The organism is Streptomyces sp. NPDC002825, from assembly GCF_040295385.1.
Taxonomy (GTDB): Bacteria; Actinomycetota; Actinomycetes; order Streptomycetales; family Streptomycetaceae; genus Streptomyces.
This window is the reverse complement of record NZ_JBEOVH010000021.1, coordinates 56,199-142,950: the sequence shown is the minus strand read 5'-3', so window position 1 is coordinate 142,950 and position 86,752 is coordinate 56,199. Positions and strand designations below refer to the sequence as shown.

Genomic DNA, 86,752 nt, shown 5'->3' with positions numbered 1-86,752 from the left:
CGGGTTGCCGCCGGAGGTGGAGAGGAGGCCCTCACCTTCTTCGGCGCCGCCGCCAAGTGCTTCGCCTCCGACGTCGCCATGGAGGTCACCACCGACGCCGTCCAGCTCCTCGGCGGCTACGGCTACACCCGCGACTACCCCGTCGAGCGCATGATGCGCGACGCCAAGATCACCCAGATCTACGAGGGCACCAACCAGGTCCAGCGCATCGTCATGGCCCGCAACCTCCCGTAACCACCAGCCTCTCGAAAGGAGACAGGCCGTGACCCTGAAGATCGCTGTCTGTGTGAAGTACGTCCCCGACGCGACCGGCGACCGCGGTTTCGCCGACGACCTGACGACCGACCGCGAGGCCGTGGACGGTCTGCTGTCGGAGCTCGACGAGTACGCGGTCGAGCAGGCCCTCCGCATCTCGGAGGAGTCCGACGACGCCGAGGTCACCGTCGTCACGGTGGGCCCGGACGACGCCAAGGACGCCCTGCGCAAGGCGCTGTCGATGGGCGCCGACAAGGCCGTCCACGTCAACGACGAGGACATCCACGGCTCCGACGTCATCGCGACCTCCGCGATCCTGGCCAAGGCCCTGGAGAAGACCGGCTTCGACCTGGTCGTCTGCGGCATGGCCTCGACCGACGGCACGATGGGCGTGCTGCCCGCGCTGCTCGCCGAGCGCCTGAGCCTGCCGCAGGTCACCCTGCTCTCGGAGCTCTCCGTCGAGGACGGTCTCGTGAAGGGCCGCCGTGACGGCGACGCCGCCACCGAGCACCTGGAGGCCCCGCTGCCGGCCGTCGTCTCGGTCACCGACCAGTCCGGCGAAGCCCGTTACCCCTCCTTCAAGGGGATCATGGCCGCCAAGAAGAAGCCGGTCCAGGAGCTGGACCTGGACGACCTGGACATCGACGCCGACGAGGTCGGTCTCGCCGGCTCGTGGACCCTGGTGGACTCGGCGGCCGCCCGCCCGGCCCGTACGCAGGGCACGATCGTCACGGACGAGGGCGACGGCGGCAAGCAGCTCGCGGCCTTCCTCGCCACCCAGAAGTTCATCTGACCCACCGTCACACCACCTCAGGAGCAAGGAATCATGGCTGAGATCCTGGTTCTCGTGGACCACGCCGACGGTGCGGTCCGCAAGCCGGCCCTCGAACTGCTGACCCTGGCCCGCCGCATCGGCGAGCCCACGGCGGTCGTCCTCGGCGCCGGCGAGGCCGCCGCCTCGATCGCCGCCACGGCCGGCGAGTACGGCGCGGCCACCGTGTACGTCGCGGACGGCGCCGAGTTCGCCGAGCAGCTCGTCGTCCCGAAGGTCGACGCGCTCACCCAGATCGCGAAGGACAAGGGGGTGGCCGCCGTCCTGGTGACCTCTTCCGGCGAGGGCAAGGAGATCGCGGCCCGCGTCGCGCTCCGCCTCGGCTCCGGCCTGATCACCGACGCCGTGGAGCTGGAGGCCGGCGAGAACGGCCCGGTCGCCACCCAGTCCGTCTTCGCCGCCTCGTACCAGGTGAAGTCGACGGTCTCGCACGGCGTCCCGGTCATCACCGTCAAGCCGAACTCCGCCGCCCCGGAGGCCGCCCCGGCCGCCGGCACGGTCGAGAGCGTCGCCGTCGCCTTCACCGGCAACGCCGCCAAGGTCGTCTCGCGCACCCCGCGCGTCTCGACCGGCCGCCCCGAGCTGACCGAGTCCGCGATCGTCGTCTCCGGCGGCCGCGGTGTCGGTGCGGCCGAGGGCTTCGCGGTCGTCGAGAAGCTGGCCGACTCGCTCGGCGCGGCCGTCGGCGCCTCCCGCGCGGCCGTCGACGCCGGCTGGTACCCGCACTCCAACCAGGTCGGCCAGACCGGCAAGCAGGTCTCGCCGCAGCTGTACGTGGCGGCGGGCATCTCCGGCGCGATCCAGCACCGGGCCGGCATGCAGACCTCGAAGACGATCGTCGCGGTCAACAAGGACCCCGAGGCCCCGATCTTCGACCTGGTCGACTACGGCGTCGTCGGCGACCTCTTCGCGGTGCTGCCGCAGCTGACGGACGAGATCGGCGCGCGCTGACTCCGAGCCACGACGAAGGGGCGGGTGGCACTCTGTGCCACCCGCCCCTTCGTCGTGTTCGCGCTCAGTACCAGCCGTCGAGCGGGACCTCCTCGCAGAGCCGGACGACCGGCCTGCGCCCGGCGACGGAGGTGCCGGAGACCTTGACCCGGACGCCCGGGCGCACCGCGTGCGGCGGTCCGTCGACCCGGCAGCGGACCACGAAGCCCTCCGTCATGTGGACCGGCCAGAGGTCGGCATCGGCGGCGGCGACCCCGCGGCGTACGGAGATCACGCCCTCGCCGTCGCTGAGTTCGGGCGCCAGGTCGGTCGACCCGCAGGTCGGACAGAGCAGGCGCTGGAAGGTGGTGGTGTGGCACCAGCGGCAGCGCTGGAAGTACAGCTCGGAGTCGGGGGCCGATTCCTCGGCCTGGACGGCGGTCCCGCTCCTCAGTCCCGTGTGGAACACGATGCCTTCTCCTTGCACTCGGCGGCTCGACCGTGCATGGAGCAAAGATATGGCACTGAGTGCCATCAAATAAAGACCTGAGTTCCCTGAATTAGAGATACTGAGGACCCTGTGGCCCTTCCGTGATCCCCTCAGCCCTCACCGAGGCTCGACTCCACCTCGCGCACCACGCGCCACATGGGGGTGGACCGCTTGGTGATCACCACGACGACGTCCTCGGCCTCCTCGGCCGGTGCCTCCGCGGCCTGCCCGCCGCTCCAGGTGCCGCGCACGAACTCCAGGGCGCCGTCGACCTCGGCCAGCGGGTCGCCCTCGCCGCCCGAGCGCAGCCAGTGCCGGAGGGCGTGGTTGTGGGCGGCGACCACCGCCGCCGCGACGACGTTGGCGCGCAGGGTGCCGTCCCTGCGGTCGGCCCAGCGGGTGCGCAGGTAGTCGCCGAGGGTCTTCTCGTACCGCCAGACCACCGACAGCTCGTAGGTGCGCAGCCCGGTCACCTCTCGGGTGAGCCGGTACCGCTGCACGGAGAAGGTGGGGTTCTCGGCGTACATCCGCATGACGAGCCGGGCGGCGTCGCAGACGCGGACGACCGGGTCGTCGGTGTCGGCGCTCGCGGCGAGGAAGCGGGTCATGTCGGCGAGGCACTGCTCGTGGTCGGGGAAGACCACGTCCTCCTTCGACGGGAAGTACCGGAAGAAGGACCGCCGGCCGACGCCCGCGAGCGTGACGATGTCGTCGACGGTGGTCTGCTCGTAGCCCCGCTCCAGGAAGAGCTGGAAGGCCGCGGCGATGAGGGAGTCCCGCATCGCGGGCTTCGTGGAGTTCGTCGACGCTGTTCCCATGGCCCGAACCTAACACCCGGACGCGGTCCGCGTGGAACTCGGTGCCGGAGAATTCCGGCACCGAGTGCTGTCACGGGGGTACGGAGGCTCAGCGGGCGCTCATCCGGAGGGCGCCGTCCATGCGGATCGTCTCGCCGTTGAGGTAGTCGTGCTCGGCGATCATCGTCACGAGCCGGGCGTACTCCTCCGGGCGCGCGAGGCGCTGCGGGAAGGTGACGCTCGCGGCGAGACCGGCCCGGACGTCCTCGCCGAACCCGGCCATCATCGGGGTGTCGACGATGCCGGGGGCGATGGTGACGACCCGGATCCCGAACTGCGCGAGGTCGCGCGCGGCGGTGACGGTCATCCCGGCGACGCCCGCCTTGGAGGCGGCGTACGCGATCTGCCCGACCTGGCCCTCGAAGGCCGCGATGGAGGCGGTGTTGACGACGAGGCCGCGCTGCCCGTGCTCGTCGGGCTCGTGGCGGGCGATGGCCTCGGCCGCGAGCCGCATCACGTTGAAGGTGCCGAGCAGGTTGACGTTGAGCACCGCACGGAACAGGTCGAGGTCGTGCGGTCCCTTGCGGCCCAGGATGCGGGCGGAGGGGGCGATGCCGGCGCAGTTGACGGCGAGCCGCAGCTCGGCGCCGTCGGCGTCGATCGCGGCGAGCGCCTCGCGGACCTGGTCCTCGTCGGTGACGTCCGCGGCGAGCAGCCGGACGCCCTCGGGCAGCGGCCCTGCGGCGGCCACGGCCTTGTCCAGGTCCAGGCCGTAGACGGTGGCGCCGCGGGCGGCGAGGGCGGCGGCCGTGGCGGCGCCGAGGCCGGAGGCGGCGCCGGTGACGAGAGCGGCGGAGCCGGCGATGTCCATGGAACTCCTCGTTCGTGTCGTGCGGGTGCGACCCTGCCGCCGGGTTGGCCGCCGGATCGGGCGCGTGCCCGCGGAGGACCGCGCGGTCCGCGCGATCTGCGCCGCCCACCATAGAACCGTGTGCGGCGCCCCCGGAAGCGCAGGCCGGGCACAGTCGGGGAGGAAGTAGTCGACCGGTCGTAGACTCCCGCCATGGGGCGAACGAGTGACGCGCGCGAGCGCATCCTGACCGCCGCGCGGACGCTGATGCTGTCGCGCGGCTACTCCGCCCTGGGCGTGGCCGAGATCTGTGCGGCGGCCGGGGTGCCGAAGGGCAGCTTCTACTACTTCTTCGCGTCGAAGGAGGAGCTGGCCCTCGCCGTCGTCGAGGAGCACTGGGCGGGCCAGCGGGCCGCGTGGACGCGCGCGCTCGACGGGGACGAGCCTCCGCTCCGGCGGCTGCGGCGCCTGTACGAGTCGACGGAGGCCGAGCTGAGGGCCGGCCGGGAGAGCTGCGGCACGGTCACGGGCTGCCTCCTCGGGAACCTGGCCCTGGAGCTGAGCACCCGGACGGAGCGCGTCCGCGAGCGGCTGCGGGAGATCTTCGACGAGCAGGTGGCCCTGGTCGCGGGGATCGTCGCCGAGGCCCGCGCGCGCGGCGAGGCCGGGGTGGCCGACACGGACGCGGCCGCACGGGCCCTGGTCGCCCAGCTGGAGGGCCAGGTCCTCTTCGCCAAGCTGTACGACGACCCCGGCCGCCTCGACGCGCTGTGGGCCGGCTCCCTGGCTCTGCTCGGCGCGGAACCGGCCCCGGACGACGAGGCCTGAGCCTCCGTCAGAAGGCGGGGCGGGGCGCCGGCCGCGGCAGCGGTGACGCCCGGTCCCGCTCTCCCCCCTGAAGTCACGCGCCGCGAGCGCGGGGTCAACCGATCGGCTGACCCCGGGGTCCACCGTTGCGGGCGCCGGGTCCAGCCGGGACGACGACGGGCGGCGGCGGGGTACGGCACCAGGATGGGGAGCAGAGCGGGCCGCGGCATCCCGACGGCCCCCGCGGTTCCCCGAGTTCACTGGAGCAGATCCCATGAAGCACGTGAAGAAGGCCTCCCCGCGCACCCGTGTCGTGACCGGTGGCGCGATCGTCGCCGCCCTCGCCCTGGGCGGCTTCGGGGCCTACTCCGCGAGCGCCACCGGCGAGGACGCGCCGGCCGCGCCGGCCGTGGCGACCGCCAAGGCGGACGCCAAGAACAAGAACACGACCCGTTCCACGCACCTGACGATCGAGGCCGCCACGAAGGCCGCCCAGGCGACCCTGGACGCCGCGGGGAAGGAGAACCAGCGGGTCTCCGTCGCGGTCGTCGACCGCGACGGCAACACCCTCGTCACCCTGCGCGGCGACGGCGCGGGCCCGCAGTCCTACGAGTCGGCCGTCAAGAAGGCGTACACCGCCGTCTCCTGGAACGCGCCGACCTCCGAGCTCGCCAAGCGCCTCGCCAACGCCCCGACCCTGAAGGACGTCCCCGGCACCCTCTTCCTCGCCGGCGGCGCCCCCGTCACCGTCAAGGGCTCCCCCATCGCGGGCATCGGCGTCGCCGGCGCCCCGTCCGGGGACCTGGACGAGAAGTTCGCCCGGGCCGGCGTCGCGACGCTCGGCAAGTAGAGATCCACGTCCGGTGCCCGCGTACGAGGAAACCCGCCATGAACGCGCTCGATCACACCCTTCTGGCGGCCGCCGCGCACGGTGACACCGCCGCCGTCCGCGCCGCCCTGGACGCCGGCGCCCGCGTCGACGTCCGCGACCGGCACTTCCGCACCCCGCTGCTGCGGGCGGCGCTGCGCGACCACGTCCCCGCCGCCCGGGTGCTCCTCGCCGCGGGCGCCGACCCGAACGCCCAGGACGACCGGTCCGACACCCCCTGGCTGGTCACCGGCGTCACGGGCAGCGTCGCCATGATGCGGGCCCTGCTCCCGGCGGGCCCCGATCTGAGGCTGACCAACCGTTACGGCGGTACGGCGCTGATCCCCGCGGCCGAACGCGGCCACGTGCCGTACGTCCGCGCCGTCCTCCACGAGACCGCGATCGACGTCGACCACGTCAACCGGCTGGGCTGGACCGCGCTCCTGGAGGCCGTGATCCTCGGCGAGGGCGGCGTCGCCCACCGGAAGGTGGTCGCCCTGCTCCTCGCGGCGGGCGCGGACCCCGGACTCCCCGACCCGTACGGCCGCACGGCCCTCCACCACGCCGAACGCCACGGCCTCACCGAGATCGCCGCCCTGCTCCGAGGAGCAGGTTCACGCGGAGTCCTCCGCGGGGCCGCCTGACTGCCGGCCCCGATGGGCCGCGACGCGCTCGCGGGTGGCGCAGCGGCGGGAGCAGTAGCGGCGCTCCGGCCCGCTGCCCTGCGCGACGAAGACGTTCCGGCAGCTGCCCGAGGCCCAGGTTCTGCCGGGCGGACGCTGCCGGTCCCAGACGAGGACGGCGAGCGCCGGGCCCGAGCCGGAGGGGTCCGGCTTCCCCGTACTCCAAGATCACCGGTTTCGCCCTGGGGGCCGCGCTCGCCGGCCCGCTGGCGGTCTGGTCGCTCCCGGCGGCCCTGGCGGCGGCGACGGCGACGGCCCTGCTCGCGGCCGCGACACGAGTCCGCCCCCGGCGCCGAGCTGCGGCCGGGGGCGGAGACGCGTCCGTGCGCGTCACGCGGGCTGGGCGAGCCCTCGGCTGATGACGAGTCGCTGGATCTGGTTCGTGCCCTCGAAGATCTGCATGATCTTCGCCTCGCGCATGTAGCGCTCGACCGGGAAGTCCCGGGTGTAGCCGTACCCGCCGAAGACCTGGACGGCGTCCGTGGTCACCTTCATCGCCGTGTCCGTGGCGATGAGCTTGGCCGCGCTGGCCTGGCGGCTGAACGGGCGGCCGAGGTCGCGGCGGCGGGCCGCGTCCAGGTAGGTGGCGCGGGCCGCGTCGACGGCGGCGGCCATGTCGGCGAGGAGGAAGCCGAGGCCCTGGTGGTCGACGATCCTGCGGCCGAAGGTGGTGCGCTCGTTGGCGTACGCCACGGCGGCGTCGAGCGCGGCCTGGGCGAGCCCGGTGGCGCAGGCGGCGATGCCGAGGCGGCCGCTGTCGAGCGCGCTGAAGGCGATCTGGAGGCCCTGGCCCTCGTCCCCGATGCGGCGCTCCTCCTCGATGAGGGCGCCGTCCCAGTACGCGGCCGTCGTCGGCACGGCCTGGAGGCCCATCTTGCGCTCGGGTGCGCCGAAGCTCAGGCCCTCGGTGGCGCCGGGGGCGAGGAAGCAGGAGATGCCGTGGCTGCCGGGGGCCGTACGGGCGAAGAGGGCGTAGAAGCCGGCCCTGCCGCCGTGCGTGATCCAGGCCTTGGTGCCGCTGATGCGGTAGCCGCTGCCGTCGTCCTGGCGCTCGGCCTTGCAGCTCAGGGCGGCGGCGTCGGAGCCGGCCTGCGGCTCGGAGAGGCTGTAGCCGCCGATGGTCCGGCCCTCCAGCATCCCGGGCAGCCAGCGCTCCTTCTGCTCCGCCGTGCCGAAGGTGTGGAGGGGGTGGCAGGCGAGCGTGTGGACGCTGGTGGCGACGGCGACCGCGGCCCAGCGCGCGGCGAGCTCCTCCAGGACCTGGAGGTAGACCTCGTACGGCTGGCCTCCGCCGCCGAACTCCTCGGGGTACGGGAGGCCGAGGAGCCCGGCCTCGCCCAGGGTCGCGAAGAGCCCTTCGGGATAGGTCTCGGCGGCCTCGTGCTCGTCCACCCGCGGAGAGAGCTCCTTGTCGGCGATCTCCCGGGTGAGGGCGATGAGGTCCGCTGCCTCGGGGGTGGGAAGCAGGCGGTCGACATCCATGGCGACTCCAGCGGCGCGCAAAGTGGTACTGGGGAAGGTACTGCAGTACCGCTGAGAGTAGCGCAGAAGGGTGGCGCCGTAACCCCCCGAGCAGCCGGCCTGGAATACTGGCGGGGTGATCGAGACCTCCGCCGCCGACGCCCCCAAGCTGACGGGCCGCGGAGCGGCGCGCCGCTCCGCCCTCTTCGAGGAGCTCGTCGCCCTCCTCGTCGGCGAGGGCTTCGCCCGGCTGACGCTCGACGACCTCGCCGCGCGGCTCCGCTGCTCGAAGCGGACCCTGTACGGCCTCGCGGGCAGCAAGGAGCAGCTCGTCCGTGCTGCGGTCGTGCACTTCTTCCGGCGCGCGACCGCCCGGGTCGAGGCGGTACTGGCCGCCGCGACGGACCCGGCCGAGCGCCTCGCCGCCTATCTGCGCGCGGTTTCGGCCGAGCTGGCGCCCGTCTCACCGGCGTTCTTCGACGACGTGGCGGCCTTCGAACCCGCGGCGGAGGTGTACGAGCGGAACACCCGCGCGGCGGCCGGCCGGGTGCAGCAGCTCATCGAGGAGGGCGTGCGGGCCGGGGTGTTCCGCGAGGTGCACGTGACCTTCGCGGCCGACGTCATCTCCTCGGTCATGGTCCGCATCCAGCGCCGCCAGGTGGCCGCGGCGACCGGTCTCGCCGACGCCGAGGCGTACGAACAGCTGGCCGAACTCCTGCTCAGCGGCCTCCGCAGGGCCTGAACCACCCCACCGCTGCGCCTGGCCGGATTCCGTCCCGCGTTCGATCACTCTGCGCAGATGATCCACTACTGTGTGCCGCGCCACTGACCACCCCCCACCCCAGGGAGCCTCCGCGTGGAGCGCAGCCGTACCGTCCTCAGGATCCGTGCCGTCCTCGCCGCCATGGGCGTCACCGCCGCCCTCGCCGCGGCCCCCGCGGCGCAGGCCGCCCCCGCCGAGCGGCCCGTCGCCGCGCCCCCGGCCCCCTGCACCGGGGAGTTCGAGGGCGACAAGCGGCTCGGACCGAAGTTCCTGCCGAAGCGGTGGCAGGAGCCGGTCGGCCCGCTCCTCAACCGCTACCACCGGACCGGACAGCTCTCCTCCGCCGACTTCCTCAAGAAGTACTGGGAGGGCCCGGCCGACACCGGCAGCTGGAAGTACCCGCCGAACGACGGCTTCGCCGAGGTCAACGGCACCGTCGACAAGGCGCCGGAGCTCCTGGAGGAGGGCGAGCGCCTGGACCGCTTCGGCTCGGAGTACGGCTCCTACCTGGCCCCGGCCGGCGACGCCTACGCCAAGCGGGCGCTGCCCCCGCAGAACCTCAACACCCGTGACGCGGCCTTCCCCTGCGACTACCACCTGTACGAGGTGACGAAGACCTTCGTCGTCTGGGAGGGCTCCATCGCGCCCTGGTTCGAGCAGCCGGGCGGCGGCCGCCAGATCAAGCTGGACCCCGCCTTCCTGAACCCGGGCGACGGTCAGCGCCTCAACGTGAAGTGGCTGCTCGACAACGGCTACCTGGTGCGCGTCCCCGCGTGACCGACCGCCACGCGCTGGAACGGGCACTCCGGGAGGCCGGGGTGCCCGACGCGTACTACTGGATCGAGGGCGTCCACGAACCGGCGCCCACCCCGCCCGACTTCGCCTATCTGCGCACGAGGCCGGACGGGCCCGGCTGGGAGACCGGGGTGTACGAGCGGGGCGCGTACGAACCGGTCGCCACGCACGACACGGAGGCGTCGGCCTGCGCCCACCTCCGGGCCCTGCTGGGTGTCTAGACCGTCGCCCTGGTCGTCACCATCAGGCCCGCGACGAGGCCCGCGAGCAGCAGGAAGACGACCGCCCACCAGGGGGGTCCGCCGTAGCCGAGGCCCAGTGCGGCACCGAAGCCCGTGCCCAGCGTCTGGGCCGTGACGACCGCGGCGGCGGCCGCACCGGTGTGCCGCCCGAGGCCGGCGGCGACCACCGTGGCGAAGAGCGGCATGAAGGCCAGGCCGATCCCGAGACCCGCGAGGATGGTGGCCGGGAGCAGGACCGGATATCCGGCGCCGCCCTCGATCGCGACGATGGTCAGGGCCACGCCGAGCGGGGTGAGCACCAGGCCCGCGACCGCGAGGACGCGGGGCGCCACGCCCCGCCGCAGCAGCCGCGGGGCGACCTGGACGGCGGCCACGGCGAGCGCGGCGACCATGGGCAGCAGGGCGAGACCGGCCTGGGATGCGGAGTATCCGAGGTCCCAGGTCAGGATCGACGCCAGGGGCGGCAGCAGGGCGAGGATGCCGGCGCCGGCGAGGAGCACGGCGACGAGGCCACCGAGCCGGTTGCGGTCCTTGAGGACGTACGGGGGCAGCAGCGGGTGTGAGGCGACGCTCTGCCACCCCAGGAAGGCCGCGAGCAGGACCGCGCCTCCCGAGAGCAGGCCCGTGGCCAGGGGGGTTCCCCAGCCGTGCGTCGCCTTGATGGAGCCGTACAGGAGCACGGCGATCGCGAACGCGCCGAGCAGGACTCCGAGCAGGTCGAAGCGGGTACCGGTGCGGTCCGGGCGGTGCTGCGGCAGGACACGTACCCCGGCCAGGGCGATCAGGCCGAGGACGGCGGCGATGCCCAGGACCGGACCCCAGTCCAGCCCCGCGAGCTGGAGCGCGACGATCGGCGCGCCGATGCCGGCCGTGGCGTAGACCCCGAAGGCCCTGGCTCGTGCCCCCGGTTCGGGGAAGGCGGTGGCCACCAGGGTCAGCGCCGCCGCCGTCACCAGGGCGCCGAACCCGCCCTGGAGGACGCGGGCCGTGATCAGCGCCGCGGGGGTGGGGGCGATCGCGGCGGCCGAGCCGCCGAGCACACAGGCGGCCACGAGTCCCGTCAGGCCGACGACCAGGGTCCGTCTGGCGCCGAGCCGGTCGGCGAGGTGCCCGCCGAGCAGCAGGAGGGCCGCGAAGGGGACGGCGAAGGAGTACAGCTCCGGGCTCTCCCGGTCGATTCCGAAGGGGTCCTGCGTCACCGCCCCGAGCAGCACCGCGAGTTGGGCGAGCACGATCACCGCCAGGCCCCACCCGCGGCCGGTCGACGGGGCGGGGACCTCGTGGGCCGGAGCCGTGGGGGTGTAGGCGGGTGCCGGTGCCGAGTCGCGGGGCGCCGTCTCCGTCACGGGCTGCGCGACGGGCCGCACCACGGGCCGCTCAGCCGGCGTCTCCGCCCGCGCCGCCGGCACGTAGTCCAGCAACTGCGCCGCGTGCCGTCCCAGTTGGACCAGCACCTCGCCCGGCAGCCACACCCCGCCGTCGTCCCCGTCGGTCAGCGCGGCGATCCGCTCGGGCGTGGGCCGCCGGGCGGGGTCCTTCTCCAGGCAGGCGCGGACGAGGCCGAGCAGCGACTCCGGTACGCCCGTGAGGTCGGGCTCCTCCTCGGCGACGCGGAAGAGGTGGGCGTTCAGACCGGTGTCGGTGGCCCCGAAGAGGAGGCGGCCGGTGGCGGCGTACACGAGGACGGCGCCGAGGCAGAACACATCGCTGGCGGGGGTGAGTTCGAGGCCGCGGACCTGCTCGGGGGACATGAAGCCGGGCGAGCCGATCAGCATGCCGGTGCGGGTGTGCAGACTGTCCCCGGCCAGGCTGTCCATGGCGCGGGCGATGCCGAAGTCGATGACGCGGGGCCCGTCGACCGTCACCAGGACGTTGGACGGTTTGAGGTCGCGGTGGATCAGGCCCGCCTCGTGGACGACGCGCAGCGCGAGGGCGAGGCGGTTGGCGAGGACGCGGACGGAGTGCTCGGGCAGCGGGCCGAAGTCCCGGGCGACGACGGTGGTCAGGTCGGGACCGGCGATGTACTGGGTGGCGACCCAGGGCACCGCGACCCCGGTGTCGGTGTCCGCGTCGAGGACGTCCGCGGTCCAGCTGCCGCCCACTCTCCGGGCGGCGGCCACCTCGCGGGCGAAGCGTCTGCGGAACTCCGGCTGGGCGGCGTACTCGGACTGGACGACCTTGACGGCGACCGTACGGCCGACGTCGTTGCGGCCGAGATAGACGAGGCCCATCCCGCCCGCCCCGAGCCGGGCGATGAGACGGTACGGGCCTACGTGCGTCGGGTCTTCGGCGGTGAGCGGATCCACGCCGAGAATCTATCCGCCGGCGCCCGCGGGGTCCGGGGAACGGAGCTATGCGACCGAACCTATGCGTCCGTCCGGTTCGCGCGGTCCGTCGTGGTGGATCGGGGTGTGGGCGCCGGTGAGGGAGAGGCCGCTGCCGCCCCGGCGGTTGGCGACGATCTCGGCGCCGATCGAGAGGGCGGTCTCCTCGGGGGTGCGCGCGCCGAGGTCGAGGCCGATCGGGGAGCGCAGCCGGGCGAGTTCGAGTTCGGTGACGCCGACCTCGCGGAGGCGCTCGTTGCGGTCCTCGTGGGTGCGGCGGGAGCCCATCGCGCCGACGTAGGCGACGGGAAGCTTCAGGGCGGCCTGGAGGAGCGGCACGTCGAACTTGGCGTCGTGCGTGAGGACGCAGAGCACGGTCCGGCCGTCGACCTCGGTCGACTCCAGGTAGCGGTGGGGCCAGTCGACGACGATCTCGTCGGCCTCGGGGAAGCGGGCCGGCGTCGCGAAGATCGGGCGGGCGTCGCAGACGGTGACGTGGTAGCCGAGGAACTTGCCGACCCGGACGAGGGCGGAGGCGAAGTCGATGGCGCCGAAGACGATCATGCGGGGGGCGGGGACGGAGGACTCGACCAGGAGGGTCAGCGGCTGTCCGCAGCGGCTGCCGTCCTCGCCGATCTCCACGGTGCCGGTGCGGCCCGCGTCGAGCATCGCGCGGGCCTCGGCGGCCGCGGTGCGGTCCAGCTCGGGGTGGCCGCCGAGCTTCCCCTCGTACGAGCCGTCGGGGCGGACGAGGAGGGCCTGGCCCATCAGGTCCTCGGGTCCGGAGACGATCCGGGCGAGGGCCGCCGCCTCCCCCGAGACGGCGGCGGCCAGCGCGGCGGGGTGGACCCCGCCGCGGACCGGGGTGACGAGGATGTCGATGATGCCGCCGCAGGTCAGACCGACCGCGAAGGCGTCCTCGTCGCTGTAGCCGAAGCGCTCGACGACGGTCTTCCCGTCTTCGAGGGCCTGGACGCACAGGTCGTAGACGGCACCCTCCACACACCCGCCGGAGACCGACCCGATCGCCGTGCCGTCGCTGTCGACGGCGAGTGCGGCTCCCGGCTGCCGGGGCGCGCTGCCGCCGACCGCCACCACGGTGGCCACGGCGAACGCGCGTCCCTGCTCGACCCACCGGTGCAGCTCTTCGGCGATGTCCAGCATGTCGGTCTCCTTGGGTGTGTACGGAGGGTGGTCGCCGGCGTCAGCTGACGCCGAGCCAGCCCTCGATCGGATGAAGGGCGAAGAACACGATGAAGATCGCGGTCAGGGCCCACATGAAGGCGCCGACCTCGCGCGCCTTGCCCTGCGCCACCTTGATGACGGTGTAGGCGATGACGCCGGCCGCGACGCCCGGGGTGATGCTGTACGTGAACGGCATCAGGACCACGGTCAGGAAGACCGGGATCGCGACGGAGCTGTCGCCCCAGTTCACGTGCTTGGCGTTCATCATCATCATCGCGCCGATGACGACCAGGGCGGCGGAGCCGACCTCACGGGGCACGATCTGGGTGATCGGGGTGAAGAAGAGGCAGGCCGCGAAGAACAGGCCGGTGATCACCGAGGAGAAGCCTGTGCGGGCACCCTCTCCGACGCCGGTGGCGGACTCGACGAAGACGGTCTGGCCGGAGGCGCCGGAGACGCCGCCGATCGCGCCGCCCGCGCCGTCGATGAACAGCGCCTTGGAGAGGCCGGGCATGCGGCCCTTGTCGTCGGCGAGGTTGGCCTCGGTGCCGACGCCGATGATGGTGGCCATGGCGTCGAAGAAGCCGGCGAGGACCAGGGTGAAGACGATGACGCCGACGGTGATGAAGCCGACGTCGCCCCAGCCGCCGAAGGAGACGTCGCCGAAGAGCGAGAAGTCCGGCTTGGAGACCGCGCTGCCCTTGAGCTCGGGGGCGCCGTTGGCCCAGGCGCCCGGGCCCTTGGCCGGGATGTCGGCGACCGCGTTGACGATCAGCGAGATGACGGTGCCGGCGACGATGCCGATGAGGATCGCGCCCGGGACCTTGCGGGCCTGGAGGGCGAAGATCGCGAGGAGGGTGACCGCGAAGATCAGTACGGGCCAGCCGACGAGCTCGCCGCCGGCGCCGAGGGTGATGGGCGGGCCGAACTGCGGGCCGGCGCCGACGAAGCCGGCCTTGTTGAAGCCGATCAGCGCGATGAAGAGGCCGATGCCGATGGTGATGCCGTGCTTGAGCGGCAGCGGAATCGCGTTCATGATCATCTCACGGAGACCGGTGACCACCAGGAGGCAGATCACCACACCGTAGACGACGCACATGCCCATGGCCTGCGGCCAGGTCATCTGCGGCACGACCTGGGTCGCGAGCACACCGGAGACGCTGAGACCCGCCGCGAGGACGAGCGGGACCTTGCCGACGAAGCCCATCAGCAGGGTGGTCACCGCCGCCGCGAAGGCGGTCGCCGTGATGACGGCGGAGGTGGCGAGGACGTGCTTGTCGACGTCCGGGCCGCCCAGGAGGATCGGGTTGAGCAGGAGAATGTACGCCATCGCCATGAAGGTGGTGACGCCGCCGCGGATCTCCGTCGCGACGGTGGATCCTCTCTCCGAGATGTGAAAGTACCGGTCGAGCCAAGAGCGCCCGGCGGGGGTGCGCGAGCCGGAGCCCGCGTCCTCAGCGGTGGTCTTGGGCTCCACAGACGACTGGGTCATGGGGCCTACTCCCAAGGTTCAAAGGGGCACCCGCATCAGACTTCGAAGCTCTGACGTGAAGCTGCGGGATTTGGGATATTTCGTTGGCTGCACGACCCGGGGGACGGCCCGAGACGAACGGGGTACTGCCGTGAAGCGGGTACTGCGGGTGATGCGGGTACTCCGGGGAGGGAGTGCTCCGGGCGGTGCGGGCGGCGGAAGTGTGACGTTCCTGGGAGGCACACACCGCCCGGAGAGTCCTACAGGGTGCCGGTGAGCGCCTCGGGGCGGACCGGCGTCTTGTTCAGCTCCAGGCCCGTGGCCGCCCGGATCGCCGCGAGGACGGCCGGGGTGGACGACAGGGTCGGGGCCTCGCCGATGCCCCGGACGCCGTACGGCGCGTTGGGGTCGGCCAGCTCGAGGTAGTCGACCGGGATGGTCGGCGTGTCGAGGATGGTCGGGATCAGGTAGTCCGTGAAGGAGGGGTTGCGCACCTTCGCGGTCTTCGGGTCGACGATGATCTCCTCCATCACCGCGACGCCCAGGCCCTGGGTGGTGCCACCCTGGATCTGGCCGACCACGGAGAGCGGGTTGACCGCCTTGCCGACGTCCTGCGCGCAGGCCAGCTCGATGACCTTGACGAGACCGAGCTCGGTGTCCACCTCGACGACCGCGCGGTGCGCGGCGAAGGCGTACTGGACGTGGCCGTCGCCCTGACCGGTGACGAGGTCGAAGGCCTGGGTCGGACGGTGCCGCCACTCCTCCTCGACCTCCACGACCTGGTCCTCGAGGACGTCCGCGATGGTGGCGAGGGCCTCGCCGCCGTCGGTGACGACCTTGCCGCCCTCCAGGAGGAGTTCGGCGTTGGCCCAGGCCGGGTGGTACGAGCCGAACTTGCGCCGGCCGATCTCCAGGACCTTCTCGCGGACGATCTCGCAGGAGTTCTTGATGGCGCCGCCGGTCATGTACGTCTGGCGGCCCGCGGAGGTCGAACCTGCCGAGCCCACCTGCGTGTCCGCGGGGTGGATGGTGACCTGCTGGACACCGAGCTCGGTACGGGCGATCTGCGCGTGGATCGTGACGCCGCCCTGGCCGACCTCCGCCGCGGCGGTGTGGACCGTGGCGACGGCCTCGCCGTTGATGACCTCGATGCGGATCTTGGCGGTCGAGTAGTCGTCGAAGCCCTCGGAGAAGCCGACGTTCTTGATGCCGACCGCGTAGCCGACGCCTCGCACGACGCCCTCGCCGTGCGAGGTGTTGGACAGGCCGCCCGGCAGCGCGCGGACGTCCGCGCCCTCGCCGGCGGTCTCCCACTGGCGCTCGGGCGGGAGCGGGCGGGCCTTGACGCGGCGCAGCAGCTCGGCGACCGGGGCCGGGGAGTCCACGACCTGGCCGGTCGGCATGATCGTGCCCTGCTCCATGGCGTTGAGCTGGCGCAGCTCCACCGGGTCCATGCCCAGCTTGGCCGCGAGCTTGTCCATCTGCGCCTCGTAGGCGAAGCAGGCCTGGACCGCGCCGAAGCCGCGCATGGCGCCGCAGGGCGGGTTGTTGGTGTAGAGACCGATCGCCTCGATCTCGACGTCCTCGACGACGTACGGGCCGATCGAGAGGGAGGAGGCGTTGCCGACGACCGAGGCCGTGGACGACGCGTAGGCGCCGCCGTCGAGCACGATCTTGCACTTCACGTGCGTGAGCTTGCCGTCCTTGGTGGCGCCGTGCTCGTAGTAGAGCTTCGCCGGGTGCCGGTGGACGTGCCCGAAGAAGGACTCGTACCGGTTGTAGACCATCTTGACCGGCTTGCCCGTGCGCAGCGCGAGGACGGAGGCGAGGATCTGCATGGAGATGTCCTCGCGGCCGCCGAAGGCGCCGCCGACACCGGCCATGGTCATGCGGACCTTCTCCTCGGGCAGGCCGAGGCAGGGGGCGATCTGCTTGAGGTCCGAGTGCAGCCACTGGGTGGCGACGTACAGGTCGACGCCGCCGTCCTCGGCCGGTACGGCGAGGCCGGACTCGGGGCCGAGGAAGGCCTGGTCCTGCATGCCGAAGGTGTACTCGCCCTTGACGATGACGTCGGCGCGCTTGGCGGCCTCGGCGGCGTTGCCGCGGATGATCGGCTGGCGGTGCACGATGTTCGGGTGCGGGACGTGGCCGGAGTGGTGGTCGTCGCGGTTCTCGTGGACCAGGATCGCGTCCGGGGCGAGGGCGGAGGCCTCGTCCGTGATGAGCGGGAGCTCCCGGTACTCGATCTTGATCTTGGCGGCGGCGCGGCGGGCGGTCTCCGGGTGGTCGGCGGCCACGAGGGCGACCGGCTCACCGTGGTGACGGACCTTGCCGTAGGCGAGGACCGGGGTGTCCTGGAACTCCATGCCGTAGTTCTTCGCGGCCGGCAGGTCCTCGTGGGTCAGGACGGCGTAGACGCCGTCCATCGTCAGGGCCTCGGAGGTGTCGATGGACACGATCTCGGCGTGCGCGACGGTGGAGCGCAGGATCTGGCCCCACAGCATGTCCTCGTGCCACATGTCCGAGGAGTACGCGAACTCGCCGGTGACCTTGAGGGTGCCGTCCGGGCGGAGCGTGGACTCGCCGATGCCGCCCTTGACGTGGTTCTGGGTGACGTCGGTGGGCGTGCCCACCGGAAGTGTGTTCTGAGCCATCGTCAGACCGCCTCTCCCTGACGCTCCTGGCGAGCGGCCGCCAGGCGGACCGCGTCGAGGATCTTCTCGTAACCGGTGCAGCGGCAGAGGTTGCCGGAGAGCGCCTCACGGATGTCCGCGTCCGTCGGGGACGGGTTGCGCTCCAGCATCTCGTCGGCCGCGACGAGCAGACCGGGGGTGCAGAAACCGCACTGGACCGCGCCGGCGTCGATGAACGCCTGCTGGATCGGGGAGAGTTCGATGCCCTCACCGGTCTGCGAGTCCTGGGGCTTCGCCTCCCACTTCTTGGCGGCGTCCACCGAGGTGCCGCCGCAGGCGCCGGTGGCGCAAGCACCTCCTTCCCGACGGGCCCCCTCGCGCTCCTTGGCGTACTCCGCCAGGCCCTCGACGGTGACGACCTCGCGGCCCTCGACCTGACCGGCGGCGACCAGACACGAGCAGACCGGCACGCCGTCGAGGCGGACCGTGCAGGAACCGCACTCGCCCTGCTCGCACGCGTTCTTGGAGCCGGGCAGACCCAGGCGCTCACGCAGAACGTAGAGGAGGGACTCGCCCTCCCAGACGTCGTCGGCTTCCTGCGGACGACCGTTGACCGTGAAATTGACGCGCATGGTTATGCAGCTCCCTCAAGCGTGCGGCCGGCGCCGCGGTACTGCTCCCACGTCCAGCCGAGCTGGCGGCGAGCCATGATGCCGACGGCGTGGCGCCGGTACTTGGCGGTGCCGCGGACGTCGTCGATCGGGTTGGCGGCGGCCGAGCACAGGTCGGCGAACTGCTTGGCGATCGAGGGGGTGATGATCTTGCCGTTGTCCCAGAAGCCGCCCTCTTCCAGAGCCGCGTTCAGGAAGGCCTCGGCCTCCTTGGCGCGGATCGGGGTCGGCGCGGCGGAGCCGATGCCGGTGCGTACGGTCCGGGTCTCCGGGTGCAGGGCCAGGCCGAAGGCGCAGACGGCGATGACCATCGCGTTGCGGGTGCCGACCTTGGAGTACTGCTGGGGGCCGTCCGCCTTCTTGATGTGGACGGTCTTGATGAGCTCGTCGGGCTGCAGCGCGTTGCGCTTCACGCCGGTGTAGAACTCGTCGATCGGGATGAAGCGGTTGCCGCGCACCGACTCGACCTCGACCTCGGCGCCCGCGGCGAGCAGTGCCGGGTGGGCGTCACCGGCCGGCGACGCGGTGCCGAGGTTGCCGCCCACGCCGCCGCGGTTGCGGATCTGCGGGGAGGCGACCGTGTGCGAGGCCAGCGCCAGACCCGGGAGCTCTGCGCGCAGGTTCTCCATGATCTGCGTGTACGGAACGGAGGCGCCGAGGCGGACGTTCTCCTCGCCGACCTCCCACTCGCGCAGCAGCTCGATACGGTTCAGGTCCAGGAGGTACTCGGGGCGCCGGTGGTCGAAGTTGATCTCGACCATGACGTCGGTACCACCGGCGATGGGCACGGCCGTGGGGTGCTCGGCCTTGGCGGCGAGCGCCTCCTCCCAGCTGGCGGGGCGAAGGAAGTCCATGGTGGCTCTCTTCTAGTGATTCTGGTGATCGGGGGTCGAGCTAGTGGGTCCGGGGGGACGGCCGGCCCTCGACATCGTGTTCATGTGCTGTTCACGCGGTGTGTGGCCTAGTACACAAGCCACGATCGCCCGGGTGCAGTCACCGAAAACATGAAGGAGTTGGCTGGTGCCCGTCGTCGTCTTGTAGATTCGAACGAAAGGCGGGGAACAGAAACCTCGCCGTTTTCCCCTGGAAACGGTGGCACCACCCCACCGTCGACAACGCGACACCCACCATCACCGAACGAAGGAACGGCGGCGACACGATGCGGCTGCGCGCACTGCTGGAGAACGACGCGCTCGGGCTGCGCCTGCTCGGCGGCGAGGACGAGCTGGACCGGACCGTCCGAGGCGTCATGACGACGGACCTCAAGGACCCCAGCCGGTACCTGTCCGGCGGCGAGCTGGTGCTGACCGGCCTCGCCTGGCGGACGGAACCGGCCGACGCCGAGCCCTTCGTCCGGATCCTGGCCTCGGCCGGGGTGGCGGCCCTCGCCGCCGGCGAGGCCGAGCTCGGCGACATCCCCGACGATCTCGTGGCGGCGTGTTTGCGCCACCGGCTTCCGCTGTTCGCAGTGAACGAGTCCGTTGCGTTCGCGACGATCACCGAGCATGTTGTTCGACAGGTCTCCGGCGAGCGGGCCGGCGACCTGGCCGCCGTCGTGGACCGCCACCGGCGGCTCATGACCTCGGGACCGGCGGGCGGCGGACCCGAGGTCGTCCTCGATCTCCTCGGCTCCGACCTCGATCTGCGGGCCTGGGTCCTCTCCCCCACCGGCCGCCAGATCGCGGGCGCCGGCGAGCCGCTGGAGGCCGGGCTCGCCGCCACCCTGGCCGGTGAGCACCTGGCCGCCACCCGGACCGGCCGGCGCGGCCCGCACCGGCTGAGCGTCGGCGGAGTCGCGTACTCGCTCTTCCCGATCCGCAACACCGGCCGGGGCGCCGCGCCCGCCTCGCGCGACGTGCGCGAGACGGTCCTGTCGGACTGGCTGCTCGCCGTCGAGGCGGACGCCGGTGACTGGCCCGCCGCCCGGCTGGACCTGCTCCAGGGCGTCACCCAGCTGATCGCCGTCGAGCGGGACCGCCGCGACGCGGCCCGTACGGTACGGCGCCGGCTCGCCCAGGAGGTCCTGGAGCTGGTGCAGACGGGCGCCGCGCCCGCCGAGATCGCCGCCCGTCTGCGGGTCGCCGCCCCGGTGCTGCTGCCCGGGCTCGGCACGGCCCCGCACTGGCAGGTGGTCGTCGCCCGCGTGGAGTGGGAGCAGGAGGCGGGTCAGGCCCCCCTGGACGGCGGTCCGGTCGCGCAGGGGCTCCTGGAGGAGATCCTCGTCGACCCGGCGGCCATCGGCGCCGAGTCGGCCGACCGGATCGCGGTCGCGCACAGCGGCGACGAGGCGATCGCCCTGGTCCCGCTGGCCGCGGGGCCGCTGCCGGAGAGCGAGGACGACGGCCCGGCGCCCGCCCTGGGGCTGCACGCGGACGCGCTGCTCGCCTCCGTACGGGCTCCGCTCTCCTCGGGCCTCGACGGCGACGGCCGCGTCACGCTCGGCGTCAGCGCGGCCGTGGCGTCGGCGGAGGGCCTGCGCGGGGCCCTGGAGGAGGCCCGGCACGCCCGCCGGGTGGCCGCCGCCCGTCCGGGCCGGGTCTGCGCCGCGGGGCACCACGAGCTGGCCTCGCACGTCCTGCTGCTGCCGTTCGTCCCGGACGACGTCCGCCGTGCCTTCACGGCCCGGCTGCTCGACCCGCTGCGCGACTACGACCGGCGGCACCGGGCGGAGCTCATCCCGACCCTGGAGGCGTTCCTGGACTGCGACGGCTCCTGGACCCGCTGTGCGACCCGCCTCCACCTGCACGTGAACACGCTGCGCTACCGGGTGGGCCGGATCGAGCAGCTCACCGGCCGCGATCTCTCCCGTCTGGAGGACAAGCTCGACTTCTTCCTCGCGCTGCGCATGAGCTGAGCCGCGCGGGCCGGTTCGAACGGTTCGAGGCCCCGGCGATTCACTCCTTCGGGCGAGTCCGGAGGAGTGACGCCGGGGCCTTTCGCGACCCCGGCGCGGCGCGTGCAGTGGACCGGGTCCGGGGCTGATCACCGGCTTGATCACGGGCCGAACGGCGCTCCGGCGGTCCGTCGCACCGGGTCCCGGCGGGGCTCTCGACCCCGGCGCGAGTTTGTGAAATTTTTCACCCGACCCCTTGGCCGGGTGCTCCCGTTCGTGCTGAGATGCCGTCCTACTCAACAGCTCAATGGCGCGCTCGGGGAGGGCAATGTGGCGGATACCGCCATGTCTGGTTCCGAATCAAGGGGTGGCGAAGATCCGTCCCTCGCCTATGGCAAGGAGACACCCGTGGAGACCGCCATATGGCGGCTCCGCTCCCGAGGTTGCTGGACGGACGCGGCCGCGCTGCTCGCGCCGCACGCGACCGAACCGGCGGCCGCACTCGAACGGGCCGCGCTGCTCATCGAGCGCTGCCTCTACACCGAGAAGGGCTGGGCCGACGCCGAGGAGGCGCTCCGGGCGGCCGAGGCGGTGGCCGGCACCGACGAGGAACGCGGGGCCGCGGCCTGCGAACGCGGCTATCTCGCCTACGCCTCCACGCTGTTGGGGGTACGCGACCGGGCCGACGAGGCCCGGATGGCGCTGGGCCGGGCGGCGGCCCTGATCGGCCCCTCCGCGGGCGGGCGGCCGCTCCTGGACTTCCGGCGCGGGCTCATCGCCCAGAACCTCGGCGACTCCCCGCAGGCGGCCCGCGCCGCGTACCGCAGGGCGCACGCCGGGGCGACCGCGCAGGGGGACTCGCTGCTGCTCTCCTTCACCTGGCGTCACCTCGCCGGACTCGCCCTGCGCGAGGGGGAGTTGGCGGAGGCTCGGCACGGTTTCGCGGAGTCCCTGCGGATCCGCGAGGAGCTCGGCTACCTGGTCGGCACGGCGCCGGCGCTCACGGCCCTGGCGACCACGGAGACGGAACCGGAGGCCGGCCGGCTGCGCGCCGAGGCGAGACGCCTCTTCCAGCTCCTGGGCGGGGTCCCGACCTGGCTGTCGACCCAGCTGATGCCCCGGGCGGCCACCTGAAGTCCCGTGTGAAGACGGTTTGGTGATGCCCCGTCACACCTCCTTGGGGGCGAGGCACACCAGGCTGTCGTCGGTGCCGACGAGGAGGGAGCCGGCGCCGGTGACCGCGACGGCGCGGACCGGGGGGCCCGGGCGGAAGGAGAGCGTCGGGCCGCCCTCGGGCCGGTGGAGTTCGACGAGGCCGTCCGCCCAGGCCGCGGCGACCAGCGGCCCGCGCGGGGTCTCGGTCGCGTGCAGGGAGACGACCGGCGAGGGGCGTTCGGCGAGGGTTTCGGAGCCCGTGTCGCGGCCGGGGGTCCAGAGCCGGACGCTCCCGTCGGCGCCGCCCGAGCAGACGAACGGGGTCTCGGACTCGACGGCCGCGACGGCGGTGACCCGGCCGCTGTGCGAGGCCGACTGGTGAAGGCCCGTCAGACCGAAGGCGTGGACCGAGCCCAGCCGGTCCCCCACGACCACCGAACCGGCGATCGCGGCGAGCGCCGTGCCGGGGTGACGGGCCAGGGTCGCCGAGACCGCCTCGGTGAGCCGCTCCAGGTACGGAGGCCTCGGCGCCACACCCCGTACGGCGTGCAGCCTCCCCCGGTCGTCCAGGAGCAGCACCGTGCCGTCCGGAGCGGGCGCGAGCGCGGTGATCCGGCCGGGGACGCTGTGCGCAAGCCGCCCGACGGGGCTCGCGTCGGCCTCGTGGAGCAGCCGTACGGTGCCGGTGGGGTCGCCGACGAACAGGGTGCCCTCCAGTGGGCCGCCCGCCGCGCCCAGCACGGTGACCGGGCCGGGCCAGGGAGGGTTGAGGTCGCCTCGGTGGCGGGCCCACCGGACCCGCCAGGGGGCGCCGTCCGCGAGTGCGGCGAGGGCCGGGCGGAGCCGGGGGTCGGCGCCGTCGCCGAGTGCGGCGAGGAGGACCAACGCCCGTTCCGCCGCAGCCTGTTCGCGGCAGAGCGACTGTCCGGCGCGCATCCAGGCGGTCCTGAGTCCACCGTGCTCGTCGGCGGTGCCCTCGCCGGGCCGGCCGGACGGTTCGGGCCCGTCGAGGGTGCCCGGCACCCCGGCGAGGGCGGCGCCGGTCACGTACGCCGTGGTGACGAGCAGCGGGTCGGCCGCGCAGACGGCCGCCGGGTCGGAGAGGTCCGGCAGCTGCGGCGCGGGCTCCGCGGCGGCGCCGTCTTCGGTCTCGGCCGCGCCGTCGAGGTCGACGACGGTGACCCGGCGTTCGGCGCGCAGGACGGCGGGGGCCGGGGTGCCGCTCCGGGCCTCGACGACGAGCCGGATCCGGCCGACACCGGCGAGCTCCGCGATGAGCCGGGTGAGCGCGGCGGGTTCGGCGGCGGCATGGAGGTCCGTGAGGAGGAGGACGGCCCGGCCGCCGGGCCGCGCCTCGCTGGTGGCGAGGGCGTGGACGAGGTCGCCGGGCGAGCGGGCCACCACGCCGAGGCGGTCGGCGAGCGTCCAGGCGGCGCCGAGCGCGCTCTGCCCGGCGAGCGGGACGAGCATCCGGGCCGTGCGGCGGCGGGACCGGCCGGAGCGGGGGCCGTACGCGGCGAGCCAGCCGAGGAGGGCCGTCTTGCCGCTGCCGGGGGCGCCGGTGACGAGACAGAGCCGGGGCGCCTCGGGATCGGTGAGCCAGCCGAGCAGCTCGGCGGCCTCGGCTTCCGTGCCGTCCCAGGCCGGGGACGAGGTCGCGGACGTCATGGGACACCTCACGGGGCGACGCGGTGCGAACGGCTGACGCCTTCGACCTTAGTCGCCCGGGCGGCCCACGACTCCGATCCGGCGAAGTGCTCCTGGAACCGCGGCCGCAACCGGGGCCGGGCCGACCGCGAGGTCCCGGGCGCTCACGACGGCGGTGCCGGCCGCCAAGCCCCGGAGGCCCTCAGGCCTCCGAGCCCGTGAAGTGCTCTCGCACCAACGTCTGGACGACGGTCAGGTCCTGGGCCGTCAGCGCGTCGAGCAGGGCCGTGTGCTCCGCCGCGTCGGCGACGAGGACGCCGTGCCGGAGGGCGGGGGCGCTGATCAGGGGCCACTGGGAGCGGCGGTGGAGGTCGTCCGCGACGGCGAGCAGCTGCTCGTTGCCCGCGAGGGAGAGGACCGCCCGGTGGAAGGCCCGGTCGGCCTCGGCGTAATGGGCCCGGTCGCCACGGGCCGCGGCCGTCGCGGTCGCCTCGGCGAGCGGCCGGAGCTCGGCCCAGCGGGCGGCCGGGACGGTGCGGGCGAGCCGCAGCATGACGGGGACCTCGATGAGCGCGCGGACCTCGGCGAGCTCGGCGAGCTCGCGCGGGGTGCGCTCGGTGACCCGGAAGCCGCGGTTCGGCACGACCTCGACGGCCCCCTCGACGGCGAGGCGCTGCATCGCCTCGCGGACGGGGGTGGCGGAGACGCCGAAGCGTTCGGCGAGGGCCGGGGCGGAGTACACCTCGCCGGGCCGGAGCTCGCCGCCGACGAGCGCGGTGCGCAGGGCTTCGAGGACCTGGCCGCGGACGGAGTGCCGTCGCACGGTGCGGGGCCCGAGGGGCGCCGGCTCGCCGTGGGTGTGCTCGCCCCGGGCCTCCTCCGTACCGCGCGCCTGTTCGGGCACCCGTACGGAGCCGCCGGGACGGCCCGCGGCGTCACCGAAGGGCGGGGACGGTCTCTCCGTCGCCCGCTCGCGCGCTGCGCCCTGCTCCACCCGGGTCCTCCTGCGGCCTTGTGCCGGGCCCGGCTCGCGTCGCCCGGGTCCCCTGTGCACCATAGGCGAACGGACCGACATCCGGGGCATACGGGTTGCCTCGCAGGTGGGAGGGGTTCTCCGGTGGTGAGACGCCACCTCGAATCGGGTAAGGTAAGGCTAACCTGCCAACGCTCGCGATTCGGTGGTCCGCATGACCGTCCCCGCCCTGTTGCCCACGCCCCTCACCTCGCCCGTCGCGGCCTCGTACGCCCGGCTCGCCGAGGTCTTCCCCGGCCTGCGGATAGACGAACCGGCCCGGGACGAGCGGCTGCCGCGCGGCGCGGGCTGGGTCGGCGCGGAGGAGCTCGCGGCCGGCGGCCCCGCCCTCGACGCCTTCCTCGCCTGGGACGACGCCCAGGTGCTGCGGGACTACGGCGCCCGGGCCCGCCCCGACGTCGTCGCCAGTTTCGGACTCCACCGGTACGCCTGGCCCGCCTGTCTCCTCGTCACCGTCCCCTGGTTCCTGGACCGCCGGGTGCCCCGGCTGCCTGTCCGGAACGTTGCCTTCCAGCGTGCGCTCGGCCGCCTGTCGGTCCGCGTGGAGGAGTTCGCCTGCCTGCCGGACGACCCCGCGGCCGCCCTGCCCGGCGCCCGGGTCGTCGCCGACGAGGAGGCGCTGCGGGCCGAGGTGCGCGCCTCGCTCGCCGAGCACTTCGAGGCCGTCCTCGGCGGCTTCGGGCCCCGGATGCGGCGCGGCCGCCGGGCGCTGTGGGGGATGGCCACGGACGAGATCGTCGAGGGCCTCTGGTACATCGGGGCGCTGCTCGGCGAGGAGCCGCGGGCGATGGCCGAGCTCGAACTGCTCCTGCCGGGCACACCCAAGCCGTACAAGCCGTACGCGGGCGGGGCGGGCTTCCGCGAGCTCGCGGGGTCCGAGGGGCCGGACGGCGCGCCGCGCGCCACCCGCGACCGGGCCACCTGCTGCTTCTTCTACACCCTGCGCCCCGAGGACACCTGCCTCACCTGTCCGCGCACCTGTGACGCCGAGCGCGTCCGCCGGCTGACCGCGACCGCCTGAGGATCGCGGGGGATTACGCCACCCGTCCGAGTGGCGTAAATCGAACTCAAATCCCCTTCCTGGTATGCGTGTTCGACCAGATCGCACCTATTCGTATGCCCCGCGACCCCGATGGCGTGCTCTTGCCCCGAAACCCCTTGAGCGCCCCACGGGGTCGGCCAGTATGGGCCGCCAAACGCCCTACTGCGATGCAAGGGACACCGCATGAGACTGACCGACATATCGCTGGACTGGCTGCTTCCGGGTGGCGTGATGGTGGCCGGAGTCCTGACGGCGGTGGCGGTGCTCGCGCGCGGGAAGCGCGCCGGTGACCAGGCCGCGGCCGACGACTCCTGGGAACGCAGCGAGGAGCGTCGCAGACGCAAGGAGGCCGTCTACGGATTCGCCTCGTACGGGCTGCTCTTCCTCTGCGCCGCCGTCGCGGCTGCGCTCTCCTTCCACGGCCTCGTGGGCTTCGGCCGGCAGAACCTGAACCTCTCCGGGGGCTGGGAGTACCTCGTACCCTTCGGCCTCGACGGCGCCGCCATGTTCTGCTCGGTGCTCGCGGTCCGCGAGGCCAGCCACGGCGACGCGGCCCTCGGTTCGCGCCTGCTCGTCTGGCTGTTCGCGGGCGCGGCTGCCTGGTTCAACTGGGTGCACGCACCGCGCGGCATGGGCCACGACGGGGCTCCGCACTTCTTCGCGGGCATGTCCCTCTCGGCGGCGGTCCTCTTCGACCGGGCGCTGAAGCAGACCCGCAGGGCCGCGCTGCGCGAGCAGGGCCTGGTGCCCCGCCCGCTGCCGCAGATCCGGATCGTGCGGTGGCTGAGGGCGCCCCGGGAGACCTTCGCGGCCTGGTCGCTGATGCTCCTCGAGGGCGTACGCACCCTGGACGAGGCGGTCGACGAGGTGCGCGAGGACCGGCGGGAGAAGGAGCAGAACCGGCTCCGCCGGCGCGACCAGGTGAAGCTGGACCGGGCGAGACTCAAGGCGATCAACCGTCAGCACCGGGCCTTCGGGCTCGGCCGCGGCGGCGGACGCCAGGTCGAGATGGCGGCGCTCGGCGCCGCTTCCGGCACCGGACAGGGCCCGGGTGCGGGCAGTGGTTCGGGCTCCGCGACGGCCGCCGTGCAGGCGGCCGTCGCGGAGCCCGCCATAGCGGACCCCGGACAACTGCCGCTTCGACCCCGGCCCTCCCTGCAAGCCGTGAGGGGCGATGAGCCCCGCCCCGGCGAGTCCCGGACGGTGGACCTCACCGCCGAGGACGACACCCAGGCGCTGCCGCGTCTCGACTCCCTGGAGCGCAAGCTCAAGGATCTGGAGCAGCAGTTCGGCTGAGCACGGGAATCCCGAGGAAACCGGCGGGGCCGCCTCTCAGGCGGCCCCGCCGTTCAGTTCGAACCACACCACCTTGCCCACCCCGTGCTCCTCGACTCCCCAGGAGTCGGCGAGGGCCTGGACGAGGACGAGTCCCCGGCCGTGCGTACCGTCGTCGGCGGGCGGTACGGGCGGCCGCTTGAGCCCGGGCACGAAGTCCCGGACCTCGACCCTCAACTGCTCGGGGACGACCGTCGCGGTCACGACGGCCCCGTGCTCGGTGTGGACCAGGGCGTTCGTCACCAGTTCGCTGGTGAGCAGTTCGGCCACGTCGGAGGCGCCCGGTCCGCCCCATTTCCGCAGCAGTTCACGCAGGGCATGTCGTACCTCCGGCACCGCGGTGAGATCCGCGCATCCCACCTTTCTGAGCAGTTGAGTCGGCTGTCGTGCCTCCCCGGCCATATCCCCCACCCACAGGTCGCGTCGAACAGGCTCACGGGGATGCATGCCCCGTGTCACCGTCCGCATTCATGAGGGGGCGACGGGCGGTCAGGGTCTGGGCACGTTGCGCAGGTTGGAGCGGGCCATCTGGAGCATGCGGCCCACTCCCCCGTCCAGGACGATCTTGCTGGCGGAGAGCGCGAAGCCGGTGACCATGTCTGCGCTGATCTTGGGCGGAATGGACAGGGCGTTGGGGTCGGTGACGACGTCGACGAGGGCCGGGCCCTTGTGTCCGAAGGCGTCCTTGAGCGCGCCCGCGAGGTGCTTGGGCTTCTCGACGCGGACGCCGTAGGCCCCGGCGGCGCGGGCGATGGCGGCGAAGTCGGGGTTCTTGTTCGTCGTTCCGTACGAGGGGAGTCCGGCGACCAGCATCTCCAGTTCGACCATGCCGAGCGAGGAGTTGTTGAAGACGATCACCTTCACGGGCAGGTCGTACTGGACCAGGGTCAGGAAGTCGCCCATCAGCATCGAGAAGCCGCCGTCGCCGGAGAGCGAGACGACCTGGCGGCCCGGGTCGGTGAACTGGGCGCCGATCGCCTGCGGCAGGGCGTTCGCCATGGAGCCGTGGCTGAACGAACCGATGATCCTGCGCCGCCCGTTGGGCGAGAGGTAGCGGGCCGCCCAGACGTTGCACATGCCGGTGTCGACCGTGAAGACCGCGTCGTCGTCGGCCAGTTCGTCGATGACGGAGGCGACGTACTCGGGGTGGATCGGGACGTGCTTCTCGACCTTGCGGGTGTACGCCTTGACGACGCCCTCCAGCGCGTCGGCGTGCTTCTTCAGCATCTTGTCGAGAAAACGGCGGTCGGTCTTGGCGCGGACCCGCGGGATCACACACCGCAGGGTCTCGCGGACGTCGCCCCAGACGGCCAGGTCGAGCCGGGAGCGGCGGCCGAGGTGCTCGGGCCGGACGTCCACCTGCACGATCCTGACGTCGTCGGGCAGGAAGGCGTTGTACGGGAAGTCGGTGCCGAGCAGGATCAGCAGATCGCACTCGTGGGTGGCCTCGTAGGCGGCGCCGTACCCGAGCAGACCGCTCATGCCGACGTCGTACGGATTGTCGTACTGGATCCACTCCTTGCCCCGCAGGGCGTGGCCGACCGGTGCCTTGACGCGCTCGGCGAACTGCATCACCTCGGGGTGCGCGCCCGCGGTGCCGCTGCCACAGAAGAGTGTGACCCGGTCTGCCTCGTCGATCATCCGGACGAGGGCGTCGATCTCGGCGTCGCCGGGGCGGACGGTGGGCCGGGTGGTGACGAGCGCGGTCTCCGCCGACTTCTCCGGGGCCGGCTGGGAGGCGATGTCGCCGGGCAGCGAGACGACGCTGACACCGCGGCCGCCGACGGCGTGCTGGATGGCCGTGTGGAGCAGCCGGGGCATCTGCTGGGGGTTGGAGATGAGTTCGCTGTAGTGGCTGCATTCGCGGAACAGCTGGTCCGGGTGGGTCTCCTGGAAGTAGGAGAGGCCGATCTCGCTGGACGGGATCTGCGAGGCGAGCGCGAGGACCGGGGCCATCGAGCGGTGGGCGTCGTACAGGCCGTTGATGAGGTGGAGGTTGCCGGGCCCGCAGGAGCCGGCGCAGGCGGCGAGGCTGCCGGTGATCTGGGCCTCGGCGCCCGCGGCGAAGGCGGCGGTCTCCTCGTGCCGCACCTGGATCCAGTCGATCGCCCGGGTCCGCCGGATCGCGTCGACGACCGGGTTGAGGCTGTCGCCGACGACTCCGTAGAGGCGCCGGACGCCCGCGCGGACGAGGATGTCGACGAACTGTTCCGCCACGTTCTGTTTGGCCATGGCTCCATCAACACACGGCCCGGCGGGTTACGCCTCCCAGACGGCCACCCCCGTACGGTCGTCGGCGTAACCGGTCACCCTCAGCTGGGTGTCGGCGAGGAAGGCGGCGAGGCCCGGCGGCTCGGCGTCGCCCCAGCGGGCGGCGAGCTCGTGGGCGAGGGCGGGTTCGCCGCGCATCGGCTCGGCGAGTCCTGGCGAGGCGAGGAGGAGGGTGTCGCCGGCGCGGGCCACGGAGGCGCGGAAGCGGAAGGGCTCGGCGGGCGGCGGTACGGGGTCCTCGATGAGCGGCGGGGCGGTGGTGATGCCGAGGTCCATGGTGAACCTGTCCCCCTCCTCGGTGGCCTCCGGCACCGGGGGCGGCGAGCCGAAGCCGACGACGGGGGCGCCGGTCACGGCGGCCGGTTCGGGCAGGAGCGGTTCGAGGTCCTGCCAGGCCCCGTCGCGGAGCCGGAAGAGCCCGCCGCCGCCGATGCCGAAGAACACGCGCGTGCGGCATTCGGGGTCGGCGGGGACGAGGAGGCAGCGGAGCGTCGCGGTGTACTCGTCGGGGGCGAGGCCCCGCTCGGCGGCGCGGGCCCGCAGCTTGCCGTAGGTCCGGTCGGTGAGCCGGTGCAGTCCGGACTTGAGGTCGCCGCGGCGGCCGGACCTGATGTCCTCGGAGAGCCGGGTGTGGCTGCGGCAGACGGCCTCGGCGATCCAGTGGCAGGCGTCGGCGGCGGCGAGGTGGGCGCCTTCGGCGGCGCGGGAGCCGGCGGCGACGGCGACGAGGACGAGCGCGGTCTCGTCGTGGCCGAAGCGGGCGGTGAGCAGGGCGTCGCGCCGGGGTTCGCCCCGGTAGCGGGCGGAGTCGCCGCGCACGGAGGCGGCGCGCAGGGTGCAGCTGCCGTACCGGGCGCCGTCGAGGACGGTGTCGGCGACGAGCTCGGCGAGCTCGCCGGGCCGGGCGACGGGCAGGGCGGTGGGCTCGGCCTCGTAGGTGGGCGGCCGACTCCCGACGAACCCGACTCTCGGCCGGGGCACGGACACCTCGACCGTGAGGTCGTGGGCGGGAGCGGTGACGGCTTCCGGCTCCTCGGGGGCCTCCGGTTCCTGGAGCACGGGCACCTGGACGGTGGGCGTCTCGACGGGAGGGGCGGCCGGGGGCGGGCCCGGGAAGGTCCGCGGCCCGGGATCGCGGGGCGCCTCCCAGGGCGCCGGTCCGGGCACGGGGGCCGGCGGCGGGGGCGAGGGCCGTACGGGGGCGGCGCTCGGCGCGGGGGACGCGCTCGGCGGTGCCGGTACGGATGCCGGCGGTGGCGCGGGCGGGGGCGCGGGCGTCGCCGGGACCTGCGGCACCGGGTCGTACGCGACCGGGTCGTACGGGAGCGGGACCTGCGGGGGCAGGTCCCGCTCCGTCACCGTGGCCGGCACCGCGCGCGGTGTCGTGTCGAAGTGGTCGTCGAGTGTGTCACCCGAGACCGTCGGGGCCGGGTCGTCCGGCTCCGATTCGTCGTAGAGCTTGTCCCACCAGTTGTCCCCCTGCTGAGTCATGCCCTTATTGTCCACCGCGCACGGCGTCAGAAAACGGGACATCAGGAAAACCGTTGCTGCAAATGGGTGGTCCGCCGGGCGACCCCACCCCCCACGGGAAGGACGCCCGGCGGACCGGCGTGGTCAGCGCACGTCGTAAGCGCGGACCACGGTCTGGGTGACGGAGTTGCCGGCGGCGTCCGTCAGTTCGGTCTTCAGGGTGACCTGCTTGCCGGTCGCGCCCGCGTGGTTCACGGTCGCGGTCCAGCCGTCGCCCTGCCGGGAGACCTGCGCTTCGGTCCAGGTCGTGCCCCCGTCGTAGGAGTACGAGAGCTTCGCCGAGGTGAGCGCCGCGGGAGTGTAGCCCGCGTGACCCGTCGCGGTGAGGCCGATGTGCTGGCCGTCGGTCGCGGCGAGGGTCTTGAGTCCGTCCTCCGGAAGGTCGTACCGGGGGAAGAGAATCGGGATGCCCTGAGAATAGACGCTCTCATCAAGCTTGGAGGTGAATTTCCACACCGAGTTGACGGAAGTGGAGCGGGCCCACACCTTGCTGCCTATCTTCATGGTGTTCTGTTCGAGCGTGTACGTACCGGCTTCGGCCGGTACCTCGAAGACGCCGAACGGCCAGCTGGAGTGGCCGAGGAGCTCGCCGTCACGGCTCAGGCGCACATTGCCGATGTCGCCGAAGGAGCCGGGCACGGCGTAGTGGGTGTTGTCGCCCCACATGGCGTTGGCGAAGCCGATGAGGTTGCCCTGGCGCTCGGCGACGAGGACCGGCTTCCCGCTGGTGTCGCGCGGGGCGGTGGGGGCGAGGACGCCGTCGTACCAGTGCTCGGTGCGCCGCTCGCCGGCCGTGTACGTGTGCGGGGTGCCCACCATGACCTCCCCGAACGGGAAGCTGCTTCCGGTCATCGGCTCCCAGCTCGTGTCCCCTGCCGAGTAGTACTCGGTGCGGGTGCCGGGCGCGGGGACGGTCTCGAGGGAGCCGAAGCCGACGCGGACGCCGTCCGGTCGGCGCGCGGCCGGGAAGTCCACGAAGTCGGTGGCGATGCCGGCCGAGCCGTAGCCGGCGTCGGTCCGGCCGAGTTCACCGTCGCGGACCCGGTACTCCTCGTCGTCGCGGATCGCGCCGGTCTCGGGGAAGGCGAGGCTGTAGAGGTACGGGCTCTTCGCGGTGGCCTGCCAGGCGAGGGTCACCTCGCCCGCGGCCAGCTTGCCGAGGAGCGCGCTCGCCTCCGTGGACGGGACGGAGAGGACGGGGAAGCCGAGGCCGGTGAAGCCGCCGGTGGGGTACCAGCGGCCGGGGGCCGCGTGGTACGTGATGACGGCGACGGCGCCGGCGGCCTTGGCGTTCCGGGCGAGGGTGCCCGCGCTGGTGGAGCCGTCCGGGAGCCGGACGAGGGCGATGCGGCCCTGGACCCCGGCCGCCTTGAGCTCGTCGGGCGTGCCGGTTCCGGCGTCGACGAGGCGGGCGGAGCCGGTGCCGTCGAGGTTGTCGGAGCCGACGGATGCGGTGAGCGGGTGCAGGGTCAGGCCGTCGCCGGTGGTCAGCGACGTGATCTGCGGGGCGGCGGTCCGCCAGTAGCTGCCGAACTCGAAGTCGCCCTCGTCGGCCCTGCCTTCGACCGAGGCGTAGTAGGCGCGGATGCTGCGCGGTCCCTGGGCGGTTCCGGCGTGCAGCCAGAAGCCGTCCCAGGAGCGGGCGAACGCGAGGGTGGCGCCGCGGAGTTCGGAGGGCTTGTCGGTCTTCACCGACAGCCGGTGGGCCCGGCGGGCGTCGAGGACGACCGTGGTGTCCTTCTTCAGCTCGACCTGCGGGCGGCCCAGGTAGCTGAGCGAGTCGTTCAGCGTGGCGCCCTCGCCCGCGTCGGGCGTGGCGACGAAGGAGGAGAGGAAGTAGCTGCCGGGGCGCAGGCGGTAGACCTGGTCGGCTGCTCCCTCGTTGAAGCGGCGCTCGCCGGTGGCGTCGTCGGTGCCGATGACGTCGAGGGAGGAGGCGCCGGAGGCGGGGTTGCCCTGACGGTCGATGAGCTTGACGCGCAGGGTGACGGTCTCGGGCTCCACGTACAGCGAGAACGGGGTGGAGACGTGGATGCCGCCGGGGCCGGTGGCGACGACGCGGCCGGTGACGTCGCCGTACTGGGCGCGCTCCAGGCGGGCGTCGGGGGCGAGGTCGAGCGGGACCCGGACGGTGGCTCCGGCCGGGACGGTGACCGTGCGCTCGCCGAGGCGGGCGACCGAGGACCGGATCGCGGAGCCGTCGTTTCCGGTGACCTTCTCGACGGCCAGGTCGAGGGTGACCGGCGCGTCGGAGGTGTTGGTGTAGGGCACGGAGACCGTGGTGCGGTCGGTCTTGTCCTGCGGCCAGTTGAAGGTGCCGCCCTGGACGGCGGGGGCGCTCAGGACGGTCTGGTCGATGGCGGCCTTGACGTCGAGGCGGCCGCCGCCGACCTCGCGGACGTCGCCGGGGACCGAGCTGTCGGCCGAGGCGACGAGCGCGGACTTGATCTGCTGCGCGGTCCAGTCGGGGTGGCGCTGCTTGACGATGGCGGCGGCGCCCGCGACGTGCGGGGTGGCCATCGACGTACCGGACATGGACTGGTACGCGTAGACGCCGCGTCCGCCGGCAGCGGCGGCGGAGATGCCGACGCCGGGCGCGGCGATCTCGGGCTTGAGGGTGTGCTGCAAGATCGTCGGGCCGCGGCTGGAGAACCAGGCGGTGGAGTCGTCGCGGTCGGTGGCGCCGACGGTGAGCACGCTCGGCGCGCAGCCGGGCGAGGAGACCGTGTTGTGCGTGGGGCCGGAGTTGCCGGCGGCGATGACGAACAGCGTGCCCTTGTTCTGGGCGAGTTCCTCGGCGGCGACGCTCATCGGGTCGGTGCAGTCGGTGGGTACGGCGCTGCCGAGGCTCATGGACACGACGTCGGCGCCCTGCGCGACGGCCCATTCCATGCCGGCGATGATCCAGGAGGCCGCGCCGGAGCCGGAGTCGTTGAGGACCTTGCCGTTGAGGAGGTCCGCGCCGGGGGCGACACCCTTCTTCCTGCCGCCGCTCGCGGCGCCGGAGCCGCCGACGGTGGAGATGGTGTGGGTGCCGTGGCCCCCTCGGTCGTCGGTGGTGTCGGAGTCGGTGAAGTTCTCCGAGGCGACGATCCGGCCCTTGAGGTCGGGGTGCTCGGCGTCGGCGCCGGTGTCGAGGACGGCGACCTTGGTGCCCTTGCCGTCGTAGCCGGCGGCCCAGGCCTCCGGGGCGTGGATCTGCTTCGTCGACTGCTCCAGGGTGGCCTGGACCTTGCGGTCGAGCCAGAGCTTCTCGATGCCGGAGGCGGAGCGGGCGTTCGGGGCGCCGATCTCGGCCCAGAAGGTGGCGGCCTGCTTCTTCTCGGCCGTCAGCGCGACGCCGTCGACGGCCTTGAGGACCTGGCCGCGCCGGGCGCCGCGGGGGGCCGCCGGGACGGAACGGGCGAGGTCGGAACCGTAGACCGCGATGAGCGGCAGCGTGGTGGTGGCGGAGTCGTCGTAGCCCTGGCGGATCAGGCCGGTGACGTTGAAGAGTTCCTCGTCGACGCGTCCGGCGGCGAGCGCCGCGGTGGCGTCCTCCGGGTAGACGTACAGGTCCTCGCCCGAGCGGCGGGTCTGGACCAGGGGGACGGTCCCGTCCTCGCCGGGCAGGGCCGTGGCCGCCGGATTCCCCTCGTCGTCGCGGGTGACCAGGACGCGGTCGCCGGTGACCAGGGTCACCGTGGCGGTCCTGACTCCGTCGCCGGTGCGGGCCGAGGCCTCGCTGCCGACCAGCGGTCGCTTGCCGGCCGTGTCGTCCCTCGGCTCATCGGCCATGGACGGCGCGACCGCGGTGACGGCCAGGACGACGGCGGTCGCCGCCCCCAGGGCCGTACGCGAAATCGGACGCATCGCTCTCCCCATCTGAATCCGGCAAATGGGCATAAGACGCCTATGGCCGGAGGCTGTTGGTGCTGCGGTGGCGCCACATTGGCAGAGGTGAGGGCGGTACAGGGATGATGGGTGAGGCGGGAATACGCCGTGGCCGTTTCCCGCCAGGTCACCAACGGAACGAATGCCTCCGGCGAACGTCCCCGGAACATCCGGGACGCCCGCGGGAGGTGCGGCGAGGGGTGGGGCATCCATGCTGGGAGCGATAGGTCTCGACGAACGCCAGGAGTCCGCGTACCGGGCCCTGGTCGCACTGGGCGCGGCCGAGGTCACCGATCTCGCGCACCGGCTCGCCCTGCCCGAGCGGGACACCGAGCGGGCGCTGCGCCGCCTGGAGTCGCAGGGGCTCGCGGCCCAGTCCTCGGCCCGCACCGGCCGTTGGGTCGCGGCGCCGCCCGGGGTCGCGCTGGGCGCGCTCCTCACCCAGCAGCGCCACGAGCTGGAGCAGGCGGAGCTGGCGGCCGCGCTGCTCGCCGAGGAGTACCGGGCGGAGGCCGAGGAGGCGGCCGTGCACGACCTGGTGGAGGTGGTGGTCGGCGCGAGTGCGGTGACCCACCGCTTCCTCCAGCTCCAGCTCGGCGCCCAGGAGGAGGTCTGCGCCCTGGTGACGGGCAAGCCGATCGCCGTCTCCGGCCTGGAGAACCACGCCGAGGAGCAGGCGGCCGGGCGCGGGGTCCGCTACCGGGTGGTGATCGAGCGCGAGGTGCTCACCCTGCCGACCGGGCTGCTCGAACTGTCGGCGGCGCTCAGCCGTGAGGAGCAGATCCGGGTCGCGGACCGGGTCCCCACGAAGCTGGTCGTCGCCGACCGGTCCCTCGCCATGGTCCCGCTGACCGGGCGGGGCGCCGAGCCCGCGGCGATCGTCGTGCACGCGAGCGGGCTCCTCGAATCGCTGATGGGCCTCTTCGAGTCGGTCTGGCGGGAGGCGCTGCCGCTGCGGCTGGGGGCGGGCGCGCAGATCACCGAGGACGAGGCGCCGGGGCCGGACGTGATGGACCTGGAGATCCTGTCGCTGCTGCTCGCCGGGATGACGGACGCGAGCGTGGCGAAGCAGCTGGACCTGGGGCTGCGGACCGTACAGCGGCGGGTGAAGGGGCTGATGGAGCTGACCGGGGTGACGACCCGGCTGCAGCTGGGCTGGCACGCGTACGAGAAGGGCTGGGTCGCCCGCGGCTGAGCCGGGGGCGTACGGCCGAGGGCCGGGTCGCCCGCGGCTGGGCCCGGGGCGTACGGCCGAGGGCCGGGTCGCCCGCGGCTGGGCCCGGGGCGTATGGGAAGGTGAGCGGCTGATTCCGCTTGCCCCTCATCCTCTGGAGTTCCGCCCCCATGAACGGACGACGCCGTCGCGCCCTGCTGGCCACCGTGACCCCGATGCTGGAGCCGGGCGAGCGGGTCGAGGTGACCTGCGTCGTCGGCCTGAGCACGGTCTCCGTGCGCCGGACCGCCGCGTTCGGCGTGGCGTCCGCCGTGCTCAGCGGTGGCGCGATGGCGGTGATACCGACGCCGGTCCCCATGTACCTGGCGATGACCGACCGCCGGCTCTTCATCTTCCGGGCCGATCCGGTGTTCGCGAAGCCGGTCGAGCACACCATGACGATCGGGCGCGCCGGCCTGTACCGCTCGGCGATCAAGGAACGGATCCTGAACTCCTCCCTCGTCCTCTCCTCGCCCCACAGCGAGCACGCCCTCAAGCTGATCTTCCCGCTGATCAGCCGCAAGGAGAGGAACCTCGTGGCCGCCGCCCTGCCCCTGGCCGGCTGACACCTCCCGTACCCCGTACGCCCCGCGCGACCTGCGGGAACCCGCGCGGTCGTGCACCCTGGGCAGCGTGGGTGTGTGGCAGCTCCTGATGATCGCGACGGTGATGCTGCTCGGTCTGTTCGGGGTGCTCGCGCCCGGCGTGCCGGGGACGTGGCTGGTGTGGGCGGCGATGCTCTGGTGGGCGCTGCACGAGCGGACGGACCTCGACTGGATCCTCCTCGCCTCCTCGACGGGTCTGCTGCTGCTCACCCAGGTGATCGTCTGGCAGCTGCCGCCGCGCCGCTTCCGGGGCGTCGGCATCACCCGGCGCATGGTGACGTACGCGGGGCTGGGCGCCGTCCTGGGCTTCGTCCTGATCCCGGTGGTCGGCGCGATCCCCGGCTTCGTCGGCGGGATCTACCTCTCGGAGCGGCTCCGCCTCGGCGGCCACGGCCAGGCGAGGGCGGCGACCCGCTCGGTGATGCGGGCGGCCGGCACGAGCGTGCTCGTCGAGCTCTTCGCCTGCCTGCTGATCGTGGGCGCGTGGGCGGGGGCGGTGATCTGGGGCTAGAGCGTGTCCTTCGGACGAGGCCTAGGGCTCAGGTCCGAGCCGGGACCCGTCGTCCTGCCGATCCGCCGGGGGCGCGGCCGCGCGAACCTGGACCCATGAGGGATTTCGAGGGCTTCAGCGAGGCCGAGCGCGCCTACCTCACGGAGGGGCGCAAGCTCGGCCGGATGGCGACCGTGGACCCGTCCGGGCAGCCGCAGGCCAACCCCGTGGGCTACTTCCCGCAGGAGGACGGCACCGTCCTGGTGGGCGGGCTCCGCATGGGCCGGACCAAGAAGTGGCGCAACCTGCGGCAGAACCCGAAGGTGGCGCTGGTCGTCGACGACCTCGCGAGCGTCCGCCCCTGGCGGGTGCGGGGCGTCGAGATCCGCGGCGAGGCGGAACTCCTCGTGGGCCCGCACACGCTGGGCCCGCACTTCAGCGAGGAGGTCATCCGGATCCATCCGCGCCGGGTGCACAGCTGGGGCCTGGAGGACTACGCCGACGGGAGCGCCGGGTCCAGGTAGCGGGTGGCGTACGAGCGCCAGGGCCGCCACTCCTCGGCCTCCCGCCCGTCCACGAGGGCGACGTCCGGGTCGCCGAGGGCCCGCATCCGGATCAGCGCGGCGGCCTCGGGGGTCACGCCGGGGACCGCGAGCAGGGCGCGCTCGGCCTCGTCGCGGTCGGCGCCGGGGTCGAGGCGTACGGCTCCGTCGACGAGGGCGCGGGCCAGCGGACCCGCGACGGGGTGGCCGGTCAGGGCGGCCGGCTCGGGGAAGACATGGGTGAGGGCGCCGCATGCGGTGGCCAGCGGGGTGCCGTGGAGCTCGACGACCCGGGCGGACTCCTCGGCGCCGAGGACCGTCCGCAGCGCGAACTCCTCGGGCTCGGCCGTGCCCGGGGAGCGCACCCCCGGCCGGGCGGCCACCTCGGCGGCGAGCCCCGGGGCCGCCCCGAGCCGCTCGGCGACCGCGTACGGGTCGGCGTCGAGGTCGAAGAGGCCGCGCAGCCGGTGCACGGCGGTGGTCAGGTCGCGCAGCTCGGTGAGGTGGATGCGGGCCTCCAGCCAGCGGCCGCCGGAGCGCTCGTCGACGGAGACGACGCCGGTGCCGTACGGGAGGCGGAGCGTACGCCGGTAGGTGCGGGCGCCGGGCGGGCCGACGACCTCCTCCACCCGGGGCACGGCCTCGGCGGCGAGCAGGTCGAAGACCTCCCCGGCCGCGTAGGGGCCCCGGTGGGCGAGCCGCAGCGGCACCCCGGCGGCGAGTGCGGTACGGGCTCCCGCGCCGCTGCCCGCCTCGGCGCGCAGGGCGGTGGGGGTGCGGGCGTAGACGGCGCGGATGGTCTCGTTGAACTGGCGGACGCTGGCGAATCCGGCCGCGAAGGCGATCTCGGTGACGGGCAGACCGGTGGTCTGGAGCAGCAGCCGCGCGGTGTGCGCACGCTGGGCGCGGGCGAGCGCGACGGGTCCTGCGCCCAGTTCGGCGGTGAGCTGCCGCTGCACCTGGCGGGTGCTGTAGCCGAGCCGGCCGGCGAGTCCGGGCACGCCCTCGCGGTCGACGACGCCGTCGCCGATCATCCGCATGGCGCGCCCGACGACATCGGCCCGTACGTTCCACTCGGCGGAGCCGGGCACGGCGTCGGGGCGGCAGCGGCGGCAGGCGCGGAAGCCGTGGCCCTGGGCGGCGGCGGCCGTCGGGTAGAAGGAGACGTTCTGCCGCTTGGGGGTGACGGCGGGGCAGCTGGGGCGGCAGTAGATCCCGGTGGTCCGGACGGCGAAGAAGAACTCTCCGTCGAACCGCGCGTCCCTGCTGCTGACCGCCTCGTAGCGGGTGTCGTCGTCCCTCATGGCTCCCAGTGTGCGGGAGCCGCCCGGCCCCGGCTCGCGGTTTTCGGACACCACGATGGGGGCCGGGGAGGCCGGGCCCAGGGCCCGCCTCCCCCTGGGCGGGCAGGCCCTAGCGTCCGCGTCCGCCGCGCTTGATCTCCATGGCGGTGCGGCCTTCCCGGCCCATGCGCTTCCACTCCTTGAGCATTTCGGAGCGGAGCCGGGCGTCGGTCTTCGCCACGATGCGCCGGTTCTCACGGATCAGCTTGTGGTAGCTCTCCAGGCGGCGCACGGACAGCGAGCCCTCCTCGATGGCCGCGGCCACGGCGCAGCCGGGCTCGGACTCGTGGGCGCAGTCGTGGAAGCGGCACTCCGCGGCCAGCTCCTCGATCTCCGAGAAGACCTGGCCGACGCCGGCCTCGGCGTCCCAGAGTCCGACGCCGCGCAGTCCGGGGGTGTCGATGAGGACTCCCCCGCCGGGCAGGACGAAGAGGTTGCGGGTGGTCGTGGTGTGCCGGCCCTTGCCGTCGACGTCACGGGCGGCCTGAACGTCCATGACGTCCTCGCCGACCAGCGCGTTGGCGAGGGTCGACTTGCCGGCGCCGGAGGCGCCGAGCAGCACGGTGGTGCCGCCCGCGACGGTCGCGGCGAGCACGTCGATCCCTTCGCCGGTGGTGGAGCTGACGGGCAGCACCTGCACGCCGGGCGCGACCGTCTCCACGTCCTCGACGAGGTAGGAGAGCCCGACGGGGTCGGGCACGAGGTCGGCCTTGCTGAGGACGACGGTCGGCTGGGCGCCGGACTCCCAGGCCAGGGCGAGGAAGCGTTCGATCCGGCCGAGGTCGAGCTCGACGGCGAGCGAGACCGTGATGACGGCGTGGTCGACGTTGGCGGCGAGGATCTGTCCCTCGGACCGCTTGGAGGAGGTGGACCGCGCGAAGGCCGTACGCCGCGGCAGGCAGGCCCGTACGTACCGGGGGTCGCCGACGCCCTCCGGGTCGACGGCGGCCCAGTCGCCGGTGCAGACGACCCGCAGCGGGTCGTGCGGGGTGACGAACGCCGTGTCGGCGCGGATGACGCCTTCGGCGGTGGCGACGTCGCACTGGCCGCGGTCGACCCGGATCACGCGCCCGGGGAGGAGTCCCTGGGCGGCGTAGGGCGCGAAGGCGGTGGCCCAGCCGGAGTCCCAGCCGTGGGAGGCGAGGGAGGAGGAGAACACGTCGGTGGAGAGGAAAGACAAGGGGAACCCTTCGAAGGGTGGCCCCGGCAGCGCGCTCCGAGCGCGCGGAAGTCGAGTGGGTGTCAGCCGGAGACCACAGGGGTGGGAACGATGAACTCCTGAATGCGGGCAGAGCCCGTCACCGTGACAGTCATCAATGTCCTCACCTCCTGCTTCTTCTCAACGAACCAACACCGCACCCCTTCGGGAGCGGACGAGCAGCACCATAGCCCCGCCCAGGGGCACGGCACCACCGATTAATTCGGGGCCTCACCTCCACGACGCCGACAGCCAGCGGACCAACGTCGCGCCGCAAGCCCATGATTGGCCGCACCAACTTCCTTTCAGAGTAGGGCAGTTGTGTGCTCCACGACGGCAACCCTACTGTCTTACCGGCCAGTAGGGGTTGCGTCCTGCGCGACGGCAGCCCTACTGTCTCACCGGTCAGCCTGTTAGGAAACTTTCCTAACTCTCTATACGCAGCGTCACCGGCTCGGACCGAGCCGGGAGTTCCCGCAACCGTCCCCGTGCGGCGCCGTACGGGCGTCCCGCCGCGCCGTTGCCCCCCTTCCCCTCCTCTGGACTGCTTCCTGAACGGAAAGGGCACAGCCTTGCGTAGAAACCCCATGCTCTGGCAGGCGATCACCGCGACCGTCCTCACCGGTGGTCTGGTCGCCGGCTTCGTCGGGCTCACGCCCGCGTCCGCCGCCGGTACGAACCTCGCCCTCGGCAAGACCGTCACGGCCTCCTCCGTGGAGGGCGCCGGCTTCGAGCCCGCAAAGGCCGTCGACGGTTCCGCCTCCACCCGCTGGGCCAGCCTCGAAGGCGTCGACAACCAGTGGATCCAGATCGACCTGGGCTCGGTGACCGACGTCGGCCGGGTCGTGCTCAAGTGGGAGGCGGCGTACGCCAAGTCCTACCGCGTCGAACTGTCCGACGACGCCTCCACCTGGCGACAGGTCTACAGCACCACAACCGGCGACGGCGGCAGCGACGACCTCGCCGTCAGTGGCTCCGGGCGCTACCTGCGCGTCTTCGGCACCCAGCGCGCGACCGCGTACGGCTACTCCCTCTTCGAGGTCGAGGTCTACGGCGGGTCGGCCACGAGCCCCAGCCCCACCACGCCGCCGGACAGCACGACGAACCTCCTTGCGGGGCGGCCGACGTCGGTCTCCTCCGTGGAGGGTGCCGGCTTCGAGGGCGGCAAGGCCGTCGACGGCTCGACCAGCACCCGCTGGGCCAGCGTCGAAGGGGTCGACCCGCAGTGGATCCGCGTCGACATGGGCGGCATACAGACCGTCGGCCGGGTCGTGCTCAAGTGGGAGGCGGCGTACGCCAAGTCCTACCGCGTCGAGCTGTCCGACGACGGCTCCACCTGGCGCCAGGTCCACAGCACGACCAGCGGTGACGGCGGCACCGACGACATCACCGTCAGCGGCTCCGGGCGTTACCTGCGCGTGTACGGCACTCAGCGCGGGACGGCGTACGGCTACTCGCTCTACGAGGTCGAGGCGTACGGCAGCCGCTCGACCACGAGCCCCAGCCCCACCACGCCACCGCCATCGAGCAGCGCGAACCTCGACGACCCGTACAAGAAGGAGAACGCCATGAAACTGGTGTCCTCCTTCGAGAACTCCTCCCTCGACTGGCGCGCCCAGTTCGCCTACATCGAGGACATCGGCGACGGCCGCGGCTACACCGCCGGCATCATCGGTTTCTGCTCCGGCACCGGCGACATGCTCGACCTCGTCGAGCGCTACACGCAGAAGAAGCCGAGCAACCCGCTGGCGCCCTACCTCCCGGCGCTTCGCGAGGTCAACGGCACCGATTCGCATGACGGGTTGGGCACGTCCTTCGAGAACGCCTGGCGCACCGCCGCCCAGGACTCCGTCTTCACCCAGACGCAGGAGGAGGAGCGCGACCGGGTCTACTTCAACCCGGCCGTCGGCCAGGCCAAGACGGACGGCCTGAAGGCGTTGGGTCAGTTCGCCTACTACGACGCCGCCGTCATGCACGGCGAGGAGGGCTTCCGCGCGATCCGCTCGCGGGCCGTCTCCCGGGTGAAGCCGCCGTCCCAGGGCGGCGACGAGGTCACGTTCCTGCACGCCTTCCTCGACGAGCGGGAGGCGGAGATGCGCAAGGAGGAGGCGCACAGCGACACCACACGGGTCAGCACCGCGCAGCGCAGGTTCCTCGACGAGGGCAACCTCCACCTCAACACCCCGCTGTACTGGAGCGTCTACGGGGACTCCTACTCCATCACCTCCTGACAGCAACGCGTCCTCCTGTCCGCCCGGGGCGCCCTCCCCACCCGGGCCGTCACGGCCACCCGGGCCGCCCGTCCCCCTCGGACGGCCCGGGTGGCACGGACCCGGCACGCTTCCCTCTCTTCCAGGGCACGTTGCCGGCGGACGGCCGCTCCTCTCCCTGATGTGTCGTCATCCCCGAAACCGGGATGACGAGATCTCCCCCTGCCTGAGGAGAACAAGTTGCGTCTCGCACGACAACACACGCTGCGCTGGGTCACCCCGGCGATCGGCGCCATGCTCCTGTTCGTGTCCGGCATCGGGCCGGCCTCCGCGGTCCCGATCGGTGAATCCCGGACGGGCAAGATGACCTGGTACGACGACACGGGCTACGGCGCGTGCGGCACGCAGATCAACGCCGCCGCCGAGGACCTGGTCGCCGTGTCATACGCGTGGTGGACCACCGCCGACCCCAACTCGGACCCGCTGTGCACCGGCATCTCCGTCCAGGTCACCTACAACGGCCGGACGATCACCGTGCCGGTCAAGGACAAGTGCCCCGGCTGCCCCGCCGAGCACATCGACCTGAGCAAGTCGGCCTTCCAGAAGCTCGCTCCCCTCGATGTCGGCGTGGTCAACGGGATCACCTGGAAGTTCGTCCACACAAGCGGCGGGACTGACACGCAGGCGCCCAGCGCACCCGGCGGCCTGTACTCCCCGGGCAGGACGTCCTCCAGTGCGTCCCTGGCCTGGAACGCGTCCTCCGACAACGTCGGCGTCACCGGTTACGACGTCTACCGCGACGGCACCAAGGTCAGCACCGTGAGCGGGACCACCGCGACAGTGAGCGGGCTGTCCGCGAGCACGGGCTACAGCTTCACGGTCAAGGCTCATGACGCCGTCGGCAACGTCTCCGCCGCCTCCAACAGCGTGTCGGTGACGACCAGCGCCGACAGCGGCGGTGGAGGGACCTGTCCCACGGCGTGGTCCTCCGCCCAGTCATACGTGCCGGGTGACGTGGTCTCGTACGCGGGCCACACGTACACCGCCACCTACTACTCCACCGGCGCGGTCCCCAACGACCCCGCCTCCTGGGCCGTCTGGCGCGACGACGGCACCTGCTGACCAACCCCCGCCCCAGATACCTCCTCCCTCCCAGCAATATCACCTGCACCTGACAGCCTCACGAAAGGACGGACACATGAAACGCAGAAGTAAGTTGGCGGTTCTCGCGGCCGCACTCGGCCTGGGCCTGCTCGGCCTGGGCGCGCCCGCCGCCCCCGCCGAGGCGGCTCCGACCTGGACGCTGCGCTGGGCACCCGATCCGACGGTCCAGGGTCTCGGCGCCTTCGAGACCCTGGAGGACGACCGCGCCGACTCGCACACGAGTTTCGGGCCGCACATCAACGTGGCGGGCGACGCCTACCGGTTTGACATGCACATGGTCGACCGGGACACCTCCACCGACCGGCAGCGCCACGAGGTCACCGGCAACCGGACCTCGTCCTCCTCCTACCTCCAGTGGAATCTCGGGGAGACCTGGCGGGTCACGTACTCGATGTACATCCCCAGCTCGCTGATGGCCACGACCACGTTCACGCACATCATGCAGACCAAACAGCCCGGTACCGGCAGCTCCCCGATCACGGTCACCTCGCTGCGCCGGGTCAACGGCGTGCAGACCATCGAGCACAAGGTCATCGCCGGGGACGTCCTGGTCGGCCGGACCAACCTGGAGCCCCTCCAGAACAAGTGGATCGACATCGAGTACGAGATGAAGATCGGCGACGGCACGGCGGGCTCCGTCCGCTGGGTCGTCAAGAGCGCCGGGACCACGATCGTCGACGCGACCAAGACCGGCGTCGACACCTTCCTCGACGACCGGGTCCGCCCCAAGTGGGGCATCTACCGCTCCCTCGGCGACACCTCCGGCTCCCTGCGCGACACCTACCTGCTGCTGCGCAACATGCGCGCGTACGAGCTCACCGCCGGCACCCCGGGCGACGCCCAGGCGCCCACGGTCCCGGACGGTCTGCGCTCGACCGGCACCACCGCCTCCAGCGTCTCGCTGGCCTGGAACGCATCCTCCGACGACATCGGCGTCACCGGTTACGACGTATACCGCGACGGCACCAAGGTCAGCACCGTGAGCGGGACCACCGCGACGGTGAGCGGGCTGTCCGCGAGCACGAGTTACTCCTTCACGGTCAAGGCCCGTGACGCCGCCGGCAACGTGTCCGCCGCCTCCAGCAGTCTGCCGGTGACGACCAGCGCGGCCGGCGGAGGGACCTGCCCCACGGCGTGGTCCTCCACCACGCCGTACGTACCGGGTGACGTGGTCTCGTACGCGGGCCACACGTACACCGCCACCTACTACTCCACCGGCGCGGTCCCCAACGACCCCGCCTCCTGGGCCGTCTGGCGCGACGACGGCACCTGCTGACACAACCCCGCGTTGCCGCCTCGCGCCGCCAGGCGTAGCGGCAACACCGACTCCTCACCCGCCCCTCCTTACCCATAGGCAGCTCTCACCTGCCGGAGCGTCATCCGGTAGCCCGCTGCCCCCACCTCCGCGCCCTTCAAAGCCAAGCCCAGGAAGGCCTGTCGCACGTTGCGAGACGTTCCCGACACGCCAACAGCCCTCACCTCGCACCACACCCCGAACCGCCCTCCAGGAGGTAGACCCGTGCGCAGACCCCTTCACCTGCACCGTCCACGCCCCGGCCTGACCCTCACCGCCCTGTTCGGTCTGCTGCTGTCCCTGCTGTTCATCGCAACCCCATCGTCCCGTGCCGCCACGACCGCCACCGACTACCAGGCGGAGAACGCGACGATCTCGCAGGGCACGGTGGCGACGAACCACACCGGCTACACAGGCACCGGGTTCGTGGACTACACCAACGTCACCGGTTCGTACGTGGAGTTCACGGTCGACGCCGCCACCACCGGCACCGCGACCCTGACCTTCCGCTACGCCAACGGCTCCACCGCCGACCGCCCGATGAACATCTCCGTCAACGGCGCGGTCGTGGCATCGAACGTCTCCTTCGCGCCCACCGCGAACTGGGACACCTGGGCGACCAGGACGGCGACCGTCACCCTGAATGCGGGCAGCAACAAGGTCCGCGCCACCGCGACCACAGTGAACGGCGGCCCCAACCTCGACAAGCTCACCCCCGCTACGACGGCCCTCCCGCCGGGCATGGCGGTGGCGCCCTACGAGTACTTCGGCTGGGGCAATCCGCAGAGCCCCACCACCGTGATGTCCGCGACCGGTGTCAAGTGGTTCACCCTCGCCTTCATCCTCTCCGACGGCACCTGCAACCCGGCTTGGGACGGCTCCCGTCCGCTTACCGGCGGGGACGACCAGGCGAAGATCAACGCGATCCGGTCGGCCGGCGGTGACATCATCGTGTCCATCGGCGGATGGAGTGGCGCGAAGCTCGGCGAGAAGTGCGCCAGCGCCTCGGCGCTCGCGGGCGCCTACCAGAAGGTCATCAACGCATACGGCCTGAAGGTCATCGACATCGACATCGAGAACACGGAGTGGGCCGGCGCCACGGTCCGCCAGCGTGTGGTCGACGCCTTGAAGATCATAAAGACCAACAACCCCGGCATCAAGACCATCATCACCTTCGGCACCGCGTCCACCGGCCCGGACTCCACCGGCGTCGACATGATCAACCGGGCGGCCAACTCCGGCCTGGCCAACGACGTCTGGTGCATCATGCCGTTCGACTTCGGCGGCGGCAGCACCAACATGGGCGCGCTGACCGTGCAGGCGATGGAAGGCCTCAAGGCCCGCGTCCAGTCCGCGTACGGCTACAGCGACGCCACCACCTACGCGCACATCGGACTGTCGTCGATGAACGGCAAGACCGACGTGGCCGGTGAACTGGTCCGCGTCGCCGACTTCCAGACGATGCTCGCCTACGCCCAGCAGCACCACATCGCCCGTCTCACCTACTGGTCCGTCAACCGCGACCGGCCGTGCACCACCGGGACCGACGGGGACTCCTGCAGCGGTGTGTCGCAGCAGCAGTACGACTACCTCAAGGTCTTCGTCCAGTACACGGGCTGAGAAAGGGGCTGCCACGAAAGGCCCCCTGAACAGAGCCACCCTGTCCTGGCGCACCGCCTGCACGGATTCTCCTGCGGCACCGGACCCGACATGGCGTTCACCGTGCCGTCCGCCGTGAGCGCGCTCGCCGATCCCGGATCCCAGGCGTGGCTGGACGCCCTGTGGACCAAGCTCGCCAGCACAGCGATCAACTTTTCGCTGTACTACGGCGGCTGCGTTCAGCTCCAGTCGAGGATCGTCGCCTCCGGGAACTACCGGGTTCCCTGACGATTCTGCACCCCCTTCAACGGCGCTGTGCCGGGCTCAGGTCCGGTACGGCGCCTCCACCTCGTCGGTGTTTACCGAGCACCTGCACGCCCTCGTCAACGATGCCCCGGGCGAGGAAAGAGCCGTGCCTGCCGGCGGTCGAACTCGTCCAGGGCCGTGCCTATGGCAGCCATGCCCCGCCGGTCGAAGCGGTCCGCCTTCCAGACCGCGAGCGTCTTGATCTCGCCGTCCATGACGGCGGCCATCGCGCCTGCGAGCTTCTCGCGCCGCACGTGCTGCTTGGAAGCGCTCCTCCGCTCCAACCAGACCTTGCGGACGGTGAGCCCCTGCCGGTCCATCTCACGGCGCAGGTCGCGCGCGCTGCTTGAGGGTCTCCCACTTCTTGCTGCGGCGCAGGTAGAGGTCGACCAGTTCCTCCGGGGACTTCCCCGCCAGCTCCTCGGGAGAACCGTCCCGGAACTCCTCCGGGCGCTCATGCCCGCCTCCGACCACGAGCCCCACTGCACCGACAGGGTCCAGCGGCAGGTCGCCGGTGAGCTCGTGCACGTTCCTATGGCGGTCCGCCGGTTTCGCCGGCGGGCCGTTTCGGCTGTTCGGGCGGGTGGTGGCCAGGGCCCACGGCGGCTCGCCTCACCAGCCGGGAAGATGACGGACTCGGCATGCGCCTTTGGCATATGCCACTGGCGCGTGCCTACTATCGCGATCTTCCGGTTCCCGAGCGGGGCCCGGAATTCCCAGGGGGGAAACATGAACAGTCCTGTCCGCAGGGCAGACGCAAGACGCTACTCGACCATGGCGTCCGTCATCGCTCTGCTGTCCGGCGCACTGGCGGTCCCGGTGCTCGCGAGCCCGACAACGGCATCCGCTGCCGAGACCTGCCCCAACACGTCGAACACGTACGTACTGGAGCGCCGGCCGGGAAACACCAAAGCAGATGCCTACACCGACAAGACGCTGCGGAAGTACGTGGACTTCGACCCGAGGGGTGGCGGGGCGAACGCACCACTGGTCTCCACCGACTTCACCGCCAAAGTGCCCTGGACCTCCAGGATCGTCGCCACGAGGGGCGGAAAGTTCTACGTCTTCGGCAGGGACGGCGTGAAGTCCTTCCGGGATGCGACAGCCGAGGGCGGACCACTCCTCGAACCGGTGGACACCTTCGCCGATACCGGAATCCCCTGGCTCAGCTTCGAGAAGATATGGGCCTCCGGGCCTTATATCTTGACGATCGACAACCAGGGAGCCTTCGAAGCCTATTTCGAAGGCGGCCATGTCATGCCCAACGGACAGAAGACGTTTGCTCCGGCCCCCGGATTCCCAGGTCCGAGCGACCCCAGGGTGAAGGAGATCCGTGCCGCGCAGGACGTGTGGTCCGCGGGCGGTGCAACCTACACGCTGGACGCGGGAACCATCAGGAAGTACACGATGGCCCGGTTCGGATCGGCGTTCAACGCACCGACGGTCGTCGCCACCGGACTCGACGACGCGGTCCAGGGGTGGAGCCCCGGCGCCGGAACCGTCTACACGGCCACCGCGAGCGCGGACTACTCCGGTCTCGTCAGGGGATACACCGGCACCGACACCCTCGTGTCCGCGAACCCGAGCGTGATGTCCGGTCTCTTCGGCGACGTACTCAGTGACACGGCCACCTGCCTGGCCCCCGCCTCGGAGGCGAAACCGGTCGTCGGCACCCCTGCGGATGACTCGGACCTGCCTCCCGCCCCCGTCGAACCCGACCCCGACCCGGCCCCCGGGCCCGTCGGTCCGCGAGTGGTCCGAGGTGTCTTCACGCTCGGCGACGGCCGGCCCGCAGCCGGGATGAACGTCCTCGTCGAGGCATCGGACGTCGCCGCGGAACACCCCGGCTCCCAGAAGCCCCCGGTCCTGGGAACAACGACCACGGCAGCAGACGGCAGCTGGTCCCTCACCCTTCCCGAAGAGCTGCCCGCGGACGTGGCCGCAGTGGCGGCCGACAACGGTGGAGCACTCAACGTCAGCGCCACCGTCGCCGGAACGACCAGCTCGGGCGTTCCCATGATCGGCCTGGACCACACCGTGGCCGCGATCGAGGATCCCGCGACAGCCCGGCCGACGGCGTTCGCGGCCGAGGCGAGTGGTGAGCAGCACACCACGGCCATGATCCCCGCGGCCGCCCCGGACACCACGTTCGCTCAACCCACGGCCGCGCAGGAAGCCACCACGTACGCCGCCGAGCAGGACGCGAGCTCCATCGGCGCGGCGTCGACCGCCCCGACCTGGCAGGCGGACAACCGTGCGCTGGAGAGCAGCTACACCCCGTACGTCGTCAACGGGACCGACGTCAGCGGCCAGGCCGTGACCCCGTACAGCTCCGGCACGTGCGAAACGCTGCGCACCGCTCTCTCCAGTCGCATCGCCTACACCACGGTCGGTGAAGGTCACGCCAGCTGGGATGCCTACGCCACCGTCGACTACGACAGCAAGCTGTCGACGACCGTCGACGTCGCGGTGAGCACCGGCAGCACCTGGAAGGCCAGCGGCGGAGTCTCCCTGGGCAGCAGCGTCGGGCAGACCACCGGATACACCAACCAGGGTCCGAACTTCGCCCGCCAGTACCAGATCCCGATCGAGTACACGAAGTACAAGTACACGTACTACTGCGGAGGAATCGCGAGGAGCTCCTACCAGAAGATCATCGCGGGCCGCTACAGCGTCCCGGCAGGAGGCGCGGTCGGCAAGATGGGCGCGGACGTCCGCTACAAGGACGGCTACAGCAAGTTCAACGCCTCGCCGAAGAGCCACCGCGCGTACGTCGAGCCGGGAAGCTACTTCCAGCTCTCCAGGGGCAAGAGCGTGAAGTGGAACGGGGCCGCCTCGGTCTTCGGTGTCAGCCTCGGCGCAGCCACGACATACGACCGCGACCACAAGCAGCGGATCACCGCTGGCAAAAAGGCCGGCCGACACGATATTTGGGGGCAGAATGACCGCGTCTCGGGGAATCCGGGCCTGTTCTTCTCGTGGTAGCGCCCTCACCCTTCTGCTCTTCTCCCTCCTCGCCTGCACGAGCCCCCAGGGGACTTCCGGTGACGCACTGGGAGAAGGAACGCAGTCATCAGGCGTCATCGGAAACGATCTCGCCAGGGTCGGCCAGAAATGGAACATCGCCCTGCCGCTGATGTACAACAAGTCGCCTGAAAGAATCCAGGTGACGGCGGCGGAAGTGGACCACGCACCCGAGGGAATCAAGATTCTCGGATACGGCGCGTACGACAGGAACGACACCGAGGGGGTTGCGCTCATCTCCCGGGTCGGGTCGCCCGGCATGCCGGACCTCGACACGCTCGAGAATCACGCGACCCGAGCGATATCGATCGAGCCCGGGACCGAATCGGATGTCTACTACGTAGTCAAGGTGGAGATCACGGAGGACATCACCGAGAACATCACCGGCGCCACCTTCACGTACAAGTCCGGCGAGCACACCTATACACAGTCCCTGCCTTTCGAGGCATCTCTGAGGTTGGAAGGATCGAAACCTTAAGGTCCGAGCTCCCTCCGCCCCCTCTGGGTGGCAGCTCTCGGCTGCCGCCCAGAGGTTTCTGCCGTGCCGGAGGCGTACGGGTCCTCTTCAGTGCCGGACCCCGGCAATGAGGAGGTTGTCTTCAGCACGGTGTACGACTCGCCCCCTGGCCGCGGGCCCGTAGCCTCGGTACAGGTGCGCCGGGAAGTCTGGTCGGCAGGAGCTTCCGCCTGCCCCGGAGTCGCCGATGCCACCGCCCACGTCAACCCGGCCCCCCACGCGGCGACCGAGCCGACCTCCTTCAACTGGCCGGGCATCTCGACAACTCCGATCCAGGGGCGGTGCGGGAACGCAGGTCGTCTCAGGCCAGGGCGAAGTAGCGCAGCCAGAGGTAGAGCGCGGACACGGCGACCGTGGCGGCGGTGACGACGAGGCCGTACTTGGTGAACTGCCAGAAGGAGATGGGCTGGCGGTTGCGTTCGGCGATGCCGAGGACGACGACGTTGGCGGACGCGCCGATGGCGGTGGCGTTGCCGCCGAGGTCGGCGCCGAGGGCCAGGGCCCACCACATGACGTGGTCGGGGTCCCCGCCCATGTCGGTGACGAGCCGGCTCGTGATCGGCGCCATCGTGGCGACGTACGGGATGTTGTCGACGATCGCGGACAGGACGGCCGAGCCGCCGAGCAGCAGCATGGATCCGCCGAGTTCGGCGCCGCCGATGGCGTCCGCGAGTGCCTTCGCCAGCTCGCCGATGACTCCGGTCTCGATGAGGGCCCCGACCATGACGAACAGGCCGGCGAAGAACGCCAGGGTGGGCCACTCGACCTCGCCGAGCACCTCGCCCGTCTCGACCTTCGAGACGGCCACCAGAAGACCGGCGCCGAGGAGGGCCACCACGCTGGGCTCGTAGTGCAGGGCGGGGTGCAGGACGAAACCGGCGACGACCAGGGCGAGGACGCCCAGCCCCAGGGCGAGGAGGCGGGGGTCGGTGATGGCCTCGCGCTCGCGCAGCGCCATGACCTCTTCGGCGCGCTTCTCGTCGTAGACGAAGTACTTCGCGAACATCACCCGGCAGAGCAGCACCAGGACGGCTATCAGGACCACGCACAGCGGCGCGAGGTGGACGAGGAAGTCGTTGAAGGTCAGGCCGGCCCGGCTGGCGATGATGATGTTGGGCGGGTCGCCGACGAGCGTGGCGGTGCCGCCGATGTTGGAGGCGAAGACCTCGGCGAGCAGGAACGGCATGGCCGGCAGCTTCAGCCGGTCGCACACCAGGAGCGTCACGGGGGCCACCAGCAGCACGGTCGTGACGTTGTCGAGCAGCGCGGACGCCACGGCGGTGATGACGACCAGCATCGCCATCACTCGAAACGGTTTTGCCCTGGCCTTCTTCACCGACCAGATCGCCAGGTACTCGAAGAGCCCGGTCCGCTTGAGCACGCCGACGATCATCATCATGCCCATGAGCAGGAAGATGACGTTCCAGTCGATGCCGGTCTCCTCCGAGTGGAACGCGGAGACGTCGTCGGTGGCGCCGATGGCCAGCATCAGCCCCGCGCCGCCCAGGGCCGCGGCAACCCGGTGCACCCACTCGGTGATGATCAGGACGTAGACGCCCGCGAAGACGGCGACCGACGCCCAGCTCTGCCAGTCGCTCACGCCTGACCGCCCGCAGCGAGCAGGTGCCGCATCAGGCCCGCCGCCGAGACGACCCCGAGGAGACGGCTCGTCTTCCCGTCTCGCTCGACGACCGCCACGAGGGGGACGTGGGTACGGGCCATGGCGGCCGCGATCTCCATCGTGCCGGCGTCCGGGCCGACGTACGGCGGCTTGAAGGTACGGGCGGGGAGCCACTCGGCCACCGTCTTGCCCATCAGGTCCTCGACGACCGTTTCGGCGTGCTGATCGTCGATCACAGGGGCCAGCAAGGGGTCCTCCATCACGTACTCGGGGACCAGCTGACCCACCACCTGGGAACCGGGCACGGCCGCGTACGGAACCCCGTCGGCGTCGAGCACCAGAAGTGCGGGCAGGTTGCGCTCGGCCAGCAGCCGCACGGCGTCCACGGCGGCGGCGTCGGTCGTGACGTGCGGATACGGCTCGGCGAGATCACGGGCGGACATGGCGCGGCTCCTGACCGGGGTTCGTCTGAAAACGGGAACGCGAAAGGACTCGCCGACCAGACTTCCCGGCACACCACCGGCAACTTTATAGGTCTCTTACGGTTTCTTGACGAGTCCCTGATGGCATCGTGCGGGAACCGCGGCCGCCGGGATCACACGTCGGCAGGACGCTGGTTGGCCACCAGCAGATCAGCCCCGTGGCCGACTCGTTCGCCCAGGCCAGGTTGAACAGCTCCATCGCCGTGCTGTTCGGCATCAAGAACGCATAAAGACTGCCGGGAACCGGCAATGAACATGCGTGCCATCCCGTGGAACCATCCCCGCGACGGCGGAAAGAGCGCGCGAGACGAGGTGTTGCGGATGGGCTGGTTTCTCGGTCTGGGCATCGCCGGTCTGGTGCTGCTGGTCCTGTCCCTGGTCTTCGACGGGGTGTTGGAGGGGGTCCTCGACGGGTTCGGCGAGGGGCTGGACGGGTTTCTGTCGTTGCCGGTGATCGCCGGGTTCGTATCGGCTCTCGGTTTCACGGGGGCGATCGTGCTCGGGACCACCGGTACGGGGGCGGGGGTCGCCACCGGTGCGGGCGTGGTCACGGGGGCAGTCGTGGGATGGGCGGCCTGGCGGTTCAGCCGGGTGCTCATGCGCGACACCGGCGCGCCCGCACCGAGGGGCGAGGACCTGACCGGGACACCGGGGTCGGTGGTCACGGCGATCCCGGCCGACGGGTACGGCGAGGTGCTGCTGTATCTCGCGGGTCAGCCGGTGAAGTACGCCGCGAAGTCGGCGTCCGCAGTCGGCCGCGGCACCGAGGTGTGGGTCGATTCCGTTCTCTCGCCGACGTCCGTCAGCGTCCGGCCGGTCGAACGCTGACCGCGCGCCGTCGGCAGTTCTTCACAGTTCACTTCTGATCGAAAGGGGTTCCCATGAGCCCTGTACTGGTGTCCGTGCTGGGCATCGTCGCCCTGGTCGTCCTGCTCGGCCTCGTCGTCATCACACGCTACAAAGTCGCAGGCCCGAGCGAGGCGTTCATCATCACCGGCCGACGCGGCAAGAAGACCACCGATCCGACCACCGGGCGGGAGTACACCGACAACAGCGGTCAGAAGGTCGTCGTCGGTGGCGGCGTCTTCGTCGTGCCGTTCGTGCAGCAGAAGTTCAGCCTCGACCTGTCCAGCCGGCACATCCCCGTCGCAGTACGGGGCGCGGTCACCCTGCGCGGGGTGAAGGCGAACCTGGAGGGCGTCGCGATCGTCAAGGTCGGCGGCACCGAGGACTCCATCCGGGCCGCCGCCCAGCGCTTCCTGATGCAGCAGGACGGCATCGTCGGCTTCACCCAGGAGGTGCTGTCGGGAGCGCTGCGCTCGATCGTGGGGCGGATGTCGGTGGAGGACATCATCCGCGACCGGGCGGCGTTCGCCGGCCAGGTCGCGGAGGAGGCGGAGGCGAGCCTGTCCGGGCAGGGCCTGGTGCTCGACGCCTTCCAGATCCAGGACATCACCACGGAAGGCTCCTACCTGGAGGACCTGGGCCGTCCCGAGGCCGCCCGCGCCAGGCAGGAGGCCGACATCGCCGAGGCCGTTGCCCGCCGGGCAGCCGAGCAGGCGCGGCTGAAGGCCGAGGAGGAGATCGCCGTCGCCCAGCGGACGCTCTACCTGAAGCAGGCCGAGATCAAGGCGCAGACCGACGAGGCCGCCGCCCAGGCGAACGCCGCCGGTCCGATGGCCGAGGCCGCCCGCCAGCAGGACATCCTCACCGAGCAGGAGAAGGTCGCCGCCCGCCAGGCCGCGCTGACCGACCGCCAGCTCGACACCCAGGTCCGCAAGCCCGCCGACGCCGCGCGCTACCGGGCCGAGCAGGAGGCCGAGGCCCGGCGTATCGCCCTGGTGAAGGAGGCCGAGGCCGAGGCCGAGCGTGCCCGGCTGACCGGTGAGGGCGGAAAGGCCCAGCGCGCCGCGCTCGCCGACGCGGTACGGATCGAGGGCGAGGCCCAGGCCGCCGCCATCGGCGCCAAGGGCTCGGCGGAGGCCGAGGCCATGCGGAAGAAGGCCGACGCCTTCGGCCAGTACGGCGACGCAGCCGTCCTGCAGATGCTGGTCGAGGTGCTGCCGCAGGTCGTCGCCAAGGCCGCCGAGCCGCTGGCGGCCGTGGACAAGATGACCGTCATCTCCACCGACGGGGCGGGCCAGTTGACCCGTACGGTCACGGACAACGTGGCCCAGGGCATGGAACTGCTCTCCTCCGCCACCGGCGTCGACCTCGCCGCCCTCCTCCAGGGCATCACCAGCAAGAAGCCGGCACCTGAAACCGGCGTGGCTCCGGCGGCTCCGAGCACCCTGGTCGAGATCGCCGACTAGGACACGGCCCCGGGAAGGCGAGAGGGGAACGGGCCTCAAGATTCAGGCACCCCCGACTCGTCCTTTCCATGGGGCGTTCCTTGCCGACGAGCGGGACGAGCTGCCCGTGCCGGGGAGTCAGAAGGGAGGACCGGTGTCCTCATCGAACACGAAGCGCGCCTTCATGGACAGCCGAACATGGAGATGCGTGTGCGTCCTGGTGTGGGGCTGGACGGCGGCGAGCAGTGGATCACCACTGTGGCTGCGGATCGCCGCCGGTGTCCTGGCCATGGCCTGGACAGCGCTTCTGGCCACGTCGCTTGTGATCGGTCGCCGCGGGAAGCAGGACCACAGCGCTCAGGACGGGAGTACGTGACGTTCCTCTGGCAGGGGGATCAGTCGACCGCACTCAACAGGGGGATGCATGATCTCGGTGCCGAGCCAGGGAGGGAGCAGTCGGCTGCCTCGGGGACACATGGTGGTCTGCGGCGACGACGGGCTGGCACACCGGCTCGCCGTCGAGCTGCGGGAGGTCTACCGCCAGCGGGTCGTCCTCGTCGTACCCGCCGAACGCGCAGACGAGCAGGCGGCCGACACGGGCATGGCGGACAACGACACCCTGAGCGGCGCGGCGGTCGTGCCCGTACGGGTGGTGACGGCTCCAGCTCCCACGACCGAGGCCCTGCTCCGTGCGGAGGTGGGACGTGCTTCCGCACTGGCGCTGGTGTACGAGGACGACGAGACCAACCTCCGTGCGGCGCTCGCCGCCCGCCGGCTCAGCCCCGGCATCCGGCTCGTCGTCCGCATGTACAACCGCAAGCTGGGCCAGCACCTGGAGGAACTCCTCGACCAGGCGGCTCTGGTGGCCGTCCCCGGCATGGACCGCGCCGCCCTGGACGCCTCCACGACCGTGCTCTCCGACGCCGACACCGCAGCGCCGGCCCTTGTGGCCACCGCGATCGCCGACACCACCAAGGTCGTACAGGCCGACGGCCTGCTGCTGCGCGCCGCCGAACGTCCCGCACCCGGCAGGGGCCAGGTGCCGGACCCGGGCCTGTGCACCCTCGCCCTCCTCTCGTCCACCGCGGCCGACCCGGCGGGCTTCGAGGGCTCGGACAACGCCGGAGCGCCGGCCCCGGACCTCCTGCCCGACGACCGGACGGTACGCGGATCCACCGCCCGCGGCACCGTCGTCCTGGAAGCGGTACGCCGCGAAGGGCCGGCCCTGCCTCCCCGACAGCTCGCCCGGCGCGGCGCCCCGCTCGGGCAGGTCTTCTCCGCCCGGTTGCGCTGGGCCCTCGCCGGCATCGTCGCGGCCGTTCTCGCCCTCACGGTGGCCACCACGGTGCTCACCGGCGAGCACGTGGCGCACGCCGCCTACCTGACCCTGCTCGACCTGTTCTCCATCAACGATCCCGCCGTCGACGAGTCGACCACCCGCCAGGTACTGCAACTCCTCTCGGGTCTCGTCGGCCTCGCCCTGCTCCCGCTGCTCGTGGCCGGCGCCTTCGAAGCACTCGGCACCTTCCGCACCGCCGGTGCCCTGCGCCGACCGCCCCGCGTGATCTCCGGGCACATCGTGCTGCTCGGTCTGGGCAAGGTCGGGGCCCGTGTCCTTGCCCGGCTGCGTGAACTCGACATCCCCGTCGTCTGCGTCGAGCAGGACCCCGACGCCCGCGGCATCGCCCTGGCCCGCGACCTGGGCGTGCCCGTGGTCCTCGGCGACGTCACCGAGGACGGCGTCCTGAACGCGGCACGTGTCCACCGCGCCGCCGCCCTCCTCGCCCTGACCAGCTCCGACACCACCAACCTGGAGGCCACCCTCGCCGCCCGCGCACTCAAGAGCGACCTCCGGGTGGCGCTCCGCCTGTACGACGACGACTTCGCCACCGCCGTCTACCGCACCCTGCGCTCCGCACACCCCCAGGCGGTCACCCGCAGCCGCAGCGTCTCCCACCTGGCCGCCCCCGCCTTCGCGGGCGCCATGATGGGCCGCCAGATCCTCGGCGCCATCTCCGTCGAGCGCAAGGTCCTGCTCTTCGCCGCCCTCCCCGTCGCGGGCCACCCCCAGCTCGAAGGCCGCACCGTCACCGAAGCCTTCCGCGCGGGCGCCTGGCGCGTCCTCGCTCTCGACACCGCACGCCCCGAAGCCCGCTCCCCCGACCTCGCCAACACGGGCCACGACGCCGAGCACCAGTCCCTCCTGTGGGACCTCCACCCCGGCCACGTCCTGCGAGCCGAAGACCGCGTCGTCATCGCCGCCACCCGTCAGGGGCTCGCGAACCTGCTGGCCAGGCACCCCGCAAGCCACGACTCCTGAGGGCACACGACCGCACGCACACTGCACCTTCGTGCGCGCGCCCATCAGCGTGCGGCCGGCGCCCGCACCGATTCGCCTCCGGAGCCTTCCGCAGGGGGCCGAAGAAGGGGAACACCAGGACGAGACACCGTGGCAGAGCCTCGTCGGCCGCCTGGTGGAGGTGGTGCTGGGGGTGAGGGCCCGGGAGGCTTTCCCTCGCGGCTTGTCGTGACGGCGGTCAGGTCACGGAGTAGAAGCGGATGGCGACTTCGGAGTCGTCGCCGCGGGCGAGGCCGATGAAGACGGTGCGGGCGAGCCAGAGATGGGCGGGGGCGGCGGTGCGGAAGACGGGGGAGGTTCTGTAGTACACACCCGCCTCGGAAACCTGCAGGGCGCCGTCGTACTGGGCGGGGGCCGTGGGGTCGTCCTCGTGGTAGTAACCGCGGTTGGTGATGTCGATGACCGCACCGTCATCGGCTTGAAGGAGGTATCGGGCGTCGAGCTGGTAGACCCCGCCGCGTCGGTCGCACCAGTCGCCGCCGCCGGCCAGGACAGTGCCGCGCAGGCGGGGGCCATCGACAGTGCCGCCGGTGATGGGGACGTACTCGGTGACTTCGCCGGCACCGTGCCCGATGCGCAGTGAGGGGGCGAGGAAGGCACGGACCTCGAAGGCGAAGTCGAGGGCGGGGGTGAAACCCGGCCCGACGACAGTCTGCGACTCTGGGGCGATCACGGCACTCCGTAAGGCTGCGGGGCTGGCGTGGCGGTACGGCAGATCCTAGGCAAGCCACTCCCAAAGTGGTCAACGGCGTTGACATAGTGCTGCTCTCTCGCGGCCACCGACCGCTCGTCGGGGGCGTCTTTTCGCGGCACTCGTGGGCGCTTCGCGCGGAGGACGCCCCGCTCTCCGTGGCTCCCTTGAAGGTGTTGTCGTCCTGGTCGCCGAGGGCGTAGACGCACGAGCGGTCCGCGGTGACGCTCGCCGGGCACGGCGCGGCCGTCGCGCCGAGGGCCACGCGCGGGGCGTCGAGGGAGGCCACCGGACGCCAGGTGTTCGTCGCCGGGCTGTACGCCTCGACGCTGTCCAGGATGCCCTCGCCGGAGCCGTCGGGGTCGAAGCCCCCCACGGCGTACACGCAGATGCCGCGCAGGCCCGGCACGGAGCGGGGGCAGGGCGCGGTCGCCGCGCCGGGAGCGTCACGCTTCGTGCTGAGGGAGGGCAGCGTCCGCCAGGTGTTGGTGGCCGGGCTGTACGCCTGCACCGTGTCGCTGAAGGAGCCGCCGACGACGTACACGCGGATGTCGCACAGCCCGGCCACGGCGGGGCAGGGTGCGGTGGGCAGGCTGGGGGCGTCGACGGCGGTGCTGGTGCGCCCCGAGGTACGAGGCCTGCCGGAACAGCAGGGCGGCCACCGCGGTCCGGGGGCCCGGGCGAGGAGGGCCTTCAGCGCGCGAAGACGTCGGCGGCCCCGCGCAGGCTCCTCCAGGAGGCCCTGCGCCCCGGGGCGGCCGTCAGTCCTTCTCCCAGCCCGAGTGGAGGCGGGACTTCACGTCGTCCGGGGGCAGGAACTTCGACCAGCGCTCCGGGAACTCGGACGGCATGTCCGGGTCGTCCTCGTCGACGTCCTCCGCCTCGGCCCGCACGCGGGCGACGAGTTCGGCGGCCTGGGCGGCGCGGGCGCGTTCGTTGGCCTCGCGGGCGGCGGCGGTGGCGACGGAGGGCCAGACGCGGTCGATGGCGGCGTTCACGGCGGCGCCGACGAGGACCGCGAAGGCCGAGATGCCGATCCAGAGGAGGACGGCGATGGGGGCGGCGAGGGAGCCGTAGATCGTCGGGCCCTCGACCTGGCTGGTCAGGTAGATCCGCAGCAGGAAGCTGCCGAGGACCCACATCCCGAGCGCGACGAGCGCGCCGGGGATGTCCTCGATCCACGGAGATCTGACGGGCACGGACACGTGGTAGAGCGTGGTGAGGAAGGCGACGGAGAGCAGCGTGACGACCGGCCAGTAGAGGACGGCGACGACCTCGGTGCCCCAGGGGACGAGCTCGACGACCCGGTCGGGGCCGACGACCGCGAGGGGCAGCACCACGGCCCCGATGAGCAGCGCGATGATGTAGAGGAGCAGGGCGAGGAGCCGGGTCTTGACGATGCCGCGGTGCCCGTCGAGTCCGTACATGACGGTGATGGTGTCGATGAAGACGTTCACCGCGCGCGAGCCGGACCAGAGGGCGATGGCGAAGCCGAGGGAGATCAGCTCGGGCCGTTTGCCCTGGGTGATGTCGTCGAGGAGCGGCTCGGCGATCTCGTGGACGCCCCGGTCGGAGAGGACCGTGCCGGCCGCGTGGAGGATGTTCTCCCGGATGCTGGCGACGGTGTCGGTGTTGGTCCAGTCGTCGGCGTAGCCGAGGACGGCGATCAGACCGAGCAGCAGCGGTGGCAGGGACAGCAGCGTGAAGAACGCGGCCTCGGCGGCGAGGCCGAGGATCCGGTACTCGATGCACGAGTTGACGGTGTCCTTGAGGAGCAGCCAGACCATCTTCCGCTTCGAGACGTTGCGGTAGAGGACGCGCGCGCGGTGGAGCCTGCTCCAGGGCCGCCGCTCGGGCCGTTCGGGTGTTTCGCTTGCTGCCTGCACCTGCTTACCGTATCGGCATGGCACCGAGCACCCACACCGTGACCAATCAGGCCCCTCCCCTGGTCGGATATGACGTCTTCACGAGCGATCGGGCGCTGTCGGAGGCGGTCGAGAGGCACCTCGCGCCGGAGCTCCTCGCGGAGGCGCGCGACGAGCTGAGCCTGCTCGGCCGGGCGACCGGTTCGGCTCAGGTACGGGAGTGGGGCGAGCAGGCGAACGCGCACCCGCCCCGGCTGCTGACCCACGACCGGTACGGGCACCGGATCGACGAGGTCGAGTTCCATCCGGCCTGGCACCGGCTCCTCGGCCGCTCCGTGTCGGCCGGGCTCACGCACGCGTGGGGCCGTCCGGGTGGTCATGTGCGGCGGGCCGCCGGCTTCCTGGTGGCCTCGCAGGGGGAGGCGGGGCACGGCTGCCCGGTGTCGATGACGCACGCGGCGGTGCCCGCGCTGCGCGCCGAGCCGGAGCTCGCGGCGGTCTGGGAGCCGGCGGCGCTCTCGCACGTGTACGAGCGGGCGCTGCGTCCCGTCGCGGAGAAGCCGGGGGCGCTGCTCGGCATGGCCATGACGGAGAAGCAGGGCGGCAGCGACGTCCGGGCGAACACGACGGAGGCCCGGCCGCTCGCGGCCGACGGCGAGTACGTCCTGACCGGGCACAAGTGGTTCTGCTCGGCGCCGATGTCGGACGCCTTCCTCGTCCTCGCGCAGGCCCCGGCCGGCCTGACCTGCTTCCTCGTCCCCCGGGTGCTCGCGGACGGCTCGCGCAACGCCTTCGCGATCCAGCGCCTCAAGGACAAGCTGGGCAACCGGTCGAACGCCTCCGCCGAGGTGGAGTTCGACGGCACGACCTGGGCGCGCCGCGTCGGCGAGGAGGGGCGCGGGATCCGGACCATCATGGGCATGGTCGCGGCGACCCGGCTCGACTGTGTGCTCGGTTCGGCGGCGCTGATGCGGCAGGCGGTGGCGCAGGCCGTGCACCACGCCTCGTACCGCTCGGCCTTCGGCGGCCTGCTCGTCGACAAGCCGCTGATGCGCAACGTCCTGGCCGATCTGGCCCTGGAGTCGGAGGCGGCGACCGTCCTCGGCATGCGGCTCGCGGCGGCGTACGACGCCGGTGACTCCGACGGCGGCGGCTCCGAGCAGGAGCGGGCCTTGCTGCGGATTGCCGTTCCGGCGGCGAAGTACTGGGTGACCAAGCGGTGTACGCCCCTGGTGGCGGAGGCCCTCGAGTGCCTGGGCGGCAACGGGTACGTGGAGGAGTCCGGGATGCCCCGGCTGCTGCGGGAGTCGCCGCTCAACTCGGTCTGGGAGGGCTCGGGGAACGTGCAGGCGCTCGACGTGGTGCGGGCGCTGCGGACCGAGCCCGCCGCGCTCGACGCGCTGCTCCGGGAGGTGGGCGCGGCACGCGGCGCCGACCACCGGCTCGACCGGGCGATCCGGGGTCTGCTCGTCGAGCTCGCGGACCTGGAAGGGGTCGAGGCGCGGGCGCGGCGGCTCACGGAGCGCCTCGCTCTGGTGCTGCAGGGCGCGCTGCTGGTGCGGTGGGCTCCGCCGGAGGTGGCGGACGCGTTCTGCGCGGCGCGGCTCGGCGGGGACGGCGGCGCGGCGTTCGGGACGCTCCCGCACACGCTGGACCTGCGGGCGGTCGTGGAGCGGGCGCGGGTCGCGCTCTGAGCCGGGAAGTGCTGTGCCGCGCGTACCAGGGGTGGACCTGAGGGGGTGTCTCATCAGGCCGGTACGCGCGGAAAAGCGGGGGTGGTGCTGCGCCGACACGGCACCACCCGCCGCTCGCACCACCCTCGCCCAGGGGACTGGTCGGTCGCCAGAGTTGCAAAGGGTTGCAGGATTACCCGAACCGGGCCTCGCCGGGGGGTCCCGGGCGGCACGATGGGCACCGACACTCCGGACATCTGCCCTGTGCAGAACCGATACAGCACCCCGGGTGGCTGGGAGAGACCGATGAACAACACGCAGCTCGACATGAAGCGGCTCGCCTCCATGGACGCCGCCCAGGCCACCCGGCTGCTGCACCGGGTGCGCGAGGAGACCCTGGCGGGCCGCAGGCCCCCGATCGCGCCCCGCCCGGTGATCGACGCCTCCTGGCAGCGGATGGCCCGGCTCGGCCTCGACCCGGACCAGAGCACGAGCACCGTACTGCTCCAGCGCGACGAACTGGAGCAGCGGCGCAGGACCACGCTCCTGTCCGAGGTGATGCAGACGCTGAGCGGCGGACTCGCCGGCATCGCCGACGCCTCCCTCCAGATCATGGTGGTCACCGACGAGCACGGCCGGGTGCTGTGGCGCCAGGGGAACCTCGCCGTGCTGCGGAAGGCACACAGCATCTGTCTGGAGGAGGGCGCGGCCTGGGCCGAGGACGCCACCGGCACGAACGCCGTCGGCACGGCGCTCGCCATGGGCCGGGCGGTCCAGGTGCACTCCGCCGAGCACTACGTGCAGTCGCTGCACAACTGGACCTGCGCCGCCGCGCCGGTGTACGACCCGCGCGACCAGCGGCTGCTGGGGATCCTGGACGTGAGCGGTCCCGCGTCCAGCTTCCATCCGGCGATGCTGGCCCTGGTCGGCTCGGTGGCACAGCTCGCCGAGGCGGAGATGCGGGAGCGGCACCACCGGTCGATCGAGCGGCTGCGGGCCGTGGCGGCGCCGATCCTGTGCCGGGTGGGCGGCCGGGCCGTCGCGGTGGACGCCCACGGCTGGACGGCCGCCGTGACGGGACTCGCGCCGGCGGACCGGATCCCGCTGCCGAAGTCGTTCCGCGCCGGCCGGGTCTGGCTGCCCTCGCTCGGCGTGTGCGCGGTGGAGCCGCTGCCGGGCGGCTGGCTGCTGCGGGTCGAGGAGGAGACCCTGCCCGAGGAGCCGGGCTCGGAGGCGGCGAGCCGGGTGGTCCTGGACCTGAGCCGGCCCCGCCGCTGGACGGTGGCCGTCTCGGGGGTGGCGGGCAGCTGGCAGCAGGAGCTCAGCCCCCGGCACGCGGAGCTCCTCTATGTACTGGCGCTGCACCGCGACGGACGGACGGCGGCGGAGCTCGCCGAGGACGTGTTCGGAGACCGTACGAGGACGGTGACCGTACGGGCGGAGATGTCCCGGGTACGGCGCAACCTGGCGGGGGTCCTCGCACACCGCCCGTACCGCTTCCGCGAGGAGGTCGCGGTGGAGGTGCTGCGCCCGGAGCGCCCGGGAGACCTGCTGCCCCACTCCACCGCCCCCGCCGTCCGCGCCGCGACCCCCGCCTGACCGGCGGGCCTCAGGAGCCGAGCTTCTGGAAGAGGGCGCCGATCTCGGCCTGGGTCGCGACCAGCGGCAGCGTGTCGAAGCACAGCTCCCACTCCCCGCCGGGGCCGAAGCGCTCCACGATCCCGAACGGGATGCCGGTGCGGGTGCTCTCGCCGTCGCGTACGGAGACGGTGCCGTGCCACTCCACGTAGGTGGTGGTCTCGCCGACGGCGACCTGGCCCGCCTTGAGGTCGAGGTCGGCGGTGGCGAAGAGGCGCTCCAGGTAGGCACGCTTGCCGGCCTCGGACGCGAGCGGGGCGGCCAGTCCCGGTCCGTCGAGCCGGGAGCCCCGGGTGCGGGCGAGGAGGGCGTCGGCGTCCCCGGCGTTCCAGGCGGCGAGACGCTCCGGGACCTCTTCGGCCCGGGCCCGGAAGCCGGCCTCGGCGGGGAAGCCGGCCTCGGCGGGGAAGCCGGCCTCGGCCCCCTCGGTGGCGCCGGCTGCTCCCGCGTCCGTGATGCCCGCGAAGAGCGGCGCGGGCGCCGACTCCGGCACGGTGTCCTGGAAGAGGACGGCCCGGTCGTAGTAGCGGCGGGCCTGGAGGGTGCGGCCCTCGTCGCCGAGGACGTTCCGCGCGATCTGCGGATAGGCGACGGTGTGGCCCTTGAGGGTGACCTCGTTCCACTGCCCGAACATCACGGTGCTGCCGTCGGCGACCACGTCCGTGCCCCGGTAGGTGAGGCCGGGCGCGAGGCGCAGGGAGTTCGTGATGGAGGTGCCGATCGTGGTGCGGCCGCGCTGCGCGGCGCTCCCGGCCTCCCAGAGGGTGGCCTCGGGGTCGAAGATGTCGAGGTAGGCCTGGACCCGGGGGTGGGCGAGGTCGCCGGGCGCGGGCGGCGTGCCGGTCGCCATCTCTCCGAAGGTGATCTGCCGCTCCATGAAGGCGCAGGCGTTCGGGGTGATGTGCCCCTCCAGCCGCTCGACCTTCTCCCGCGCCGCCGGGCAGTCGCCCCGGGCCATCGTGGCCGCTCCGCCCGGCAGTGCCTCGGCCGTCGTCACGGTGACCGCCGCTCCCGCGACGATCGCCGTCGCCACCGCGACGCCCGCCAGACCACGTCGACCCGTACCCATGTCGCACCCCTCATGTCGTCGATCACCGGGTGCGGCCGTGTGCCGTCCCGGTGCGCTCACCCTGTCGCGAGGGCGGCACGGGGGTCGATTACCTCCGAGATCATGCGCCTCGCCGGCCGGACGCCTCACCGGTCAGGCACCGCAACGGCCGGCCGCCCCACCGGTCGCCCGCCCCACCGGCCAGCCGCCCCCACCGCTCAGCCGCCTCGACGGCCGGCCGCCCCACCGGTCAGCCACCTCACCGGTCGGGCACCTACCGGTCACGCGCCCCGGCAGGACACGGGGTGACACGACCTGTCCGCATGGCGGACACCCTGTCCGCCGCTACCGAACAAGGTGGGAATCCGCCGCTCCGCATGATGCGATGACCCTATGAGCATCACTCTCACCACCTGGTCCCTCGAACAGACCTCGCCGTCCGACCTCCGCCCCGCCACCCCGCCGGAGGGCGACGACGTGGTGATCCGGCGCGCCGAGGTGCCCTCGGCGGAGTTCAGCCGCTTCCTCTACACGGCGGTCGGCGGCGACATCCGCTGGTCGGACCGACTGTCGCTGACGTACAAGCAGTGGCAGGAGATCGTCGAGAAGCCGGGCGCCGAGATCTGGGTGGCGTACGACAAGGGGACGCCGGCCGGGTACGTGGAGCTGGACCCGCAGGACGACGGCGTGGTGGAGATCGTCTACTTCGGCCTGATCCCGGCCTTCCGGGGCCGCCGGATCGGCGGGCACCTCCTCTCCTACGGGACGGCGCGCGCCTGGGACCTGGCGGAGCGCTGGCCGGGGCGGGAGGCCACGAAGCGCGTCTGGCTGCACACCTGCTCGCTGGACGGGCCGCACGCCATGGCCAACTACGAGCGGCGCGGCTTCCGGCTCTTCGACACCAAGGTCGAGGAGGCCGAGGAGGCGGAGACCCCCGGTCCGTGGCCGGGCGCGTACGTCTGATCCGTACAGGACCGCGATCCATGTGAAGGGGCCCCGAGCGGGGCCCCTTTCGCGTGACCCACACCACACTGTCTCGACCTCCGAGACGACTATGTCCAAATCCTGGACGATGCTGGACTGCGTCCAAAGTCCCGTGACACGCTTCCGTCATGTCTGGAACTGGAATTGCCTTGGTGAGTCGGCGGCACGTCGACCTCGGCCGCATGTCCAGCGCCATCTGTTCGGCGCGCTGAGAGAACCAGCACCGCCGCGCATTCTTTCAAGCCCGACTCTGCCCCACCCTGCTGCGCACTGACGCGCCACCCTCTGACCTGAGCGCGAGTGTGCAGGTCAGAGCCGCCCTCTCGCAGTCCCGAAGGACGAAACGCCATGGCCGCCACTCCGGAAAACCCCACTCCCGCCGCCGCCCGCCGCAAGGTCGGGCGCCACCGTGGCGAGGGTCAGTGGGCCGTGGGGCACTTCACCCCCCTGAACGGCAATGAGCAGTTCAAGAAGGACGACGACGGTCTCAATGTGCGGACACGTATTGAGACGGTCTACTCGAAGCGCGGCTTCGACTCCATCGACCCCAACGACCTGCGCGGACGCATGCGCTGGTGGGGTCTCTACACCCAGCGCAAGCAGGGCCTGGACGGCACCAAGACGGGCGTCCTGGAGCCGGAGGAGCTGGACGACGAGTTCTTCATGCTCCGCGTGCGCATCGACGGCGGCCGGCTGACCACCGAACAGCTCCGCGTCATCGGCGAGATCTCCGAGGAGTTCGCCCGCGGCACCGCCGACATCACGGACCGGCAGAACGTCCAGTACCACTGGATCCGCATCGAGGACGTCCCCGAGATCTGGAACCGCCTGGAGGCGGTCGGCCTGTCGACCACCGAGGCCTGCGGCGACACCCCGCGTGTCATCCTCGGCTCCCCCGTGGCCGGCATCGCCGCCGACGAGATCATCGACGGCACCCCCGCCATCGAGGAGATCTACCGGCGCATCGTCGGCAACAAGGACTTCTCCAACCTGCCCCGGAAGTTCAAGTCCGCGGTCTCCGGCTCGCCGCTGCTCGACGTGGCGCACGAGATCAACGACATCGCCTTCGTCGGCGTGCAGCACCCGGAGCACGGCCCCGGCTTCGACGTGTGGGTCGGCGGTGGTCTGTCCACCAACCCGAAGCTCGGCGTCCGCCTCGGCACCTGGGTCTCCCTCGACGAGGTCCCCGACGTCTACGAGGGCGTCATCTCGATCTTCCGCGACTACGGCTACCGCCGGCTGCGCAACCGCGCCCGCCTGAAGTTCCTCGTCGCCGACTGGGGCCCGGAGAAGTTCCGCCAGGTCCTGGAGGACGAGTACCTCAAGCGCAAGCTGACGGACGGCCCCGCCCCCGAGCAGCCCGCGGGCCGCTGGCGCGACCACGTCGGCGTCCACCAGCAGAAGGACGGCCGCTTCTACGTGGGCTTCGCGCCGCGCGTCGGCCGGGTCGACGGCGCCACCCTGACGAAGATCGCCGAGATCGCGGAGGCGCACGGCTCCGGCCGGGTCCGCACCACCGCCGAGCAGAAGATGCTCGTCCTCGACATCGAGGAGGCGCAGGTCGAGTCCATCGTCTCCGCCCTGGAGGCGCTGGACCTGCGCGTCACCCCCTCGCCGTTCCGCCGCGGCACGATGGCCTGCACCGGCATCGAGTTCTGCAAGCTCGCGATCGTCGAGACGAAGGGCCGCGGCTCCTCGCTCATCGACGAACTGGAGCGCCGCATCCCCGAGTTCGACGAGCCGCTGACGATCAACATCAACGGCTGCCCGAACGCCTGCGCCCGCATCCAGGTCGCGGACATCGGCCTCAAGGGCCAGCTGGTCCTGGACGACGAGGGCAACCGCGTCGAGGGCTACCAGGTGCACCTGGGCGGCGCCCTCGGCCTGGAGGCCGGCTTCGGCCGCAAGGTCCGCGGCCTCAAGGTCACGGCGGCCGAGCTGCCGGACTACGTGGAGCGGGTCCTCAAGCGCTACCAGGCGGAGCGCGAGACCGGCGAGCGCTTCGCCACCTGGGCGGCCCGCGCGTCGGAGGAGGCCCTCTCATGAGCGAGCGAGCCGCACCGTTCCACTGCCCCTACTGCGGGGACGAGGACCTGCGTCCGGGCGAGCAGGGCCACGGCGCCTGGGAATGCGCCGCGTGCAGTCGAGCCTTCCAGCTGAAGTTCCTGGGGCTCCTCGCCCCGGCGACTTCGGACAAGAACACTGGGAGGGAACACATATGACGGTCACTCAGGACACGACCGCGGCCGACCTCAAGGTACTCGCCGAGCAGGCCGGCCGTGATCTGGAGGACGCCTCCGCCCTGGAGATCCTCCGCTGGGCCGTGGACACCTTCGGCGACCGCTTCTGCGTCACCTCCTCCATGGAGGACGCGGTCGTCGCCCACCTCGCCTCCCGGGTCAAGCCCGGCGTGGACGTCGTCTTCCTCGACACGGGCTACCACTTCGAGGAGACGATCGGCACCCGCGACGCCGTGGACGCCGTCATGGACGTCCACGTCATCACCCTGACCCCGCGTCAGACCGTGGCCGAGCAGGACGCCGAGTACGGTCCGAAGCTCCACGACCGCGACCCCGACCTGTGCTGCGCGCTGCGCAAGGTCAAGCCGCTGGAGGAGGGCCTGACCGCGTACGGCGCGTGGGCCACCGGCCTGCGCCGCGACGAGTCCCCCACCCGGGCGAACACCCCGGTCGTCGGCTGGGACGAGAAGCGGCAGAAGGTCAAGGTCTCCCCCATCGCCCGCTGGACGCAGGACGACGTCGACGCGTACGTCACGGAGCACGGTGTCCTCACCAACCCGCTCCTCATGGACGGGTACGCCTCCGTCGGCTGCGCCCCCTGCACCCGCCGCGTCCTGGAGGGCGAGGACGCCCGGGCCGGACGCTGGGCCGGACGGGCCAAGACCGAATGCGGGCTGCACGGATGACGGACACTCAGACACCCCAGGAGAACCACGTGACCGGTGCCACCATCTGGCTCACCGGCCTGCCGAGCGCCGGAAAGACCACCATCGCGTACGAGCTGGCCGGCCGCCTCCGCGAGGAGGGCCACCGCGCCGAGATCCTCGACGGCGACGAGATCCGCGAGTTCCTCTCGGCGGGCCTCGGCTTCAGCCGCGAGGACCGGCACACCAACGTGCAGAGGATCGGCTTCGTCGCCGAGCTGCTCGCCTCGCACGGCGTGAAGGTCCTGGTCCCGGTCATCGCCCCGTACAACGACAGCCGCGAGGCGGTCCGCAAGCGCCACCAGGCCGAGGGCACCGCCTTCCTGGAGGTCCACGTGGCCACCCCCGTCGAGGTCTGCTCGGTCCGTGACGTGAAGGGCCTCTACGCCAAGCAGGCCGCGGGCGAGATCTCCGGCCTCACCGGCGTCGACGACCCGTACGAGGCACCCGAGAACCCCGATCTGCGGATCGAGTCCCAGAACCAGACCGTGCAGGAGTCCGCGGCGCAGCTCCACGCGCTGCTCACCGAGAGGGGCCTGGCATGACGACCGTTGCCCACGTCCACGACAGCACGGACAGTCCGTTCGCGCTGTCGCACCTCGACTCCCTGGAGTCCGAGGCCGTCCACATCTTCCGTGAGGTGGCGGGCGAGTTCGAGCGGCCGGTGATCCTCTTCTCCGGCGGCAAGGACTCCATCGTCATGCTGCACCTGGCGCTGAAGGCCTTCGCCCCTGCGCCGGTCCCCTTCACGCTCCTCCACGTCGACACCGGGCACAACTTCCCCGAGGTCATCGCGTACCGCGACCGCGTCGTGGCCCAGCACGGCCTGCGGCTGCACGTGGCCTCCGTGCAGGAGTACATCGACGCCGGCAAGCTCCGCGAGCGCCCCGACGGCACCCGCAACCCGCTGCAGACCGTCCCGCTGACCGAGGCGATCCAGCAGCACCGCTTCGACGCCGTCTTCGGCGGCGGCCGCCGCGACGAGGAGAAGGCCCGCGCCAAGGAGCGGGTGTTCTCGCTGCGCGACGAGTTCTCGCAGTGGGACCCGCGCCGCCAGCGCCCCGAGCTGTGGCAGCTCTACAACGGCCGGCACGCCCCCGGCGAGCACGTCCGGGTCTTCCCGCTGTCCAACTGGACCGAGCTGGACGTCTGGCAGTACATCCAGCGCGAGAAGATCGAGCTCCCCGAGATCTACTTCGCCCACGAGCGCGAGGTGTTCGCCCGCAGCGGCATGTGGCTGACGGCCGGCGAGTGGGGCGGCCCGAAGGAGTCGGAGACGGTCGAGAAGCGGCTGATCCGCTACCGCACCGTCGGCGACATGTCCTGCACCGGTGCCGTCGACTCCGACGCCACCACGCTGGACGCCGTCATCGCCGAGATCGCCGCCTCCCGGCTCACCGAGCGGGGCGCCACCCGGGCCGACGACAAGCTGTCCGAGGCCGCGATGGAAGACCGCAAGCGCGAAGGGTACTTCTAATGAGCACGACCACCGAGCAGCTGTCCGAGCAGCTGGCGGCCACCACCCTGCTGCGTTTCGCCACCGCGGGCTCCGTCGACGACGGCAAGTCCACCCTGGTGGGCCGGCTCCTCCACGACTCCAAGTCGGTCCTCGCCGACCAGCTGGAGGCCGTGGAGCACGCCTCGCGCTCCCGTGGCCAGGAGGCGCCCGACCTGGCGCTCCTCACCGACGGTCTGCGGGCCGAGCGCGAGCAGGGCATCACGATCGACGTGGCCTACCGCTACTTCGCGACGCCCCGCCGCCGCTTCATCCTCGCCGACACCCCCGGGCACGTGCAGTACACCCGGAACATGGTCACCGGCGCCTCCACCGCCGAGCTGGCCGTGGTCCTCGTCGACGCCCGCAACGGCGTCGTCGAGCAGACCCGCCGGCACGCGGCCGTCGCCGCGCTGCTCCGCGTCCCGCACGTGGTCCTCGCCGTGAACAAGATGGACCTGGTCGACTACCAGGAGTCCGTCTTCGCCGCGATCGCCGAGGAGTTCACGACGTACGCCTCCGAGCTCGGCGTTCCGGAGATCACCGCGATCCCGATCTCGGCGCTCGCCGGCGACAACGTCGTGGAGCCGTCCGCCAACATGGACTGGTACGGCGGCCCGACGGTCCTGGAGCACCTGGAGACCGTCCCGGTCAGCCACGACCTGACGGCCTGCCACGCGCGCTTCCCCGTGCAGTACGTGATCCGTCCGCAGACCGCCGAGCACCCCGACTACCGGGGCTACGCCGGTCAGATCGCCGCCGGTGCCTTCCGGGTCGGCGAGGAGATCACCGTCCTGCCGTCGGGCAAGAAGTCGACGATCACCGCCATCGACGCGCTGGGCGAGTCGGTGGACATCGCCTGGGCCCCGCAGTCGGTGACGATCCGGCTCGCCGACGACATCGACATCTCGCGCGGCGACCTGCTCGCGCCGAGCGGCGACGCCCCGGCCACCAGCCAGGACGTCGAGGCGACCGTCTGCCACGTGGCGGACCAGCCGCTCGCCGTCGGCCAGCGGGTCCTGCTCAAGCACACCACGCGCACGGTCAAGGCGATCGTCAAGGACATCCCCTCGCGGCTGACCCTCGACGACCTGTCCCAGCACCCGAACCCGGGGCAGCTGGTCGCCAACGACATCGGCCGGGTCGTGGTCCGCACCGCCGAGCCGCTCGCGCTCGACGCGTACGCGGACTCCCGCCGTACCGGATCGTTCCTGCTGATCGACCCCGCGGACGGCACGACGCTCGCGGCCGGCATGGCGGGCGAGTCCTTCGCCACGGCCAAGGCCGTCGCCGCGGTGGACGAGGAAGAAGGGTGGGATTTCTGAGATGAGACAGAACGTCTACGCCACCTTCGCGAAGGAGGGCGGCCGGGTCGGCTCCGGCGCCCTCGGTGCGGGCATGGGAGGTGTCGCGCGATGTGCGTGCTGACCTCGCTGTGCCGCCCGAGCGGTACGAGCCGGCTCCACCCGCTCCACCCCGAAAGACATAGACGCAGACTTCGCTGAGAAGTTGAACCGAGGGGAACACCACCCGTGCCTGCCACCACCCGAACCACCCTGCGCCGCGGTCTGGCCGCCGCCGTTGCCCTGCCGCTGCTGATCGGCGCACTCGCCTCCTGCGGCTACGGCTCCGAGGCCAAGAACGACGACACGAAGAAGGTGGCCGCCGAGGGCGACAAGCTCTCCGCCGACACCGTACGGCTCGGGTACTTCCCCAACCTCACGCACGCCACCGCGCTGGTGGGCGACCAGGAGGGCATCCTCCAGAAGGAGCTGGGCGGCACCAAGCTGGTCCCCACCACCTTCAACGCCGGCCCGTCCGAGATCGAGGCGCTGAACGCCGGCTCCATCGACATCGGCTTCATCGGCCCCTCGCCGTCCATCAACGGTTACGTCAAGACCAAGGGCACCAACCTCCGCATCGTCGGCGGCGCCGCCTCCGGCGGCGTGAAGCTCGTGGTGAACCCGGCGAAGATCAAGACCCTGGACGACCTCAAGGGCAAGAAGATCGCCACCCCGCAGCTCGGCAACACGCAGGACGTGGCCTTCCTCAACTGGATCTCCGAGAAGGGCTGGAAGGTCGACGCCCAGAGCGGCAAGGGCGACGTCTCCGTGGTCCGCACGGACAACAAGGTCACCCCGAACGCCTACTCCTCCGGCGCCATCGACGGCGCCTGGGTGCCCGAGCCGACCGCGTCGAAGCTGGTCAGCGAGGGCGCGAAGGTGCTGCTCGACGAGTCCGACCTGTGGCCGGACAAGAAGTTCGTCATCACGAACATCATCGTGTCGCAGAAGTTCCTGACGGAGCACCCGGACGTCGTCGAGGCGTTCCTGCGCGGTTCGGTGAAGACCAACGAGTGGATCAACGCCAACCAGGACAAGGCGAAGGCCTCGGCCAACGCCAAGCTGAAGGCCCTCTCGGGCAAGGCCCTGGGTGCCAAGGTGATCGACGCCGCGTGGCCGTCCATCCAGTTCACCGACGACCCGCTGGCGGCCACCCTGCAGGCCCAGGCCGACCACGCGGTGAAGGCCGGTCTCCTGAAGCAGCCCGAGCTGTCCGGCATCTACGACCTGAAGCCGCTCAACAAGGTCCTGAAGGCCGCGGGTCAGCCCGAGGTCTCCGACGCCGGTCTCGGCGCGAAGTAACAGCCCGCAGCTGATCCCAGGAGGTGACGACCATGGCCACGACCGCGACCCTCGCCAAGGCCGAGGACCGTGCGGCGGTGACCCATGCCGCCCGCATCGAGCACGTCTCCAAGTCCTTCGCCGGACCCGCCGGCGGGCAGCTCGTCCTCGACGACATCTCGCTCGATGTCGCCCCCGGCGAGTTCGTCACCCTCCTGGGCGCCTCGGGCTGCGGCAAGTCCACGCTGCTCAACCTGGTCGCCGGGCTCGACCGGCCGTCCGCGGGGTCCATCGAGACCCCCGGCGGCCGGCCGGCCCTGATGTTCCAGGAGCACGCCCTCTTCCCGTGGCTCACCGCGGGAAAGAACATCGAACTGGCCCTGCGGCTGCGCGGGGTGCCCAAGGCCGAGCGGCGCGAGGAGGCCGAGCGCCTCCTCGCCCTCGTCCGGCTCGGCGGCTCGTACGACAAGCGGGTCCACGAGCTGTCCGGCGGCATGCGCCAGCGGGTCGCGCTGGCCCGCGCGCTCGCCCAGGACAGCGACCTGCTCCTGATGGACGAGCCGTTCGCCGCGCTCGACGCCATCACCCGGGACGTGCTGCACGACGAGCTGACCCGGATCTGGCGGGAGACGAAACTGTCGGTGCTCTTCGTCACCCACAACGTGCGCGAGGCCGTGCGGCTTGCCGAGCGCGTCGTCCTCCTCTCGTCCCGGCCCGGCCGGATCGCGCACGAGTGGAAGATCGACATCCCTCAGCCGCGCCGCATCGAGGACGCCGCCGTCGCGGAGCTGTCCCTCGAGATCACCGAGCACCTGCGTGGGGAGATCCGCCGTCATGGCCAGCACTGACACCACACCGAAGACACAGCACCCCGACGACCTCGCCGGTCTCGAAGCGGGCCTGGACGCCCTCGACACCGTGAACGTCTCGCGGCTCCCGGTCCGCCAGGTGCTGGTCAAGAAGGTGCTGCCGCCGGTCGTCGCCGTCCTGCTCGTCCTGGTGGTCTGGCAGCTGCTCGTCACCCTGAAGGTGACGGACGACTACAAGCTGCCCGCCCCGTCCGCGGTGTGGGACAGCCTGACCACGATGTGGCTGGAGGGCACGCTCCTCCAGGTCCTCTGGACCAGCATCTCCCGGGCCCTCTTCGGCTTCCTCCTGGCGCTCGCCATCGGCACCCCGCTGGGTCTGCTCGTCTCCCGCGTGAAGTTCGTGCGCGCGGCTATCGGCCCGATCCTCGCGGGTCTCCAGTCGCTGCCCTCGGTGGCCTGGGTCGCCCCGGCCGTCCTGTGGCTCGGCCTCAACGACAGCATGATGTACGCGGTGATCCTGCTCGGCGCCGTCCCCTCGATCGCCAACGGCCTCGTCGCCGGCGTCGACCAGGTCCCGCCGCTCTTCCTGCGGGCAGGCCAGACGCTCGGCGCGACGGGACTCAGGGGCGCCTGGCACATCGTGATGCCGGCCGCGCTCCCCGGCTACCTCGCGGGCCTCAAGCAGGGCTGGGCGTTCTCCTGGCGCTCGCTGATGGCCGCGGAGATCATCGCCTCCTCGCCGGACCTGGGTCTCGGCCTCGGCCAGCTCCTGGAGAACGGCCGCAACAACATCGACATGGCCGGGATCTTCCTGGCGATCATCCTGATCCTGATCGTCGGCATCGCCATCGACCTGCTCATCTTCAGCCCTCTGGAGCGCGCGGTCCTGCGCCGCCGCGGCCTCCTGGCGAAGGGCTGACCAGACCATGAACCGCCCTGTCCTCCTCGTGATCGCCCACGGCAGCCGCGATCCGCGGCACGCGGCGACCGTCCAGGCGCTGGTGCGCCGGACCGGTGCGCTGCGGCCGGGGCTGCGCGTGGAGACGGCGTTCCTGGACTTCAACCTGCCCTCGGTGCCGGGGGTGCTCGACCGGCTCGCGGCGGACGGGGTCCGGGAGGTCGTGGCGCTGCCGCTCCTCCTGACCCGCGCCTTCCACGCGAAGGCCGACATCCCCGCCGTGCTGCGCCAGGCGCCGCCGTCCCTGAACATCCGTCAGGCGGAGGTCCTGGGCCCTTCGCCGCTGCTGATCGCGGCGGTGGAGCGGCGGTTGTACGAGGCCGGGCTCGCGCCCGGCGACAAGAGCGCGACCGGGGTCGTCCTGGCCTCGGCGGGCTCCACAGACCCGGAGGCGATCGCGGTGATCGCAGAAACGGCGCGGGAGCTGCGGCGCACCGGTTGGTGCTCCGTGCGGCCCGCGTTCGCCTCCGCTGCACTCCCCCGTACGGAGGACGCGGTACGGGCGCTCCGCGCCGAGCCGGGCGTCCGGCGGGTGGCGGTGGCCCCGTACGTGATCGCCCCGGGCCGTCTCCCGGACCGCATCGCGACGGGCGCGGCCGAGGCCGACGTCCTGGCGGACGTCCTGGGCCCCTCCCCCGAACTGGCCCGGCTCCTCCTGGAGCGGTACGACGGCGCCCACGCGGCCCGTCGCCCCGCCGCCAGGACCGGACTCGCTAGCTGAAGTCGAGCCCGCCCGTGCGGGTGCGCTTGAGTTCGAACAGGTCGGGGTGGTTGGCGAGGACCCGGAAGCCGTCGAAGAGTTCGGCCGCCTTCTCGCCGCGGGGGATCGCCCGCAGGACCGGGCCGAACCAGACGGTGCCGTCGACGTGGATCGTCGGGGTGCCGACGTAGCCGTCCGCCGCGGGGTCCTTGCCCGCGTCGTGGCTGCGGCGGACCGCCTCGTCGTAGGCCGGGTCGTGGGCGGCGGCCGCGAGCTCCGGCGGGAGGCCGAGCTCGTTGAGCGATTCGGCGATGACGGCGTCGAGGTCCGTCTGCTTCTTCTCGTGGATGCGGGTGCCGTACGCGGTGTAGAGCGGGCGCAGGATCTCCTCGCCGTGCTGTGCGGCGGCGGCCACGGCCACCCGGACCGGGCCGATGGAGGCGTCGACGAACTCGCGGTACGAGTCGGGCAGGGTGTTGCCCTCGTTGTGGACGTACAGGCTCATGACCTTGAAGCGGAGGTCGATGTCCCGGTGGGCCTCGACCTCCAGGATCCAGCGGGAGGCGATCCAGGCGAAGGGGCAGGCGGGGTCGAAGTAGAAGTCGACGGTGGGGCGGGGCGTGGTCTCTGCGGTCGTCATACGTTCAATCTAGCCAAGAGTTGGCCCGCTGCCACGGGCCATTCCCCGTCCTTTCGACTGGGCCACTTGGGGGTCAGTCGCCCCGCGCCATCTCGATGAGCCTGACGACCGTGTTCCAGTTCCGGCCGGTGGCGACGAGGCCCTTCACCACGGACGGGCGGGAGACCGCCTCGCCCAGCTTGGACTTCCCGAGGCCTTCGGGGGTGTAGAGGTACAGCACGCGGTCGCCCAGGGCGAAGTCCTCGGGGAGGTGGGCCTCGCGGTCGATCGAGGCGAAGCGCTCGGGGTCGGCGGCCTCCGAGTAGTAGATGGCGTGGAGCTGCTTGCCTTCGAGTTCGGCGGCCGGGAAGGGGCAGGCGTCGGCGACGGCGGCGAGGTAGTCGGCGTCGCGGACGAGGCAGTCGACGCGGAAGCCGAATCGCTCCTCGATGGCGTCTTCGAGCGAGGCCCTGAGCTCGTCCTCGCCGGCGCCGGAGCCGGTGGTGAAGACGGCGTTCCCGCTCTGGAGGTAGGTGCGGACGTCCGTGTGCCCGAGTTCTCCGAGGAGCTTGCGGAGTTCGGCCATGGGGACCTTGCGGTGCCCGCTCACGTTGATGCCGCGGAGCAGGGCCACATAGGTCTTCGTCATGGGCTCAATCTAGTCGGCCACCGTGCCGCGTGGGGGGCGGCGCGGTGGCCGGTTCGAACACTGTCGGATGCGGGGGTTCCGGAGAAGACCCTTCACCCATCTGTGACTTATTCAACAAGGTTTCGTAATCGCGAATCCGTCATCTGCGCTGATAGCGGGCGAGGACCCGGTTGCCGTCCTCGACGAGGCGTCTGCGGAGTTCGGCGCCGTCGATGGCGCCGCTGTAGTACTCCTGGAAGGCCGGGGTCGCCACCTTGTCCTTCCATTCGGGGTAGCCGCGCACCGACTGGGCGGGCGCGGGCCGCAGGTGTTCGGCCACCGCCGCGCCGGTCGCCCAGCCGTCCCGGGCGGTGTGCAGGGAGGGATCGGCGAGCGCGGCCGTGCCGGTGGGCAGCATCCAGTCGCCGCGCGCGAGCCGCACCATGTTCGCCGGGCGCAGGAAGAAGTCGAGGAACTGGGCCGCCTCCTTCTTGTGGGGGCTGTCCGCGGCGATCGAGAGGGTCTGCGGGGAGACGCCCTGGGCGAGCCCTTCGGCGCCGACGGGCGCGGGCAGTACCGTCCACTCGAAGTCCTTGGGCGCCTGCTGCGCGATCTGCTGGCGGTAGGCGAACCCCAGGGGGACCATGGCGTACTTGCCGGCGAAGAAGCCGGGCAGGGTGTCGGAGCCGCCACTGCCGAGCGTGGTGCGGGGGGCCGTCCGGTCGGTGACGACCAGGTCGTGAATGGTGCCGGGGACGATGCCGTCGGCCTCGGTGAAGTCGACGGTCACCCGGCCGTCGGGGTCCCGGTGGAAGAGCCGGCCGCCGGCCGAGACCCCGAGGTTGAGGCTGACGGAGACGGGCTCCTTGAGGGGCCAGGCGACCGCGTGACGGCCGCTGCCCATGGTGCGGGTGAGGTCCTGGGCGATCTGCCGGAACTCGGTCCAGCTCCAGGGGTCGTCCGGGGTGGGGACGCGGACTCCGGAGGACTCCAGGATCTTCCGGTTGGCGATGAGGACGCGCGGCTCCTGGAGGAACGGCACGCCGTAGACGCCCTCGCCGAAGGTGGTGGTCTCCCAGCCGCGGGCCGGGATGTCGGCGCGCAGCCGCTCGGAGAGGAGGGGGCGCAGGTCGGCGAGGTGGCCGCCGTACGCGAAGTCGGCCAGGTCGTCGGAGGCGTCGTGGATGATGTCGGGTGCCTCGCCGCCCTCGAAGGAGGTGAGGAGCTGGTCGTGGACGGAGTCCCAGCTGCCCTGGACGTACTCGACCCGGATGCCGGGGTGGGCGGCGTTCCACTCCTTCACCAGCTGCCGGTTGGCGTCGACGGACTCCTTCTGCCAGGCGAGGGACTGGAAGCGGAGCCGTACGACACCGTCGTCGTCGGGACCGTCGCCGCCCGCGGCGCAGCCGGTGAGGAGCAGGGCGAGCGAGGCGGCGAGGGCGAGGATCCGTCTCATGACTTCACCGCCCCGGTGAACATCCCGCCGGTGATCCGTCTCTGCAGGACTCCGAAGACGAGGAGGGACGGCAGGGTGGCGAGGAAGGCCGCGGCGGCGAGCGGGCCGAGGTCGGCGACGCCCTCGGCGCCGAGGAAGTGGGTGAGGACGACCGGCAGGGTCTGCTTCTCGGGGGACTTGAGCAGGACGAGGGCGAAGAAGAACTCGTTCCAGGCGGTGACGAAGGCGAAGAGGGCGGTGGCGACGATGCCCGGGGCGAGGAGCGGGGCGGTGACCGAGACGAGGGTACGGATCCGGCCGGCGCCGTCGACGGCCGCGGCCTCCTCCAGTTCGGCCGGGACGGCCCTGACGTACCCCATGAGCATCCAGAGGGCGAAGGGCAGCGACCACACCACGTACACCAGGACGAGCCCGGGGACGCTGTTGATCAGGTGCAGGTTCTTGAGGACGAGGAAGAGCGGGATGATCACGAGGACGAAGGGGAACGCCTGGCTGATCACCACCCAGCCGGTGGCGGCCCCGGCGAGCCTGCCGCGGTGGCGGGCCGTCACATAGGCGAGCGGGGTCGCGACGGCCACCGCGGTCACGGCGGCAAGGACGGCGGCGAGCAGGCTGTTCGCGGCGGCCCTGAGCAGCGGCTGCTCGGCGAAGGCCTGCCGGAAGTTGTCGAGGGTGGGGTCCTCCGGGATCCAGGTGGGGTGGAGCGAGGCCAGTTCGGGGGCGGGTTTGAAGGCGGTGGACAGCAGCCAGAGGAAGGGGAAGGCGAGGAAGACCAGGTACGCGAGGAGGGCCAGGTACTGGCCTGCCCGCGCGGGCCCGCTCGTCCGGAGGGCGCTCACCGGTCCTGGTCCCCTTTCAGACGGCGTACGAGGGAGAGGGCGATGAGCACCGAGACGGCGGCGACCATCACGCAGCCCATCGCGGCGGCGTAGCCGAACTGTCCGTAGCGGAAGGCCTCTTCGTAGGCGAAGAGCATGGGGAGCCGGGTCCGGCCGCCCGGTCCGCCGTTGGTCAGGACGTAGACCAGGGCGAAGGAGTTGAAGTTCCAGATGAGGTTGAGGGCGGTGATGGCGAGGGCCACCGGCCGGAGCGCCGGCCAGGTGACGGCGCGGAAGCGGCGCCAGGCGCCGGCGCCGTCGAGGGCGGCGGCCTCGTGGAGTTCGCGCGGGGTGTTCTGGAGCCCGGCGAGCAGGGCGACGGTGGTCTGCGGCATCCCGGCCCAGACGCCGACGACGATGACGGCGGGGAGGGCGGTGGCGAGCCCGGAGAGCCAGTCGTGGCCCTCGCCGAGGCCCAGGTTCCGGAGGGTCTCGTTGAGGATGCCGGCGTCGGGGTTGTAGACGAGCCGCCACATGATGCCGACGACGACCTCGGGCATCGCCCAGGGGACGATGGCGAGGGCCCGCGCCAGCCAGCGGAAGCGGAGGTTCTGGTCGAGCAGGAGGGCGAGGCCGAGGGCGAGCAGGAACTGGGGGACCGTCACTCCGACGGCCCAGACGACGCCGATGCGGAAGGACTCCCAGAAGAGGGTGTCGTGCAGCAGGTCCTGGAAGTTGAGGGTGCCGACCCACCGGGTGGCCTGGGTGCGGCCGGACTGGGCGTCGGTGAAGGCGAGCGCGATGCCGTAGAGGAGCGGTCCGACGCTGAGCACGAGGATCGGCAGGAGCGCCGGGAGCACCAGGAACCAGGCGCCGAGGTCGGGGCCGCGCGGCCGTGCCGCGGGGGCGCCGCGGGGTGTGCGCGCCCGGCCGGGCCGCTTGACCGTGGTCACTGAGCTCATCGAGGGGCCCCCGGCCGCTCGCTCGCGGTCACCGCACTCACGATCCGCCCCCGTCCACACCGCTGCTGCCGCCGTCCGGAATCCCGCCATGGTGCTGACGGTGCGTCGGCCCGTCAAGGCGACGGGCGCGGTGAGCTGCGCGGATGGGAGACTTTGGCGCAAAGACATGGGTGAGGGAGAGGTCGATGGACGAGGCGCGGGCACGGGAGATCCTGGGCGGGGCGGGGCTGCCGGTCGCGGGTGCGCGGCTGCTCGCCCTGGGCGAGAACGCGGTCTTCGCCCTGGGCGATCTGGTGGTGAAGGTGGGCCGGGACGCGGAGCTGATCGAGCGGGCCGGGCGGGAGCTCGCGCTGGCCTCCTGGCTGGAAGCCGCCGGGGTCCCGGCGGTCCGGGCCGCCGAGGAGAAGCCGCGCCTGGTGGACGGGCATCCGGTGACCGTCTGGCACCGACTGCCGGAGGCCGTGCGGCCCACGGAGCCCCGTGATCTCGCCCCGCTGCTCCGGACCGTCCACGCGCTGCCCGAGCCGGCCGGGTTCACGCTCCCGCGCCGTGAGCTGCTCGGCGGGGTCGAGCGGTGGCTGCGGCTCGCGGGGGACGCGATCGACCCGGCGGACGCGGCCTTCCTGCGGGAGCGGCGCGACTCCTTCGCCCCGGCGGCCGCCGCGCTCACACCGCGTCTGACGCCGGGACCGATCCACGGGGACGCCCTCCCGCGGAACGTGCACGTGGGCCCGGACGGCCCGGTCCTGGTGGACCTGGAGACCTTCTCCTCGGACCTGCGCGAGCACGACCTGGTGGTCCTTGCCCTCTCCCGGGACCGGTACGGCCTGGACCCGGCGGCGTACGAGGCCTTCACCGAGGCGTACGGCTGGGACGTCCGGGAGTGGGAGGGGTGCGCGGTGCTGCGGGGGGCGCGGGAGACCGCGAGCTGCGCGTGGGTGGCCCAGCACGCGCCGACGAACCCGAAGGCGCTCGCCGAGTTCGAGCGGCGGGTGGCCTCGCTGCGGGACGGCGACCCCGAGGTGCGCTGGTACCCCTTCTGACATCATGTTCCCCGTCGAACCGGCCGGTAACGAACGGGGTGTTGAGATGCGTGTCGAACTGTCCGAGGTGACCCTCGACGTCGAGGTGAGCGGGGAGGGACCGGCCGTGCTGCTCGTGCACGGCTTCCCCGACAGCCATCAGCTGTGGCGGCACCAGGTTCCGGCGCTGAACGCGGCGGGTTTCCGTACGGTCGCCCCCACGCTGCGCGGCTTCGGCGCCTCGGACCGTCCCGAGGGCGGTCCGGCGGCGTACCACCCGGGCAAGCACGTCGGCGACCTCGTCGAGCTCCTGGGGCGGCTCGACCTCGACCGGGTCCATGTCGTGGGCCACGACTGGGGTTCGGGCATCGCGCAGGCCCTGACCCAGTTCTTCCCGGACCGGGTGCGGAGCCTGAGCATCCTGTCCGTGGGCCATCTGGCGTCGATCCGGTCGGCGGGCTGGGAGCAGAAGCAGCGCTCCTGGTACATGCTGCTGTTCCAGCTGGCCGGGGTCGCCGAGGACTGGCTGACGCGGGACGACTTCGCGAACCTGCGGGACATGCTGGGTGAGCACCCGGACGCGGAGGACGTGATCGAGACGCTGCGCGCGCCGGGCGCGCTGACGGCCGCGCTCGACATCTACCGCGCGGGCCTGCCGGCGGAGGTCCAGTTCGGACCCGAGCCGCCGGCGGTGCCGCTGCCGGAGACGGTCCCGGTGATGGGCGTGTGGTCGACCGGCGACCGTTTCCTCACCGAGCGCTCGATGTCCGGGACGGGCGAGTACGTCGCCGGCTCCTGGCGCTACGAGCGGGTCGAGGACGCGGGCCACTGGCTCCAGCTGGACCAGCCGGAGAAGGTCAACGAGCTGCTGCTCTCCTTCCTCAAGGAGAACTCCTGAAGGGCCGGTTCCGGTCGATCGTCGCTGATCCCGGGTGACCGCTTCCGTCGGGCGGCCGGCGAAAGGTGACCGTTTCCATGGACGGCGCCGGCGGAGGGCGGGTTCAAACCCGCCTGGAGAGTGAGTCCGCCCCCGTCACGGGGAGCGGGAGCCGTGTCCGGTTTCCACGCCGACGTGCCTTCTGAGCTGGAACGATGCCGACGTCTTCGCCCCGCGTGCCCTCCGGCCCGCGGGGCGAAGACGTCCCGGTATCCGGCGCCGGCCGGCTGGTCGGCCACAGTGAAGAGGACGGCTTCGTGAGCAACCCTCAGGACGACAACGAGATCAGCGCGGTAACCCCCGCCCAGGTGGCCCGGCTCGCCGAACACGGCATCTACGCCTCCGCCACCGAGCTCGACCCGGACGCCGTCAACCTGGCCCAGGCGCTGGTCGCCACGCTCAAGGGCGAGGCCGACAGCGCCCTGCTGACCCCCGAACTCCGGCAGCTGACGGAGCAGGTGCAGGCGAGGGCGACCTTGGGATTCCCGACGATCGCCTCGCACGGTGTGGAGCTGTCGGCGTTCACGATCAAGCTCCACGGTGACGAACCCCGCCCGGTGGTGATCGTGCCGGCGGGCTGGACCCCGCTCGGCTGGACGATCTTCGCGTACGCGTACCTCCAGCTGGCGCTGCGCGGCTACCACGTCCTGGCGTACACCCCGCGCGGCATCGGCCTGACGTTCCCGCTGATCGGCGGCGGCTACCACGACGCGTTCTTCACCTCAGGCGGCACGGTCGACGTCGCCGGCCCGAAGGACCGGCTCGACGGCTCCACGGTCATCGACTACGCGCAGCAGCACCTCTCCCCGAGCAAGATCGCCTTCCTCGGCGAGTCGTACGGCTCCGGCATCAGCCAGCTCGTCGCGGCGCACGACCCGGACGACCGCGTCGACGCGGTCGTCGCGTTCAGCACCTGGGGCAATCTCGCCACGAGCCTCTACGACAACGGCACCCGGCACCTGGCGGCCGTGGAAGCCCTGGTGAACTTCACCGGCGGCCCCGAGGAGCGGAAGTTCGACGCGGACACCCGGGAGATCCTGGCGGACTTCAGGGCCGGACGGAACCTCGACCGCGTGGTGGCCTGGGGCACCGAGCGCGCGCCGTCCGCGTACACCGAGGAGACCAACGACCGGGACATCCCCACGTTCTTCTCGAACACCTGGCACGAGACGCTCTTCCCGGTCAACCAGGTCGGCGAGCACTTCGAGCGGCTGACCGTGCCCAAGCATCTGAACCTGTGGATCGGTGACCACGCCGCTCCCGAGGGCGCCGGTCTCTCGATCCCGTGGAGCGGGCCGAACCTGCCCGTCGAGGAGGCCTTCGCCTGGCTCGACCACCATGTGCTGGGCGCCTCCGACGGCGTGCCCGAGTGGCCCGCGGTCAACAGCCAGATCATGTTCACGTACCGGACCGAGACCGACCCGGAGACCGGTCAGAACGTCATCACCGAGCCCGCCGTCCGCGAGCCCGCGTCCTCCTGGACCGAGGTCACCACGTCCACCGAGGACTGGTTCCTGACGTCCGTCGGCTCCGACAGCCGTGATGGCGGCCTCGCCCAGGAGGCGGAGACCGGCTGGAAGCGGGAGTTCACCGCGGGCGAGCTCACGGACGCCACCGCGGTCGACGCGATCATCGCCACCGGCCAGGCCGAGTGGAAGGGCAATCCGAAGACCTACGCCACGGACAAGTTCGACCGGCAGCACCTCGCCGTCTGGACGACGGCGCCCCTCGACGCCACGGCCACGGGTGCCGCCCGCCGTGTCCGGGGCGTCCCCGAGCTCACGCTCAGCATCCGCAGCAGCGTCGCCTCGGCGACGCTCGTGGCCTGTCTCTTCGACGTCAGCGCCGACAACACGGCCCGCATCATCACCCACGAGCCCCTCACCCTGACGGATCTGACCCCCGGTGAGGACCACACGGCCACCTGGAGGCTCCAGGCCGCGGCCTACGACGTGGCCCCGGGCCACCGCCTCATGCTCGTGGTCGGCAGCAAGGACCAGCTCTACTCCGACGCCCTCACCGACGCCGGGATCGACAGCAGCACGACCACCGTCACCTCCGTCGACGGCGTGGCCGCCGTCCTGAAGCTGCCGCTCGGCTGATCCGCCCGGCGGCGTCAGACCGCCGCCGCGACCGTCTCGCGCAGGGGCCACGTGGAGTCGACGACCGCCTCCGCGTCGCCCTTGCGGCGCAGGAAGTCCTGGAAGTTCTCGGCCCAGGTCCGGTACCAGCCGATCTGCCGCTCGTGCAGCTCGGCCGGGTCCAGGGCGGCGACCTGGGGGTGCCGCTCGGCTATCGCGACGGCGACCCGGACGGCGGCGAGCGCGTCGGCCGCGGCCTGGTGGGCGGCTTCGAGCACCACGCCGTACTCCCCGCAGACCGCTTCCAGGGTCCGCTTGCCGCGCCGGTAGCGGTCGACGGCCCGGTCGATGGTGTACGGGTCGACGACCGGCCCGATGGCCGTCCCGCCGAGGCGCTCCTCCAGGGAGGGCAGGCCGTGGCGGCGCAGCTCGGCGGCGAGGAGCGTGAGGTCGAAGGAGGCGTTGTACGCGACGACCGGGACGCCGTCCTCCCAGTACGCGGCGAGGGTCCGCGCGATCTCGTCGGCGACCTCGCGGGCCGGGCGGCCCTCGGCCGCCGCGCGCTCGGTGCTGATGCCGTGGATCGCGGAGGCCTGCTCCGGGATGCGGATGCCCGGGTCGGCGAGCCAGTCCCGCCGCTGCCTGACCTGTCCGCCGCCGTCGACCTCGACGATCGAGGCCGTGACGATACGGGCCTCCAGCGGTTCCGTGCCGGTCGTCTCCAGGTCGAAGCCGACCAGCGTGTCGCCGTGCCAAGCCATCGGGTCCTCCTTACGTGATCTCCCCCGTGGTGCTGAACACCCTCGCACGCACCACTGACAACGCCTCCGGCTGCCCCCGTCGAGGAGTCAGGAGACGGGCCGGGAGTCGAGCCAGACCGACTCGAACTCCTCCCGGTATGTCTCGAAAAGTCCGTGATCTCCGTCACGGGCGGACTGCCCGTGCCGGACGACGTTCCGTCCGCCGCCGCGCAGGACGAGGACCGGGGCCTCCATGCCCCGGGCGCGGCGCAGATAGGACTGGACGACACCGACCCCGTCCGGCCCGTCGCCGTCGACGAGGTAGGCGGTGAAGCGGGGGGTCTCGTCGAAGACGTGGATCTGGAAGGCGCCCGGGTCGCGCAGCTTCGAGCGGACCCGGCGCATGTGCAGGATGTTCATCTCGACCGAGCGGCTCAGCTCGCCCTTCTTCAGGCCGAGTTCGCGCTCGCGCCGCTTCACGGCGCTGCTCGCCGGGTTGAGGAAGAGGAGCCGGGTCCGGCAGCCGGACTCGGCGAGCCGCACCATGCGGCGTCCGGAGAAGTTCTGCACGAGCAGGTTCAGGCCTATGCCGGTGGCGTCGAGGCGACGGGCCCCGCCGAAGAGGTCCTCGGCGGGCAGCTGCCGCTGGAGCCGGACCCGGTCGGGGTGGACGGAGACGACGTCCGCGTACCGGTCGCCGACGAGGTCCTCGACCGCGTCGACGGGCAGCCGGTCGGCGGACGGGACGCCGGCCCCGCCGCCCAGGATCTCCAGGATGCGCGCGGAGGCCCGCTCGGACTGGGCGAGGACGGTCAGCGAGAGCGCCCGGTTGCGGGAGACCACGTTGCGCGTGACCTCCAGCTCGTCCAGGGCGAGTTCGACCTCGCGCCGGTCATCGAAGTAGGGCTCGAAGCAGGGCCAGTGCTGCACCATCAGCTCGCGGAGCTGCGGCAGCGTGAGGAAGCTCAGCACGTTGTCGTCGGCCGGGTCGAGCAGGTAGCCCTTGCGCCGGGAGACCTCGCGGACGGCGACGGCCCGCTGGACCCATTCCTGGCCGGCGGGACCGGCCGCGGCCACCACCCACTCCTCGCCGTGCACCGGTTCGTACACGGGTCGCAGGACCGCGGCGACCACGGCCCTCAGCCGCTGCTCGACCAGGTTCAGCCAGATGTAGGCCCGGCCGGCGCGCTGGGCCCGGGTGCGGACCTCGCTCCAGGCCTCGGCGCCCCAGTCGAGCTCCGCCCCTATCTCCACGGGCCTGCCGACGGTGACCGTGCCGGGCGGCACGACCGTGCCCGGCGGCAGGACGACGCCCGGAGGGACGGCCGCGCCCGGTGGCGCGACCGCTCCGGGCGGCGCCTCTGCGGGTTCGGCGGGGCCCCCCTCGTGACCCGCGTCACCTGGGGGCAGCTCCAGACCTCCCGAGCTCACCCGCGCACCGCCTTCTGCTCCCGGACACCCGTTCCGGCGGACTGGATGACCATGTGACAACGATCAAGGAAGGGTACTCCGCGAGCGGGAGGCGGTGCAGCAGGATCGTCAGGCTGCTTCCTCAACTCCCCAGATCGGGCTGCCCGTTCTGGGAGGCGAGATCGGCCGGAGTGAGCGGATTCATAGCGGTTACGTCCCTGGGAGCGAGCTGGAAGCCCTGCCAGTGGACCGGCATCGGCTGCTGGTCCTCGTCCCGGGCTATGTGGTGGAACCCGATGTTGACCCACACGGACGGGTTGGTCAGCGTCTCGCCGTTGACCCACTTGTCCACGCTGTCACCGGCGCCCGCCGCGCAGTTGCCGATGTTGTTGCTCGCGAACTTCTCGCAGGCGCGGGACTGGGTGAAGTACACGTCGTGCTTGGTGAAGCCGCGGCCCGCGTGGGTGTCGGTGTGGCCGGGCACGAGCTCGTACGAGCGGGCGTGGCCGTCGGCGTTCTTGCCGGTGCCGCTGACCACCCGCCACCAGCGCATGTTCTTCGCGTCGCCGGCGAGTTCCTTGGTGACGGTGGTGCGCTTCGTCTTCACGGTCGGTCCGCCGCCGCCGGCCGGGGGCGCGGTGACGGTGGAGTCGAACTGCTCGATGCGGTCCTTGGTGGAGCCGTCGAGTCCGAAGTCGAGCTTCCAGAAGACGTTGTGGGCGTGGCTGGTGGCGTAGCCGCGGGCGCCCTTGCCGAGGGGCCAGCCGCGGCCGTCGGTGGCGTTGTAGTCGACGGGCGAGAGGCTGCCGGTGGCCCCGACGTTGGCGCCGATGGTGCCGTCGGCGGTGAAGCGCCACTCGGTGATGTACTCGTACCAGCCGACCTTGTTGACGGTGTAGACGAGCAGGTCCTTGGCCTGGGCCTGGTAGACCTTGGTGCCGCCGTCGCTGGCCATGCGGTACGCGTGCCCGCGCGCCCGCGTGGTGGTGCACAGGCCCTTGACGTCGCCGACCTCGGCCACCTTGACGGTGGTGAGGGTGCCGCCGGGGCATTCGGCCGGCTTCAGGTTCTGCAGGCCCCAGCCGAAGCCGGCGCCGGTGAGGTCGTCGTACTCGGCGCCGCCGTCGTCGTACGGCACGTGGATCTGGGCGAGCCGGGCGCTGTTGAGGACCTTGATGGGCGCGGCGGCGCCGGGCGGCTGGTAGGTGACGTGGTCGAGCGTGAGCCCGGCGTCGGTGTCGTAGCGCCAGCACATGCGCCAGGTGGTGCCGCCGTCGAGCTTCTGCGCGATGCGGTACGCGGCGGAGCAGTCGGGATTGGCCGGCGCCGGGCTCGTCGAGCCGGGCGGGGCGGTGGCGGCGGTGGCCACGGGTCCGGCGGCGGCCGTGGCGGTGCCGAGCAGGACGGCGGCGGTCAGGACGGCGCCCCGCTTGCGGGCGCGCGGAATGGTCCGGTGGGGCATGGGAACGTGCTCCCTCGTACGTGTCGTGAAGAGGCTGTGGAAGGCGCCGGGGCGGTGGTCAGCCGACCCGGGTGACGGTCCTCGCGGAGAGGTCGACGATCAGGTTCCGGGTGTCGATCCAGGCCCCGTCGAGGACCTTGGTGACGAGCCGGAC

77 protein-coding genes and 6 pseudogenes (1 of these 83 running past the window's edge) are annotated in these 86,752 nt (G+C 72.1%); 47 read left to right on the top strand and 36 right to left on the bottom strand.

Annotation, left to right across the window (positions count from 1 at the left end; translation table 11 throughout):
- The 3 genes from ABT041_RS25230 to ABT041_RS25220 all read left to right on the top strand — a co-directional run.
- The coding region (locus ABT041_RS25230) for an acyl-CoA dehydrogenase family protein (RefSeq protein WP_351188053.1) at nucleotides 1-234 on the top strand (234 nt) is incomplete at its 5' end.
- 28 nt (nucleotides 235-262) lie between these two features.
- Nucleotides 263-1,048 (top strand): electron transfer flavoprotein subunit beta/FixA family protein, encoded by a 786-nt coding sequence (locus ABT041_RS25225; RefSeq protein WP_041131884.1) that lies wholly within the window; start codon nucleotides 263-265, stop codon nucleotides 1,046-1,048.
- A 33-nt stretch (nucleotides 1,049-1,081) separates the two neighbouring features.
- Nucleotides 1,082-2,038, top strand: a complete 957-nt coding sequence (locus tag ABT041_RS25220; protein WP_351188051.1) for an electron transfer flavoprotein subunit alpha/FixB family protein — start codon at nucleotides 1,082-1,084, stop codon at nucleotides 2,036-2,038.
- 64 nt (nucleotides 2,039-2,102) lie between these two features.
- On the opposite strand, the gene ABT041_RS25215 is transcribed toward ABT041_RS25220, so the two are convergent.
- The 3 genes from ABT041_RS25215 to ABT041_RS25205 form a co-directional block, all read right to left on the bottom strand.
- Complete coding sequence (locus ABT041_RS25215) at nucleotides 2,103-2,486, bottom strand: zinc ribbon domain-containing protein (protein WP_351188049.1); 384 nt, start codon at nucleotides 2,484-2,486, stop codon at nucleotides 2,103-2,105.
- A gap of 131 nt (nucleotides 2,487-2,617) precedes the next feature.
- A complete protein-coding gene (locus ABT041_RS25210) occupies nucleotides 2,618-3,325 on the bottom strand; it encodes a TetR/AcrR family transcriptional regulator (protein ID WP_351188047.1) in 708 nt (235 codons plus the stop codon).
- Between the two features lie 88 nt (nucleotides 3,326-3,413).
- Nucleotides 3,414-4,175 carry an SDR family NAD(P)-dependent oxidoreductase gene (locus tag ABT041_RS25205; protein ID WP_351188045.1) on the bottom strand — a complete coding sequence of 254 codons (762 nt, stop codon included), beginning with the start codon at nucleotides 4,173-4,175 and terminating at the stop codon, nucleotides 3,414-3,416.
- A gap of 192 nt (nucleotides 4,176-4,367) precedes the next feature.
- Here ABT041_RS25205 and ABT041_RS25200 point away from each other — a divergent pair, with 192 nt between their 5' ends.
- The 3 genes from ABT041_RS25200 to ABT041_RS25190 all read left to right on the top strand — a co-directional run bounded on the left by ABT041_RS25200 (nucleotide 4,368) and on the right by ABT041_RS25190 (nucleotide 6,473).
- Nucleotides 4,368-4,982: a TetR/AcrR family transcriptional regulator gene (locus tag ABT041_RS25200; protein WP_351188043.1), complete on the top strand. Its 615-nt coding sequence runs from the start codon at nucleotides 4,368-4,370 to the stop codon at nucleotides 4,980-4,982.
- A 262-nt stretch (nucleotides 4,983-5,244) separates the two neighbouring features.
- Nucleotides 5,245-5,811: a GlcG/HbpS family heme-binding protein gene (locus ABT041_RS25195; RefSeq protein WP_351188071.1), complete on the top strand. Its 567-nt coding sequence runs from the start codon at nucleotides 5,245-5,247 to the stop codon at nucleotides 5,809-5,811.
- A gap of 38 nt (nucleotides 5,812-5,849) precedes the next feature.
- Nucleotides 5,850-6,473 carry an ankyrin repeat domain-containing protein gene (locus ABT041_RS25190; protein ID WP_351188042.1) on the top strand — a complete coding sequence of 208 codons (624 nt, stop codon included), beginning with the start codon at nucleotides 5,850-5,852 and terminating at the stop codon, nucleotides 6,471-6,473.
- Here ABT041_RS25190 and ABT041_RS25185 read toward each other — a convergent pair.
- Nucleotides 6,444-6,638 (bottom strand): annotated as a pseudogene (locus tag ABT041_RS25185) (CGNR zinc finger domain-containing protein); the annotation flags it as partial. The gene ABT041_RS25190 and the pseudogene ABT041_RS25185 overlap by 30 nt on opposite strands.
- Nucleotides 6,639-6,842: 204 nt before the next feature.
- Nucleotides 6,843-7,994: an acyl-CoA dehydrogenase family protein gene (locus tag ABT041_RS25180; protein WP_351188041.1), complete on the bottom strand. Its 1,152-nt coding sequence runs from the start codon at nucleotides 7,992-7,994 to the stop codon at nucleotides 6,843-6,845.
- 115 nt (nucleotides 7,995-8,109) lie between these two features.
- On the opposite strand from ABT041_RS25180, the gene ABT041_RS25175 reads away from it, so the two are divergent.
- The 3 genes from ABT041_RS25175 (at nucleotide 8,110) to ABT041_RS25165 (ending at nucleotide 9,752) form a co-directional block, all read left to right on the top strand.
- Nucleotides 8,110-8,715, top strand: coding sequence for a TetR/AcrR family transcriptional regulator (locus ABT041_RS25175; protein WP_351188040.1), 606 nt, complete (start codon nucleotides 8,110-8,112; stop codon nucleotides 8,713-8,715).
- A 162-nt stretch (nucleotides 8,716-8,877) separates the two neighbouring features.
- The gene (locus tag ABT041_RS25170) at nucleotides 8,878-9,513 is read left to right on the top strand and encodes a TNT domain-containing protein (RefSeq protein WP_351188069.1); all 636 of its coding nucleotides are present in this window, start codon (nucleotides 8,878-8,880) and stop codon (nucleotides 9,511-9,513) included.
- A complete protein-coding gene (locus ABT041_RS25165; protein WP_351188039.1) occupies nucleotides 9,510-9,752 on the top strand; it encodes a hypothetical protein in 243 nt (80 codons plus the stop codon). The genes ABT041_RS25170 and ABT041_RS25165 overlap by 4 nt, the downstream gene beginning before the upstream one ends.
- Here the strand turns inward: ABT041_RS25165 and ABT041_RS25160 are convergent.
- From ABT041_RS25160 to ABT041_RS25135, 6 genes are all read right to left on the bottom strand, one after another.
- Nucleotides 9,749-12,079 (bottom strand): bifunctional serine/threonine protein kinase/MFS transporter, encoded by a 2,331-nt coding sequence (locus ABT041_RS25160; RefSeq protein WP_351188038.1) that lies wholly within the window; start codon nucleotides 12,077-12,079, stop codon nucleotides 9,749-9,751. The genes ABT041_RS25165 and ABT041_RS25160 overlap by 4 nt on opposite strands.
- Nucleotides 12,080-12,124: 45 nt before the next feature.
- Nucleotides 12,125-13,261: an XdhC family protein gene (locus tag ABT041_RS25155; RefSeq protein WP_351188036.1), complete on the bottom strand. Its 1,137-nt coding sequence runs from the start codon at nucleotides 13,259-13,261 to the stop codon at nucleotides 12,125-12,127.
- 40 nt (nucleotides 13,262-13,301) lie between these two features.
- Entirely contained in the window at nucleotides 13,302-14,774 is a 1,473-nt protein-coding gene (locus ABT041_RS25150) for an NCS2 family permease (RefSeq protein WP_351188034.1), read from the bottom strand.
- A 239-nt stretch (nucleotides 14,775-15,013) separates the two neighbouring features.
- Nucleotides 15,014-17,407: a xanthine dehydrogenase family protein molybdopterin-binding subunit gene (locus tag ABT041_RS25145; protein WP_351188032.1), complete on the bottom strand. Its 2,394-nt coding sequence runs from the start codon at nucleotides 17,405-17,407 to the stop codon at nucleotides 15,014-15,016.
- Between the two features lie 2 nt (nucleotides 17,408-17,409).
- A complete protein-coding gene (locus tag ABT041_RS25140; protein WP_351188030.1) occupies nucleotides 17,410-18,018 on the bottom strand; it encodes a (2Fe-2S)-binding protein in 609 nt (202 codons plus the stop codon).
- Between the two features lie 2 nt (nucleotides 18,019-18,020).
- Complete coding sequence (locus tag ABT041_RS25135; RefSeq protein WP_041131867.1) at nucleotides 18,021-18,911, bottom strand: FAD binding domain-containing protein; 891 nt, start codon at nucleotides 18,909-18,911, stop codon at nucleotides 18,021-18,023.
- A 305-nt stretch (nucleotides 18,912-19,216) separates the two neighbouring features.
- Here ABT041_RS25135 and ABT041_RS25130 point away from each other — a divergent pair, with 305 nt between their 5' ends.
- Both ABT041_RS25130 and ABT041_RS25125 read left to right on the top strand, forming a co-directional pair.
- Nucleotides 19,217-20,911, top strand: coding sequence for a PucR family transcriptional regulator (locus ABT041_RS25130; RefSeq protein ID WP_351188028.1), 1,695 nt, complete (start codon nucleotides 19,217-19,219; stop codon nucleotides 20,909-20,911).
- Nucleotides 20,912-21,235: 324 nt separating this feature from the next.
- A complete protein-coding gene (locus tag ABT041_RS25125; protein ID WP_351188026.1) occupies nucleotides 21,236-22,024 on the top strand; it encodes a hypothetical protein in 789 nt (262 codons plus the stop codon).
- Between the two features lie 33 nt (nucleotides 22,025-22,057).
- Here the strand turns inward: ABT041_RS25125 and ABT041_RS25120 are convergent, their stop codons facing one another.
- A complete protein-coding gene (locus tag ABT041_RS25120; protein ID WP_351188024.1) occupies nucleotides 22,058-23,713 on the bottom strand; it encodes a WD40 repeat domain-containing protein in 1,656 nt (551 codons plus the stop codon).
- A 181-nt stretch (nucleotides 23,714-23,894) separates the two neighbouring features.
- A complete protein-coding gene (locus ABT041_RS25115; RefSeq protein ID WP_351188022.1) occupies nucleotides 23,895-24,686 on the bottom strand; it encodes a GntR family transcriptional regulator in 792 nt (263 codons plus the stop codon).
- A 193-nt stretch (nucleotides 24,687-24,879) separates the two neighbouring features.
- Between ABT041_RS25115 and ABT041_RS25110 the strand changes: the two genes are divergently transcribed.
- Together ABT041_RS25110 and ABT041_RS25105 are read left to right on the top strand one after the other, a co-directional pair.
- Nucleotides 24,880-25,746, top strand: a complete 867-nt coding sequence (locus ABT041_RS25110) for a (2Fe-2S)-binding protein (protein ID WP_351188020.1) — start codon at nucleotides 24,880-24,882, stop codon at nucleotides 25,744-25,746.
- A gap of 204 nt (nucleotides 25,747-25,950) precedes the next feature.
- The gene (locus tag ABT041_RS25105; RefSeq protein ID WP_351188018.1) at nucleotides 25,951-27,063 is read left to right on the top strand and encodes a DUF2637 domain-containing protein; all 1,113 of its coding nucleotides are present in this window, start codon (nucleotides 25,951-25,953) and stop codon (nucleotides 27,061-27,063) included.
- A 36-nt stretch (nucleotides 27,064-27,099) separates the two neighbouring features.
- Here ABT041_RS25105 and ABT041_RS25100 read toward each other — a convergent pair whose 3' ends face one another.
- The 4 genes from ABT041_RS25100 to ABT041_RS25085 form a co-directional block, all read right to left on the bottom strand.
- Nucleotides 27,100-27,504 carry an ATP-binding protein gene (locus ABT041_RS25100; protein WP_086829261.1) on the bottom strand — a complete coding sequence of 135 codons (405 nt, stop codon included), beginning with the start codon at nucleotides 27,502-27,504 and terminating at the stop codon, nucleotides 27,100-27,102.
- 87 nt (nucleotides 27,505-27,591) lie between these two features.
- Entirely contained in the window at nucleotides 27,592-29,334 is a 1,743-nt protein-coding gene (locus ABT041_RS25095; protein WP_351188015.1) for a pyruvate dehydrogenase, read from the bottom strand.
- Between the two features lie 27 nt (nucleotides 29,335-29,361).
- Entirely contained in the window at nucleotides 29,362-30,864 is a 1,503-nt protein-coding gene (locus ABT041_RS25090) for a protein phosphatase 2C domain-containing protein (RefSeq protein ID WP_351188013.1), read from the bottom strand.
- Between the two features lie 123 nt (nucleotides 30,865-30,987).
- On the bottom strand, nucleotides 30,988-34,755 hold the full coding sequence (locus ABT041_RS25085) for a S8 family peptidase (RefSeq protein WP_351188011.1): 3,768 nt from the start codon (nucleotides 34,753-34,755) through the stop codon (nucleotides 30,988-30,990).
- A gap of 232 nt (nucleotides 34,756-34,987) precedes the next feature.
- Here ABT041_RS25085 and ABT041_RS25080 point away from each other — a divergent pair, with 232 nt between their 5' ends.
- The 4 genes from ABT041_RS25080 (at nucleotide 34,988) to ABT041_RS25065 (ending at nucleotide 37,608) form a co-directional block, all read left to right on the top strand.
- Nucleotides 34,988-35,971, top strand: coding sequence for a helix-turn-helix domain-containing protein (locus ABT041_RS25080; protein ID WP_351188009.1), 984 nt, complete (start codon nucleotides 34,988-34,990; stop codon nucleotides 35,969-35,971).
- 149 nt (nucleotides 35,972-36,120) lie between these two features.
- Nucleotides 36,121-36,555, top strand: coding sequence for a hypothetical protein (locus tag ABT041_RS25075; RefSeq protein ID WP_351188007.1), 435 nt, complete (start codon nucleotides 36,121-36,123; stop codon nucleotides 36,553-36,555).
- Nucleotides 36,556-36,622: 67 nt separating this feature from the next.
- Nucleotides 36,623-37,105, top strand: a complete 483-nt coding sequence (locus tag ABT041_RS25070) for a DUF456 domain-containing protein (RefSeq protein WP_351188005.1) — start codon at nucleotides 36,623-36,625, stop codon at nucleotides 37,103-37,105.
- 95 nt (nucleotides 37,106-37,200) lie between these two features.
- Complete coding sequence (locus tag ABT041_RS25065; RefSeq protein WP_351188003.1) at nucleotides 37,201-37,608, top strand: PPOX class F420-dependent oxidoreductase; 408 nt, start codon at nucleotides 37,201-37,203, stop codon at nucleotides 37,606-37,608.
- On the opposite strand, the gene ABT041_RS25060 is transcribed toward ABT041_RS25065, so the two are convergent.
- Both ABT041_RS25060 and rsgA read right to left on the bottom strand, forming a co-directional pair.
- Nucleotides 37,578-38,930: a DNA-3-methyladenine glycosylase 2 family protein gene (locus tag ABT041_RS25060; protein ID WP_351188001.1), complete on the bottom strand. Its 1,353-nt coding sequence runs from the start codon at nucleotides 38,928-38,930 to the stop codon at nucleotides 37,578-37,580. The genes ABT041_RS25065 and ABT041_RS25060 overlap by 31 nt on opposite strands.
- Before the next feature lie 109 nt (nucleotides 38,931-39,039).
- Nucleotides 39,040-40,149 carry a ribosome small subunit-dependent GTPase A gene (gene rsgA, locus ABT041_RS25055; RefSeq protein WP_351187999.1) on the bottom strand — a complete coding sequence of 370 codons (1,110 nt, stop codon included), beginning with the start codon at nucleotides 40,147-40,149 and terminating at the stop codon, nucleotides 39,040-39,042.
- Nucleotides 40,150-40,754: 605 nt separating this feature from the next.
- Between rsgA and ABT041_RS39110 the strand changes: the two are divergent.
- From ABT041_RS39110 to ABT041_RS25005, 8 genes and pseudogenes are all read left to right on the top strand, one after another.
- Nucleotides 40,755-41,192: pseudogene (locus tag ABT041_RS39110) on the top strand (discoidin domain-containing protein); the annotation flags it as partial.
- A 114-nt stretch (nucleotides 41,193-41,306) separates the two neighbouring features.
- Nucleotides 41,307-42,398, top strand: a complete 1,092-nt coding sequence (locus tag ABT041_RS39105; RefSeq protein WP_502976590.1) for a chitosanase — start codon at nucleotides 41,307-41,309, stop codon at nucleotides 42,396-42,398.
- A 219-nt stretch (nucleotides 42,399-42,617) separates the two neighbouring features.
- A pseudogene (locus ABT041_RS25040) lies at nucleotides 42,618-43,001 on the top strand (cysteine/serine endopeptidase inhibitor); the annotation flags it as partial.
- 42 nt (nucleotides 43,002-43,043) lie between these two features.
- Nucleotides 43,044-43,499: pseudogene (locus tag ABT041_RS25035) on the top strand (fibronectin type III domain-containing protein); the annotation flags it as partial.
- Between the two features lie 76 nt (nucleotides 43,500-43,575).
- Nucleotides 43,576-44,358 (top strand): annotated as a pseudogene (locus ABT041_RS25025) (Tat pathway signal sequence domain protein); the annotation flags it as partial.
- Nucleotides 44,341-44,817, top strand: coding sequence for a fibronectin type III domain-containing protein (locus ABT041_RS39100; RefSeq protein ID WP_502976589.1), 477 nt, complete (start codon nucleotides 44,341-44,343; stop codon nucleotides 44,815-44,817). The pseudogene ABT041_RS25025 and the gene ABT041_RS39100, both read left to right, overlap by 18 nt.
- A gap of 243 nt (nucleotides 44,818-45,060) precedes the next feature.
- On the top strand, nucleotides 45,061-46,455 hold the full coding sequence (locus tag ABT041_RS25010) for a carbohydrate-binding protein (RefSeq protein WP_351187997.1): 1,395 nt from the start codon (nucleotides 45,061-45,063) through the stop codon (nucleotides 46,453-46,455).
- A 90-nt stretch (nucleotides 46,456-46,545) separates the two neighbouring features.
- Nucleotides 46,546-46,722 carry a hypothetical protein gene (locus ABT041_RS25005; protein WP_351187995.1) on the top strand — a complete coding sequence of 59 codons (177 nt, stop codon included), beginning with the start codon at nucleotides 46,546-46,548 and terminating at the stop codon, nucleotides 46,720-46,722.
- A gap of 95 nt (nucleotides 46,723-46,817) precedes the next feature.
- Here ABT041_RS25005 and ABT041_RS25000 read toward each other — a convergent pair whose 3' ends face one another.
- Both ABT041_RS25000 and ABT041_RS24995 read right to left on the bottom strand, forming a co-directional pair.
- On the bottom strand, nucleotides 46,818-47,060 hold the full coding sequence (locus ABT041_RS25000; protein WP_351187993.1) for a recombinase family protein: 243 nt from the start codon (nucleotides 47,058-47,060) through the stop codon (nucleotides 46,818-46,820).
- 1 nt (nucleotide 47,061) lies between these two features.
- On the bottom strand, nucleotides 47,062-47,268 hold the full coding sequence (locus tag ABT041_RS24995; protein ID WP_351187991.1) for a hypothetical protein: 207 nt from the start codon (nucleotides 47,266-47,268) through the stop codon (nucleotides 47,062-47,064).
- A 246-nt stretch (nucleotides 47,269-47,514) separates the two neighbouring features.
- Between ABT041_RS24995 and ABT041_RS24990 the strand changes: the two genes are divergently transcribed.
- A complete protein-coding gene (locus tag ABT041_RS24990) occupies nucleotides 47,515-49,725 on the top strand; it encodes a hypothetical protein (protein ID WP_351187989.1) in 2,211 nt (736 codons plus the stop codon).
- Between the two features lie 151 nt (nucleotides 49,726-49,876).
- Entirely contained in the window at nucleotides 49,877-50,242 is a 366-nt protein-coding gene (locus ABT041_RS24985) for a hypothetical protein (RefSeq protein ID WP_351187987.1), read from the top strand.
- Nucleotides 50,243-50,582: 340 nt separating this feature from the next.
- On the opposite strand, the gene ABT041_RS24980 is transcribed toward ABT041_RS24985, so the two are convergent.
- Nucleotides 50,583-51,881, bottom strand: coding sequence for an ArsB/NhaD family transporter (locus ABT041_RS24980; RefSeq protein ID WP_351187985.1), 1,299 nt, complete (start codon nucleotides 51,879-51,881; stop codon nucleotides 50,583-50,585).
- Nucleotides 51,878-52,345 (bottom strand): CBS domain-containing protein, encoded by a 468-nt coding sequence (locus ABT041_RS24975; RefSeq protein WP_351187983.1) that lies wholly within the window; start codon nucleotides 52,343-52,345, stop codon nucleotides 51,878-51,880. Before ABT041_RS24975 ends, ABT041_RS24980 begins: the two co-directional genes overlap by 4 nt.
- Before the next feature lie 360 nt (nucleotides 52,346-52,705).
- Here ABT041_RS24975 and ABT041_RS24970 point away from each other — a divergent pair, with 360 nt between their 5' ends.
- The 3 genes from ABT041_RS24970 to ABT041_RS24960 all read left to right on the top strand — a co-directional run bounded on the left by ABT041_RS24970 (nucleotide 52,706) and on the right by ABT041_RS24960 (nucleotide 56,995).
- The gene (locus ABT041_RS24970) at nucleotides 52,706-53,212 is read left to right on the top strand and encodes an NfeD C-terminal domain-containing protein (protein ID WP_351187981.1); all 507 of its coding nucleotides are present in this window, start codon (nucleotides 52,706-52,708) and stop codon (nucleotides 53,210-53,212) included.
- Between the two features lie 53 nt (nucleotides 53,213-53,265).
- On the top strand, nucleotides 53,266-54,696 hold the full coding sequence (locus ABT041_RS24965) for a flotillin family protein (protein WP_351187979.1): 1,431 nt from the start codon (nucleotides 53,266-53,268) through the stop codon (nucleotides 54,694-54,696).
- A 454-nt stretch (nucleotides 54,697-55,150) separates the two neighbouring features.
- Entirely contained in the window at nucleotides 55,151-56,995 is a 1,845-nt protein-coding gene (locus tag ABT041_RS24960; RefSeq protein WP_351187977.1) for an NAD-binding protein, read from the top strand.
- 217 nt (nucleotides 56,996-57,212) lie between these two features.
- On the opposite strand, the gene ABT041_RS24955 is transcribed toward ABT041_RS24960, so the two are convergent.
- From ABT041_RS24955 to ABT041_RS24945, 3 genes and pseudogenes are all read right to left on the bottom strand, one after another.
- The gene (locus tag ABT041_RS24955; RefSeq protein ID WP_351187975.1) at nucleotides 57,213-57,707 is read right to left on the bottom strand and encodes a DUF3237 domain-containing protein; all 495 of its coding nucleotides are present in this window, start codon (nucleotides 57,705-57,707) and stop codon (nucleotides 57,213-57,215) included.
- Nucleotides 57,708-58,014: 307 nt separating this feature from the next.
- Nucleotides 58,015-58,293: pseudogene (locus ABT041_RS24950) on the bottom strand (hypothetical protein); the annotation flags it as partial.
- 193 nt (nucleotides 58,294-58,486) lie between these two features.
- Entirely contained in the window at nucleotides 58,487-59,611 is a 1,125-nt protein-coding gene (locus ABT041_RS24945; RefSeq protein WP_351187973.1) for a YihY/virulence factor BrkB family protein, read from the bottom strand.
- A 17-nt stretch (nucleotides 59,612-59,628) separates the two neighbouring features.
- On the opposite strand from ABT041_RS24945, the gene ABT041_RS24940 reads away from it, so the two are divergent.
- A complete protein-coding gene (locus tag ABT041_RS24940) occupies nucleotides 59,629-61,284 on the top strand; it encodes an acyl-CoA dehydrogenase family protein (protein ID WP_351187971.1) in 1,656 nt (551 codons plus the stop codon).
- A 285-nt stretch (nucleotides 61,285-61,569) separates the two neighbouring features.
- Nucleotides 61,570-62,862, top strand: a complete 1,293-nt coding sequence (locus ABT041_RS24935; protein WP_351187969.1) for a helix-turn-helix domain-containing protein — start codon at nucleotides 61,570-61,572, stop codon at nucleotides 62,860-62,862.
- Nucleotides 62,863-62,872: 10 nt separating this feature from the next.
- On the opposite strand, the gene ABT041_RS24930 is transcribed toward ABT041_RS24935, so the two are convergent.
- The gene (locus tag ABT041_RS24930) at nucleotides 62,873-63,970 is read right to left on the bottom strand and encodes a hypothetical protein (protein ID WP_351187967.1); all 1,098 of its coding nucleotides are present in this window, start codon (nucleotides 63,968-63,970) and stop codon (nucleotides 62,873-62,875) included.
- 372 nt (nucleotides 63,971-64,342) lie between these two features.
- On the opposite strand from ABT041_RS24930, the gene ABT041_RS24925 reads away from it, so the two are divergent.
- The 12 genes from ABT041_RS24925 (at nucleotide 64,343) to ABT041_RS24870 (ending at nucleotide 74,484) form a co-directional block, all read left to right on the top strand.
- The gene (locus ABT041_RS24925; protein WP_351187965.1) at nucleotides 64,343-64,912 is read left to right on the top strand and encodes a GNAT family N-acetyltransferase; all 570 of its coding nucleotides are present in this window, start codon (nucleotides 64,343-64,345) and stop codon (nucleotides 64,910-64,912) included.
- 149 nt (nucleotides 64,913-65,061) lie between these two features.
- Entirely contained in the window at nucleotides 65,062-65,145 is an 84-nt protein-coding gene (locus ABT041_RS24920; protein ID WP_351188065.1) for a putative leader peptide, read from the top strand.
- A gap of 136 nt (nucleotides 65,146-65,281) precedes the next feature.
- The gene (locus ABT041_RS24915) at nucleotides 65,282-66,979 is read left to right on the top strand and encodes a nitrite/sulfite reductase (protein ID WP_351187963.1); all 1,698 of its coding nucleotides are present in this window, start codon (nucleotides 65,282-65,284) and stop codon (nucleotides 66,977-66,979) included.
- Nucleotides 66,976-67,155: a hypothetical protein gene (locus tag ABT041_RS24910; RefSeq protein WP_351187961.1), complete on the top strand. Its 180-nt coding sequence runs from the start codon at nucleotides 66,976-66,978 to the stop codon at nucleotides 67,153-67,155. The genes ABT041_RS24915 and ABT041_RS24910 overlap by 4 nt, the downstream gene beginning before the upstream one ends.
- Nucleotides 67,152-67,859: a phosphoadenylyl-sulfate reductase gene (locus ABT041_RS24905; protein ID WP_351187959.1), complete on the top strand. Its 708-nt coding sequence runs from the start codon at nucleotides 67,152-67,154 to the stop codon at nucleotides 67,857-67,859. The genes ABT041_RS24910 and ABT041_RS24905 overlap by 4 nt, the downstream gene beginning before the upstream one ends.
- Nucleotides 67,841-68,422: an adenylyl-sulfate kinase gene (cysC, locus tag ABT041_RS24900; RefSeq protein ID WP_502976588.1), complete on the top strand. Its 582-nt coding sequence runs from the start codon at nucleotides 67,841-67,843 to the stop codon at nucleotides 68,420-68,422. Before ABT041_RS24905 ends, cysC begins: the two co-directional genes overlap by 19 nt.
- Complete coding sequence (cysD, locus tag ABT041_RS24895; RefSeq protein WP_351187955.1) at nucleotides 68,419-69,354, top strand: sulfate adenylyltransferase subunit CysD; 936 nt, start codon at nucleotides 68,419-68,421, stop codon at nucleotides 69,352-69,354. The genes cysC and cysD overlap by 4 nt, the downstream gene beginning before the upstream one ends.
- Nucleotides 69,354-70,697, top strand: coding sequence for a sulfate adenylyltransferase subunit 1 (locus ABT041_RS24890; RefSeq protein ID WP_351187953.1), 1,344 nt, complete (start codon nucleotides 69,354-69,356; stop codon nucleotides 70,695-70,697). The genes cysD and ABT041_RS24890 overlap by 1 nt, the downstream gene beginning before the upstream one ends.
- A 207-nt stretch (nucleotides 70,698-70,904) precedes the next feature.
- Complete coding sequence (locus ABT041_RS24885; protein WP_351187951.1) at nucleotides 70,905-72,017, top strand: aliphatic sulfonate ABC transporter substrate-binding protein; 1,113 nt, start codon at nucleotides 70,905-70,907, stop codon at nucleotides 72,015-72,017.
- Nucleotides 72,018-72,049: 32 nt separating this feature from the next.
- Nucleotides 72,050-72,844 (top strand): ABC transporter ATP-binding protein, encoded by a 795-nt coding sequence (locus tag ABT041_RS24880; RefSeq protein WP_351187949.1) that lies wholly within the window; start codon nucleotides 72,050-72,052, stop codon nucleotides 72,842-72,844.
- Entirely contained in the window at nucleotides 72,831-73,724 is an 894-nt protein-coding gene (locus tag ABT041_RS24875; protein ID WP_351187947.1) for an ABC transporter permease, read from the top strand. The genes ABT041_RS24880 and ABT041_RS24875 overlap by 14 nt, the downstream gene beginning before the upstream one ends.
- A gap of 7 nt (nucleotides 73,725-73,731) precedes the next feature.
- The gene (locus tag ABT041_RS24870) at nucleotides 73,732-74,484 is read left to right on the top strand and encodes a sirohydrochlorin chelatase (RefSeq protein WP_351187945.1); all 753 of its coding nucleotides are present in this window, start codon (nucleotides 73,732-73,734) and stop codon (nucleotides 74,482-74,484) included.
- Here the strand turns inward: ABT041_RS24870 and ABT041_RS24865 are convergent.
- From ABT041_RS24865 to ABT041_RS24845, 5 genes are all read right to left on the bottom strand, one after another.
- Nucleotides 74,477-75,103 (bottom strand): mycothiol-dependent nitroreductase Rv2466c family protein, encoded by a 627-nt coding sequence (locus ABT041_RS24865; RefSeq protein WP_351187943.1) that lies wholly within the window; start codon nucleotides 75,101-75,103, stop codon nucleotides 74,477-74,479. The genes ABT041_RS24870 and ABT041_RS24865 overlap by 8 nt on opposite strands.
- A 73-nt stretch (nucleotides 75,104-75,176) precedes the next feature.
- Nucleotides 75,177-75,731 (bottom strand): DUF1697 domain-containing protein, encoded by a 555-nt coding sequence (locus tag ABT041_RS24860; protein WP_351187941.1) that lies wholly within the window; start codon nucleotides 75,729-75,731, stop codon nucleotides 75,177-75,179.
- Between the two features lie 139 nt (nucleotides 75,732-75,870).
- Nucleotides 75,871-77,166 carry an ABC transporter substrate-binding protein gene (locus ABT041_RS24855; protein WP_351187939.1) on the bottom strand — a complete coding sequence of 432 codons (1,296 nt, stop codon included), beginning with the start codon at nucleotides 77,164-77,166 and terminating at the stop codon, nucleotides 75,871-75,873.
- Complete coding sequence (locus tag ABT041_RS24850) at nucleotides 77,163-78,005, bottom strand: carbohydrate ABC transporter permease (RefSeq protein ID WP_351187937.1); 843 nt, start codon at nucleotides 78,003-78,005, stop codon at nucleotides 77,163-77,165. Before ABT041_RS24850 ends, ABT041_RS24855 begins: the two co-directional genes overlap by 4 nt.
- Nucleotides 78,002-78,946 (bottom strand): carbohydrate ABC transporter permease, encoded by a 945-nt coding sequence (locus ABT041_RS24845; RefSeq protein WP_351187935.1) that lies wholly within the window; start codon nucleotides 78,944-78,946, stop codon nucleotides 78,002-78,004. The genes ABT041_RS24850 and ABT041_RS24845 overlap by 4 nt, the downstream gene beginning before the upstream one ends.
- A gap of 185 nt (nucleotides 78,947-79,131) precedes the next feature.
- Here ABT041_RS24845 and ABT041_RS24840 point away from each other — a divergent pair, with 185 nt between their 5' ends.
- The 3 genes from ABT041_RS24840 (at nucleotide 79,132) to ABT041_RS24830 (ending at nucleotide 83,007) form a co-directional block, all read left to right on the top strand.
- Entirely contained in the window at nucleotides 79,132-79,989 is an 858-nt protein-coding gene (locus ABT041_RS24840) for a phosphotransferase enzyme family protein (protein ID WP_351187933.1), read from the top strand.
- A gap of 46 nt (nucleotides 79,990-80,035) precedes the next feature.
- Entirely contained in the window at nucleotides 80,036-80,866 is an 831-nt protein-coding gene (locus ABT041_RS24835) for an alpha/beta fold hydrolase (protein ID WP_351187931.1), read from the top strand.
- Between the two features lie 296 nt (nucleotides 80,867-81,162).
- On the top strand, nucleotides 81,163-83,007 hold the full coding sequence (locus tag ABT041_RS24830; RefSeq protein WP_351187929.1) for an alpha/beta fold hydrolase: 1,845 nt from the start codon (nucleotides 81,163-81,165) through the stop codon (nucleotides 83,005-83,007).
- A gap of 14 nt (nucleotides 83,008-83,021) precedes the next feature.
- Here ABT041_RS24830 and ABT041_RS24825 read toward each other — a convergent pair whose 3' ends face one another.
- The 4 genes from ABT041_RS24825 to ABT041_RS24810 all read right to left on the bottom strand — a co-directional run.
- Nucleotides 83,022-83,747: a 3'-5' exonuclease gene (locus ABT041_RS24825; RefSeq protein ID WP_351187927.1), complete on the bottom strand. Its 726-nt coding sequence runs from the start codon at nucleotides 83,745-83,747 to the stop codon at nucleotides 83,022-83,024.
- Between the two features lie 87 nt (nucleotides 83,748-83,834).
- Nucleotides 83,835-85,157, bottom strand: a complete 1,323-nt coding sequence (locus ABT041_RS24820; protein WP_351187925.1) for a DUF5919 domain-containing protein — start codon at nucleotides 85,155-85,157, stop codon at nucleotides 83,835-83,837.
- Nucleotides 85,158-85,278: 121 nt separating this feature from the next.
- Nucleotides 85,279-86,598 (bottom strand): copper amine oxidase, encoded by a 1,320-nt coding sequence (locus tag ABT041_RS24815; protein WP_351187923.1) that lies wholly within the window; start codon nucleotides 86,596-86,598, stop codon nucleotides 85,279-85,281.
- Between the two features lie 58 nt (nucleotides 86,599-86,656).
- Nucleotides 86,657-86,752, bottom strand: the 3' portion of a protein-coding gene (locus ABT041_RS24810) for a Tat pathway signal sequence domain protein (protein WP_351187921.1). 756 nt of this gene lie beyond the right edge of the window; only the last 96 of its 852 coding nucleotides appear in the window; the start codon falls outside the window, past its right edge — the gene reads right to left on this strand; the stop codon is at nucleotides 86,657-86,659.

Coding starts and splice junctions, on each gene's coding strand:
- ABT041_RS24925 (WP_351187965.1), top strand. CDS start 64,343: ATGAGCATCACTCTCACCACCTGGTCCCTCGAACAGACCTCGCCGTCC.
- ABT041_RS24865 (WP_351187943.1), bottom strand. CDS start 75,103: ATGACGACCGCAGAGACCACGCCCCGCCCCACCGTCGACTTCTACTTC.
- ABT041_RS24970 (WP_351187981.1), top strand. CDS start 52,706: ATGGGCTGGTTTCTCGGTCTGGGCATCGCCGGTCTGGTGCTGCTGGTC.
- ABT041_RS24990 (WP_351187989.1), top strand. CDS start 47,515: ATGGCGTCCGTCATCGCTCTGCTGTCCGGCGCACTGGCGGTCCCGGTG.
- ABT041_RS25200 (WP_351188043.1), top strand. CDS start 4,368: ATGGGGCGAACGAGTGACGCGCGCGAGCGCATCCTGACCGCCGCGCGG.
- ABT041_RS25140 (WP_351188030.1), bottom strand. CDS start 18,018: ATGCGCGTCAATTTCACGGTCAACGGTCGTCCGCAGGAAGCCGACGAC.
- ABT041_RS24825 (WP_351187927.1), bottom strand. CDS start 83,747: ATGGCTTGGCACGGCGACACGCTGGTCGGCTTCGACCTGGAGACGACC.
- ABT041_RS25060 (WP_351188001.1), bottom strand. CDS start 38,930: ATGAGGGACGACGACACCCGCTACGAGGCGGTCAGCAGCAGGGACGCG.
- ABT041_RS25005 (WP_351187995.1), top strand. CDS start 46,546: ATGGCGTTCACCGTGCCGTCCGCCGTGAGCGCGCTCGCCGATCCCGGA.
- ABT041_RS24920 (WP_351188065.1), top strand. CDS start 65,062: ATGTCTGGAACTGGAATTGCCTTGGTGAGTCGGCGGCACGTCGACCTC.
- ABT041_RS25205 (WP_351188045.1), bottom strand. CDS start 4,175: ATGGACATCGCCGGCTCCGCCGCTCTCGTCACCGGCGCCGCCTCCGGC.
- ABT041_RS25170 (WP_351188069.1), top strand. CDS start 8,878: ATGGGCGTCACCGCCGCCCTCGCCGCGGCCCCCGCGGCGCAGGCCGCC.
- ABT041_RS39100 (WP_502976589.1), top strand. CDS start 44,341: ATGCGCGCGTACGAGCTCACCGCCGGCACCCCGGGCGACGCCCAGGCG.
- ABT041_RS24915 (WP_351187963.1), top strand. CDS start 65,282: ATGGCCGCCACTCCGGAAAACCCCACTCCCGCCGCCGCCCGCCGCAAG.
- cysD (WP_351187955.1), top strand. CDS start 68,419: ATGACGACCGTTGCCCACGTCCACGACAGCACGGACAGTCCGTTCGCG.
- ABT041_RS25110 (WP_351188020.1), top strand. CDS start 24,880: ATGACCGTCCCCGCCCTGTTGCCCACGCCCCTCACCTCGCCCGTCGCG.
- ABT041_RS24940 (WP_351187971.1), top strand. CDS start 59,629: ATGGCACCGAGCACCCACACCGTGACCAATCAGGCCCCTCCCCTGGTC.
- ABT041_RS24985 (WP_351187987.1), top strand. CDS start 49,877: ATGTACAACAAGTCGCCTGAAAGAATCCAGGTGACGGCGGCGGAAGTG.
- ABT041_RS24815 (WP_351187923.1), bottom strand. CDS start 86,598: ATGCCCCACCGGACCATTCCGCGCGCCCGCAAGCGGGGCGCCGTCCTG.
- cysC (WP_502976588.1), top strand. CDS start 67,841: ATGCGGGCTGCACGGATGACGGACACTCAGACACCCCAGGAGAACCAC.
- ABT041_RS24960 (WP_351187977.1), top strand. CDS start 55,151: ATGGTGGTCTGCGGCGACGACGGGCTGGCACACCGGCTCGCCGTCGAG.
- ABT041_RS24890 (WP_351187953.1), top strand. CDS start 69,354: ATGAGCACGACCACCGAGCAGCTGTCCGAGCAGCTGGCGGCCACCACC.
- ABT041_RS25145 (WP_351188032.1), bottom strand. CDS start 17,407: ATGGCTCAGAACACACTTCCGGTGGGCACGCCCACCGACGTCACCCAG.
- ABT041_RS24880 (WP_351187949.1), top strand. CDS start 72,050: ATGGCCACGACCGCGACCCTCGCCAAGGCCGAGGACCGTGCGGCGGTG.
- ABT041_RS24835 (WP_351187931.1), top strand. CDS start 80,036: ATGCGTGTCGAACTGTCCGAGGTGACCCTCGACGTCGAGGTGAGCGGG.
- ABT041_RS25130 (WP_351188028.1), top strand. CDS start 19,217: ATGCGGCTGCGCGCACTGCTGGAGAACGACGCGCTCGGGCTGCGCCTG.
- ABT041_RS24840 (WP_351187933.1), top strand. CDS start 79,132: ATGGACGAGGCGCGGGCACGGGAGATCCTGGGCGGGGCGGGGCTGCCG.
- ABT041_RS25135 (WP_041131867.1), bottom strand. CDS start 18,911: ATGGACTTCCTTCGCCCCGCCAGCTGGGAGGAGGCGCTCGCCGCCAAG.
- ABT041_RS25090 (WP_351188013.1), bottom strand. CDS start 30,864: ATGACTCAGCAGGGGGACAACTGGTGGGACAAGCTCTACGACGAATCG.
- ABT041_RS25000 (WP_351187993.1), bottom strand. CDS start 47,060: ATGGACCGGCAGGGGCTCACCGTCCGCAAGGTCTGGTTGGAGCGGAGG.
- ABT041_RS24845 (WP_351187935.1), bottom strand. CDS start 78,946: ATGAGCTCAGTGACCACGGTCAAGCGGCCCGGCCGGGCGCGCACACCC.
- ABT041_RS25120 (WP_351188024.1), bottom strand. CDS start 23,713: ATGACGTCCGCGACCTCGTCCCCGGCCTGGGACGGCACGGAAGCCGAG.
- ABT041_RS24875 (WP_351187947.1), top strand. CDS start 72,831: ATGGCCAGCACTGACACCACACCGAAGACACAGCACCCCGACGACCTC.
- ABT041_RS25105 (WP_351188018.1), top strand. CDS start 25,951: ATGAGACTGACCGACATATCGCTGGACTGGCTGCTTCCGGGTGGCGTG.
- ABT041_RS25125 (WP_351188026.1), top strand. CDS start 21,236: ATGTCTGGTTCCGAATCAAGGGGTGGCGAAGATCCGTCCCTCGCCTAT.
- ABT041_RS25210 (WP_351188047.1), bottom strand. CDS start 3,325: ATGGGAACAGCGTCGACGAACTCCACGAAGCCCGCGATGCGGGACTCC.
- ABT041_RS24930 (WP_351187967.1), bottom strand. CDS start 63,970: ATGGGTACGGGTCGACGTGGTCTGGCGGGCGTCGCGGTGGCGACGGCG.
- ABT041_RS24965 (WP_351187979.1), top strand. CDS start 53,266: ATGAGCCCTGTACTGGTGTCCGTGCTGGGCATCGTCGCCCTGGTCGTC.
- ABT041_RS24855 (WP_351187939.1), bottom strand. CDS start 77,166: ATGAGACGGATCCTCGCCCTCGCCGCCTCGCTCGCCCTGCTCCTCACC.
- ABT041_RS25220 (WP_351188051.1), top strand. CDS start 1,082: ATGGCTGAGATCCTGGTTCTCGTGGACCACGCCGACGGTGCGGTCCGC.
- ABT041_RS25155 (WP_351188036.1), bottom strand. CDS start 13,261: ATGCTGGACATCGCCGAAGAGCTGCACCGGTGGGTCGAGCAGGGACGC.
- ABT041_RS24910 (WP_351187961.1), top strand. CDS start 66,976: ATGAGCGAGCGAGCCGCACCGTTCCACTGCCCCTACTGCGGGGACGAG.
- ABT041_RS24905 (WP_351187959.1), top strand. CDS start 67,152: ATGACGGTCACTCAGGACACGACCGCGGCCGACCTCAAGGTACTCGCC.
- ABT041_RS24935 (WP_351187969.1), top strand. CDS start 61,570: ATGAACAACACGCAGCTCGACATGAAGCGGCTCGCCTCCATGGACGCC.
- ABT041_RS25085 (WP_351188011.1), bottom strand. CDS start 34,755: ATGCGTCCGATTTCGCGTACGGCCCTGGGGGCGGCGACCGCCGTCGTC.
- ABT041_RS25075 (WP_351188007.1), top strand. CDS start 36,121: ATGAACGGACGACGCCGTCGCGCCCTGCTGGCCACCGTGACCCCGATG.
- ABT041_RS25190 (WP_351188042.1), top strand. CDS start 5,850: ATGAACGCGCTCGATCACACCCTTCTGGCGGCCGCCGCGCACGGTGAC.
- ABT041_RS25100 (WP_086829261.1), bottom strand. CDS start 27,504: ATGGCCGGGGAGGCACGACAGCCGACTCAACTGCTCAGAAAGGTGGGA.
- ABT041_RS24975 (WP_351187983.1), bottom strand. CDS start 52,345: ATGTCCGCCCGTGATCTCGCCGAGCCGTATCCGCACGTCACGACCGAC.
- ABT041_RS24870 (WP_351187945.1), top strand. CDS start 73,732: ATGAACCGCCCTGTCCTCCTCGTGATCGCCCACGGCAGCCGCGATCCG.
- ABT041_RS25080 (WP_351188009.1), top strand. CDS start 34,988: ATGCTGGGAGCGATAGGTCTCGACGAACGCCAGGAGTCCGCGTACCGG.
- ABT041_RS25150 (WP_351188034.1), bottom strand. CDS start 14,774: ATGACCCAGTCGTCTGTGGAGCCCAAGACCACCGCTGAGGACGCGGGC.
- ABT041_RS25065 (WP_351188003.1), top strand. CDS start 37,201: ATGAGGGATTTCGAGGGCTTCAGCGAGGCCGAGCGCGCCTACCTCACG.
- ABT041_RS25095 (WP_351188015.1), bottom strand. CDS start 29,334: ATGGCCAAACAGAACGTGGCGGAACAGTTCGTCGACATCCTCGTCCGC.
- ABT041_RS25180 (WP_351188041.1), bottom strand. CDS start 7,994: ATGGATGTCGACCGCCTGCTTCCCACCCCCGAGGCAGCGGACCTCATC.
- ABT041_RS24860 (WP_351187941.1), bottom strand. CDS start 75,731: ATGACGAAGACCTATGTGGCCCTGCTCCGCGGCATCAACGTGAGCGGG.